The 115,343-nt window shown below is 48.0% G+C and carries 107 protein-coding genes, 1 tRNA gene, 3 pseudogenes and 1 riboswitch (2 of these 112 cut by a window edge); of the genes and pseudogenes, 57 read left to right on the plus strand and 54 right to left on the minus strand.

The window, feature by feature from the left end; all coding sequences use genetic code 11:
- Positions 1 to 122: the 5' end (the start) of a TerC family protein gene (locus K9N75_RS12245; protein ID WP_130961174.1), read on the minus strand. It extends 1,438 nt beyond the left edge of the window; the window shows 122 of its 1,560 coding nt (coding positions 1-122); it begins with the start codon at positions 120 to 122; the stop codon falls past the left edge of the window.
- 689 nt (positions 123 to 811) lie between these two features.
- Between K9N75_RS12245 and manX the strand changes: the two genes are divergently transcribed.
- The 5 genes from manX to mntP all read left to right on the plus strand — a co-directional run bounded on the left by manX (position 812) and on the right by mntP (position 5,006).
- Positions 812 to 1,771 (plus strand): PTS mannose transporter subunit IIAB, encoded by a 960-nt coding sequence (gene manX, locus K9N75_RS12250; RefSeq protein ID WP_008813634.1) that lies wholly within the window; start codon positions 812 to 814, stop codon positions 1,769 to 1,771.
- A gap of 65 nt (positions 1,772 to 1,836) precedes the next feature.
- Positions 1,837 to 2,634: a PTS mannose/fructose/sorbose transporter subunit IIC gene (locus tag K9N75_RS12255; RefSeq protein ID WP_008813635.1), complete on the plus strand. Its 798-nt coding sequence runs from the start codon at positions 1,837 to 1,839 to the stop codon at positions 2,632 to 2,634.
- 15 nt (positions 2,635 to 2,649) lie between these two features.
- A complete protein-coding gene (locus tag K9N75_RS12260; protein WP_004094906.1) occupies positions 2,650 to 3,513 on the plus strand; it encodes a PTS mannose transporter subunit IID in 864 nt (287 codons plus the stop codon).
- 63 nt (positions 3,514 to 3,576) lie between these two features.
- Positions 3,577 to 4,035 (plus strand): DUF986 family protein, encoded by a 459-nt coding sequence (locus K9N75_RS12265; protein ID WP_008813637.1) that lies wholly within the window; start codon positions 3,577 to 3,579, stop codon positions 4,033 to 4,035.
- A gap of 180 nt (positions 4,036 to 4,215) precedes the next feature.
- Positions 4,216 to 4,426, plus strand: a riboswitch (yybP-ykoY riboswitch).
- A gap of 7 nt (positions 4,427 to 4,433) precedes the next feature.
- Positions 4,434 to 5,006 (plus strand): manganese efflux pump MntP, encoded by a 573-nt coding sequence (gene mntP, locus K9N75_RS12270; protein WP_008813638.1) that lies wholly within the window; start codon positions 4,434 to 4,436, stop codon positions 5,004 to 5,006.
- A gap of 51 nt (positions 5,007 to 5,057) precedes the next feature.
- On the opposite strand, the gene rlmA is transcribed toward mntP, so the two are convergent.
- Positions 5,058 to 5,870 carry a 23S rRNA (guanine(745)-N(1))-methyltransferase gene (gene rlmA, locus K9N75_RS12275; protein ID WP_224451667.1) on the minus strand — a complete coding sequence of 271 codons (813 nt, stop codon included), beginning with the start codon at positions 5,868 to 5,870 and terminating at the stop codon, positions 5,058 to 5,060.
- 170 nt (positions 5,871 to 6,040) lie between these two features.
- Between rlmA and K9N75_RS12280 the strand changes: the two genes are divergently transcribed.
- A complete protein-coding gene (locus K9N75_RS12280; protein WP_224451669.1) occupies positions 6,041 to 6,748 on the plus strand; it encodes a purine nucleoside phosphorylase YfiH/LACC1 family protein in 708 nt (235 codons plus the stop codon).
- A gap of 68 nt (positions 6,749 to 6,816) precedes the next feature.
- Here the strand turns inward: K9N75_RS12280 and cspE are convergent, their stop codons facing one another.
- On the minus strand, positions 6,817 to 7,026 hold the full coding sequence (gene cspE / locus K9N75_RS12285) for a transcription antiterminator/RNA stability regulator CspE (protein ID WP_004094893.1): 210 nt from the start codon (positions 7,024 to 7,026) through the stop codon (positions 6,817 to 6,819).
- Between the two features lie 41 nt (positions 7,027 to 7,067).
- Positions 7,068 to 7,184: a DUF2627 domain-containing protein gene (locus K9N75_RS12290; RefSeq protein WP_071603098.1), complete on the minus strand. Its 117-nt coding sequence runs from the start codon at positions 7,182 to 7,184 to the stop codon at positions 7,068 to 7,070.
- Between the two features lie 753 nt (positions 7,185 to 7,937).
- Here K9N75_RS12290 and pagP point away from each other — a divergent pair.
- Positions 7,938 to 8,543 carry a lipid IV(A) palmitoyltransferase PagP gene (gene pagP / locus K9N75_RS12295; protein ID WP_008813641.1) on the plus strand — a complete coding sequence of 202 codons (606 nt, stop codon included), beginning with the start codon at positions 7,938 to 7,940 and terminating at the stop codon, positions 8,541 to 8,543.
- 70 nt (positions 8,544 to 8,613) lie between these two features.
- On the opposite strand, the gene cysB is transcribed toward pagP, so the two are convergent.
- Complete coding sequence (gene cysB / locus K9N75_RS12300) at positions 8,614 to 9,588, minus strand: HTH-type transcriptional regulator CysB (protein WP_166713251.1); 975 nt, start codon at positions 9,586 to 9,588, stop codon at positions 8,614 to 8,616.
- Positions 9,589 to 10,019: 431 nt separating this feature from the next.
- Positions 10,020 to 12,617 (minus strand): type I DNA topoisomerase, encoded by a 2,598-nt coding sequence (gene topA / locus K9N75_RS12305; protein ID WP_008813642.1) that lies wholly within the window; start codon positions 12,615 to 12,617, stop codon positions 10,020 to 10,022.
- A 435-nt stretch (positions 12,618 to 13,052) separates the two neighbouring features.
- On the opposite strand from topA, the gene K9N75_RS12310 reads away from it, so the two are divergent.
- On the plus strand, positions 13,053 to 13,304 hold the full coding sequence (locus K9N75_RS12310; protein WP_004094879.1) for a YciN family protein: 252 nt from the start codon (positions 13,053 to 13,055) through the stop codon (positions 13,302 to 13,304).
- Positions 13,305 to 13,383: 79 nt separating this feature from the next.
- On the opposite strand, the gene sohB is transcribed toward K9N75_RS12310, so the two are convergent.
- Positions 13,384 to 14,430 (minus strand): protease SohB, encoded by a 1,047-nt coding sequence (gene sohB, locus K9N75_RS12315; protein ID WP_039186541.1) that lies wholly within the window; start codon positions 14,428 to 14,430, stop codon positions 13,384 to 13,386.
- A gap of 287 nt (positions 14,431 to 14,717) precedes the next feature.
- Between sohB and K9N75_RS12320 the strand changes: the two genes are divergently transcribed.
- Together K9N75_RS12320 and cobO are read left to right on the plus strand one after the other, a co-directional pair.
- Positions 14,718 to 15,479 carry a YciK family oxidoreductase gene (locus K9N75_RS12320; protein WP_224451676.1) on the plus strand — a complete coding sequence of 254 codons (762 nt, stop codon included), beginning with the start codon at positions 14,718 to 14,720 and terminating at the stop codon, positions 15,477 to 15,479.
- 69 nt (positions 15,480 to 15,548) lie between these two features.
- Positions 15,549 to 16,139: a cob(I)yrinic acid a,c-diamide adenosyltransferase gene (cobO, locus tag K9N75_RS12325; protein ID WP_224451677.1), complete on the plus strand. Its 591-nt coding sequence runs from the start codon at positions 15,549 to 15,551 to the stop codon at positions 16,137 to 16,139.
- A 53-nt stretch (positions 16,140 to 16,192) separates the two neighbouring features.
- Here the strand turns inward: cobO and K9N75_RS12330 are convergent, their stop codons facing one another.
- The 3 genes from K9N75_RS12330 to rluB form a co-directional block, all read right to left on the minus strand.
- Positions 16,193 to 16,795: an adenosylcobalamin/alpha-ribazole phosphatase gene (locus K9N75_RS12330; RefSeq protein WP_185922162.1), complete on the minus strand. Its 603-nt coding sequence runs from the start codon at positions 16,793 to 16,795 to the stop codon at positions 16,193 to 16,195.
- 36 nt (positions 16,796 to 16,831) lie between these two features.
- On the minus strand, positions 16,832 to 17,569 hold the full coding sequence (cobS, locus tag K9N75_RS12335; protein ID WP_008813647.1) for an adenosylcobinamide-GDP ribazoletransferase: 738 nt from the start codon (positions 17,567 to 17,569) through the stop codon (positions 16,832 to 16,834).
- Between the two features lie 160 nt (positions 17,570 to 17,729).
- Entirely contained in the window at positions 17,730 to 18,683 is a 954-nt protein-coding gene (rluB, locus tag K9N75_RS12340) for a 23S rRNA pseudouridine(2605) synthase RluB (RefSeq protein WP_008813648.1), read from the minus strand.
- A 111-nt stretch (positions 18,684 to 18,794) separates the two neighbouring features.
- Between rluB and K9N75_RS12345 the strand changes: the two genes are divergently transcribed.
- A complete protein-coding gene (locus K9N75_RS12345) occupies positions 18,795 to 20,450 on the plus strand; it encodes a site-specific integrase (RefSeq protein WP_224451678.1) in 1,656 nt (551 codons plus the stop codon).
- A 60-nt stretch (positions 20,451 to 20,510) separates the two neighbouring features.
- On the opposite strand, the gene K9N75_RS12350 is transcribed toward K9N75_RS12345, so the two are convergent.
- The 12 genes from K9N75_RS12350 to K9N75_RS12405 all read right to left on the minus strand — a co-directional run bounded on the left by K9N75_RS12350 (position 20,511) and on the right by K9N75_RS12405 (position 27,990).
- A complete protein-coding gene (locus K9N75_RS12350) occupies positions 20,511 to 20,789 on the minus strand; it encodes a hypothetical protein (RefSeq protein WP_224451679.1) in 279 nt (92 codons plus the stop codon).
- A gap of 56 nt (positions 20,790 to 20,845) precedes the next feature.
- Positions 20,846 to 20,971, minus strand: a complete 126-nt coding sequence (locus K9N75_RS22755) for a hypothetical protein (protein WP_258557334.1) — start codon at positions 20,969 to 20,971, stop codon at positions 20,846 to 20,848.
- A gap of 67 nt (positions 20,972 to 21,038) precedes the next feature.
- Complete coding sequence (locus K9N75_RS12355) at positions 21,039 to 21,314, minus strand: hypothetical protein (protein WP_115058701.1); 276 nt, start codon at positions 21,312 to 21,314, stop codon at positions 21,039 to 21,041.
- A 749-nt stretch (positions 21,315 to 22,063) separates the two neighbouring features.
- Positions 22,064 to 22,630, minus strand: a complete 567-nt coding sequence (locus tag K9N75_RS12365) for a tyrosine-type recombinase/integrase (RefSeq protein ID WP_224451681.1) — start codon at positions 22,628 to 22,630, stop codon at positions 22,064 to 22,066.
- A gap of 829 nt (positions 22,631 to 23,459) precedes the next feature.
- A complete protein-coding gene (locus K9N75_RS12370) occupies positions 23,460 to 24,524 on the minus strand; it encodes a tape measure protein (protein WP_224451682.1) in 1,065 nt (354 codons plus the stop codon).
- On the minus strand, positions 24,517 to 24,933 hold the full coding sequence (locus K9N75_RS12375) for a hypothetical protein (RefSeq protein WP_224451683.1): 417 nt from the start codon (positions 24,931 to 24,933) through the stop codon (positions 24,517 to 24,519). The genes K9N75_RS12370 and K9N75_RS12375 overlap by 8 nt, the downstream gene beginning before the upstream one ends.
- A gap of 4 nt (positions 24,934 to 24,937) precedes the next feature.
- Complete coding sequence (locus tag K9N75_RS12380; protein ID WP_224451684.1) at positions 24,938 to 25,210, minus strand: hypothetical protein; 273 nt, start codon at positions 25,208 to 25,210, stop codon at positions 24,938 to 24,940.
- On the minus strand, positions 25,210 to 25,608 hold the full coding sequence (locus K9N75_RS12385; protein WP_224451685.1) for a phiTE-211 family phage-derived protein: 399 nt from the start codon (positions 25,606 to 25,608) through the stop codon (positions 25,210 to 25,212). Before K9N75_RS12385 ends, K9N75_RS12380 begins: the two co-directional genes overlap by 1 nt.
- 220 nt (positions 25,609 to 25,828) lie before the next feature.
- Positions 25,829 to 26,425 (minus strand): hypothetical protein, encoded by a 597-nt coding sequence (locus K9N75_RS12390; RefSeq protein ID WP_224451686.1) that lies wholly within the window; start codon positions 26,423 to 26,425, stop codon positions 25,829 to 25,831.
- A gap of 78 nt (positions 26,426 to 26,503) precedes the next feature.
- Positions 26,504 to 27,373, minus strand: a complete 870-nt coding sequence (locus tag K9N75_RS12395; RefSeq protein ID WP_224451687.1) for a helix-turn-helix domain-containing protein — start codon at positions 27,371 to 27,373, stop codon at positions 26,504 to 26,506.
- The gene (locus K9N75_RS12400) at positions 27,345 to 27,554 is read right to left on the minus strand and encodes a ribbon-helix-helix protein, CopG family (RefSeq protein WP_224451688.1); all 210 of its coding nucleotides are present in this window, start codon (positions 27,552 to 27,554) and stop codon (positions 27,345 to 27,347) included. The genes K9N75_RS12395 and K9N75_RS12400 overlap by 29 nt, the downstream gene beginning before the upstream one ends.
- Positions 27,555 to 27,573: 19 nt before the next feature.
- Positions 27,574 to 27,990, minus strand: a complete 417-nt coding sequence (locus K9N75_RS12405; protein WP_224451689.1) for a hypothetical protein — start codon at positions 27,988 to 27,990, stop codon at positions 27,574 to 27,576.
- Between the two features lie 319 nt (positions 27,991 to 28,309).
- Between K9N75_RS12405 and K9N75_RS12410 the strand changes: the two genes are divergently transcribed.
- The 5 genes from K9N75_RS12410 to K9N75_RS12430 all read left to right on the plus strand — a co-directional run bounded on the left by K9N75_RS12410 (position 28,310) and on the right by K9N75_RS12430 (position 35,421).
- The gene (locus tag K9N75_RS12410; RefSeq protein ID WP_224451690.1) at positions 28,310 to 28,681 is read left to right on the plus strand and encodes a hypothetical protein; all 372 of its coding nucleotides are present in this window, start codon (positions 28,310 to 28,312) and stop codon (positions 28,679 to 28,681) included.
- A 1,086-nt stretch (positions 28,682 to 29,767) separates the two neighbouring features.
- Complete coding sequence (locus K9N75_RS12415) at positions 29,768 to 30,127, plus strand: hypothetical protein (RefSeq protein ID WP_224451691.1); 360 nt, start codon at positions 29,768 to 29,770, stop codon at positions 30,125 to 30,127.
- Positions 30,128 to 30,158: 31 nt separating this feature from the next.
- Complete coding sequence (locus tag K9N75_RS12420; RefSeq protein ID WP_224451692.1) at positions 30,159 to 31,202, plus strand: major capsid protein E; 1,044 nt, start codon at positions 30,159 to 30,161, stop codon at positions 31,200 to 31,202.
- Between the two features lie 82 nt (positions 31,203 to 31,284).
- The gene (locus tag K9N75_RS12425; RefSeq protein ID WP_021181264.1) at positions 31,285 to 31,488 is read left to right on the plus strand and encodes a hypothetical protein; all 204 of its coding nucleotides are present in this window, start codon (positions 31,285 to 31,287) and stop codon (positions 31,486 to 31,488) included.
- A gap of 876 nt (positions 31,489 to 32,364) precedes the next feature.
- Positions 32,365 to 35,421, plus strand: coding sequence for an autotransporter outer membrane beta-barrel domain-containing protein (locus tag K9N75_RS12430; RefSeq protein ID WP_224451693.1), 3,057 nt, complete (start codon positions 32,365 to 32,367; stop codon positions 35,419 to 35,421).
- A 1-nt stretch (position 35,422) separates the two neighbouring features.
- Here the strand turns inward: K9N75_RS12430 and K9N75_RS12435 are convergent.
- Positions 35,423 to 36,570, minus strand: a protein-coding gene (locus K9N75_RS12435; protein ID WP_109171055.1) for an IS3 family transposase whose coding sequence is annotated in 2 segments (ribosomal slippage) — positions 35,423 to 36,333 and positions 36,333 to 36,570 — 1,149 coding nt in all. Because the reading frame shifts where the segments join, the coding sequence is not laid out codon by codon here.
- Positions 36,571 to 36,674: 104 nt separating this feature from the next.
- On the opposite strand from K9N75_RS12435, the gene K9N75_RS12440 reads away from it, so the two are divergent.
- Positions 36,675 to 36,851 (plus strand): autotransporter outer membrane beta-barrel domain-containing protein, encoded by a 177-nt coding sequence (locus K9N75_RS12440; RefSeq protein ID WP_263481233.1) that lies wholly within the window; start codon positions 36,675 to 36,677, stop codon positions 36,849 to 36,851.
- Between the two features lie 59 nt (positions 36,852 to 36,910).
- On the opposite strand, the gene K9N75_RS12445 is transcribed toward K9N75_RS12440, so the two are convergent.
- A complete protein-coding gene (locus K9N75_RS12445; RefSeq protein WP_020303725.1) occupies positions 36,911 to 37,342 on the minus strand; it encodes a hypothetical protein in 432 nt (143 codons plus the stop codon).
- Between the two features lie 276 nt (positions 37,343 to 37,618).
- A complete protein-coding gene (gene cho / locus K9N75_RS12450; protein WP_102961612.1) occupies positions 37,619 to 38,449 on the minus strand; it encodes an excinuclease Cho in 831 nt (276 codons plus the stop codon).
- A gap of 399 nt (positions 38,450 to 38,848) precedes the next feature.
- On the opposite strand from cho, the gene K9N75_RS12455 reads away from it, so the two are divergent.
- Positions 38,849 to 39,151 carry a hypothetical protein gene (locus K9N75_RS12455; RefSeq protein WP_039186530.1) on the plus strand — a complete coding sequence of 101 codons (303 nt, stop codon included), beginning with the start codon at positions 38,849 to 38,851 and terminating at the stop codon, positions 39,149 to 39,151.
- Between the two features lie 287 nt (positions 39,152 to 39,438).
- Here K9N75_RS12455 and K9N75_RS22895 read toward each other — a convergent pair.
- Together K9N75_RS22895 and K9N75_RS22900 are read right to left on the minus strand one after the other, a co-directional pair.
- Positions 39,439 to 41,481, minus strand: a pseudogene (locus K9N75_RS22895) (autotransporter outer membrane beta-barrel domain-containing protein); the annotation flags it as partial.
- A gap of 2,256 nt (positions 41,482 to 43,737) precedes the next feature.
- Positions 43,738 to 43,797 (minus strand): annotated as a pseudogene (locus K9N75_RS22900) (hypothetical protein); the annotation flags it as partial.
- 1,081 nt (positions 43,798 to 44,878) lie between these two features.
- On the opposite strand from K9N75_RS22900, the gene K9N75_RS12465 reads away from it, so the two are divergent.
- Positions 44,879 to 45,103 (plus strand): DNA polymerase III subunit theta, encoded by a 225-nt coding sequence (locus K9N75_RS12465; protein ID WP_008813653.1) that lies wholly within the window; start codon positions 44,879 to 44,881, stop codon positions 45,101 to 45,103.
- A 25-nt stretch (positions 45,104 to 45,128) separates the two neighbouring features.
- On the opposite strand, the gene K9N75_RS12470 is transcribed toward K9N75_RS12465, so the two are convergent.
- A complete protein-coding gene (locus K9N75_RS12470; RefSeq protein ID WP_224451696.1) occupies positions 45,129 to 45,887 on the minus strand; it encodes an SDR family oxidoreductase in 759 nt (252 codons plus the stop codon).
- A 154-nt stretch (positions 45,888 to 46,041) separates the two neighbouring features.
- Between K9N75_RS12470 and K9N75_RS12475 the strand changes: the two genes are divergently transcribed.
- Positions 46,042 to 46,431: a helix-turn-helix domain-containing protein gene (locus K9N75_RS12475; protein WP_008813655.1), complete on the plus strand. Its 390-nt coding sequence runs from the start codon at positions 46,042 to 46,044 to the stop codon at positions 46,429 to 46,431.
- Positions 46,432 to 46,449: 18 nt separating this feature from the next.
- Positions 46,450 to 47,559, plus strand: coding sequence for an SLC13 family permease (locus K9N75_RS12480; protein ID WP_039186525.1), 1,110 nt, complete (start codon positions 46,450 to 46,452; stop codon positions 47,557 to 47,559).
- 53 nt (positions 47,560 to 47,612) lie between these two features.
- On the opposite strand, the gene K9N75_RS12485 is transcribed toward K9N75_RS12480, so the two are convergent.
- Positions 47,613 to 48,851: a DUF1479 domain-containing protein gene (locus K9N75_RS12485; RefSeq protein ID WP_224451697.1), complete on the minus strand. Its 1,239-nt coding sequence runs from the start codon at positions 48,849 to 48,851 to the stop codon at positions 47,613 to 47,615.
- A gap of 511 nt (positions 48,852 to 49,362) precedes the next feature.
- Here K9N75_RS12485 and K9N75_RS12490 point away from each other — a divergent pair.
- A complete protein-coding gene (locus K9N75_RS12490; RefSeq protein ID WP_004094843.1) occupies positions 49,363 to 50,133 on the plus strand; it encodes an amino acid ABC transporter substrate-binding protein in 771 nt (256 codons plus the stop codon).
- A 131-nt stretch (positions 50,134 to 50,264) separates the two neighbouring features.
- Positions 50,265 to 50,960: an amino acid ABC transporter permease gene (locus K9N75_RS12495; RefSeq protein ID WP_004094842.1), complete on the plus strand. Its 696-nt coding sequence runs from the start codon at positions 50,265 to 50,267 to the stop codon at positions 50,958 to 50,960.
- A 62-nt stretch (positions 50,961 to 51,022) separates the two neighbouring features.
- Here the strand turns inward: K9N75_RS12495 and K9N75_RS12500 are convergent, their stop codons facing one another.
- The 4 genes from K9N75_RS12500 to K9N75_RS12515 form a co-directional block, all read right to left on the minus strand.
- Positions 51,023 to 51,583 carry a hypothetical protein gene (locus K9N75_RS12500; protein ID WP_064573706.1) on the minus strand — a complete coding sequence of 187 codons (561 nt, stop codon included), beginning with the start codon at positions 51,581 to 51,583 and terminating at the stop codon, positions 51,023 to 51,025.
- The gene (locus tag K9N75_RS12505; protein WP_064573704.1) at positions 51,584 to 52,306 is read right to left on the minus strand and encodes a hypothetical protein; all 723 of its coding nucleotides are present in this window, start codon (positions 52,304 to 52,306) and stop codon (positions 51,584 to 51,586) included.
- Between the two features lie 251 nt (positions 52,307 to 52,557).
- Positions 52,558 to 53,502 carry a lysozyme inhibitor LprI family protein gene (locus tag K9N75_RS12510; protein WP_224451698.1) on the minus strand — a complete coding sequence of 315 codons (945 nt, stop codon included), beginning with the start codon at positions 53,500 to 53,502 and terminating at the stop codon, positions 52,558 to 52,560.
- Positions 53,503 to 54,071: 569 nt separating this feature from the next.
- Complete coding sequence (locus tag K9N75_RS12515) at positions 54,072 to 54,917, minus strand: AraC family transcriptional regulator (RefSeq protein WP_224451699.1); 846 nt, start codon at positions 54,915 to 54,917, stop codon at positions 54,072 to 54,074.
- Positions 54,918 to 55,195: 278 nt separating this feature from the next.
- Between K9N75_RS12515 and K9N75_RS12520 the strand changes: the two genes are divergently transcribed.
- A complete protein-coding gene (locus tag K9N75_RS12520; RefSeq protein WP_224451700.1) occupies positions 55,196 to 56,593 on the plus strand; it encodes an MFS transporter in 1,398 nt (465 codons plus the stop codon).
- A 33-nt stretch (positions 56,594 to 56,626) separates the two neighbouring features.
- Positions 56,627 to 58,612: a glycoside hydrolase family 127 protein gene (locus K9N75_RS12525; RefSeq protein WP_375374022.1), complete on the plus strand. Its 1,986-nt coding sequence runs from the start codon at positions 56,627 to 56,629 to the stop codon at positions 58,610 to 58,612.
- 614 nt (positions 58,613 to 59,226) lie between these two features.
- On the opposite strand, the gene K9N75_RS12530 is transcribed toward K9N75_RS12525, so the two are convergent.
- The 3 genes from K9N75_RS12530 to rnm form a co-directional block, all read right to left on the minus strand.
- On the minus strand, positions 59,227 to 59,472 hold the full coding sequence (locus tag K9N75_RS12530) for a DUF2766 family protein (protein WP_008813663.1): 246 nt from the start codon (positions 59,470 to 59,472) through the stop codon (positions 59,227 to 59,229).
- A gap of 61 nt (positions 59,473 to 59,533) precedes the next feature.
- Positions 59,534 to 60,154: an L-threonylcarbamoyladenylate synthase gene (locus tag K9N75_RS12535; RefSeq protein WP_004093202.1), complete on the minus strand. Its 621-nt coding sequence runs from the start codon at positions 60,152 to 60,154 to the stop codon at positions 59,534 to 59,536.
- A 56-nt stretch (positions 60,155 to 60,210) separates the two neighbouring features.
- Positions 60,211 to 61,095: an RNase RNM gene (gene rnm, locus K9N75_RS12540; protein ID WP_096080776.1), complete on the minus strand. Its 885-nt coding sequence runs from the start codon at positions 61,093 to 61,095 to the stop codon at positions 60,211 to 60,213.
- Between the two features lie 452 nt (positions 61,096 to 61,547).
- Here rnm and K9N75_RS12545 point away from each other — a divergent pair, with 452 nt between their 5' ends.
- The 6 genes and pseudogenes from K9N75_RS12545 (at position 61,548) to K9N75_RS12575 (ending at position 68,803) form a co-directional block, all read left to right on the plus strand.
- On the plus strand, positions 61,548 to 63,110 hold the full coding sequence (locus tag K9N75_RS12545; protein WP_008813666.1) for an anthranilate synthase component 1: 1,563 nt from the start codon (positions 61,548 to 61,550) through the stop codon (positions 63,108 to 63,110).
- Positions 63,110 to 64,805: pseudogene (gene trpD / locus K9N75_RS22835) on the plus strand (anthranilate phosphoribosyltransferase). Before K9N75_RS12545 ends, trpD begins: the two are co-directional and overlap by 1 nt.
- 2 nt (positions 64,806 to 64,807) lie before the next feature.
- Entirely contained in the window at positions 64,808 to 66,208 is a 1,401-nt protein-coding gene (trpCF, locus tag K9N75_RS12560; protein WP_061059977.1) for a bifunctional indole-3-glycerol-phosphate synthase TrpC/phosphoribosylanthranilate isomerase TrpF, read from the plus strand.
- A gap of 97 nt (positions 66,209 to 66,305) precedes the next feature.
- Complete coding sequence (gene trpB / locus K9N75_RS12565) at positions 66,306 to 67,496, plus strand: tryptophan synthase subunit beta (protein WP_008813670.1); 1,191 nt, start codon at positions 66,306 to 66,308, stop codon at positions 67,494 to 67,496.
- Positions 67,496 to 68,302, plus strand: a complete 807-nt coding sequence (gene trpA / locus K9N75_RS12570) for a tryptophan synthase subunit alpha (RefSeq protein WP_039186505.1) — start codon at positions 67,496 to 67,498, stop codon at positions 68,300 to 68,302. Before trpB ends, trpA begins: the two co-directional genes overlap by 1 nt.
- Positions 68,303 to 68,488: 186 nt before the next feature.
- Positions 68,489 to 68,803 carry a BON domain-containing protein gene (locus K9N75_RS12575; RefSeq protein ID WP_004093191.1) on the plus strand — a complete coding sequence of 105 codons (315 nt, stop codon included), beginning with the start codon at positions 68,489 to 68,491 and terminating at the stop codon, positions 68,801 to 68,803.
- Positions 68,804 to 68,934: 131 nt separating this feature from the next.
- On the opposite strand, the gene ompW is transcribed toward K9N75_RS12575, so the two are convergent.
- Positions 68,935 to 69,573, minus strand: coding sequence for an outer membrane protein OmpW (ompW, locus tag K9N75_RS12580; RefSeq protein WP_020303723.1), 639 nt, complete (start codon positions 69,571 to 69,573; stop codon positions 68,935 to 68,937).
- 287 nt (positions 69,574 to 69,860) lie between these two features.
- Here ompW and K9N75_RS12585 point away from each other — a divergent pair, with 287 nt between their 5' ends.
- A complete protein-coding gene (locus K9N75_RS12585) occupies positions 69,861 to 70,277 on the plus strand; it encodes a YkgJ family cysteine cluster protein (protein WP_008813673.1) in 417 nt (138 codons plus the stop codon).
- Positions 70,278 to 70,395: 118 nt separating this feature from the next.
- On the plus strand, positions 70,396 to 71,148 hold the full coding sequence (locus K9N75_RS12590) for a YciC family protein (protein WP_008813674.1): 753 nt from the start codon (positions 70,396 to 70,398) through the stop codon (positions 71,146 to 71,148).
- Positions 71,149 to 71,264: 116 nt separating this feature from the next.
- Here K9N75_RS12590 and kdgR read toward each other — a convergent pair whose 3' ends face one another.
- A complete protein-coding gene (kdgR, locus tag K9N75_RS12595) occupies positions 71,265 to 72,053 on the minus strand; it encodes a DNA-binding transcriptional regulator KdgR (RefSeq protein WP_114444219.1) in 789 nt (262 codons plus the stop codon).
- A 222-nt stretch (positions 72,054 to 72,275) separates the two neighbouring features.
- On the opposite strand from kdgR, the gene K9N75_RS12600 reads away from it, so the two are divergent.
- A complete protein-coding gene (locus K9N75_RS12600; RefSeq protein WP_008813676.1) occupies positions 72,276 to 73,652 on the plus strand; it encodes an MFS transporter in 1,377 nt (458 codons plus the stop codon).
- 99 nt (positions 73,653 to 73,751) lie between these two features.
- Here K9N75_RS12600 and K9N75_RS12605 read toward each other — a convergent pair whose 3' ends face one another.
- Positions 73,752 to 74,045, minus strand: a complete 294-nt coding sequence (locus K9N75_RS12605; protein ID WP_082919434.1) for a hypothetical protein — start codon at positions 74,043 to 74,045, stop codon at positions 73,752 to 73,754.
- 344 nt (positions 74,046 to 74,389) lie between these two features.
- Here K9N75_RS12605 and K9N75_RS12610 point away from each other — a divergent pair, with 344 nt between their 5' ends.
- Entirely contained in the window at positions 74,390 to 76,018 is a 1,629-nt protein-coding gene (locus K9N75_RS12610) for a YadA C-terminal domain-containing protein (RefSeq protein ID WP_224451701.1), read from the plus strand.
- A 66-nt stretch (positions 76,019 to 76,084) separates the two neighbouring features.
- Complete coding sequence (locus tag K9N75_RS12615) at positions 76,085 to 76,501, plus strand: hypothetical protein (RefSeq protein WP_039186497.1); 417 nt, start codon at positions 76,085 to 76,087, stop codon at positions 76,499 to 76,501.
- 53 nt (positions 76,502 to 76,554) lie between these two features.
- On the opposite strand, the gene K9N75_RS12620 is transcribed toward K9N75_RS12615, so the two are convergent.
- Entirely contained in the window at positions 76,555 to 77,205 is a 651-nt protein-coding gene (locus K9N75_RS12620; protein WP_130975870.1) for a riboflavin synthase subunit alpha, read from the minus strand.
- A gap of 370 nt (positions 77,206 to 77,575) precedes the next feature.
- On the opposite strand from K9N75_RS12620, the gene K9N75_RS12625 reads away from it, so the two are divergent.
- Positions 77,576 to 78,946 carry an MATE family efflux transporter gene (locus tag K9N75_RS12625; protein WP_008813682.1) on the plus strand — a complete coding sequence of 457 codons (1,371 nt, stop codon included), beginning with the start codon at positions 77,576 to 77,578 and terminating at the stop codon, positions 78,944 to 78,946.
- 218 nt (positions 78,947 to 79,164) lie between these two features.
- Positions 79,165 to 79,241 (plus strand) — tRNA-Val (locus K9N75_RS12630).
- A gap of 127 nt (positions 79,242 to 79,368) precedes the next feature.
- Here K9N75_RS12630 and K9N75_RS12635 read toward each other — a convergent pair.
- Positions 79,369 to 80,979, minus strand: coding sequence for a tyrosinase family protein (locus tag K9N75_RS12635; RefSeq protein WP_224451702.1), 1,611 nt, complete (start codon positions 80,977 to 80,979; stop codon positions 79,369 to 79,371).
- A 601-nt stretch (positions 80,980 to 81,580) separates the two neighbouring features.
- On the opposite strand from K9N75_RS12635, the gene pykF reads away from it, so the two are divergent.
- The 3 genes from pykF to K9N75_RS12650 all read left to right on the plus strand — a co-directional run bounded on the left by pykF (position 81,581) and on the right by K9N75_RS12650 (position 84,211).
- Positions 81,581 to 82,993: a pyruvate kinase PykF gene (pykF, locus tag K9N75_RS12640; RefSeq protein ID WP_008813684.1), complete on the plus strand. Its 1,413-nt coding sequence runs from the start codon at positions 81,581 to 81,583 to the stop codon at positions 82,991 to 82,993.
- Positions 82,994 to 83,296: 303 nt separating this feature from the next.
- On the plus strand, positions 83,297 to 83,533 hold the full coding sequence (locus tag K9N75_RS12645; RefSeq protein WP_004093174.1) for a major outer membrane lipoprotein: 237 nt from the start codon (positions 83,297 to 83,299) through the stop codon (positions 83,531 to 83,533).
- 441 nt (positions 83,534 to 83,974) lie between these two features.
- Positions 83,975 to 84,211 (plus strand): major outer membrane lipoprotein, encoded by a 237-nt coding sequence (locus K9N75_RS12650; RefSeq protein ID WP_004093172.1) that lies wholly within the window; start codon positions 83,975 to 83,977, stop codon positions 84,209 to 84,211.
- Positions 84,212 to 84,434: 223 nt separating this feature from the next.
- Here K9N75_RS12650 and K9N75_RS12655 read toward each other — a convergent pair whose 3' ends face one another.
- Entirely contained in the window at positions 84,435 to 85,436 is a 1,002-nt protein-coding gene (locus K9N75_RS12655) for a L,D-transpeptidase family protein (protein ID WP_039186490.1), read from the minus strand.
- Between the two features lie 375 nt (positions 85,437 to 85,811).
- Between K9N75_RS12655 and K9N75_RS12660 the strand changes: the two genes are divergently transcribed.
- A complete protein-coding gene (locus K9N75_RS12660; RefSeq protein WP_224451703.1) occupies positions 85,812 to 87,245 on the plus strand; it encodes an MltF family protein in 1,434 nt (477 codons plus the stop codon).
- On the opposite strand, the gene K9N75_RS12665 is transcribed toward K9N75_RS12660, so the two are convergent.
- Positions 87,242 to 88,858, minus strand: a complete 1,617-nt coding sequence (locus K9N75_RS12665; protein WP_008813687.1) for a peptide ABC transporter substrate-binding protein — start codon at positions 88,856 to 88,858, stop codon at positions 87,242 to 87,244. The genes K9N75_RS12660 and K9N75_RS12665 overlap by 4 nt on opposite strands.
- Positions 88,859 to 89,050: 192 nt before the next feature.
- Between K9N75_RS12665 and mpaA the strand changes: the two genes are divergently transcribed.
- On the plus strand, positions 89,051 to 89,770 hold the full coding sequence (gene mpaA / locus K9N75_RS12670; RefSeq protein ID WP_039186485.1) for a murein tripeptide amidase MpaA: 720 nt from the start codon (positions 89,051 to 89,053) through the stop codon (positions 89,768 to 89,770).
- A gap of 9 nt (positions 89,771 to 89,779) precedes the next feature.
- Here mpaA and ycjG read toward each other — a convergent pair whose 3' ends face one another.
- Positions 89,780 to 90,745 (minus strand): L-Ala-D/L-Glu epimerase, encoded by a 966-nt coding sequence (ycjG, locus tag K9N75_RS12675; protein WP_008813689.1) that lies wholly within the window; start codon positions 90,743 to 90,745, stop codon positions 89,780 to 89,782.
- A 172-nt stretch (positions 90,746 to 90,917) separates the two neighbouring features.
- Here ycjG and tpx point away from each other — a divergent pair, with 172 nt between their 5' ends.
- Entirely contained in the window at positions 90,918 to 91,421 is a 504-nt protein-coding gene (tpx, locus tag K9N75_RS12680) for a thiol peroxidase (RefSeq protein ID WP_004093161.1), read from the plus strand.
- Between the two features lie 58 nt (positions 91,422 to 91,479).
- On the opposite strand, the gene tyrR is transcribed toward tpx, so the two are convergent.
- The gene (tyrR, locus tag K9N75_RS12685; protein ID WP_224451704.1) at positions 91,480 to 93,066 is read right to left on the minus strand and encodes a transcriptional regulator TyrR; all 1,587 of its coding nucleotides are present in this window, start codon (positions 93,064 to 93,066) and stop codon (positions 91,480 to 91,482) included.
- 331 nt (positions 93,067 to 93,397) lie between these two features.
- On the opposite strand from tyrR, the gene K9N75_RS12690 reads away from it, so the two are divergent.
- Together K9N75_RS12690 and sseA are read left to right on the plus strand one after the other, a co-directional pair.
- Positions 93,398 to 93,940: a GNAT family N-acetyltransferase gene (locus tag K9N75_RS12690; RefSeq protein WP_008813692.1), complete on the plus strand. Its 543-nt coding sequence runs from the start codon at positions 93,398 to 93,400 to the stop codon at positions 93,938 to 93,940.
- Between the two features lie 60 nt (positions 93,941 to 94,000).
- The gene (gene sseA / locus K9N75_RS12695) at positions 94,001 to 94,843 is read left to right on the plus strand and encodes a 3-mercaptopyruvate sulfurtransferase (protein WP_224451705.1); all 843 of its coding nucleotides are present in this window, start codon (positions 94,001 to 94,003) and stop codon (positions 94,841 to 94,843) included.
- 103 nt (positions 94,844 to 94,946) lie between these two features.
- Here sseA and K9N75_RS12700 read toward each other — a convergent pair whose 3' ends face one another.
- The 8 genes from K9N75_RS12700 to pspA form a co-directional block, all read right to left on the minus strand.
- Entirely contained in the window at positions 94,947 to 95,684 is a 738-nt protein-coding gene (locus K9N75_RS12700; protein ID WP_061059973.1) for a DUF3142 domain-containing protein, read from the minus strand.
- Complete coding sequence (locus K9N75_RS12705; RefSeq protein WP_061059972.1) at positions 95,654 to 97,807, minus strand: PA5441 family protein; 2,154 nt, start codon at positions 97,805 to 97,807, stop codon at positions 95,654 to 95,656. Before K9N75_RS12705 ends, K9N75_RS12700 begins: the two co-directional genes overlap by 31 nt.
- Positions 97,808 to 98,107: 300 nt before the next feature.
- Entirely contained in the window at positions 98,108 to 99,166 is a 1,059-nt protein-coding gene (locus K9N75_RS12710; protein WP_224451706.1) for a YcjF family protein, read from the minus strand.
- On the minus strand, positions 99,163 to 100,560 hold the full coding sequence (locus K9N75_RS12715) for a YcjX family GTP-binding protein (RefSeq protein WP_224451707.1): 1,398 nt from the start codon (positions 100,558 to 100,560) through the stop codon (positions 99,163 to 99,165). The genes K9N75_RS12710 and K9N75_RS12715 overlap by 4 nt, the downstream gene beginning before the upstream one ends.
- A 21-nt stretch (positions 100,561 to 100,581) precedes the next feature.
- On the minus strand, positions 100,582 to 100,833 hold the full coding sequence (locus K9N75_RS12720) for a phage shock protein PspD (RefSeq protein ID WP_004093148.1): 252 nt from the start codon (positions 100,831 to 100,833) through the stop codon (positions 100,582 to 100,584).
- Positions 100,834 to 100,863: 30 nt separating this feature from the next.
- A complete protein-coding gene (gene pspC / locus K9N75_RS12725) occupies positions 100,864 to 101,223 on the minus strand; it encodes an envelope stress response membrane protein PspC (protein WP_039186466.1) in 360 nt (119 codons plus the stop codon).
- The gene (pspB, locus tag K9N75_RS12730) at positions 101,223 to 101,450 is read right to left on the minus strand and encodes an envelope stress response membrane protein PspB (protein WP_008813699.1); all 228 of its coding nucleotides are present in this window, start codon (positions 101,448 to 101,450) and stop codon (positions 101,223 to 101,225) included. Before pspB ends, pspC begins: the two co-directional genes overlap by 1 nt.
- A gap of 124 nt (positions 101,451 to 101,574) precedes the next feature.
- The gene (gene pspA, locus K9N75_RS12735; protein ID WP_035503465.1) at positions 101,575 to 102,240 is read right to left on the minus strand and encodes a phage shock protein PspA; all 666 of its coding nucleotides are present in this window, start codon (positions 102,238 to 102,240) and stop codon (positions 101,575 to 101,577) included.
- A gap of 222 nt (positions 102,241 to 102,462) precedes the next feature.
- On the opposite strand from pspA, the gene pspF reads away from it, so the two are divergent.
- From pspF to K9N75_RS12790, 11 genes are all read left to right on the plus strand, one after another.
- The gene (gene pspF / locus K9N75_RS12740) at positions 102,463 to 103,464 is read left to right on the plus strand and encodes a phage shock protein operon transcriptional activator (RefSeq protein WP_130995798.1); all 1,002 of its coding nucleotides are present in this window, start codon (positions 102,463 to 102,465) and stop codon (positions 103,462 to 103,464) included.
- Positions 103,465 to 103,896: 432 nt separating this feature from the next.
- Positions 103,897 to 105,618 carry an ABC transporter substrate-binding protein SapA gene (gene sapA / locus K9N75_RS12745; RefSeq protein WP_223283527.1) on the plus strand — a complete coding sequence of 574 codons (1,722 nt, stop codon included), beginning with the start codon at positions 103,897 to 103,899 and terminating at the stop codon, positions 105,616 to 105,618.
- Positions 105,615 to 106,580 (plus strand): putrescine export ABC transporter permease SapB, encoded by a 966-nt coding sequence (gene sapB, locus K9N75_RS12750; RefSeq protein WP_004093129.1) that lies wholly within the window; start codon positions 105,615 to 105,617, stop codon positions 106,578 to 106,580. Before sapA ends, sapB begins: the two co-directional genes overlap by 4 nt.
- A complete protein-coding gene (gene sapC / locus K9N75_RS12755; RefSeq protein WP_008813703.1) occupies positions 106,567 to 107,457 on the plus strand; it encodes a putrescine export ABC transporter permease SapC in 891 nt (296 codons plus the stop codon). The genes sapB and sapC overlap by 14 nt, the downstream gene beginning before the upstream one ends.
- Before the next feature lie 8 nt (positions 107,458 to 107,465).
- Positions 107,466 to 108,461, plus strand: coding sequence for a putrescine export ABC transporter ATP-binding protein SapD (sapD, locus tag K9N75_RS12760; protein WP_004093126.1), 996 nt, complete (start codon positions 107,466 to 107,468; stop codon positions 108,459 to 108,461).
- Positions 108,458 to 109,270 carry a putrescine export ABC transporter ATP-binding protein SapF gene (gene sapF, locus K9N75_RS12765; RefSeq protein ID WP_008813704.1) on the plus strand — a complete coding sequence of 271 codons (813 nt, stop codon included), beginning with the start codon at positions 108,458 to 108,460 and terminating at the stop codon, positions 109,268 to 109,270. Before sapD ends, sapF begins: the two co-directional genes overlap by 4 nt.
- A 274-nt stretch (positions 109,271 to 109,544) precedes the next feature.
- Complete coding sequence (gene fabI / locus K9N75_RS12770; protein WP_035503461.1) at positions 109,545 to 110,333, plus strand: enoyl-ACP reductase FabI; 789 nt, start codon at positions 109,545 to 109,547, stop codon at positions 110,331 to 110,333.
- A 203-nt stretch (positions 110,334 to 110,536) separates the two neighbouring features.
- Positions 110,537 to 111,646, plus strand: a complete 1,110-nt coding sequence (locus tag K9N75_RS12775; protein ID WP_039186462.1) for a peroxidase — start codon at positions 110,537 to 110,539, stop codon at positions 111,644 to 111,646.
- Positions 111,647 to 111,785: 139 nt separating this feature from the next.
- Positions 111,786 to 113,726, plus strand: coding sequence for an exoribonuclease II (locus K9N75_RS12780; protein WP_008813707.1), 1,941 nt, complete (start codon positions 111,786 to 111,788; stop codon positions 113,724 to 113,726).
- A gap of 355 nt (positions 113,727 to 114,081) precedes the next feature.
- Entirely contained in the window at positions 114,082 to 114,669 is a 588-nt protein-coding gene (locus K9N75_RS12785) for an NAD(P)H-dependent oxidoreductase (RefSeq protein ID WP_008813708.1), read from the plus strand.
- Between the two features lie 9 nt (positions 114,670 to 114,678).
- A complete protein-coding gene (locus tag K9N75_RS12790) occupies positions 114,679 to 115,005 on the plus strand; it encodes a putative quinol monooxygenase (protein WP_130975875.1) in 327 nt (108 codons plus the stop codon).
- Positions 115,006 to 115,168: 163 nt separating this feature from the next.
- Here the strand turns inward: K9N75_RS12790 and pepT are convergent, their stop codons facing one another.
- On the minus strand, positions 115,169 to 115,343 hold the final stretch of the coding sequence (pepT, locus tag K9N75_RS12795) for a peptidase T (protein WP_008813710.1). The gene runs 1,058 nt beyond the window's last position; only the last 175 of its 1,233 coding nucleotides appear in the window; the start codon falls outside the window, past its right edge; the stop codon is at positions 115,169 to 115,171.

Raw genomic sequence — 115,343 nt, forward strand, 5'->3', positions numbered from 1 at the left:
TTTGGCGGTAGCTTGTCTGCCAGAATCGCGATGAATACCAGATTATCTATGCCCAGAACAATTTCGAGAACCACCAGCGTGAGCAAACCCACCCAGATTGACGGATCGAGTAAAAATTCCATGTTTTATTCCGCGTGAATGAGAAAAGAGAGTTGTTGAACGGTAACCGAATCCTGCTGAGCACCACGTTTCAGCTTTACAGCACACATCGCCCATGGCGCTGAGATCCAGAGGCGGCATAGGAGTCGTGCGGTAAGATGAAAGTATGCATTCAGCGAAGATAAGCCACGGAACAAAACATCACCGGGCATAGGGGAGTGACAAGAGGAAGAGAACAAAATTAAATGGCGTCGGGGACGGTCCATACAGTGGGTTTAACCCAATACTCCTGATTGTGATAAGGAAGTTAATGCTAGCAAGAAATAAAGCGCGCCAAAAGAGTCTCGGCGCACACATTTTGTCATTTTTTGTCAATACTCTATTAATACTATTGCGCATAAATCAGGCATCTAAAGATTTCTGATACTTTACATGTGCTAATAGCAGATGGTCGTCACATAAATTATTTTTTTACTGACTAAAATAAATAGCGCTGAATGGGATTTGGGATTAATCGCCTGAATCGATTCATGAAGCTAACTGATTGATACTTAAGAGACTTAGCATTCATCAGTGAGATCCAAGAATTATTTGGCGAGCAGTTACTCCACAAGGACGTATCTACAAACGGTTTTTTGACTTAATTCCATGCTACGAAAGTGAGTTATTTCGTACCGTAAAAGCATGCTAGCAAGTAGAGAGGAGGTAGCGAGTGAGTATTGCTATTATCATCGGCACTCACGGGGCAGCGGCTGAGCAATTGCTCAAAACCGCAGAAATGCTGCTAGGCGAACAAAGTAACGTTGCCTACATCGATTTCGTTCCCGGTGAAAATGCTGAAACGTTGATTGAAAAGTACAACGAGAGACTGACCCATCTGGATTCCAGTAAAGGCGTCATTTTCTTGGTTGATACTTGGGGTGGAAGTCCTTTCAACGCGGCTAGCCGCATTGTGACGGACAAAGAGAACTATGAAGTTATCACCGGCGTTAACGTTCCGATGCTGGTCGAAACTTTCATGGCTCGCGACGACGACCCTAGTTTTGACGAGTTGGTTGCATTAGCGCTGGAAACTGGCCGTGAAGGCGTTCGCGCCCTACGTGCCAAAGAACCTGAACCTGCCAAGCCACAGCCTAAACCGGCTGCGCCGAAAGCACCTCAGGCTCCAATGAGCCCTGAAGACCACATGAAGATCGGCTTGGCTCGTATCGATGACCGTCTAATCCATGGACAAGTTGCTACTCGCTGGACGAAAGAAACTAACGTAAGCCGCATCATCGTGGTAAGCGATGAAGTTGCTGCCGACCATGTGCGCTCTACCCTGCTTAAGCAGGTTGCTCCTCCAGGCGTTACCGCTCACGTGGTTGACGTCGAGAAAATGATCCGTGTTTATAACAACCCGGCTTACGGTCGCGACCGTGTCATGCTGCTTTTCACTAATCCAACCGACGTAGTTCGTTTAGTTGAAAATGGCGTGAACATCACGTCTGTAAACATCGGTGGTATGGCTTTCCGTCAAGGTAAAACCCAGATCACCAACGCAGTATCCGTAGACGAAAAAGACATCGAAGCGTTCAAAAAATTGGATGCACGCGGCATTGAATTGGAAGTCCGTAAAGTTTCCAGCGATAGTCGTCTGAAGATGATGGAATTAATCAATAAAATGAACTAACGCTGAATCGCGCATTTGCCGATTCGTGTTTTTAAACTCAGCTCTTTGGTTAGAGGAGAAGTGCAATGGAGATTACAACTCTTCAGATTGTACTGATATTTATTGTTGCGTGTATTGCAGGGATGGGCTCCATCCTTGATGAATTCCAGTTCCACCGTCCGCTGGTTGCTTGTACCCTGATCGGTATCGTTCTGGGTGATATGAAAACCGGTATTATCATCGGTGGTACTCTGGAAATGATCGCTCTGGGTTGGATGAACATCGGTGCAGCAGTTGCACCTGATGCGGCTCTGGCCTCCATCATCTCCACCATTCTGGTTATCGCCGGCGGACAAAGCGTAGGTGCAGGTATCGCACTGGCAATTCCACTGGCGGCTGCGGGACAGGTTCTGACCATCATCGTTCGTACTATCACCGTGGGCTTCCAGCACGCGGCCGATGGCGCGGCTGAGCGTGGCGACCTGCGTGCGATTAGCGTACTGCACTGCTCTGCGTTAATTCTGCAAGCGATGCGTATTGCTATCCCTGCAGTCGTTGTTGCTATCTCCGTAGGTACTGATGCTGTTCACACTATGTTGAATGCTATCCCTGAAGTCGTGACCTCTGGTCTGGCTATCGCGGGTGGTATGATCGTCGTTGTTGGTTATGCGATGGTTATCAACATGATGCGTGCTGGCTACCTGATGCCTTTCTTCTATTTAGGTTTCGTTACCGCTGCGTTCACCAACTTCAACTTGGTTGCATTGGGTGTTCTGGGTCTGATGATGGCAATTCTGTACATCCAGCTCAGCCCTAAATACAACAAATCTCAAGTTGTACAGGTTGCTGCCGGTAATAACGACCTTGATAACGAATTAGACTAGGAAAGGGTGAGAGAAATGGTTGATACAACATCATCAGTTGCAACTCCAAAAACTGAAACGAAACTCACCGCAGGCGATCTGCGTGGCGTATTCCTGCGCTCTAACCTGTTTCAAGGTTCATGGAACTTTGAACGTATGCAAGCGCTGGGTTTCTGTTTTTCCATGGTGCCGGTTATCCGTCGTCTGTATCCAGAAAACACAGATGAGCGCAAGCAGGCCATTAAACGCCATCTAGAATTCTTTAACACCCATCCATACGTTGCGGCCCCGATTTTGGGCGTAACCGCTGCAATGGAAGAACAGCGTGCCAACGGCGCTCCGATTGACGATGGTGCCATCAACGGTATCAAAGTTGGTCTGATGGGTCCGTTAGCCGGTGTGGGTGATCCTATCTTCTGGGGTACCGTACGTCCTGTATTCGCTGCGTTAGGCGCGGGTATTGCGATGACCGGCAGCCTGCTGGGTCCAGTATTGTTCTTCGTACTGTTCAACCTGGTTCGTCTGCTGGTTCGTTACTATGGCGTTGCTTACGGCTATAAGAAAGGTGTCGATATCGTTGGCGATATGGGCGGTGGCTTCCTGCAGAAACTGACGGAGGGGGCATCGATCCTAGGTCTGTTTGTTATGGGGGCCTTGGTGAACAAGTGGACGCACGTGAACATTCCACTTGTCGTCTCCCGCATCACTGACCAAACCGGTCATACGACGGTGACAACTGTCCAGACTATTCTGGATCAGTTGATGCCTGGCCTGATCCCACTGCTGCTGACATTCGGCTGTATGTGGCTGCTGCGTAAGAAAGTCAACGCACTGTGGATCATTATCGGTTTCTTCTTCATCGGTATCTTCGGTTACTGGATCGGTCTGCTCGGTCTGTAATCGCTGGAATAGCCGGATAGGGTTCGCCCTATCCGGCTTTTTTATTTTGTATCTGGAGTATCCATGTCTTTAACTGATATCGCACTGCTGGCTTTTATCCTGCTATTCCTGCTTTATGCCACCTATGATGAATTCATCATGCCAAAGCGTAACGGGAAAACGCTATTACAGGTTAATTTAAAGCGTCGTAATAAAGCCGATAGTGGAATATTTGTTGGATTATTAGCCATCCTCGCCTATCAAAATATCACCAATAATGGTTCAAACTTCACAACCTGGTTACTCTTTACGCTCGCTATTATTGCCATTTATGTCTTTTATATTCGTTGGCCAAAGATCCTATTTAAAGATAGCGGCTTTTATTATGGCAACGTATTTATTTTATACAGCCGGATAAAAAATATGAACATGTCAGAAGATGGCTATCTGGTTATCGATTTAGAAAAGCGTAGATTGTTGATTCAAGTGGCAAAAATGGACGACTTAGAACAGATTTTGAAGTTTTTTGTCGAACATAAATAATCTATCTTTTCACCGTATAGATTAATTCGGTGCATTTAAATAGTTATTTGCACCGAATTTTATCTTGGCTCCAACTGCATTTTTCTCTCCCCTCCCTCATATATAATAATAATTATCATTAGCATTGGTTTCCCGTAAAAAATATGACGTTGTTATTCGCAATCAAAATAGAGTATGATCGCTGCCGTCAATTTGGGGAGTAGCCGGCGTTCGGTCTGAACCGTATTCAGCCTTAGAACGCGCTCGTGTCAACATACTCGTTCTTAGCTTAGAACGTGGTGCGAGCAGCCCACCTGTTTTATAAACACGTGCGGACAGGCGAGACCATAGACACGTAGCTCCGTCGTAAGGTTGGGGGTGGGTTACGTGTATATGGAACACCCGGCCGAGTCATTGTCATGAATTTATCTGCAACCGTTATCCTCGCTTTTGGCATGTCCATGGACGCTTTTGCTGCGTCAATTGGTAAAGGTGCCGCCCTGCATAAACCTCGTTTCCGTGAAGCAATCCGCACAGGCCTAATCTTTGGCGTTGTTGAAGCCATTACACCGTTGATTGGCTGGGGCATCGGTTTGCTCGCAAGCCAATTCATTATGGAATGGGATCATTGGGTCGCTTTCGCCCTGCTCTTTGTGCTGGGCAGTCGCATGGTTTATGAAGGATGGAAAGGTAATCAGGACGAAGGCGCTGAGCCCGTTAGACGCCATGGTTTTTGGCTATTGGTAACGACAGCGATTGCCACCAGTTTGGATGCCATGGCGATTGGCGTTGGTCTTGCTTTCTTACAGGTCAATATTTTGCATACTGCCATGGCCATTGGTTTAGCCACCATGATTATGGCGACGCTCGGTATGATGATTGGCCGATTTATTGGGCCGCTGCTCGGGAAACGCGCTGAGATTTTAGGTGGTGTAGTACTGATCGGGATTGGCTTCACCATCCTGTACGAGCATATTGGTCCGTTTTTCTGATTATCTGATGTGTAAGCCCGCGATATGTGGGCTTTTTTATCAGTTTACCATCTAGAGACGCTGATATACCCGAATCGCAAAATCGGTTTCGCAATCAAACTCAGCGCAGTTTTTCAACCTAGCAGAGACATCAGGTGTTGCTCTCCATGCAAAGGGAGTCATCTGCAACAGATTCGCCGCTTGTTCACCCGGTAATTGCATGGTGTAGGACAGTTGCCGATCGTCTATCAGCGTAAACCCCGCAAACTCTTCCACGTTTTCCGCATGCAATTGCACACTGTCATAAACCTGCGCTTTCAACTGGTATAAATGACGCGGCGCAGGTGACACTGTCACTAATATCCCCTCTGGTGCAATCACCCGAGCCAGCTCTTCCGCCTTACATGGCGCATATATGCGAACAACGGCGTCCATTGATGCGTCGGCATACGGCAGTCGATGACTTGAGGCTACGCAGAAAGACACCGTTGGATAGCGCTTAGCCGCGTAGCGAATTGCCACCTTCGCGATATCCAGTCCGTATACGTCTATATTTCGCTGATTAAACTGCTTAGCAACTTCAGCGGTGTAATACCCCTCTCCGCATCCAATATCAAGGATACGATGCGTCTGAGCGGGCATATGAGTATCAAGAGCAGCACATACGGCATTGCGCAAAGGCTGATAGTAATTTTGATCAAGAAACGCGCGTCGTGCCTGCATCATTTCCGCGCTATCACCAGGCTGCTTGGAATGCTTGAACTGAACGGGCATCAAATTCACATATCCCTCTTTCGCACAATCAAACTGGTGATTATTGGCACAACGCCATTGATGATCGTTTTTTTCCAGCGACTGCTGGCAAAGAGGACACTGATAAGGCATTAGATTTCCCGAGTACGGACGTTAAAGCCCAACAGTCTAAATAACGCTAGTCTGGGATGCAACCAAGTCAGCCGTTGTTATCTAGAGTAATTGCCTCAACGCCTCTTTCCTCTACGGCGATTTATCCCTAAGCTGAAAGCACAGTATTTACCCATGTGTTAAGGACACCTATGGAGAATCCACGGTTAGAGGACATCGCTGCCATCCGATATGGGTTTGGGCATAAAACAGCGCTGATGCCAAGCGCTCTGGTACCGTTTCGCGCTTCAATGCCAGAGAAAAAACAGGTGCACGGCATTCGAGTCGTGGACGTTGTCACTCCAGCTCAACAATGCGGAGAGTGCGATGCGCTTTATACGCGAGAGCCCGATATATTGCTGACGATTCTTACCGCAGACTGCTTGCCTGTGATTTTCAGCCACAAAGATGGCTCCGCCATCGCCGTTGCTCATGCGGGCTGGCGTGGGCTATTAGACGGCGTTTTAGAGCAGGTTGCGGCGCGTATTGCGCAAGACGACGACGTGGCAAACTGGGTTGCAGCAATCGGTCCCAGCGCGGGCACATGCTGTTATGAGGTGGACGAGACTTTGGTGGAACGATTCCAGCAGGAATTACCTTATGACCCCTCGCTGATTTCACCCCGCTTTCGCCATTTAGACCTGGTGTCTATTGCGCAAGCCAAACTGAACGGGCTTGGATTCGCAAACGTTGAGAATCAATCTGAGTGCACGATCTGTACGCCTGAGAATCAGCCCGAAGCGAAAAACTATTTCCGTTACACCAGTTTTCGCCGTAACGCGCACCGCAGAGAAAAAGAACCTGAACATCCGGGGATTAAGGGGCGCAATCAATACTCGGGCCTGATCATCTTGCCCTAATCGTATTTTGTGAGATTTTAGGCATAAAAAAACCCGCATAAAGCGGGTTTTTAACAGCTGACGCTGCCTTAGATTGCAGTTACGTTAACTGCAGATGGGCCTTTCTGGCCATCTTGGATTTCAAACTCAACGTGCTGACCTTCAGCCAGAGTTTTGAAACCGTTACCCTGGATTGCAGAGAAGTGTACGAACACGTCTTTGCTACCGTCAGCCGGGGTGATGAAACCGAAACCTTTAGCTTCGTTGAACCACTTTACTTGACCTTTGATCTTAGCCATCTTGAGTATTTCCTTTGGATTGTTTAAACCGCCCTAGGGCGTTAGATAGACAAACTAGAGTCGTTACTGCTTGAGGCACTAAGATAAGAATCGGCAGAGAAGTGGTAGTCAACGCTATGGTCTTTACTCAGAACTTCTTTACTGAAAATGCCACACATATACAGAACTGTACCTCGTTTTACCCAGATGCGTTATCACACACTACGTATTCAATGGCAAGCCATTTTTATCCAGTGAACGACACGTCGCACAGAAATAAAACGGTCGGCGGAAAACTAAGCTAATTTGTGCCAAAAAGAGTTGCCACTCGCAGAATTTTCTGCTGCATGAAAACGCTTATTTGTGCACCGATTTATGCCGTTCTCCATCTCCTCCGTCACTACCTTTTTACGCTATTCTGACAGAGGAGTCACCTGTTCTAACGATGAAAATAACTAATAATAAGTACTTAAATGGAATATGTTTCGCATAATGTGAAGACGGACAACTTGCCACCTCCGCAAAATCAGAATTTGCTAAAAAATTGTTACATTTTTGCCTGTATCACACGATTGATATAATTTTTTATCTCCCAATTCAGCCTATTTGACTTCTTACTTCACGTCTTCGAAGCGATAAGAAGAATTAGTTAACTTGCTAACATCCTGTAGTCAAAGTTTTTTCTTCACAACGCAGCAGATAATACCATTAAGCTACCAAAAGTCCCTTCTGTCTGTGAGAGTCTCATTCCTCTCTTATCGCTATTAGGGAAATTCTGTAATTTAATATCGTTTATCGTTCATTCAATAAAATGTGTAATCTTATGATATAATTTTTAAACAATTATAAAATCACGCTATAGCGTAAACTTCTTATCGGGCCTCTCTGTACAGATTTATCCAAGTCAATAACTGATGTCGCTGAGAATAATAATGAATCTAGTAAAATCAGGCCGTTCTTATATCGGTTGTCTATCTCTATTGGCATCCTTTGCCGTTTTGGCTCAGGAACCATCGACAACAAATAAAACACAGGCCTCCCCCGCACCATCATCGCAAAGCAAAGGTTTTTGGGGGACATTCACCGACCAAGTAAAGCAAACTTGGGATGCAGACAACTACGAGCTTTACGTGCCTCTTAATACTTGGCATAACCGCGCCATGTATGACAAAGAGAAAACAGATAAGTACAACGAACGTCCATGGGGCGCGGGCTTTGGCGTCTATCGTTACGATGAAAATGACAACTGGCATTCTCTCTATGCCATGGCATTTAAAGATTCTCATAACAAAATAGAGCCCATTGTAGGTTACGGCTTTGAGTGGATGTGGATACCAGGCGATCGTGATGGTTGGCGTTTCGGTGCGGGCTACACCGCAAGTATTACCGCCCGTGATGATTATTCCTATATTCCGATACCAATTGTCCTGCCTTTGGTTTCCATTGAATACAACCGTTTCTCTGTGCAAACGACATATATCCCTGGAACCTACAATAACGGAAATGTTTTATTCACATGGATGCGTTGGCAATTCTAATTAAGAATTTTCTTTAAATAATACTCCATTAAAAAAGGAGCCTTTGGCTCCTTCTCTCATCAGAAAACACTTACTTTATCGGCAGCTTGATATCTTTGAACATCGCTTCAATCTCTTCATTAGAGCGCAGCGCCACTGCTGTATCTACAACATCTCGAGTGAGATGTGGCGCAAAGCGCTGAATGAAGTCATACATATAGCTGCGCAAGAAAGTACTACGGCGGAATCCAATCTTCGTCGTGCTATAGGTAAAGATATCGCTGGTATCAACGGTCACTAAATCGGGATCCTGCACAGGATCGACAGCCATATTCGCAATGACCCCAACACCTAAACCTAAGCGCACGTAGGTTTTAATCACATCCGCATCGGTAGCAGTGAAAACAATCTTAGGCGTCAAACCCGCACGATTAAATGCGGTATCCAATTCAGAACGACCTGTAAAACCAAAGGTATAAGTAACTATCGGGTATTCTGCCAGCTCTTCGATAGTAATCGAGGCTTTCCCTGCTAACGGATGATCGGGCTTCACAACGACCGCACGATTCCAGTGATAGCAAGGCAGCATGATCAAATCATCATAAAGATGCAGCGCTTCTGTCGCGATAGCGAAATCGGCATTACCCTTGGAAACCGCTTCAGCAATCTGCGTTGGCGAGCCTTGATGCATATGCAGAGAAACGCGCGGATAACGCTCTATGAATCCTTTAATCACCGGCGGTAATGCATAGCGTGCCTGTGTGTGCGTCGTCGCCACATACAGTGAACCTTTATCAGGGTAGGTATGTTCACCCGCTACAGCTTTAATTGCATCCACTTTGGACAGTACTTCACGAGCAATACGGATAATCTCCTGCCCCGCAGGAGTAACCTGAGTCAGATGCTTTCCGCTACGAGAAAAAATCTGGATGCCCAGTTCATCTTCCAACATACGGACTTGCTTACTGATGCCTGGCTGGGAGGTGTATAGCCCTTCTGCTGTCGAAGACACATTCAGATTGTGGTTCACAACTTCCACAATGTAACGAAGCTGCTGCAATTTCATGGTTAATTACCATCCTAGGTTAAAACTTGACGCGATGGCAGTCTGGATAGGGGCACCCTTGGCAAATAGGCCAACACTTCAGCCAAGGGCTTTCTGTGCCGATTTAAACCCGTTTTACCCTACATTGACCGCAAGGTTAATAACTCAACAATCATTTAAATTGCTTTTATATAACCACTATATCATTTTGCGTCGATCTGTATAGGTCTGGTAACAAGATCATAACGAATTATTTATGGAATCTATTAAAATCGACTTACATTCAGCTCCCTCCCCATTCGCAGGATAGAGCAACAGGCATGCGATCAAAAAGTGAATACTTATTCATTTATTAGCGATCTATTTTGCGCCATTTTGAGTATTTTCGCATAAAAAAACCGGTCAGCATTCTGACCGGTTTTGATGTGATTCCAATGAAAAAAATCGACAGCTTATTTCTTAGTTTCGACCCATTTTCCGTCAACAAAAAATGCAGTCCAGCCCGTCGCCTTTCCATCTTTCTCTGAAGAGACATATTGCTGTTTTGTCTTACGACTGAAACGCACCATTGTCTTATTACCTTCAGGATCTTTTTGCGGTGCATCTGCAAGATAGCTTAACTTTTCAGGCAAGCGATCTTTAAAACGGGCCAATTCTTCCACCAATGGCGCACGAGTTTCACGCGATTTAGGGAAAGTATTCGCCGCTAAGAACACGCCAGCAGCCCCATCTCGCAAAACAAAGTAAGCGTCAGACTTTTCACACGGAAGTTCAGGTAAAGGAACCGGATCTTCCTTCGGTGGTGCAACGTCGCCGTTACGCAAGATTTTACGGGTGTTCTTGCACTCGTCATTGGTACAAGCCATGTACTTACCAAAACGCCCCATCTTCAGGTGCATCTCAGAACCACATTTTTCACACTCCACGATCGGACCGTCATAGCCCTTGATGCGGAACTCGCCCTCTTCAATCTCGTAGCCGTCGCAGGCCGGATTGTTACCACAGACATGCAGCTTACGCTGGTTGTCAATGAGGTAGCTATCCATCGCCGTGCCGCACTTCGCACAGCGACGCTTAGCACGTAGTGCGTTGGTCTCGGCATCATCGCCTTCCAACACGTTCAGTACTTCAGCCTCAGGAACGAGATTAATGGTGGTCTTGCAGCGCTCTTTCGGCGGCAGCGCATAGCCGGAACAGCCGAGGAACACACCGGTACTTGCCGTGCGAATCCCCATCTGGCGTCCACAGGTCGGACAAGCAATACTGGTCAGAACCATTTGATTCGGGCGCATACCGCCGTCTTCGGGATCTTTTTCAGCCACGGAAAGCTGCTTGCTAAAATCTTGGAAGAAACCGTCTAGCACGTTTTTCCAATCTTCTTTCGCATTCGCGACCTGATCCAGTCCATCTTCCATATGAGCGGTGAAATCGTAGTTCATCAACTCGCGGAAGTTCTCTTCCAAACGATCGGTGACGATCTCCCCCATTTTTTCAGCGTAGAAACGACGGTTATCAACACGCACGTAGCCACGATCCTGAATGGTTGAAATAATCGCCGCATAGGTTGATGGACGTCCAATGCCACGCTTCTCCAACTCTTTAACCAAAGACGCTTCGCTAAAACGCGCTGGCGGCTTGGTAAAATGTTGGCTTGGCAGCAGTTGTTGCAGCGTTAAATCACTGCCAACTTCCACGAACGGCAGCGTGCGATCTTCATCACCTTTACGCAACTGCGGAAGAACTTTAGTCCAACCATCAAAGCGCAAAGTACGCCCTTTTGCCTTCAGCGTATAATCACCCGCTTTCACTGAAATCGTGGTGGAATCATATTTTGCAGGCGTCATCTGGCAAGAAACAAACTGGCGCCAAATCAGCTGATACAACTTCTGCGCATCAGCTTCCATATCTTTTAACTGCTCAGACAGCACGTTCACATCCGAAGGACGAATGGCTTCATGCGCTTCCTGAGAGTTGTCTTTGCTGGCGTAGGTATTCGGCTCTTTCGGCATATACTTCTCGCCGAAATTTTCCCCGATATACTCGCGAACCATGTTCACTGCATCCTGACTCAGATTTGTCGAGTCGGTACGCATATAGGTGATATGACCCGCTTCATACAGACGCTGAGCCATCATCATGGTTTTCTTCACACCGAAGCCCAGACGCGTACTGGCAGCCTGCTGCAACGTAGAAGTGATAAACGGCGCAGAAGGCTTGCTGCTGGTCGGTTTATCTTCACGATCCAACACCGTATAACGCGCTTTTTCCAGTGCCTTGACTGCAGTTTGAGTCTGCTCACCGTTGACCGGTTTGAATGGCTTATCGTTGTGATGAGTCACCTGCATCTGCAAGGCAACTGCATTCTTATCGTTCAAGTCAGCACGCAGTTCCCAATACTCTTCAGGAACAAACGCTTTGATTTCACGTTCACGATCGACCACTAAACGAACCGCGACAGACTGCACTCGCCCTGCAGACAAGCCACGTGCGATTTTCTTCCACAGCAGTGGAGAAACCATGTAGCCAACAACACGGTCCATAAAGCGACGCGCCTGCTGTGCATTAACGCGGTCGATATTCAGCTCGCCCGGTTTATTAAATGCCTGTTGGATCGCGTTCTTAGTGATTTCGTTAAATACCACGCGGCTATAGCGACTTTCGTCACCGCCAATCACCTCACGCAAATGCCACGCGATAGCTTCCCCTTCGCGGTCAAGGTCGGTTGCGAGATAGATATGGTCGGCTTTTTCCGCCAATGTTTTTAACTCAGCAACAACCTTTTCTTTACCTGGAAGTATTTCGTAGTGCGCTTTCCATCCGTGATAAGGATCAACGCCCATACGATTAACCAGCGCTTCGCGCTCATTTTTTTTAACTTTAGGCTTCGCTTTATTTTCGGCGGAGGCTGCGCCCTTTTTACTGGCTGAACCACTAGTCGGCAAATCGCGGATATGACCAACGCTGGATTTAACCACGTAGTCGTTACCCAGATACTTATTTATCGTTTTGGCTTTTGCCGGGGACTCAACTATTACGAGAGCTTTACCCATAATTACCTTTACCTGAATGAATCCTTCTGTCTCCAGAAGCCTTTGTTCGCCGTTACCGTAGCGATTGATAAAATTCTTTTTTATATTGCGGCAGACCGCGCTGAGATCAAGCCATTTTTTCAAAAATCGCGCTTAACTGCTCAACACCGCTGCAATTTGCATCCCTTAAAGTAGGATGAGCAATTTCGCAACCCTCTGACATGCGGAACTTTTATTCAACATAACGATGATTCGCTCCGCCAAAGGCTAGAAAAGCCCTCACTCTACCCGATTGAGAACATCACGCAACTTAATTAGCACGGAATGGAGCTTTTTACCAATTATCAGCCAAAACAGAGATCAAAATGCGGTGATAGTTTGCGATACCCCTCATGTCCGCAGTACTATATTAGGCAGGTTTATTAATAGACAACGTCATTTGTTGGAGAACGAAAAATGTTCGGTGAAACAACCCCAATCAAACGTGAAGCTCTACTGGCTGAAGCAAACCAAATCATTAAAGAGCACGAAGATTATATGCAGGGTATGGAAGCGACCGAAGTCGAGCAAAAAGGCGACGTGTTAGTATTCCGCGGTGAGTTTTTCTTAGATGAGGATGGAATTCCAACTCGCAAAACAACGGCCGTGTTTAATATGTTTAAACATCTCGCGCACGTATTATCAGAAAAATATCATTTAGAAGATTAATTAATCATTCAGGATATTTTTCCAAAAAAATGCCCCATATAAAGGGGCATTTTCATTTCTCGATTTATCGCATTGAAAATCAAATGTCGTGGCGTTGACTACGCTGCCACCAGCGGAGCATAAGGCGGTCGGCACTCTCTGCTGCGCTATTGGTAAAGCGCTCCATCATGCGTTTGCGACGGGTATAACGCACCCCGATCACATCATGGTTTTCCATCTCAGCAATCAGCAAATCATCGCTGGTACCAACGGAATCCACCAAACCTTTATCTTTGGCTTGGATGCCATACCAGTGCTCGCCGGTAGCTACCGAATCAATATCCAGAGAAGGACGCTGTTGGCTAACAAATGATTTAAATAACGCGTGTGTTTCATTCAACTCTTCGCGGAATTTCTCCCGCCCCTGCTCGGTATTTTCACCTAAGAGCGTGAGCGTTCGCTTAAATTCGCCAGCGGTATGCAGTTCTACATCGATATCATTTTTCTTCAGCCAGCGATTGAAGTTTGGGATTTGTGCCACAACGCCAATTGATCCAATGATGGCAAAAGGCGCAGCCACGATGCGATCGGCAACACACGCCATCATATAGCCACCGCTGGCCGCGACTTTGTCTACGGCAACGGTCAGTCTAACTCCAGCTTGACGCAGACGCTGTAGTTGGGATGCCGCTAAACCATAGCCATGCACGACACCGCCCGGGCTTTCAAGACGCAATAATACTTCATCGCCCTGTTTAGCCACCGCAAGGACTGCGCTAATCTCTTCGCGCAAAGAACTCACTTCGTGAGCATCCATGCTGCCTTTGAAATCGAGCACATAAAGGCAAGGCTTTTCTTTAGCCGCAATCCCCTGCTTAGCTTCTGCCTTACGCTGTTTGGCTTTTTCTTTATCCTGCTTTTTCTGCAACTTATACCATGCTTTCAGCGAGCTATCGTCCATCCGCGCTTCCTGCATGCTACGCTGCATATCGCGATACTGCTCACCCAAGTCTGTTAGCTGCAACTCACCGCGGCTCGCTCCCTTTTTATGTCGCAGGCTGACAAACAACACTATCAGCGCACCGATTGCGATCACAAAGGTCATCACCTTCGCCAAAAATAGGCCATACAAGGATAACCATTCCACATTCACCGCCTTGTTTGAGTACTAAAACTAAACCATCCGCACTGCCGACCGTGATGAGAGATAAATTCTCTTAAGCCGCAATACGCTTTTTCAGTATGTAACATACTGGCAGGTACGCTATTTTCAAGTACCTTAAACGTAAACACCCTGTAAATTCAGCACGTAATGCTTGCTCTAGGAACAATACCATTGACCATACGCCTTGCAATAGTCCAAGATCGTCGCAGATTCGTTACAGTATATAAACAATTTATACCCCAATATGGCGCGGAGTGAGGAATTACAATATGCACTATCAGCCCCAGCCTGAACTCTTACATAATCGTATTATTCTCGTTACCGGCGCAGGTGATGGGATTGGCCGAGAGGCGGCGCTCACCTATGCCCGTCATGGGGCTCAACTCATCTTATTAGGCAGGACGTTAAGTAAGCTGCAGGCAGTTAAGCAGGAGATCCACCAGCTCGGTTTAGTGCCTGCCGCAACCGTGGAGTTTGATCTATTAACGGCCGCGCCCGCAGATTATCAAAAACTTGCTGATGAGCTCGCTGCGGCCTATCCGCACCTAGATGGCGTACTCAATAACGCCGGTCTGCTAGGCACCATCAACCCGCTGGCAGAACAAGATTACCAAGAGTTCTGCGATGTGATGCAGGTCAATGTTAATGCCTCACTCCTGCTAACTCAGGCCGTGTTGCCTTTGCTGTTGAAATCGCCGTCAGCCTCACTGATTTTCACTAGCTCAAGCGTTGGCAGAACCGGACGCGCGGGATGGGGGGCTTATGCTATTTCAAAATTTGCTACCGAAGGCATGATGCAGGTTTTGGCCGACGAATATAAAAATACCCATCTACGGGTAAACTGCATTAATCCAGGCGGTACCCGAACCAGTATGCGCGCTTCGGCGTTCCCAGATGAAGATCCACACAAGTTAAAAACGCCTGCAGATATTATGCCGCTCTATCTCTATCTCATGGGCAATGATAGCCGCCGCAAAACCGGTATGAGTTTTGATGCCCAGCCGGGGCGAAAACCGGGGCCTGCCGAATAACCTATTCGCCGCACCCTTTTTGACTACAAAACCGCAGCATTGCCATACATTAGTGGGTTAGGAGATAACATGTCTGAAGATCGTCACCAGCAGCGACAACAGCGTATTAAAGCAAAAGTGGATGCCCGCATTGCCGCCGCACAAGAAACTCGCGGTATCGTGATGATTTTCACCGGCAACGGCAAAGGCAAAAGCACGGCGGCGTTTGGCACCGTGGCACGTGCGGTAGGACACGGACATCGCGCTGGCGTTATTCAGTTTATTAAAGGCACATGGGAAAACGGCGAACGTAATTTACTGGAACCTCACGGCGTTGAGTTTCAAGTGATGGCTACCGGTTTTACTTGGGAAACGCAAAACAAAGAAACTGATACCGCGGCTGCTGTGGCTGTATGGGAGCATGGGAAGCGAATGCTCAAGGATGAAACACTAGATTTGGTAGTCATGGATGAACTGACCTATATGGTCAGCTACGGTTATATCGAGCTAGAGGAGGTGCTGACAGCGTTGCAGCAGCGTCCTGCGCATCAATCCGTGATTATTACCGGCAGAGGCTGCCACCGCGAGCTGGAAGCGCTTGCCGATACGGTCAGCGAAGTCCGTCCGGTAAAACACGCGTTTGAGTCTGGAATAAAAGCACAGAAAGGAATCGACTGGTAAACCGGTAGAAAGAGGCCGGCATGTGCGGCCTCCTTTTTGTATCTATTGGCTATTTAACTCGACGCCTTTCCACTATTGTTTAAACAATAAATCACGCTAAAACCATCGCGGTAGTCAATACGACTATGGCAGCCCTGTTCAATACGAAAATGCCACATTGCGCGCGCTTCAAGTTGCAGCAACTGAGTACAGATCAGCGATAACACGCCTTGATGCGCGACGATCAGCACCCGCTGTTTTGCATGTCGTTGCTGAATTTCCGCCAGCGCATGGCGTACGCGCGCCGAGAAATCGCGAAACCCCTCACCTCCCGGTGGAACGGTTCGTTGCCAGTCGGCACACCATGCTGCATAGTTTTCTGCGTCTTTTTCCTGCAACTCTCGATGGTGGCGCAGTTCCCACTCACCAAATGCCATCTCGTCAAGACCGGCATGCGGTACGAACTCAGCATCGGCGCCGAGGATATGGCGCGCAGTTTGCTGAGTACGTTGTAAACGACTGGTATAGACGGCATCAAATGACAGTGAAGCCAGCTGAGCCTCAACGGCTTTAGCCTGTTGTTCGCCCAACGAGGTTAGAGCAAGATCGCTACTACCGCAGTAAACTCCATCAAGATTAGCCTGAGTCTGACCATGACGTACCAGATATAGCTCCATCCCTGCTCCTTAGACCCAGTTTAACCCCAGCAATACTCAGATAACGGCGAACAAGAATACTAAGCCAAATAGCTCATTGCCTGCACCGAGAGTATCACCGGTTTGTCCACCAATGCGCTTATTGATAAAGCCACGATAGAGTAAGGCAAACAAATAGGTGATGATCGCCGCTAGTCCGCCGTGCCAGTTGGCAAACCCGAGCGTCATCAGTAAACCAATAACCAACGCAATAACATAGTGTTGTCCACCAATTTTACCGATATACAGATTTCCCATACCATTTTCGCGCGCATACTTCTGCTGATACATTAACACCGGCAGTAAGGCGCGGCTCAGCGCCGGAGCAGCCACCAGCAAGGTATAGACGTTATGCCCCGTTTGCGTGAGCTGATAGATAATCAATATACGAGCCACAATGACAAAGATTAGCGCCAACGCGCCATTTGAACCAATGCGGCTATCGCGCATGATCTCAAGGATGCGTTCACGTGGACGCGCAGAGAAAATTCCGTCGCAGGTATCCGCTAAACCGTCGAGATGAAAGGCACCAGTCACCAGCGTCGTCGCCAACACCGCCGCTACCGCCGCCAGTAAAGGGCCATAGACCGGTAAAATCACAGCAAAGGCCAGCGCACTCAGCAGCCCTACGATCAGCCCCACAAATGGGAAATACACCACGCCCTTGGCGTAGTCATTCATGTCTAGATTATCTGTCCAGCGAGCGGGGACGGGGATGCGGGTCATAAACTGCAATGTGGCGAGAAATAGTTTCATTGTTGCAAGTCAGTCCATGTAGTCGAAAGCAAAAACGTGAGTATTAACTCTCTGATTGTCATCTATATTAATACCAGTCTCTAGACAGATGCCAGATATAAAAAAACCGCAGCGAATCAACGCTGCGGTTTCGATGACATCAAAAGACTAAACGATATAATTAGCCGCGCTTAGCGCCCCTGTTTGACGTGCCTTTATTGGCAGCAGAACCTCGGGTTGAAGAAGTTCCTTTATTAGCAGAACCAGAACGGCGGTTAGGTGCAGCCGCTGCTGCGCTCCCGCCTTGACCATGACGCTTGACTGCACGACGGATCTGGTTTGCTTTCATACGGCGACGCTCACGCTCGACCGGCAATTTACTCACCGTCTCGGCATCCAATTCAACCAATTCACGCAGATAGTTGATATCGTTTAGTGGCAGTTCAGCCCAGCCGCCACGCGGCAAACCTTTAGGCAGAGGTAAATCACCATAACGTACGCGGATCAAACGGCTAACCTGAACGCCAACGGCTTCCCACAGACGACGAACTTCACGGTTACGCCCTTCTGTCAACGTCACGTTGTACCATTGGTTAATCCCTTCTCCACCTTGGAAACTGATGGTTTTAAATGACGCGGGACCGTCTTCCAACTGTACGCCACGGCTCAGTTGGCGAATTTTCTCATCGTCAACCTGACCAAAAACACGAACCGCATATTCGCGTTCAACTTCACGGCTTGGGTGCATCAAACGGTTTGCCAATTCACCATCGGTGGTGAACAGCAATAAACCTGACGTATTGATATCCAAACGGCCTACCGCGATCCAGCGAGAACCGCGCAGCTTCGGCAGACGATCAAACACCGTTGGACGACCTTCTGGATCGCGACGGGTACACAATTCGCCTTCTGGCTTGTAATAAGCCAAAACGCGGCAAACAGATTCGGTGGATTCACGGATAGAAACAACGCGTCCGTCGACACGAATTTTCATCGCCGGAGTAACCTCAACACGGTCACCAAGCGTTGCTAATTTACCATCAACGCTGACACGGCCTTCTTTGATCATGGCTTCGATTTCGCGGCGTGAACCATGACCCGCATTAGCAAGAACTTTCTGTAACTTTTCGCTCATTGAGCAACCTCTAATGTCGCCTTCACAGACGTCAACGTATACTATACTTTCAATCAGTTACGGCCGCTAACGCCATAACCCTATAATCTTGCACACATTTTGGAACACAGCATGTCAAACAAGGTGTCACACAAACTGTCACACACGATACAGCGTGGCCGGACATTCTACACAAATTTTAGAGTTAATGATTCTAAAAAGTTTGTTCGTTTATCGCTCAATACTGACAGTCTGAAACAAGCCCAAGTTACCATGTCCAAAATGGCCCCCTACATCCCTTTGGTTCAGTCTGGGGCGATGTCCGTAGAGGAGTTCAAAGGGAAGTTGAACGGAATGCGTGAGCTTACCAAGCAGGATCTAGATACGTTCCTATTGAGGATGCTTGAAGCGGATATCTTTGAAGCGGAATCCTTACCAATGATAGGTAAAATAGCTAAAGAGATGGGGATGCCAATTGATGACCCCGCAGCAGCAGCGTCGGCGGCTGGTGAGTACGCAAAATCAGCAATGTCTTGGGTCTATGAAGGAAAGGAAGGATCAGAACAACTCATCAGAGCTAATTTCTTGCATCAGAACATTGACCCTTCCTGCCTTGCCAATGAAATATCTGACGCCTCAATAACCTTGGACATGTCTAAGGCAAAGCTCTACCAAGCTTACCAAGCCTTCTATGATGGTGATTTCACCAAGCATGAGCAGTTGGTTAGCTCGCTAAAATCAAAGTTACCGACAGTCTCCGCCAGTAAGCAGCGGATATCATTAAGTGACAACGTCACCATAGATGCAAAAGATAACACCTATCCTGCAATCAAGTTATCCGAAGCTTGGAAAATGTATGTTGCCGACAAGGGGCAGAAATGGCGGCGGGCTGTCGCTGGTGAGAATCAACGCTTCTATGAAGTTTTGCTCTACGTGGTGGGAGATGTCCCGGTAGACAGCATCACTAAACAGCACATTAGAGAAGCCTTGCTGGTTGCTAAAAATCTCCCTACTCGAACCCATAAACCCTACTCTAGTATGAACCTAGCAGAGTGCATCGCCTATGATGTTCCTGAAGAGGATCTGATTTCGAGTGAGCACGTTCACAAGCACCTCAAGATCTGGCGCTCCCTGTTCAAGACATACCTTGTCGACCACAAAGACATCCTACATACATCCCCGACAGATGGGATCAGCTACGAGGTAACCCCCAACCGTGGTGGACACTATAGCGCCAGTGAAATGACGAAACTGAAAAGCGCCTTAGCCGCCATGCCAGTTACAGATTGGAGGAGAGATTATTTCCTGACCATCATCTATACAGGTGCCAGACGTGCAGAGATTGCCGGTATTTGTAAACACCATATAAGGCAGGATGAGGAAACAGGACGCTGGTACATTTTCATTGAGGGCGGCAAGACTGACCACGCACAAAGACAGATCCCAATCCATCAGGCGTTAGAGGGTGTCTTGCTTAAACGGGTTGCCACACTGTCAGATGATGATCTAGTGTTCGCAGGTCTGCCGGATTACACCTCAATAACTAACAGTTGGGTTGCCGTCATGGATAACCTCGAGATTCCGACCTATGATGAGTTTGGATTAAAACGCCGAATTCACAGCATACGTCACACGTTCATCAGTACAGCTATCGCCAGTGTCTCAAACGCGGCTTTGGTACAATTCGTTGTGGGCCATAGTCGGACCCAGTCGTTGGGAATTACCTCTCGATACACACACAGGCCGTCGCTCAAAGAGCTTTTGTGTGTTGTTGATTGTATCAGATGATATGTAGAAGCTGGGAGATGACGCGTCACGACGACAGCACCAGACGCGCCGGTAAGACTATTAGATATGCCAGTGACTCTGCATATACTCTAGAACATCTGAAGTTATATTGTAACAATAAAAACTGTTATTCTCAGCATCCACAACTACTAGCTTATCATCATGGTCCATCGCTGCTCTCACAATATTAGCAGCCTGCTCCGCCGTATAAGTTGAATCGACATACCAGTTGGATTCTGTAACTTTTGCCCAATCGCCCAGAGATTTAATTGCTTTATATACGGCCTCATAATCTTTGGTTTTGATCAGGTCATATGTAACGAACAGATTGTTAGCCATTCTCACGTCTCCCAGAGTTCAAACTTTAAATGAAGCGCCTTTCGGCGCTTCTCATATCACTTTTTCTCTTTCTTTGGATACTTGATCGTTTCCGTAACGGTGGTTTTGGGATGTCGTTTTGCCTCGACTTCAGGCACAAACTGACCAGTAATGGCGCTACGAACAACTTTACGTTTTGACATCGGTACAGCCTCAAATTGAATTGTAGATACGAGGATGTTCAATACGTCCTCGCGGCATAGTCACATCTTATCCAACCATAGAAGACGGGTTATAGGAGGCCATCACGCCATCACGGTAGCCCATAGCATATGCCGCCTGAGGGCTTTTATGACGAACATAGCTAGCTTGGCTCTCAGGTAAGACGTCAAGGTTAACCCACGGTTGAGTACGCCGATTTAACCCTTGCTGAAAACCTTGCTCATAAGCGCAACCGCAACATTTATGACGACCAGAACCACCTTGATCTTCAGGTAGTTGAGCAAATACCGGTGAGTGCCGGTGGCTGTTGTGACAAATAGTCATTGTGTATAGCCTTAGCCCATAAGGGCACAAAAAGGTTTTACAAGGCCCGTCTATGCTGTCTACAATCCGACTTGTCGAATGTAAGAAAGTAGCGAGCTAACGGTTAGCTTTGAGTCGCCAAACTCTTAGCGGCCTTGCTTCTAGGAAAGCCGAGTTCACTATGTGGATTCGGCTTTTTTGTTATCAAGGAGTTTTAAAACACTATATGTAGTATCTGTATCTCCTTTGCATAACAAGATAATGAGAAAAAAAGGCGTTTGCAAGTGTACAAACGTGGCCTAATTTGTGGATAACTTGGGGGTGAAATGTGACATATCTTTCGCAGTGCGCGCCCTATCTGGCACGACAAGCTTGTCAATAAGCGGGATAAGAATTTCCCTACAATAAGAAAAACGTGATCGTTTGCCACTTTATCAAACGTTAGAAAATAACGGCATATTGATCTGATTTAATATTCCAAAACTCCAAGTTCGTGCCTGAAATGGATTGAACTGGTTTAAATGATAACTTGTATCACTCAGAGTCTTCTGTCTCGAACGTCTTCGCGTAAGGGCATTTCCCCTTTGTGACGTACTGGAAGCTGTGGATCGAATCCTCGTAGATGCAAAGCGTTTTGCTGTTGGATAGCTTCTCACTAGTTGGATTGCTCATAGTGATCCTTCCACCAGCATAAGCCGGTGAGCTAGTCACTACGGATACGGATACCGCCACCGCCAACAGAATGATCATTCTCATCCCAGATATAATTTTCACACCAAATCCCCCAAAGAATATTTATCAGCGAAGTTATCCACCTTGGCCTGTGTAGCGCCGATGTAATGAAGAGTAGAAGCTAGCGATTTATGGCCTAATGCCCTGCTGATCACCGCGATATCCGCCCCATCCTCATAACCAATTGTCGGCTTACTCTTCCTCATACTGTGGGTGGACAGGTTCAATCCCAACTTGTGCCCGGCGTGGCTGATCTCTTCATGCAGCTTGGAACGGCTTACCGGCTTGCCTGTGCTTCTCTTACTATCAAGCTGTAAGATGTACATATGGTAAGGGTTAGCCTCCTTACGGGCTGCTATGATGCGTTTAGCGGTATCTGTAAGACGTACACGGATCACTTTCTGCGTTTTCTGCTGGGTAATGACCACATGATCACCTGATACATCGTCATAGCGCAATTCCCGCAGGTCTGACACCCTTAGCATTAGCTCAAAACCAAGCAACCATGCATCACGGTAGATGGGATTGCCCTTCCCTTGTTTGGTTAACTCGAGAGCCACCGCCTTAACCTCTTCAATGTTCTTACAGCCGTCTACAAAATTCATCTCACGCCCTCCTAAATCCGCCAAACCCGATGAGTTAATTATTGATCAAAAACAGTGACTTGTAAATTACAAAACTAGAAAATATGACAGATATGTATTTATTAAATTAAATGCCATTAAATCGAATTAAATCGGGTTTAATAGCCGATAATGGCTATCATTTTGGCTAATTTATAAGCACGGGTGTGACTCCCCTAGTCAACTGACCTAAGCTCAAAAGAACCCCAAATTTTGGTCAAAGGTAGGCAGGGCAAGGGCTACAGCCCTATGAAATTTATTTTGCACGAGGGTACAAAAAGAGGTGTGCGTAACCAAAGGCGCTCTTCGTGCTCTTGTTTTTATTCCCCCCCAAAAATGGGCACTGGCAGGCGCACCAGAGGCCCCACAATGACCTATCTTGCTATCCAGTGGGGTATCTTACCTTGATAGGGGATAGCATCACCACGAGCTGTACGGCTCGTTGTAGCCCAAATGGGTTGTATATCGTATCCGTACTGGTAAGCGATGGGACAAGCTCTGATAACGACAGAATACTATTGTGTATTTTATAACTGATTGAAATTATGAGATTATCTGTAAATCTGGGGTGAGGTGGATTCTAGACCTGTGAAGGCGAAAGAGCGCTAAACCATTAAACAATTGATTATATTGATATTTTATAAAGATCGACTTAATGGGAATGGCCCCCGTTTACAGTGCCTAACAGATGTGCAAGTACGTTTAGACATTTTCCCACAGATGATAGGGGTGCTGGGGTGTCGAACCTGCACCATGTTACCAGCAAAAAAGAAAGGGCCTACCCTTTTACAGGTAAGCCCTAAGTTCACTGTCAATTGCTGCCTTGTAATAGCATGTTGATCTGCTGTGTCTCTCGATCATCTATCACGCCCTGCACCAGACCTTTAACAGCACCGTCAACAACTTCATCTTCGAGGTAACTTGATCCGGCTCTCGCCACAAAAACGATTGTGTTGTAAAGCAATCCAAATGCATCGGTGGCGCCCTCGATCACGTTCCCGGCTAAGTCTCCCCAGAACTTAAAAGTGTCAGCGTTGTTGTTCAGAGCGGCGGATATGAGATCGAAAGCGTTGGTAAGGGCTGACCCAAACCCACCTTCAAAGAATGCCCCCATAGATGCCTGCATAGCAGTTTTAAGGCGTTGGTAGCTAGCACGGTTGGAGTTAATAGCCTTATCCAGTGCCCCGCCGTTACGAGCCAATGCTTTGAACTCATCACCAACAGCCGGGAGTATGTCTTTAGCCAACAGTTGGCCCGTTTCCATCATCTTGAAGAGGTCTTTCTCTGTAAGGTTGGCGTTGTTCTGGGTCTTCTGTAGCGCCTTAACAAAAACGCTTACAGCACCCGGGATGGCGTCACCCAGTTGGCCTTTCAATTCTTCGGCCTGCACAGTGCCTTTAGAATACATCTGGTTAAGGGCTTTCAGTGCACGGCTCTGATCGTCTGCTGTGGCTCCTAGTACAGTGCCATACTCGGAAACACCTTCAAATAGTGTCCGTGTTTGCTTCTGTGTAGCCTTATCAACAACGGCGGCTAGGAACTTGGTGTAATCCTTGCCTGTACCAATAAGATCCAAGCCTAAACGGTTAGCCTGATCACGTAGATATTGCATCTCTTTGGCGGCTTTATCCGCTGACCCGGTGACGGCTGTTAGCCCTGATTCCATTGATTGCAGATCTTGGCCTGTATTCATGATGGAACCACCAAGCGCCACAGTTGCCGCAATGGTGATTACTCCGCCTGCACTCTGAATAAGTGAAGTATCCAACTTGGTAACCTTGGCAGTAACCGGGAGGGTTTGGCCTTTCATTCCTACCTTGCCCTGTTTTCTCAGGTTTGCCTGCAAGGCGGAAACGGCGGCGTTGTACTCACCCACAGCAATCTTCCCGGCATGGAATTGTCGCGTAAGGTTGCCAAACTTGGGTCAACGATTCTGTACGTTGTTTACCGGTCAGGTTGTAGGAAGATGCGGCTGTATTGAATCGAATTGATTTAGCTCTAATCTGCTGAATCTTACGTTCTGCCTGAACCTGTTCACGAGCTGCTTGTTTGGCTGCTGCCGCTTCTGCTCTTGCTGCCTTGGTTCGGCGGGTATACTCGGATTGTTTGAATCGTTCTCCACCTGTTGGGCGGGTCCCGTTGGTGGTCTTACCCATCACCTTTCCGGCTTTCTCCCACTCTTTTTTGATGCTGCGGATCTGTTTTACAGTACGGACGTAACTATTATTGTCTGATTCATAGACAACCCTGTTAACCGTTTTTACGACGACGTTGTTCCCTGCCATTTGGTTACTCTCCTTTAATCTCTGAAATAGCTAAACCCACAGATGCGGCGGTCAGCTTATTGATCTTGGTCTGTGGTCGGTTCATGGTCAGATCGGTGCGGATCAGTTCTAAATCATCAAGGGTAATCAGGTGACGCTTTACAGAATCCACAATCTGAGTAGGACGCTTACCCAGTACACGAGGGAGCAACTGATCAACTTTCGGGTCTGGTTGCGTAAGGTTGAAGAGTTGGACCGGGCAAACCACATCAAAATTAATGTAGGGATTTGATTTCATTAGTTTGTACCCTTCATTTTCAGAGTTGCGAGGATGCCTTTTAGGTTGGCTTCTTGCTCTGGTGTCAAAACGGTTATCCCGGCCTTGCAGATCTCAACCTTGACCATTCGTGATTTAGATTTGGTCAGCAGTGATACAGGGCGCTGGTTGGCGCTGTAACCCTGATCCACATGACAGAGTGCAATCCCACGGGATTTGACCTTGCGGTCTTTATCCTCTGGCAGATCATCATTCAATAGGTCTTTGTTACGTTCAATCAGGGCCGCTAGAGCGTCCTGTGTGCTCTTCTCGATATCTTGGCGGGGCTTGTCTACCATTTCCGCCTCTGCGGCGTCACGGTGGGCCTGAACGTGGATTTCCACAGTTTTGATCAGGTCGGCGATTGATGATTTAAACATGGGTAATGCTCCTTAAAATTAGGTGAATGTTTGTGGCTTTAGCCATGCAACAGAGGTGCACCCGCCAACCAGTTCCGACAGCAGGCAATACAAACGGGCAAAGGTAATCAGATGGTTGTAGTTCTAACGGGGGATGTGGTGAATCAGTTGGTAGGCTAAGAATAGGATCACGATGTGGCGCGGACTGAATACCCTTAGCCACATATCGCAAAAGACGTGATTAATGATGTGTTGCCGATAATCTACGTTTTGTAGCTCGCTTAATCCTCTGATCCTTGTCAAAAGCGGTTTTGACAAGATTGCTGCTCTTCTCATCGGCTTTAGCCGCCTTGGTTGGTTTGTAGATCGGTGAACTTACATTCAACGGGCGGGGGCCGTTCAAGGCTTCCAATATTTCCGACCAATGGCGCATGGTGCGGGCCAGTACAGGCGAATATGGGTATTCGGTCAGGTAGCGTTCCACAGTCTTGATATTGAGGCTCATCAGTTTTGCAATCTCTGCAATGCTCTTCCCTTCCTCTTTCATCACCATGCACATAGAAACTTTGCAACCAACAGGGATCTGGAAACGCACACGTAACCTGTTGTTGAAACTCTTCTTTTGATCCAAGACGAAAGCCAGATCCGCAAATGGGAGCATGCTGCAAATATCTTCCGGTGTGTAACCCCAGATGCAGGCCCGGCGAATCCGTTCAATCTGTTGTGGCGACAGGTTCATTCCTCTAACCTTGGTCTTGTTCAGTGGCTTGCAGATCAGGCGGTTAGCCATGTTATCGATCGCGTTCTCTTCACTTGCTGAAATTACTGGATTAGTCATTGCGCCCCTCTCCCATTGTGGTATGATTAATCTGTAGAAATTTAACCTAACGAAACCTAGAAAAGTTAAAAGAATCCGTTAAAAGGCATAACCAGCCTCGTCCGCTGTCTCCTCGTCTAGGTCATAATCAAAATCACCATCTATAACGAGCTGTGCGGGCTGCTGTTCACTTTGTTTGGCGTTAAAGTGGAATGTATCGATCTCCCCCTTCAATCGCTTAGCGGCCTTTACACGGTCACCACGGCACATGTGCATAATCTCGGGCAGGTTGTATTTAACCCCGAAGTTATCCGCTATCTGTGTATACAGATCCAAATCGTCTTTAACGTCTACTGTAATCACTTCATCGCTCCTATCGTTATCACTACCATCAACAGGTAAAACAGAATCATTTGTAGCCTTCTCTTCTTTTGGTTGGACTGAATCAATTACATCGGCGATAACTGGAAGAGGATCGCAAGACTGAACATCATCCCCGCCGTTGTAGAGATCAGCATCGTTAGGTTGTTCTTCACTTTCCACAATAGAGAGCTTAGGGTTACGCTTTGCAGTTGGATGGCTTGCATTTTGTTCACTCCTCACAGCTTCTTGGATCACGTACTCGTTAAGATTGTATACGTTAGCTTTTCTTGCACGGCGTTGAACTTCATTAATAAGTCCGGCGTCAGTCATGGTCTGGACTAAGGTTTTAGCTGAACGGTCAGTGATTCCACACATGACGGCAATCTTTTCCATTGTGTAGAAAACCTTCTTATTGTCCCGCTGATAACTCAGCATCGCCATGTATACCAACTTCATGTTTCCGGTCAACTTGATGCCGTTAACTTCAGTAGCGTGGAGGATGTACTGGTCAACCTTGATAAAGTCGCTGCGTTTGTACGTCTCGGAGACTGTGGTTGAAACTGTAACTACTGGTGAATTATTTACTGCTTGTGGTGCTGTGGTCATTACTTGTTTCTCCTGAAACTAGGTACAAGGCTACTGCCTCGCGGATCAATGATTGAACAGAGCGGCCTTCCGCCTCTGCTTTCGCCTCAAGGCGAGCCTTTAATTCTTTGTTAAATGTCACATCGCGTGATTGGCGCTTGTCGCGCCGTTCGGCTTCACGCCGATCAGCTAAATATCTCATTTCTTCCCCCTATTCTTAGTTATTGACGGGCGATTGATTCGCCGACTAGTTGCTCGAATTCTCCAGCCTTCTCGAGGCTCCACATGGTAAATAAATCACTGGTTGTAACTTCAATTCCGCGTGCAGAGTAGAAGCTTTGCCAAGCGACCAACGTGTCAGTCAGGATGGTTGAGCCGTTCCACATATCCAGAGTCAGACGTAGTTTTAATTTCTCTTCCATTGTCATTGGTTCGGCCCGGTCTGCCAGTCTCAACGCTTGAGCTGTAAAGTTCGGATATTGATCAACCTCTTGGCTCATCGCCTCTACAATGTTTTCCGCTAAGTCGTGGCGACCTTGACGGCGGAATCGACTAGCCTGCTGCTGCAAACTTCGTTTTGTTACATCGCCATTCGCCAAACGGCGGGCCACGGCGGATACAGAATATTTATCACTCATTGCTTGCAATCTCCTCTGGATATGGTATGCTAATATTGATGAACTATATTTAATTGAATCTCAATCAACAGTGATCATTTTACCATACATTGTTGCATCTGTCAACAAAAATTGAAATTTATTCTTGACTTCTTGCCATAAATGGTCATCAAAGAATTACGAGCGATATTAGCGAGTGATTAATTGATGATCATTTATAAAGATCAGGGGTTAGCGTAGCGTCTACGAGCAGGAGCGAGTAGAGATCATAAGTAAGAGTCTTCTGTCTAAAAAACTCCACACAGGTAAGCTCTGAGAAGATCAGCGTGGAACGCACTCTGTGGGATATTCTGGAACGTACTCTGTGTGGGTTTATCTAGAACGCGCTGAAATAGCCTCTGCGGCGCTCTCTGGTCTTGGTGGCGTGGTTGGATGGGTTAAGCTGTTTAAACGCCACTGTGGGCCGCTGTGCTCTTCCTGTGGTGTGCCTCTGTCTGTGTGGCTGGCGTATACGGTTACCGTGTGCGGTTATGCCCCCGCCGCCGCCCATGAGTCACCTTCGCATCGCTACGGTGTTGTTCCAAAGGGTCTTGCTTGCTGGAGCAAGCGCTTCCAAAGAGGCGCATCTGGAAGATGCTTACCAAGAGACAAACCAATCAACCATTATCCCTTTCAATCTCTCCCGCTCTTGACCTTGGCCCTTGTGTTCTAATGCCGTTATGGTGTTGGTGTTTTAATTAATGTTCTTATAGGGTGAAAAAATTGCACTTCATGAGGGTAGTTATGGGGAAATATTTTCACTTCATCTTTTCCGTTATGGGGAAATATTTTCACTTCATGATCTGAGTTGAAGGGTCGACTTGGCTTATTATCGACTTGGCTTATTAACTGTCTACTTGGTCAGCCTCTCAGGCGTCACTTTGGAAACCTCCCCAACTTTGGAAACCTGCCAGTGTGGAATCCTCCAACCTTTGGATCATCCTCTGGCACTTCTCATCCACCAATACACACCTTGATGATTAAGTCAACACATTATGCAGAATTTACTTGTAATTTGCTGATAAATTAGGTAAAATAGATACATAGACTGAGAGAAAAAACCTTCACCTGTGACGCACTCTACGTTTATATCTCCTTATCGGTGGATTACGGAACATAGCTTTAGCCAGTGAAAATCCGGGGATGTAGGCGGGGTCTCCTCCCGCCGGACATCCTTAAGCATTATCGAGCATAGTGTTTAAGGATGTTTGCCCCTACGCAAGGCGAATATCTCCTAATAGACAAGGTTCCCGGGCCATCGCTGGCCCGCCCTTTCTTTTGTTTACTCCGCATCACGAGTGACCACAAGAAAGGGTATCGAATTATCACGGTATCAAATTACCCACCGTTTTCTGTTGTGTGTCTTTGCTGGTCACTTCCCCACGGTAGCGGTGAGGGCACTCAACAGAAATTCAATCTCCCAAAAGTAAATCTCCCTTTTCTTTTTATGTTCCAAGACAAGCCCACATGCCCGCTCTTCTCCGAGTGTTGCCAGCCAGCTAGGCGTGTGGGTTTCTCTTGGCATGTCGAAAGATTGCCACCCTCCCTATGGGGATCCGTTGGTTGCGGTTGATGGTGTGATAAATCCTGTGGGCGTAAAACCCCACAGGAACCTAACTCCCCCTCCCCACAAACTACACAACGATCTTCAACCTGATTGCACTCGCAATGGCGGCACCCTGCCGCACCCTGTGGTCTCACACCCCGCAAAGGCCCGTTTTTCGTTCGGCATAACCTCAATAAATAATAAGGATCTCAAATGCAAAAGTTTGATTATCAGCCTACCACTATGGGCGACATTCTCGTTGATACCGCGTCTGACTTGTTCAGCCGTACCGAACTGAAAGGCGTCAGCCTACCGAAAGATGTTTTCGTCGGCGATATCTTGTCTAAAGACACTTTGGAACTGTTCAAAGCTGGTGACGCTAATCCTATCGTCTGTCTGTCTGACCGTTCAGCCGGTGCAGAAAAGACCATCCGAATTGTGGATCGCCACGTTGTGATCACTGATTTCCGTCTGAACGCTGCCGACGCAGCCGCCAAGAAAGAAGCACTGACCAAACTCACAGAAAGCGGCTCTATCCGTCTGGCAACCAACGCTGATTTTTACAAAGCGTAATCAACCCAATTTTTAGAAGGAATTAATCAAGATGGCTAAGACTGTAAAAGACTTGAAACGCGATTATGAAGGCTATGACTTTGTGGCACCGTTCAAAGAAGAACGTTCAGGCAACTTCCTGCTTCAGGAGCTAGACCTGTTCGCTACATCGCCAAGCAAATCCCCGAGCGCACGCGTTGCGGATATTGTGGAAAGTGAAGCTAAAGAGTTAGAACAGAATGACAGATACGGCACCGATACCAACGCCGTTGTTATTGACAAGGCGACCATGTACGAAGCGGAGCTTCCAGTGGTTCACCAAACCGCAAGCATCCGTCCGCACGACTGGCAAGGCAAAATCAGCGCTATCGATGGCAAGGAAATGACCATTGAAGAATGTATCGCTGCTAGGGCGGATCGTTTCAATATCGATTACAAAGAGCGTGTTGAGAAAGATCTATCTATGGCAATCTTCCAAGGTAAGGCCGAGGCGATTTTTACCGATGCGGGAAACGTGGACTTCTCTGCCGTCACCGGTAAATCACCGATCAGCCAAGAAATTGACTTTGGTGCTCTGAATACCAACGAACTGACCACCCAGTTTAACAAGGCACGTCGTGCCTTGAACCGGGAACTGCGTGGCGCTCGTAGCTTCGTAGAGGGTCTGGTGGTATTCGCTGGCGCTGAGTTGTACGACTCTATCCGCACCAACGCCTACAACCGCGAACTGACTCAGTACAATGTCGCCGGTGCTCCTAAGAACGCATACACCAACCAACTGATCGCAGGCTTCGAATTCTTCGATTGGCAGAACATGCGCGTCATCCTGATCGATGACGACCGCTACGAGTTGGACGAGAAAGCCGGTCTAATGTTGCCTAAGTTCTCCCGTACTGATGTTAACCCGCTGCGTGTGATTCAAGGCCCTTGTAGCCGTCACCAAACCGTTGCACAGGGTGGTGTTCAGGCTCGCTATGGTTGGACCCGTGTCGATGACCACGGGATGATCCATATGGAACAGGAGTTTAGCCACTTGCCGCTGAACCTGCGCCCTAACATGCAAATGAAGTTGAGCATCAAAAAGAGTCAAGCTTAATTCTCTTGTGCAGATGGGGGCCTAGCGCCCCCGCTGTTGTTTCTAGGCTTCATTCATTGATACTTTTAAAGAGAGGAAAACAATGAAAATTTCAATAAATGATAGTTTGGGATTTCCGCTATTCCAGCACTTCACACCAGAAGTGATCAACCGCTCCGCGCTGTGTCGTCTGATGGGTTTTGATGAAAATCAATTCCATCGGTACGAAAAGAAGAATGGTTTTGAACGTGCCGTAAAGCACTTCAAAGAGTTGGCAAAGAAGGCGGCTAAGCCGCTGAACCCTTGAGTCGGATTCACCCCACAGGGGCAGTAAGAAGACCAAATAACAGAAAGCCCCTTCCTAACGGTTGGGGCTTTCTGTTACCTAAAATTCATCTCGACTATGTAACACATTCGGGGATACAACTTGAGCTAAAGACTGTCACACAAACCAATCTCACTCAGATTAATGATTATTTATGTGGTTGTTTTTATTGATAAATTAATTTAAATATTGCGCCTTCACAGGCGTCGTGGGGTATTGTGGATGTATCTGAAATTCAAAAAGTTAATTGAATTTTAACGCGGCATTATACACGAAAACCTCAGAATGTCCGAGCTCTATACTCTTTTATCCTGCCGAAAAGGGAATAAATGAGCCTATTTTTCCAGCGCTAAACGTTTTCCCCCAATGCCTTGGCATTGCGCTTCCTTTGGCAAGCAGTCTGGCGGATCCTCCAACGCCTCATCGGCCAACTCCCCCCAATGCATCCCGAAAACTCGCTGACAGCGGAATTAATACCACAGTACTTAATCATTAAAAAATGTATCACTAAAAATGCTCTTAGATAACTTTCAAATTATTGTTTACAACCCGTGTGCTAATCATCTCTAGGATCGTTAACCAAATAAAATCTATTTTTATTGCTGATAACAAATACCACTCTCAATAAGCACACTCTCGTTTAATAACTCTATAGAGTTATTAAACTCATTATCTATCGACGTTCAAATAATTTAGGATGATCCTTAGGAACATTCCGTATTCTTTGCTCATTATTTAAATTAGACTTGATGCGAGATACAACCATTCACAAAGGACTGTGCTACGATAATGTATAACAAATGCTTATTCTATATTGGCTCCGCCGTCATACTCTTCTCTGCTACGAGTAAAACTTCAATGGCTGCGAACGCAGTCTACTACAATGATTCAAGCACCCTATCTTCAGGTACGTGGAGCGGTAAAAATAACGGTAACATTATTGGCGGCGGCGATGGCAATAGTGGACACTTAAACCTATCAGGTACTTCAGAATATAGCGATATCTCAGCCGTCGGCTTTGATGGTGCAATAGGCACTTTAACTATTAACGAGTCATCAAAAAGCACAGGAGACATTAATTTATTTAAAGTAGGCAGTGCGACAGCATCCGAGCTCTCTTCTAACACCGATGGTACATTAAACATAGTAGGCCCGAGCACTGGAAATATTAATTTTCTGGGTCTACGCATCGGCGATACATCCGTTTATGATAGATATACTGTACGTGATAAGAGTGTTACTGGGGCGGTCAACATATTAGACGGTGCAACCGTCAATATTGGTGCAACATCTCAATCATCATGGGATGCATCAAATAACGTCATGTGGATCGGCAGCGGAAATGCAGCTAACACGGGTATACTTAATATATCAGGTGAAGGTAGTAGCCTATCTTTAATTAATAAGAAAATTGAAGAGTCATCTTATTACGATGATTCAATGGTTAATGGTGATGCCTATTTAGGCTACTTAGGTCATGCTGTAGTAAATGTAACTAACGGTGGTACTTTCACCGCGGGCAGAATTGTTGCGTCTTTCTTACGGAAAAGCGACATTGCCGATAACCTGGCAAAACTCTCCACAACAGACATCACGGTTAATGGCAAGAATAGTAAGATTGTGGTTCAGAGCCTAATGGCTTTAGCATCAAATGTCGGAGGCCGAATTTATGATATCGACTTTTCTGATTCTCTGCAGGGCGTCGGTAAGGCAACTCTTACCGTTGAAGATGGCGGAGAAGTCAACTTCGAAGGAAAATCATATATAGCTGATGACGGCTATGAAGTTGCGACGTCAGGGTTATTTCTCGCTAGCGATCAAAAATCTGACGCGACGGTTAATTTAAACCACGGCGGGACAATATCGATATCTAACAGCGTGCTTTCATCAGAAGAGGATGGGATCATAGCTGGGCTTGGAAAATATGCTTTCAACCTCAACGGCGGAACCCTACGGGTAAATAGCTGCAAATATTGCGACAATCAGCTAACGACCTCTGTTGATATGAACGTTTTATCAGTCTCATTTTTGGAGGCTGATGAAAACAAGTCTATGTCATTAAAAGGTAATTTAATTGGTGCTGGTGGCATTGTAAAAAATGGTACGGGTACTGTCATCTTGTCCGGTAAAAATAATTACCTTGGTGGGACACGTGTTGAAGCTGGAGAACTGCGCTCAGAAAATGATGATGCCTTTGTTAATAATACGGCATATATCATAAACGGCGGCATGCTCAACCAAAACTCACATGACCTCGTCATGTCTTCACTTTCCGGTGCTGGAGGCATCGCCAATGTAACGGATGCCAGCTTAATTATTAATCAGAATAATAATAGCTATTTTGCTGGAGAGTTTACCGGCTCGGGAACCATTGAAAAAATAGGAAATGCGCAGCTAGCCCTTAGCGGAGACAGCAGCAAATTTTCGGGCATTACGACTGTATCTGCAGGGAACTTAGACTCAACGAAGGCTTTAGGCGGGCATATCATCGTCAAAAAAGATGCTCTACTCTCTGCTACAGGGCTGTTGGGAGCCACTGACGTTCTTTCAGGAGCAAATCTGATAGTCGGCAGTCTGTATCAGGGAAATTCCCCTAAAATATCTACACTTACGATAGACGGTTCAATCAAGAACACAGGCAATGTCATTATCGGCGGTTTAGATAATAATCGTCAGTCAATGGTTGGCAATAGGTTAATAGTGAATGGTGATTATCACGGTGGTGGTTCACTGTATTTCAACACGGTTCTCGGTGACGATAACTCGCAGACAGATCACTTATCTATCGCTGGTGACACCAATGGCAATACAACGGTTTATGTGAAAAACGTTGGGGGAAATGGCGACTATACACAAAAAGGCATTGAGCTCATTAATGTCCTTGGCGAATCAAATGGTAATTTTGTTCAAGGAAGTCGAATTGTTGCTGGCAGTTATGATTACTTCTTACAAAGAGGTACTCACGGTAATGGTACTGATGAGAAAAGCTGGTATCTCACTAATTTCAAACCCGCCCCTATCCCTGAGCCAAAACCAGATCCCGAACCTATTCCAGATCCAGAACCCGTTCCAGATCCTAAGCCTACCCCAGAGCCTGAGCCAAACCCTCAGCCTAGGCCTAAACCAACTGTTAGGCCAGAAGCTGGCGGGTACGCTCATAATATCGCCGCAGCCAATTCCCTATTTATTCTCCGGCTGCATGATCGCCTAGGCGAGACCTACTATACCGACGTTTTCACCGGCGAACAGAAAGTCACAAGCATGTGGATGCGTCATGCCGCAGGACATACTCAATCGAGAGATTCAAGCGGCCAATTGCAAACACAAGCCAATCGCTATGTTATGCAATTAGGTGGCGATATTGCGCAATGGAGCAGAAACGAAAGTGACCGCTGGCATCTGGGGCTTATGGCTGGATATGGAAATAGCCATAATAATACTCGCTCGTCGGTTACCAACTATCGAGCTGATAGCTCTATCAGCGGTTATTCTCTCGGTGCCTATGGTACTTGGCAGCAGAATGAGGGAGAGAATACAGGCGCTTATGTCGATACTTGGGCTTTATACAACTGGTTTAATAATAAGGTAAAAGGCCAAGATCTCTCTGGAGAATCTTACCAATCCAAAGGATGGACGGCATCTGTTGAGACAGGATACACCTATAAACTCAACGAATTTACAGGTAGCCACGGTTCACTTAATTCTTGGTTTATTCAACCACAAGCTCAAATTGTTTGGATGGGGGTCACCGCCGACTCTCACACAGAGTCTAACGGAACACCTGTCTCAAGTTATGGGGATGGCAACCTTCTAACTCGCCTTGGTATTCGCTCATTTATGAAAGGTCATCATAAAATGGATGATAACAAAGGAAATGAGTTTGAACCATTCATTGAGGTGAATCGCCACGGATAATCTAGACACTTCTGAGCCGTTGATAATACTGGTTTTCATATTCTGTCGGTGACATCTGATTGCTCGAACCATGCCGACGCTTACTGTTATAAAACATTTCAATGTAATCGAAAATATCGCTGCGGGCTTCTTCCCGTGTTCCGTAGATCTTTTTCTTTATCCGTTCGCGTTTCAGCAACTGGAAAAAGCTTTCTGCAACCGCATTATCGTGACAGTTACCGCGACGGCTCATGCTGCCCTCCAGGCCGTGTGATTTCAGGAATGACTGCCACTCATGGCTTGTGTACTGACTGCCCTGATCTGAATGAACCATCACCTGTTTTAGAGGATTACGTCGCCATATGGCCATCAGAAGCGCATTCAGGACAATGTCCTTTGTCATCCGGGATTGCATTGACCAGCCGATAATTTTGCGTGAGAACAGATCAACAACCACGGCAAGATACAGCCAGCCTTCGTGGGTCCTGATGTAAGTTATGTCCGTTACCCAACGCTCATCCGGAGCATCCGGATTGAACTGTCGCTGGAGCCTGTTGGGCGATACGATACTGACCTCGCCTTTGTGTGCCCGCGGGCTCCGGTACCCGACCTGAGCCTTTATCCCGGCACGATTCATCAGTCGCCAGACTCTGTTCACTCCGCACTGTTGCCCGCTATCCCGCAAGTCCAGATGGATCTTGCGATAACCATAAACGCAACCGGACTCCAGCCAGAACTGTTTGATCTGTCCCGTCAGTCTCAGATCTACCTGGTGGCGCTGAGAATACGGTTGCTTAAACCAGGCGTAAAAGCCACTGGGATGAACATCCAGCACCCTGCAGAGCAGACGAACAGGCCAGCAAAGGGAGTTGTCACGAATAAAGGCGTACCTCAGTCGGACAGCTTTGCGAAGTACGCCGCGGCTTTTTTTAATATGTCCCGTTCGTCAGTAACCCGCTTCAGCTCCTTCTGGAGTCGGCGGATCTCGGCCTGAGCATCTGACTGTTCTTTGTTAGTGGATGAGTCCGGACCGTACTTCTTTATCCAGGCGTAAAGGCTGTGGGTGGTGATATCGAGACGTGTTGCAACGCTGGAAACAGAATGACCGCGATCAATAACCTGTTTGACTGCTTCAATTTTAAACTCTTCGGGATAACGTTTACCGCTCATGGGCACCTCTCTTTAAGTCATCTTAAATGACTCTGAGGTGTCTGTTAAACCCGTGGCGATTCAAGGTCAATTGGCTACACAACACCAAAAGTTTCGGTACTAAAATGGGCGATACAAAGATTGAACAAGCAGGAACGAAAAATATTGGTGAAATAAAAGTGGGTGTTGAGAGCCAGATAAAAACCTCACTTAACCTGTGGGGGAATATCGCAGCTCAAGTCGGTGACCAAGGCTATAATGATAGCCTTTTCATGGTCGGTATAAAGTATAACTTTAAGTAAAAAATCACTTCGCGCAGCCTCCTGTTATCGTTCAGGAGGCTGTGGTATTGCACTTATCATTACGATGGCTTCCCCACGCTGAGCGATTTTCGATACTTAATCAAATGATAAAGCAAGTAGACACATCCTAATGGGATAGCTGCGACCATAACGAGAAAAGCATATATTAAGCCGAAGTTCCTCGACCCTGTACCATGAATAATTTCGAAACTTTTTTTTGAAACGGAATGCCGCAACCCGTCGTCCGTCATTTTTTTTGCAAATGGATATAATGCTATTGTTATACCCATAATGACAATCGCAGTTCGATGCAACTCTGCATTATCACACAGGCTATAAATTATATAGCCTAATGAAATAGAGCTAAGCGAAAGCTTGCCGATAAAATCCCAGCTTTTTACAAAAACTATAAGAGGATGAGGCTCTGGCTTGAGACTTTCATTTAATTTTCTAGACTTTTCTTTTAGGTAAAAACGCCCATTTTTGCTCATTTACGCCCTCTCCTTCTGAAATACAAAGAGTGTAATGGCTGATTTCTGATTATAGTTGTCTAGGCATATCCCACTGAGCTGAACCCACAACGCCGCAAACATGCTGATAGGTAAACGCTGAGAACGTAGCTCGGCTTGGCTGTTTCGTCTAGAGCATAACAAGGTTCTTTACCCCTACCTTTGATAATGACGTGCTTGAGGATTTCATCGATTTTGAAATCCCGATGCACATATATTATCGCCTAATTAGGCTATCGGATCTCATTTAAACGTATCTCAATCCAATGCTATAACCTTAAATGCCCCACTGAGTAAAGGTTTACATAATATCTTGTACCCATCTCGATCGAAGCAGGCAGCTGTACTATGCATTGACTTAGCCTCTTGCAAGTTTTCAACTGAACCTAGATAAAACCAATTATTAATGATGTGATACTGAGTAAACCCATCACAGCTCTCCTCCACAGCAATTTTCCCGTCATAGGGCCAGCACTGGACTCGAATGCTTTCCATCGCTTGTTCCAACCGCAACTGATGTTCTTCTAGCGATTCCTTTCCACAACAAGCTCCAGCACACCGTTTGAGGCTATAACGAAAACAAGAGCGACCTTGAGCCAAACGCTCCAACCCTAAGACTCCGTAGCATAGACGTTGTTGATCGGCTACGGCTCTCAATGTCTCTAATGCTGATGATTTATTGGAAAATAAACCAAATAGCTGCGCTTTGTGGCTGAAGTGAGTATCTCCAGCATAAACGATCTCAACACCTCTGGGCTGCAGTGATAACGAGCAGAGTTGTTTAGCGTGTCTTAGTCTTTTATTGAACAGTGGCTTTTGCTCTTTTATCAACCTAGCCTCGGTAAGCAACGCTCCTAGCTCACCAGCCATTTCTATATGCTTAATATGGGTGGTTAAATGAAGCAATTTCGCCTCATTCTTATTTCTAAAATGCGACATGACTCGAGAGCGGATATTGACGCTTTTACCAATATAAAGAGGCATCGTCTTGCTTGTCCCGTGAAAAATATACACACCTGGTTTTGCTGGCAGTGCGGCTAGCTCTAGCTTCAGATGTTCTGGGTACTGATACATGTCCTCATCCAGCATCGACACGGGTTGCTTCCTCTTGTCAGGCGATAATGAGTGAGCCATTCCAATAGATAGCTCATTAAACGTAGGATGATAGCCAACCGGCAGCTAAGTTTCTCAGCAGCGTTAAGAAATACATAATAATTTGGTGGTAAAACTCATACTTAACTTATCGATGCAGATTAATAGAAGCCCATACCATAAATACTGTGTATTAAAACAGGTATGATATCAGAAAAGCCTGTTCTGGTGCTGATTTGGTGAACGTTTTTCTGCTGTCAGGATTTGTCAGCCACGTAAAGTAGGCTAAATGTGCTGGGGTTTTGAAAGAATTCTCTTTAGTCTCAATTTCATGAAACACCCAGCGGGTCGATGTACAGGGTAACCCCGTTAGCGAGTCATTAGGAGTCAATATCTATGTCAAACAATCATTCACAAACTCGCACCCAGCGTATGCGCAGCGCCTTACAAGGGCAGATGCAATACTGGAAAATGTATCTAGCATTGAAATCACGCCAGATGGGACTCTCCGGCAGAATGCGTCAGATGACGTTGATTATCTCCGCCGTGATGATGGTCGCCCTGCTGATGGCGGGATTTGTCTTATTCAACCTCGTGGTGCTGAGCGTTTCCTTAGTGGGTGCGTTAATATCACTTTTTCGCCCCCGCCAACGCCCAGGTCACCGCACGTTCACCCAGCAAAGCCCTAGGGTTATGTAACTGAGTAACATACTTCATGTAGCCTGAAGTTATATATCAGTGTTAACCGCTTGAAATTTGCGACTTTGATAATTCATAGTCGCTTTTTTCGATATACTTGCCCCATATGAAAACCTCTTAGATTATTTTCTTCCCCCTTTTTATTAAAAGTTTCTATCTGAATCACTTAAATATCTTAGCTCTCTAAATTTGTGACTTATACTTTCACATTCCCGCTTCGTGATGCTGGCGCTACACCTCATCATTAAAAAAGGCACCCTAAGGTGCCTTTCGAATCATGCTATCAACTAGAAGTTATACTTCACGCCAATCATGGCCGTGCTGTCGTTATAGCCTTTATCACCAACTTGCGTTCCTACATTGCCCCATAGGTTCAAACGTGGATTGATTTGCCCTTCTACACCGACTTTCACTTCACCGATGTTACGCGCTCCGGCTTGGCTGATACGAACATCATCCATCTTCGCGCTGTAGCTACGGGTGTTATGTAACCAGTTAGCTTCGATGAACGGCTCGAAAGTACGGCCTTTACCTTCGTCCATGGCATGATGACTTTTCAGATAAGCGCGCATCCCTAAACGCGTCTGTACATTGCCATCACCTTCACTGTTCACTCGCGTACCATTATCTTCGCGATGTTTATCCGCCTTCACACCCATCCACGTCGCCTGTGCCTGTGGCTGAATAAACCATTCGTTAAGCGTTCCTTGGCTGCCCGTAAATTCTCCCATTTTCAGGGTATAACCCGTTTCTAGTGATGCCGTCAGCCCTTTGGATTTGTAGGACTCGCTGGCCAGTTGTTCACCATTCACGTGGTTGTTAAACCAGCTATATTGCAGCCAGCTATCTACATATAACCCGCTCTTATCGGCGTCATTAGCAAACCATGTGCCGTAAACCCCAGCGCTGTAACCATTGATTGAACCTTTAGAATCATAGCCAGTGACTGAAGAATGTGTCTGATTATGGCTGTTGGCATAACCCGTCATTAGCCCCAGATGACCGCGATTTAAACCATCTGTTGACCACTGCGCCACATCGCCGCCCAACTGAGCCACATAGCTATTACTTTGTGTTTTCAACTGCCCGCTGCTGTCACGCCAGTTGTTATGTCCACCCACTTGACGTAGCCATAGGCTTGTGACCTTTTTCTCACCGGTCAGCGCGTCGACATATTGGGTTTCACCTAAACGATCGTGCAAACGCGTATTAAACAGGGTATTTGCCGCGGCAAGGTTGGCAATATAGCTCCCACCTTCAGGTCGATTAACATGCTCCCCACCACCCGGTGGTGTCACAGGTGGGTCAACGGGGTCAATTGGAGGATCAACCGGATCAATCGGTGGATCTACAGGGTCGATAGGCGAGGTTTGACTGGTTAAATACCAGTTACCCTGATTGCTGCCTTGACCGCGTACCAAAGCGTAATCATATGCGCCTGCGACAATGCGTCCCTCTTGGGTGAACGTGCCGTCAGACTGACCACCTACGCTAATGAGTTCAATGCCGTTCAGGGTTTTGTCTCCGACTCCCCCTGCATTCTTAACGCTTACCCCAGTATCACCAGAGGTATCACCAGTAACGATTAACTTATCCGTGGCCGAACTGTCATTGCCTAACGCGGTATTGAACTGCAGGTGTCCATTCTCGCCCGTATAATTGCCATTCACCGTCAGAGTGGTGCCCGCGATCGCCTGACCCGATGCATCGTTATGACCAATAACGACCGTACCACTGTTGGTTAATGCGCCCGTTTGATAGTTTGTTAACGTGTCACGCGTTACGTGGCTATCACCATCTTGCCCAAGATAGAGCAGGCCTTGGTTATTCACGCTACCGGTTCCCAGCGCCTGGCTCGACAGCATACGGATAACACCATCTGATGCAATTGTGGTATCAGCGCTCATCGCCGCATTATCACTGCTAACCGTCAATGTTCCACCCGCCACCGTTAGGCTACCCGCACCGCTCATATTGCCATCGACCGTACCATTGTTAACGGTCAGACTGCCTTGATTGAAATCGAGCGTGCTACCTGCGTCAGTCTGAATATTCTGCAACGTCTGAGCATAGCCGTTCATATCGAACTGACTGCCACTGTTGAGGTTCAGCAATCGAGTCTGTCCCAGTACATTGTCGTTACCCATTTTCAGAGTACCCGCAACAACGTCCGTCATACCGGTATAGTTGTTATCGCTGTTTGACAAAGAAAGGTCTGTATCCGTATCGATACGCAGATCGCCAGCCCCAATAATCTTGGCACTCAGGTCGGCAGCATTCCCCGTATTTCCTTCAGCGCTGAGTGTTAGCGCATTATCGCCCTGTGCCAGTAATTCAACCTGAGTCAATCCGTAGTTAATGTACAAACCATCATTATTTTCTCCGCTGGTAAGGCGATAGTCATACTCACCATTAGCAACCGTTTCACCATTTTGCGTAATTTGGGAGGTTACTTTTTGCGAGATAACAGTACCGTTTTGATCAATCAAGCTCAGATTACCCCCAGTACCTGTAACCGTACCTTGGCTATCGGCCAATTTAACCATTCCCCCCATGTCATCTTGCTGGAGTAGTGGCAAGGTTGTGTCAGGATGCTGTACGGTGTTTTCGAAGTCTCCACCGTCAGTAATCTGAATCTGTCCCTTGCCCGTTAAATTAAGGTCTTGGGTCGTCTCAATAAAGCGATCGCTGGTTGTATCACCAGGATTAACATCTCCAAATACCAGTGTGCCGCCATCAAACGCTAGCCCACCGAGGTTCTGATTTCCTGTTCCGACTGAAGTCTCGTTTCCGCTACCGATATGCAACGTAGCATGCGTTAACGCAGCTGAATTATCACCTTCTAACGCAAACAGGTTATTATTGAGAATAACATCACCAGCAAAATCAGTTCCTGTTGCTGTGCTGAATGTAAACTCACTACCATTATTGTCGGCAACAACATAGCCCGTACCCGACAGTTTATTCTCGAAGGTGAACTCACCCGTTGAATTCGCGATTAAATAGCCATCACTTTCTACATTGATATTTCCTGAGCCAAAATTACTCAGCGTAGAGGATACGGTTTTATCCGTTAATGCTTTCCCTGTTATATTCCAGTTACCCGCATAAGTATCGTTAACCCCTGTTATCTGTGCATTACCGGAAACCGTGGTATCACCGTTACCTAATAATTTATTCTCAAATGAGGAGCCATCAGTATATGCGATATCAAGTCCGGTTTTATTATCATTGGGATCGGTATTGATAGCGACATTTTCATTCCCTAGTGCTTTATTATTGGCAATGGAGAGCAAACCACCATTAATTATCGTCCCACCTTTATAATCAGAGGCCACCCCAAGCGTTGTATGGCCAGACTGTTGTTCAACAGTACCTTCACCATTGATTGAAACATTAAATAAATAACCATCAGTGCCTGGTTGCGTTGGTTTGGTGTTATTAAAAATAACTTTATTCTCACCAGCGCCACTCATGACAATATTCTTTGCTACAATGCTTGTCGGCGCACCATATCGAGAATCACCGATATAGAGGTTAACTTTCCCTCCCTGTACGCTATTAAGATTAATATCTTCACCAGCGGTTACTTTCGCAGCATGTCCCATAATAACATCGGTAGTATTACCACTTACTGAGGATACTATATTAAAATCACCATGCGTCGTTATACCGGTATCACTTGCATTGATAATTTGAAGCCCTGTATTACCTACGTTTTTCCCTATAACATTGATATCTCCTTCAACATTTACAACTGTCGAGTAGATACCCGCCTCAGTACTAACGGAGTTTACATCCGATAATTTGACATTGTTAACAAATGTCAAATCGCCACCCACCATAATTCCTTGTGAGGTATTATTATTAGTCGCTAAAAAAGAGCCATTCGTGGTATCTAGATATAAATCGCCACCCACCTTTAATTGAGAATTCCCCACCATCATGAAAGTACCACCAAGGGTATTCACTACGGTCATATTTCCAGTAACATTCACATCAGCACCTAGTTCTGAATTACTAGGATTAGCTAGCCATATATTATTTCTGTCTGCCGTAAGACTGATGTTTGAAGCATTCAACTTAGCTGTACTGCTAGTTGAACCAAACATCCAAATGGTCGCATCCGTAGCTCCTGCCGCTGTCTGTATATCGCCAACAGAAAGAACGCCAGCAGCGCCACCTGATTGCTCCGATGTCAGTCCCCCCAGTTGAGCACCCCCGATTTGTAACATGCTATTGTTACCCATCAGCACAGTACTATTATCTGATGTTGTAAGGCTTCCACCATTTATCCATAATGATGTATTGGCACCACCTGAAGGCGCCATGTTTAAGGTCGGATTACCACCTGAAACAGTAACATCAGCACCATTATCAACCTGTACCGTTGCGGTGGTATTCCACTGTAAACCGTCTGTTATTGATGTTGATGACGTAAAATCAGTATAACCATTGATGTCTAAAGCCGAGGCCTCTCCAGCGATGAATAGCAGCATAGATGAAGCCAGCCCATAGCAGCAAAGCCGAGGTCGCTGCAGTTTTTTGGGGGATGACGTTTTAGTCTTCCCCCTCCCTAACTCAGAAACAGCGGTCCATGCCATTACGGCGAAGTTCCATACAACACGATAAATTTTATTCATCATTTCCTCGGGGAATTAAATTAATAAACTTTAGATTTTTATTCTTAAGTTATATTCGCAAAATTAAAGGATGAAAATATTTCCTTATCCTAATATATTTTCATCTATAATTAGCTCACAACCAGAATTATGCTCATCAAGGGTTGCATTTGGGATATACCCCATACAATAATTAGATTAAATCCAGACGCAGAGATTGGCTTAATAAAAACCTTTAGAACAAATGATAACTTAATATACGTTTAGTCTATCATGCAGAATGTATACAGTTAAACCAATTAATCCTACGATTAATCTCATAATCGACATTCCAAAGGGCAAGGAAGTCATTAGGATTTTTCTGCCAAAACCGACGATTTTTTTTTAATTTTGATGCTCACGTATCTAAAATTACATCTTGAAGGCGGACTTACATGTCTATTAAAGTACACTCCCGCCAGTGAACAGAAGTTGAATTCTAGACTTAACACAATGAAAAATAATGTTTTAATGACATTTTTACTCTGCAAGCCCTTCTAGGCCTTACTCTTTGTACCTACGGCAGCCCTCTACAAAGACGCTTAACCTCCCTCGCCTAAACCATATAAGAATATTCTCGCCATGTTCGCTTCATCATCCTGTTAGGATTTAGAACTCATATCTTCGCCGCATCTGTCATCAAATCTTCACAATAACCTCCCAAGGAAGAACTCACTAAAAAATGCCACTCGGGTGACTTATTTAACTGGAGTTTATTATTTCTCTTTGCATTCTTCAGTCGAGGACTTATTAATACATTGAATGTTTTAATGTCTTATTAAAATAAGAATTTCACTTAATAGACACTGACAATGATATAAAATTAATATCCAGACATTGTTAACTAGCTATAATTTCAGAGGCAGCAAGTGCGAATAGCCTGTGAGTTTAGGCTAAAGTGCTGGTTACTTGCACCCTCTGTTTACAGAATTCCTAATGACTCCTAATCAGTCCCCTTTCCGTTGATCCGTTTGCTTTTTGTTCAGCAAAACATGGGGGGATACAAGAAGCCATAGAGTCAGCGGCGACATTCTGGAATAATGGCACCGACGCAACAGGAGGTCACATGAGTTTCAATTTGGCAAATCTTCCTCAAGAAGAAATGGACAAAGTTAACGTTGATTTAGCGGCAGCCGGTGTCTCTTACAAAGAACGATACCACATGCCGGTGATTGCAGAGCTGGTTGAGCGAGAACAGCCGGAGCATCTTCGCACCTACTTCCGCGAGCGTCTGGCCTATTACCGCACGCTGCGTATTGATACCCTGCCGTACGAACCACCAACAAAATAAATCGCGTTAATCATTCTAGCTAAGGCTACTTTCCACCGGCCAAATCAAGAACGCTGCCGGTGGAATAGGAAGCTTCTTCCGACAGCAACCACACTATCGCCGCCGCAATTTCTTCTGGTCTGCCTCCCCGCTGCATTGGCAACGACGATTTGATGCGGTCCACACGATCGGGCTCGCCGCCGTCAGCATGCATATCTGTATAAATAAACCCAGGACGCACACCGTTAACCCGAATACCTTCTGCCGCCACTTCAATCGATAGTCCTTTGGTCAAGGTGTCCATCGCGCCTTTGCTCGCAGCATAATCGAGATATTCAAAAGGCGAACCACTTCTCGCCGCCGCAGAAGAAACGTTGACGATGGCACCACCGCTGCCGCCGTGGCGTTTCGCCATACGTTTTACTGCCTCTCGGCAACACAAAAACGTACCGGTCACGTTGGTCTGCAAAATCAGGTTAATCCGCTCTGCGGTCAAGCCTTCGATTGTCGACTGCGTATGCAAAATTCCCGCGTTATTGACCAGCGCGTCTATCCTTCCCCAGCGCTGATCTAACAAATCAAACATCTCACAAACGGCAGATTCGTCCGCAATGTTCGCACAGGCCAGCAGACTTTCAGCCCCGAGCGTTTCAATTTCATTCGCCAATGAGCGCGCAGCGCTATGATCTTGACAATAATTGATACATATTCGATAACCGCGTTTGGCAAGTAATAACGCCGTTGCGCGCCCAATACCGCGGCTTGCTCCGGTGACTAACGCAATGGGAGATGAGTTCACAGGCATTCCTTGTTAAATTGACGTTTGCTTGCCAGTGTAGCTGAGGTTGAACCGGCTTCAAGTAGGATGGGTATGCGTAATGGGTATAGTGGTAAACGACGCGATGTCGTAATATGTGAAAGACGGCATGTTGCTAATAAGAACGATTACCGGAGAAAGAATGACGCAGAACGAACGAAATATTGCCTTGGTATGCGCGCTAAGTGAGTGGATTGAGCAGCATCTGGGTCGCGATATTTATCTGGATGAGCTCGCTCGCTACTCTGGATATTCACTGTGGCATATGCAAAAGATCTTTCGTGAAACAACCGGAATGTCTTTAGGGCGCTATATTCGCGAACGTAAGCTGTCTGGCGCTGCAAAGCGTTTACGTCATACCGAAGAGTCTATTATTGATATTGCTGTGTACTATGGTTTTGCATCGCAGTCACACTTCACCTACATGTTCCGCAAACATTTTGATATCACGCCAACTAACTACCGGCTCCAGAGCGAAATTCAGCTATCAACGATCCAGCCTCTGCATGTGATGTATAAACAAAGCGCCTGAACTCACTGAGCGATCGTTATGCTAAACCTGTTACGCAGCACTTTTCGAAATATCTTACGCGATCGTTTACTGATCTTTTTGCTGGCTGCCGGTGTCATTCTGGCCTTTTATACTCCAGCCCCGTTGCGCGAATATCCGCACTGGATTGATTGGCCAACGATTACCACACTGCTTGGTCTGCTGCTGTTAACCAAAAGCGTTGAAGTCAGCGGTTATTTCGACTGGCTAGGGCGCAAAATTATCGCACGTTTGAACAGCGAACGAACCCTCGCGTTATTTATGGTTGGCGCTTCGGCGCTGCTCTCGACCTTTCTGACTAATGATGTTGCACTATTCATCGTGGTTCCGCTGACCATCACACTCAAAAAACTCAGCGCGCTGCCCGTGACACGTTTAATCATTTTTGAAGCGCTTGCCGTCAATGTAGGCTCATTACTTACACCGATCGGCAATCCACAGAATATTTTGTTGTGGAATCATAGCGGCCTTTCTTTTGGATCATTCATCTGGCAAATGCTACCGCTCGCTGGCGTACTGATATGCGTGCTCCTGTTGGTCACCCTGCTTTGCTTCCCAGCCAAAACCATTCGACCTCTTGTTAGCCACGCAGACAATCATTGCCAGCGTAGGCTGCTCATCGCGTGCGTTCTGCTGTATGTGCTATTCCTTATCAGCGTAGACGTTGGGGTTCCCTATTGGGGACTGTTGGCGGTATTTGCCACACTGTTATGGCTGGCGCCGAAAGTCATCCTGATGGTCGACTGGGCGCTGATTCTGATATTTATCGCGATGTTTATTGATGTGAAATTGTTTACCCAGTTGCCCGTTCTGCTGCCGCTCACTGAAAGCATGCAACACCTGTCCACCGCCGGCGTCTATGCCAGTGGAATTTTACTTTCACAGCTGATCAGTAATGTACCTGCCACGATTATGCTGTTGGGATTCATTCCCGCCAGCATCACACTCGCCTATGCGGTAAACATTGGCGGTTTTGGCTTCGCGCTGGGTTCCATGGCCAACCTTATTGCGCTCCGCATGGCTAATGAAAAGCGCATTTGGTTGAAGTTTCATCTTTTTTCCATTCCCGCACTGGCTATCTCCGCTGCGCTGGGATGGTTATTGCTTTAGCTCATACGCTAACGCTTTCGATCAAACACGGGCAGCCGCCTGCCCGTGTTTGATCACTTGGTCGTAAAACCTAGCTGGCGCTGACCTTGTTCACTCAGCATGTCCTGTGTAGCACGCCCGACGAAATCGACCTCGAAATCATCAGGCGCAAAATCCGGCGGCGTTTTACCTGCAATAAATGCCGGAAGCTGTTTCTGCAAATAGGCCGCATTTTTTTCACACCAAGGCACGGCGGCAATGTACATCACGTTGCTATCAAACTCGCCGTTGTGCTCATTTTCCACCGCATGAATCACATCACAGTGCCAAAATACCGTGTCTCCCGCTTCAAGATCGGGAATGGGTACTACCGCTTCCAATAGCAGCGAATGCCACTGCGCAGAAATAGATAGTGCGCGTCCGGGCGCGGCGCCACACAAATCATCCTCTGCCACATCATCCTGTAACGCCCGCAGCAGCACATAGGCCATCGCATTCGCGATAGGGATTAGCTTAAGCGTACCGGCGCCTGCACGTTGAGGCGTTAAGGCTGTCCATCCTTGAAACGTGCGAAACATCGAGCACACGGCAGGAGACGGAAACTCTCTCACTTCGGTGCGCCCCTGAGCAGCGAATGGATTGTAATTTTGCCATTCACCAGAAAAGACGTGGCGATAGACCTCTCTAAATTTCACATCCAGCCAGCGTTCAATCGAACCACCGTCAACGTGCGGAGACAATCCCAACGATGACGAGCGCGGTGGACGACGGCGCGTCCGGTCGGCGTAGGTCGCCACTCTTTCAGCATCAAAATGCTGCTGGCCTGCGCTCTCGCTTTCCCACAGTCGGTTTAAGAAAACCTGTACCTGACGCATTCTTTCGCTCTGACGTGCCTCCACCTGCGGGCGGGACCAATAGATGCCATAGATTTGCGGTTTACTGTCTTTTAAATCACCAAAATAGTTGTCTTCCGCCGCGTGTTTTAGGCGCTCGGTGAAATGATTTCGCTCCAGATAATCACCAATCTCTTGGTTCCATTCCTCGGCCTGATCTTGCGCAAATACACCGTGAATAGCACAACACCCCGCCTGACGGATTTTATCTCGCTGCTCCTGAGTCACTTTACCGTCAATAATATCTTGCGCATGTAAACGCGGAACGGGCTCAGCACTCTGCTTCACCGCATTAACCTGTTCACGGATATGTTTTTCAAGGGCTGTGAACACCTCTCGATAATCAGGTAACGCCGCACGTAGTTGTTGTTTGGTGGCTTTGATTGCTTCAGGAATATTGTCAATATGCAGGTGAGTCATAGTGCCCCTCTCGCTTTATTTTTTGCTGAATAGCTGTCTCTCAATGGCGTTCATCGAATCACGCCCACAGGATGAGTTGCTATCAGTTATAAACATCTGGTTAACATTCATCTTCACTATGACAAAACGCCCACATGCAATAAATGGATCGAATTTTCCACTTCAATCCTCATTTGCCAAAGACTCGAAAGCGTTTGGACTACAAATGAAACCAGAACCCAACAAAGCGTGATCGCCACCGGTGTAAAAGAGGAAGCATTAGCTAATAACTACAAATAATTTAATATTCTCTTCACCTTTTATTATCATTGAGTCATAGGCATCGGAGATAGGGTCTAAACACCACCTCACCGTGCTGTTTGTTTTTAAGCTTTATTCCTTTTGGTTATTGATAATCGCTTAATGTGATTTAGCAAACCATCAACAATGGTTTAGCTTCATCATCAATAACGGAGCGCAATTAGCCGCGTTCTTTTTAAACAAATAATTTAAGTAAGACATTGGGATACCTATGAAAAAAATGACCTTGGCTCTACTTGCTACCTCATTATTTGCCACTTCTGCACTGGCTCAGGCAGCCGACGATCTGGCTGCAATCAAGTCTGCGGGTGTGATGAAATTCGGAACTGAAGGCACCTATGCGCCTTATACCTACCATGATAAAAGTGGAAAACTGGTTGGCTTCGACGTTGACGTTGCGCGTGCAGTGGCTGAAAAAATGGGTGTTAAGCCTGAATTTGTGGAAGGTCGTTGGGATGGTCTGATTGCTGGTCTGAGCGCAAAACGTTATGACGCAGTCATTAACCAAGTGGGTATTACCGACGAACGTAAAGCAAAATTTGATTTCTCCCAGCCTTATATCGGCTCCAAGGCCGTGCTGGTTGTGCGCGATGACAACACCACTATCAAAAGCTTTGCAGACCTGAAAGGCCAAAAAGCGGCACAAAGCCTGACCAGTAACTACTCGAAATTGGCAACCAAAAATGGTGCTGATTTAGTTCCTACAGACGGTTTCAACCAGTCACTGGATTTGGTTCTGAGCGGACGCGCGGCGGCGACGCTGAACGATAACCTGTCGTTCCTTGATTTTAAAAAGCACAAGCCAGACGCGAAAGTGAAAATCGTGGCGACAGATGAGAACACCGAAAACTCGGCCATTTTGCTGCGTAAAGATCAGCCAGAATTGGTTAAAGCAGTGAATAAAGCGCTTGATGAAATCAAAGCTGATGGCACTTACAAAACGATTTCTGTACGCTACTTCGGCCAAGACGTTTCTCAGTAAGAGAGTTAGTCGGTTAGCACATAACGTTAAATTCGTTGTTTAAAAGCCTGCCTCTGTGAACGCCCTTTGGGCCATCACTCCATGAGGCGGGCTGTTGTTTTTAGACTTTTTTGTATTTAGGAGTACGGCATATGGCATGGCTACACGGCCTGACTGACTATATTCACGGCCTTGCCTGGCTACAGTTGATGATAGATTCGTTTTGGAGCCTGCTTTCTGCTGGGCTGCAATTCACCCTGCCGCTGGCGATCCTCTCCTTCATCGGTGGGATCATCGTGGGGTTCATCACTGCGTTGGCGCGTTTATACGCACCAAAACCAGTAAAGTGGATTTTTGATTTCTATGTATGGGTTATTCGCGGCACGCCTCTGTTGGTTCAGCTGTTCCTGATTTTCTACGGCTTGCCGAGTGCGGGAATCACCCTAGATGCCTTCCCTGCTGCACTGATCGGCTTCACCCTGAGCGTAGGCGCTTATACTTCTGAGATTATCCGTGGCGCGATTATTTCGGTCCCCAAAGGCCAGTGGGAAGCATCATATTCAATTGGCATGAGCAGCTCGCAGGCGATGCGCCGCGTCATTTTACCGCAGTCGGTGTTTGTTTCTTTACCGCCGCTGTCTAACTCGTTTATCTCCTTAATCAAAGACACGTCACTGGCCGCAGTTATCACCGTGCCTGAAATGTTCTTGGCGGCGCAGCGCATCGTGTCGGTTACCTACGAGCCGCTGATTTTGTACGTTGAAGCAGCACTGATTTATCTCATGTTCAGTACCGTGCTGGGGAAACTACAGAATCGTCTGGAGATTTATTACCGGCGTTACGAATAACGCGAGCGATTTTCAATGGCGCGCTAACCCGCGCCATTGATACTCATGTTCAATATCTACCACTAACCAAGATCCATCGGCTGTACGCAGCCATAAAAGAAACGCCCCTGAATTTTCTGTATTTGGCTTTGCCCAATAACAACTCTTTCATAATCAGGCTCAGCAAGCGACATGATCTTATTGCCAATGTTTTTATAAAAAGAGACATTTTGCACACCAAGATAAGTTTCATCTTTTTTAGCCGGTCGAGCATTAATCTGCTTAGCAAAAGATTTAGGGTCGCCTTCAACTTCAGCTATAAAAATAACGCCGCCTTCACCAACGAATTGCTGCACGGCATACAGATGAAGACCATCAACATCTAGCGGCTGTAAAAAGCTGTATCTGAATTGGTTATAATAAGGATCTTCGATCATCGTGATGACTGCCCCTGCTTTTTTCAGCATGGCGTCGCTTTCTAGTTCTCCTGCAGCTGAATTTTCAGAGTCTCCTACGCAAAGTAATGATTTACTGAGTTCGCTAGCAACGTGTTTTCGGCTACCATCAGTTAACTGAGCAGCCATAGTTTGAACTGATAAAAGCAATAGCGATGTAGATAATATTTTTAACATGCCCAGTTTCATTTAGTAGCCTTCATTCAATTCGTCAGGAATGATATATCCACCGTTATCCATAGCGTAATTTATTTTATATTTTTCATTTATTTTTGTTGCACCTCGGTTGCCAACCGAATTAATAATTAAAGGGTAAAAATCTGCATCAGGCTGGCTGCTATCAATTGAAAGCTTATTTTCAATGTGCTCGTATTGATCTGGCTCCTGTGGACTAATTGCGCCTGAATTATCCTGATGTGAAGTCCACTGCGCGACGGGGATAAAAGTATTTTTGACAAATAGACTTAAAGTATCATGCGCCTGTTCATATCCCTGATTCATGGCATAAGATGAACCATGCACCGCCCATTTTTCTGAGCCAATATTTACGACATCCTCAAATTGTTCTCCGCTATCTTGCTCACTGGCGAGCAGCGTATAACCTTGGTCCGTTTTCTGTAAGACATAAAGGTCAGTAGGGAAAGGTTCATTATCATAGGTAGATTTAGACATGTCTGGACACATAACAACGAGATAATATTGACTTTTTTGGCTTATCATTTTGTTATAGCACAGCGAGTAATCAGAGACGATCGCCTCGTCAGCCTTCCTTTTTTTATGCCACGGTGCGTTCTGGTCATCGCTCTTCTGATAAGTCTGAGCAATAAAGTCATCTATTTTTTTGTAGTTCTCTCCAGCAAACACACTGGCTGGAAAAACACCTAAAAGCAATAAAGCCATCAATTTATTCATTATATATACCTATTCACTATCACTATAAACAAAGCCGATATCAACATCCTGTCTCTAATTTTTTAGCGCCGCGATGCCTAGCTTTTTGATTCATTCTGATTAACAAAATGCCCGCTAAAATTAAATATAGGCGCTGAAACACAGCCACTCAAAGAACAGTCCAGCGTTTCAGCATCATTCATACCATTCCAATAACTGATAAGAATATATTTATCCTGAATATCCGCTGTGTATGATCTATAAATTAAACTCTATTCCGGTACTTGATCTTTCGATTCAGACGTTTTCCACTGCCCGTTAACTAATGTTCGAATAGTAGTGGTTATCGTCATAAAGTCTGGCTTTTCGCCAGGAGAGGCGGCCTCGGTGATTTCTTTAATTAACAGAGGCTGGTTGTTCTTTATCTTCCATACACTAAACTGGTGCCAACAGCAGCCGCTTTTGGTCGAAGTCGTCAGCGTTTGTAACTTAGGGTCTACGTCGAATAACCCCAGATTAGTGCTACCCAGCTCGGTTAAGGCTTCATGTCTCTTAAAGGTTTTAGATTTCGGCTGGTAAAGAAACACATCATACGAAGGGCCTCCATAGGCGCCTTCATTGCCTGCACGTAATGCAATATCATCGCTACCATCAAAATTAATATCTTCTGATACCAAACCACTATTATTTTCGCCGTACATCTCAACCAAATTTGTCGTTGCTTTCCCTTTGGCATCCAATTCAATGAAGAGATTATCCATAGGTATACGTTGAACCCATTGCCCCGTTCCTTTGGTAAAAATATCTAACGTTCCAGGACCTTCACAGGTCGGATATGAATCATCTTTGTTGCAGTCAGAAACTGATAACACAAAATCCCATTGTTTCGATGCATTGTGTATCACTGAAACATTATCTTTCTCCGCCAGCGTCTTGATACGTTCAACATACGAGTTTCCGAGACAGCCTGTATCATCCCCGCATTGCTGGCGCTGCTTTAGCCAGCTTAGCTGTTGATTTTTAAGTATATCTTTATCTGAATGTTGTCTTGCTGAGAGATAGTTTTTGTTAAGTACAGCATCCAACTGCATCAACGTTGTATCACCGCATACCGCAACTTCATCCTTCGAGGTGGCCTTATTACAATCCATTGCCAATGCAGACGCGGGCAGTCCCACTGCGACCACGATAAATAAAACAGAGTTAAGATTAAGCATACATTGATAGTTCCCGAGAGCGCGAAGTTTGGCTTACCGAGCCAGATAATGCGATGATATCTTACCCCACTCTATTTTTTTAATTAATTTGTACTTCGTAAATGAAAATAAGACTGTGAACACATCAACCAATAAATAAAATGATTACGAACTTTTCATTCATTATAAAATATAATTACAGCTGTTTATTCTTTCAATTTAATTAAACATACAAAATGAGATTCAGTCTCATCCTAGCGCCATATATCCGGTGTGAAGTAGCACGATTGACGGGTCACAAAACTGCGTGTATTGAAACCAAACGACACCCGCTGCCCATACGGGCAAGTACCGTGATGGAGAATCTCGAGAAGGAAAGCCCAGATGGGGGTTCAAACAAAAAAGAAAACCCGCCTTCACTTACTGAAAAATCAGCAAGTAAAACAAGCGGGTGCAAATGCATGAGAAACTCTATGTCGAAGTTATTCAACAAATTAATGATAACACTATACATTTATTTAACAATTTGTTTTCTTTGAACTGTGAGCAAGATCATTAAATCAGTGCCTTACTCATCACTTTTTAACCGATTAGTCGGAGTTGATGTGTTCCTTACAGTAGCGCCGCTTGTATGCCACTGGCGTTAAACCAATCTGTTTGCGAAATATCTGCCTAAAATAGCCGACATCATGAAAACCACTTCGCTGAGCGACCTCGGCGATTGAGCACATATCGTTTAGCAACATTTTCTCCGCGCTGCTCACCCGCTGACGATGGAGGGCTTCGGTCAACGTCACGCCAAATGTTTTGCAAAACACGCGACCAAGATAGTCTGAGTTACAAAATAACTGTCCGGCTAATGATGAGGTGCTAATGGGCAGATGATATTGTGTTTTTATAAGCTGGCGAGCCTTGTAGGCCAAGGCAACACCTGAATTAGTAATATTGGCATCGTCTGGCAATGCATCTGATATTTGTTGCAGCATTAAAAGGAAAATGAGCGACAATGCTGCTGGCTGTTTTCTATTTTCCTGTTCATTAAGAAACTGTCGAAATAAGGAGGTAATATATTGCGGATCATGAACTTTACAATGTTGAGGTATCGATAACAGCGTCGCTGTAGAGCTATTACGTCCATATTTTCTAGCTATTTCATCAATATCAAAGGCGTTAATATCAAAATGCAGCCAATAAAATTTTAAATCTAACGGAAACGTCTCTAATCCACGATGGCTGCGCTGTGGTTGCAACAGCAAGATCTCTCCCTCTGAAACAGAGAAACTCGTGTCGTCTTCACGGATGGCAAGCGTTCCCTTCTCTACAAAAATCAGCTCCCAAGAAGACAACTTTCTCGATGGATGCACACCAATCCCGCGTGAAATGAACAATCCGCCATTTTGAACTCGAATAGGTAAATCCAGTGCAATCTCAAGCATAATCGTCACCTATCAATAAACTTCGCTAATTTTAATCATTAAACTCACGAGAATGGCGTTTAAAATTCACACTAACCGATCGCCTTCACAGTTTTTCCATCAAGTCGGAATCGTTATCTTTTTATACTTTTACCTACTCTTGTTGCTCCCTATGCTCTGTGCGAGATTAATTATGTCGACACAAGGAACTGACACTTAAAAATAATAAACCCACCACTGTGAATAATTAATTTTATTCACTTCGGCATGATTACGTCGCCAATATGCGAGGAGTCAACATGACCGCTACCCCTATAAACCAGACTGACGTTGTTGCTGAAAATAATAACCAACAATTGAGTATTCGCGAGAAAATCGGCTATGGCCTAGGCGATGCCGGTGGCACGGTGATCACCTGCCTTATTATGAATTTTCTCACCTTTTTCTATACCGATACTTTTGGGCTAACCCCCGCACTTGTCGGCACGCTATTTATCGCTCTACGCATCATCGATGCCGTGTCAGACCCACTGATGGGCATTCTCGCTGACCGAACCAACAGTCGCTGGGGACGTTTTCGCCCTTGGCAGCTTTGGATTGCGTTACCCATTGGGATCGTTGGCGTACTGACGTTTACTGTGCCAGACGTCAGCATGAATATGAAAATTCTTTGGGCATTCGTCACCTACTTCCTGCTTTCCATTAGCTACACCGCGATTAACGTTCCCTACTGCGCGCTGATCAACACCATGACGACGCGTCACAGCGAAGTCATCTCCTGTCAATCATGGCGCTTTGTGTTATGCGGCGTTGCTGGATTCTTAGTCTCAGTAGGCTTACCTTGGCTGATCGACATTCTGGGGAAAGGTAACCAAGCCTTAGGCTATCAACTGGGTGTCGGCGCGCTGTGTGCTGTTGCCGTCGTCATGTTCCTATGCTGCTTCTTCTGGGTTAGAGAACGCGTTCCGCTCGCGCTGATGGGCAAATTCACGTTACGCGAGCACATGTCAGGACTACGCAATAACGATCAAATGCTATTGGTGCTAGTGATGTCATTTCTGCTGATCAACGTGTTTAACCTACGCGGCGGCGGCTACATGTACTTCATCACCTATGTTCTGCAAGGCAGCACTGGATTTGCATCATTATTTTTCACCATGGTCACCGTCGCGTCCATACTGGGCGCCATCATCGTCAGTCCCCTGTCGCGTAAATTTGATACTGTGCGTCTGTATTACGTCACCAATCTTATTCTTGCGTTACTCGCCGTTATTATGTGGTTTATCCCTACAGGGCCTCAGTTCCAGATCCTGTGGCTAGCTGTCATTTTAGGCAATGGCATCATCCTTGGTTTCACGCTACCACTGCACTTCTCCATCATGGCCTTTGCTGACGATTATGGTGAATGGAAAAACGGTGTTCGTTCATCAGGCATGAACTTCGCCTTCAACCTGTTCTTTATCAAGCTCGCATGGGCATCTAGCGCCGGCGTTTTAAGCTTAGTGTTTATCTGGGTGGCCTATCAGCCTGGTATGGCAAATCAAACGCCTGCGTCACTCAGCGGCATTACCGCACTTGAAACGCTGCTGCCCGCCTTCTTTCATTTGGCTCTCGCCTTTGCCATCCGCTTTTGCCGCCTCAATGACCCGATGATGAATCGCATCTCCAGCGATTTGCAAACGCGTCACGCCGGTTAGGCCTAATTTGCCCTATTTTTCAGGAGAGTTTATATGAGTACTTTAGAGACCGTTCAGCCCAATACCACAAGCATTCCGTCGCAAGAATTAGACTTAAACCATGTGCACGTCAGCGATCCTTTCTTGGGGCAATATCAACGATTGGTACGTGATGTCGTTATTCCCTATCAGTGGGATGCGTTAAACGATCGCGTCAGCGATGCTGAGCCTAGCCACGCTATCGAAAATTTCCGCATTGCGGCTGGGCTGGAAAATGGTGAATTTTACGGCATGGTCTTTCAAGACAGCGATGTCGCAAAATGGTTAGAAGCTGTGGCTTGGTCTTTGTGCCAAAAACCTGACCGCGAACTTGAACGCACAGCCGATCATGTGATTGAACTGGTAGAGGCCGCACAGTGTGAAGATGGCTATTTGAATACCTACTTCACCGTGAAAGCGCCGCAGGATCGTTGGACGAATTTAGCAGAATGCCATGAACTCTACTGCGCAGGACATATGATTGAAGCCGGTGTTGCGTGGTTCCAAGCCACGGGCAAACGCCGTCTGCTCAACGTCGTTTGCCGCCTTGCCGATCACATCGACGGCGTATTTGGCCCCCATGAAAACCAACTGCATGGCTATCCCGGACATCCAGAAATCGAACTGGCACTCATGCGTTTATATGAAGTCACCGGTAATTCACGTTACATGAAACTAACCCAATACTTTGTTGAACAGCGAGGTTCCCACCCACCGCACTATTATGATGAAGAGTACGAAAAGCGCGGTAAAACTTCCTACTGGAACACCTATGGTCCCGCATGGATGGTGAAAGACAAAGCGTACAGTCAGGCGCATGAACCTTTAGCTCTTCAACAAAGCGCGATTGGCCATGCTGTGCGTTTTGTCTACCTCTTAGCGGGTGTAGCCCATTTGGCACGGTTAAATAACGATGAAGAAAAACGTCAGACCTGCTTACGCCTGTGGAACAACATGGTTCAACGCCAGCTCTACATTACCGGCGGAATTGGCTCGCAGAGCAGTGGCGAAGCGTTCAGTTCAGACTACGATTTGCCCAATGACACCGTGTATGCCGAAAGCTGTGCGTCAATTGGCCTCATGATGTTTGCTAACCGCATGCTGCAAATGGAGGGAGATAGCCAATACGCAGACGTGATGGAACGAGCACTCTACAACACCGTGTTGGGCGGCATGGCACTGGATGGCCGCCATTTCTTTTACGTGAATCCTCTAGAGGTTCATCCTAAAAGTATCCCGTTTAACCATATCTACGACCACGTCAAACCGATACGTCAACGCTGGTTCGGCTGCGCCTGCTGCCCACCTAATATCGCACGCATACTAACTTCCATTGGTCACTACATTTACACTCAACGCAGCGATGCGTTGTATATCAATTTATACGTTGGTAACGAAACTCTCATGGATAACGGCCTTAAAATTGCCATCAGCGGAAACTACCCTTGGGATGAGAATGTCAGCGTCCATATTCGCACTGAGAAACCACTGCACCAGACGCTCGCCCTGAGAATGCCGGAATGGTGCGAAAAACCGAGAGTGCAGCTAAACGGAGAAACCTGTGAGGGTTTGTTAAAACGTGGCTATCTGCACATTGCACGAGAATGGCAGGACGACGATCGACTTGAGATTGTGTTACCGATGCCTGTCCGTCGCGTCTACGGCAACCCGCTGCTGCGCCACGTTGCAGGTAAAGTCGCCATTCAGCGCGGGCCGCTCGTTTATTGCTTGGAACAAGCCGACAATGGCACAGAGCTGCACAACCTCACCCTGCCGCCCGATAGCACTTTCACCCTGCTTGAAGGCAAAGGCATTTTTGCCCATAAAACGCTGATTCAGGCGACAGGAACTCGCGTTATCAGCGAAGCCCCCCAAAACCAACCGCTGTATCGCTACGACGCAGCCCCTGAGCAACAACAGGAACAAAAACTCACGTTTGTTCCCTGGTTTAGCTGGGCAAATCGCGGTGAGGGGGAAATGAGGATATGGGTGAGGGAATAATAATGCGCTGGGCAGCAAATGTGTTGCTCCAGTTTGGGAACTCTACCATGCAAAAATTGTGTGATTTTTCGTACGCCTAAAACACCGAAACAGACATGCACTCCTTGCAGGCGTCCGAGTCGGGGGGCCAGTCGCTGCCCCCCGACACCCCAGCTTGGCACCGTCCTTCAGCCTGCTTCGCAGGTACCCGAACCTCGTCATTCCGGCCTTAACGGAACGAACGGCAATCGCCATCCTGGCTCCTCCGTTCTTTCGCCGACATCCCTGTCGGCGAATCCTAGCCTACATTCCTCGCTTCGGCTGAAGAACAACGTGCCGGAAAAGGTCAACGTCAAAACAAAATGCGTAGCCGGTTTTTAGCTTAAGTGGTCGTAGGGAGAGCCGCCGGTACAGGGATGTACCGGCGGAGTTTGGGGCGCCCTGGATGGGCGATACCAAACCGGAGCGGAGATGGCGTCTCGGATAAAAGCGCGCGAGTGCAGAGACCACGCGCTGGTGGTCTCTGCCCGTACGCCTTCACCGGTGTATCAATGAAGCTCGGTATTGACAGGCGGGCGGAATATTACACCTCCCCCCCATAAACACCCAGAGAACAAAAGCGACTCCCCCTCCCCCTAGTGTGCCTGCTCCTGCTGCGCAAACTTCAGCTCAATCAGCGCAATGGCTTTTTGCACACCGCGTTTGGTCACGGGGTCGATGCTGGCCTTATCGAAATTTATGCTCTTCAGTTGCTTGGCCATTTTTTCACGCACTTCGGTTGGCGCGATAACATCAATAACGTCTAGAATCTGCTTGATAACCAGTTGGCAAGCAACCAGATCGGATGCCAGTTCTTCACTCTCAGTCAGCATCTGAGACATACCATTTCCTTTTCATTTTTCTGTCTATAAATTCGCTGGGGATTTACCCCCAGCCATAAAATTACATGAAGGGCTTCGGATCGCCGGCACCCACACGCACCACTTCTGGGGAGTCCTCGGTCAGATCGATAACCGTCGTTGGCTGCTGTCCCAAGAAACCACCGTGGATAACCAAATCGACAACTTTACCCAAAGCGTCCTGAATTTCTTCCGGATCCGATTCGGCAAAATCATTGCCTGGCAGCATCAGCGTGGTCGACATCAACGGCTCACCCAGCGCAGCCAGCAGTTCCAAGGCGATGGGATTTGACGGCACACGTAAACCGATCGTCTTACGCTTTTCGCTCATCAAACGACGAGGCACTTCTTTAGTGGCCTTAAGAATGAAGGTATAGTGACCCGGCGTATTATTCTTGATCAGGCGGAACGCGGTGTTATCCACAAACGCGTAGGTGGAAATCTCTGACAGATCGCGGCACACCAGCGTGAAATTATGATTGCTGTCCAGATTACGAATACGACAGATCCGCTCCATAGCGTTTTTTTCACCCAGCATACAGCCCAATGCATAGCCCGAATCCGTTGGATAAACGATAACGCCGCCCTTGCGCAGCACTTCGACGCATTGGCTAATCAAGCGCGGCTGTGGGTTATCGGGATGAATATAAAAAAGCTGACTCATAGTAATTCCTCATTATTCAAGGCATTGCTGGTCGTATTCACCGGCAAAAGCACGGCTTACCAATTTTGCCATACAGGCGCAACGCCCGTTGGGAGCCACAATCTGCGGCCCAACTCAATCCAAGAACAGGGCTGATGAAAATCAGAACCCTGCGATGCTAATAGTTCAAACTGCAGCGCATAGGCTGCCAACTGCGATCGTTCGTTCGGCGCTTGCTGGCACTGTGCGACTTCCATCGCATCGCCGCCCCACTGTTTAAAGTTCACTAACAGTCGCTTTAGCCATTTATTACTGAGCTGGTAGCGCCCCGGATGTGCAACCACGGCCAGACCACCCGCATGGTGGATGGCGCAAATCGCTTCTTCAATTGTACACCACTGTGGCGGTGCGTAACCCGTTTTGCCGCGCGCCAGATAATGTTTGAACACGCCGCCCATGTTGGTAGCATAACCTTGCTCAACCAGATAGCGTGCAAAATGCCCTCGCGTGATCTCAGCGCCACCGGCAATGCGCGTGGCTCCTTCTAAAGCCCCAGGAATACGCGCTTTCTCCAAACGTAGTGCTATTTCTTTGGCCCGCGCCTGACGTCGCTCAACCTGGGCCGCCAGCAACGTTTGTAACGCTGGATCGGTGATATCCACGTTTAGCCCAACGATGTGAATCTCGTGATTTTCCCACAGGGTCGAAATCTCAACGCCCGCGATAAGCTCCAGTTCTAACTCTAAATCAATGATGGCTTGGCGCGCGGCAGGAAGCCCCACCGTAGTGTCATGATCCGTGATAGCGAGCGTTGTCACGCCCATTTCTACCGCACGCGCCACGAGCTCTGCCGGTGACAATAAGCCATCTGATGCCGTCGTGTGGCTATGCAGGTCATATAGCATGGTGGGTGACAGTGTCACTTCATCCGATTCAATCTGTGTATCTTGCAAAATAGCCATCCTATTGCGGTATCTCGCTCTATCATACCTAGTATGCTTTGCACTACGCCAACCTAATCTCCCTTAACCTCATTGCCGCAACCTCTCCGGTGTCACTTTGTTCATTAAGCATGTGAAATTAATTCATTGAAAAGCTATTGACACACAACCATCAAACTAGTTTACTAGTACGCAGGTTCGGAGCGATAGACCTTCTCGGTTTAAATAGCGGGTCATAAAAAATATCGCTCTGACAATAAATTAAGGTGAACACAATGCGAAATGATTCTTTGAACGGCTCATTAATGAATAAGGTACCGATGCTTTCTGCGCGCTGGTGGCGTGACTCATTCAGTTGGGCGGTGTAGCTGCATATCGGATTTGAGGATCCCCTATCACCACCGCCCGCACCTTGCGGGCTTTTTTATAGCCAAATTTGAAGAAAGACCATCAGTGAATAAGCGGATATGACGATGAATTCTACCAAGCCAGCTTTAACCTTATTGACGCAAACAGCGGCCTATCGTAACGACCCTACGGCACTGTTTCACCAGCTATGCGGTGCTCGTCCGGCAACGCTGCTGTTAGAGTCCGCTGAAATTGATAACAAACAAGATTTGAAAAGCCTGTTGGTTATCGACAGCGCATTGCGTATCACCGCTCTGGGCCGCAGCGTGACCATTCAGGCACTGACCGAAAACGGTCGCAGCTTGCTACCATTACTGGATGCAGCGTTGCCATCAGACGTTGAAAATGACATTCATCCTAATCAGCGTGTGCTGCACTTCCCCGCCATCGACACCCTGCAGGATGAAGACGCTCGGTTAAAATCACGTTCAGTGTTCGATGCGCTGCGTACATTACTCACCCTGGTGACCGTTCCTGCACAGGAGCGTGAAGCGATGTTTATCGGGGGGTTGTTTGCCTACGATCTCGTCGCGGGCTTCGAAAACCTCTCGGCATTAAATAGCGATCAGCGCTGCCCGGATTTTTGCTTTTATCTGGCAGAAACGCTGCTGGTGTTAGACCACCAGCATCACAGCGCGCGTCTTCAGGCCTCAATTTTCACCCATAACACGGCAGAAACTCAGCGCCTGCAAGCACGTTTACATCAGCTCACCCAGCAGATGACGCAAGAAGCCGCGCCTATCACACACCCTAACGTTGAAGACATGCAGTTGAGCTGCAATCTTAGCGACGAGGCTTTTGGTGCCGTGGTGAGCCAGATGCAGCAGGCCATTCGCATCGGTGAAATCTTTCAGGTGGTTCCTTCTCGCCGCTTCAGCCTACCTTGTCCTTCACCGCTGGCGGCCTACCACACGCTGAAGCACAGCAATCCAAGTCCGTACATGTTCTTTATGCAGGACAACGATTTCTCTCTGTTCGGCGCTTCACCGGAAAGCGCATTGAAATATGACGCCACTAACCGCCAGATAGAAATCTATCCGATTGCAGGTACGCGTCCGCGCGGACGTCGTGCCAATGGCGAACTGGATCGGGATTTAGATAGCCGCATCGAACTGGAAATGCGCACCGACCATAAAGAACTGGCCGAACATTTAATGCTGGTTGATCTGGCGCGTAACGATTTGGCGCGTATCTGTGAGCCCGGTTCTCGTTATGTCGCAGACCTGACTAAGGTCGATCGTTATTCCTTCGTGATGCATTTGGTTTCCCGCGTGGTCGGCACGTTACGCCAAGATTTAGACGTTCTGCACGCCTATCAAGCCTGTATGAATATGGGCACGCTAAGCGGAGCGCCGAAAATTCGTGCTATGCAGCTGATTGCAGAATTCGAACAAACTCGTCGCGGTAGCTATGGCGGAGCCGTGGGATATTTCACCGCACATGGCGATCTGGATACCTGCATTGTGATCCGCTCCGCCTATGTGGAAGACGGTATCGCTACGGTACAAGCCGGTGCAGGAGTAGTACTGGATTCCGTGCCTCAGGCCGAAGCTGATGAAACCCGTAATAAAGCCCGTGCCGTGCTGCGAGCCATCGCCACCGCTCATCACGTTAAAGAGGTGTTCTAATGGCTGACATTCTTTTGCTCGATAACATCGACTCTTTTACCTACAACTTGGTCGATCAACTGCGTTCTAGTGGCCATCGCGTCGTGATTTACCGCAATCAAATTCCTGCGGAAGTCATCATTAATAAGCTGACTGAAATGGAAAATCCTGTGCTGATGCTGTCGCCGGGGCCAGGAACACCGTCTGAAGCGGGCTGTATGCCTGAGCTGTTGAACAAACTGCGTGGAAAATTGCCTATTATCGGAATTTGCCTCGGTCATCAAGCCATCGTCGAAGCCTATGGCGGACACGTTGGGCAAGCCGGAGAAATCCTGCACGGTAAAGCCTCGTTGGTTGAACATGACGACGAAGGCATGTTTAGTGGCTTACCTTCACCGCTTCCGGTCGCGCGCTACCACTCACTGGTGGGAAGCCAAATTCCGGCCGGATTAACCGTTAATGCCTCCTTCAATGGGATGGTGATGGCCGTTCGTCACGACGAAGAACGTGTGTGTGGTTTCCAATTTCACCCTGAGTCCATTCTCACAACCCAAGGCGCTCGTCTTCTTGAACAGACGCTTGAGTGGGCGTTGGTCTAAATAATGATTTTCTGAATATCAGTTGTCGATTAGAAACAAACAAAATCAAAAGACTAACGAAAAAAATTGCGGAGAAAACACCATGCAAGCAGCACTTATCAAACCGAGCATTTTTGAGCAGCAATCCATTTTGGACAAACTGTTTACGTCTCAAACCATGAGTCAGGAAGAGAGTCATCAGCTGTTTGGCGCGATTGTGCGTGGCGAACTGCAAGACAGCCAACTGGCCGCGGCACTGATCAGCATGAAAATGCGCGGCGAGCGCCCAGAAGAGATCGCCGGAGCCGCCAGCGCGTTACTGGCCGACGCACAGCCATTCCCCCGCCCTGACTACGATTTTGCAGATATCGTTGGTACCGGCGGTGACGGCACCAACAGCATTAATATCTCGACCGCCAGCGCTTTCGTCGCCGCCAGTTGCGGAGCCAAAGTGGCTAAACACGGTAACCGAAGCGTCTCTAGCCGCTCTGGTTCTTCGGATCTGTTGCAAGCTTTCGGTATCCGTCTCGATATGAGCGCCGAAGATTCTCGTCAGGCGCTAGACGATTTAAACGTCTGCTTCCTGTTTGCACCGCAGTATCACACCGGGTTTCGCCATGCTATGCCGGTGCGTCAGCAGCTCAAGACCCGCACTATTTTTAACGTACTGGGCCCGTTGATTAACCCAGCACGTCCACCCAAAGCCCTGATCGGTGTTTATAGCCCCGAGTTAGTTCTGCCGATTGCGCAGGCATTAAAAGTATTGGGTTATCAAAACGCCGCCGTGGTTCATGGCGGAGGAATGGACGAAGTGGCGATTCATGCCCCTACGCTGGTAGCCGAACTTCATCAGGGCGAAATCGAAAGCTACCAGCTTTCACCGCAGGATTTCGGCTTAGAAAGCTATTCGCTGAATGCGTTACAGGGCGGAACACCAGAAGAAAACCGTGACATTCTGGCGCGCTTATTACAAGGTAAAGGTGATGCAGCGCACGCTGCGGCCGTCGCCGCAAACGTTGCTTTGCTGCTGAAATTGTTTGGTCAGGATAATCTGCGCCATAACGCGCAACTGGCACTGGAAACCATCAGAAGCGGAACAGCATTTGAGCGAGTCACCGCACTGGCAGCACGAGGCTGAGTATGTTGCAAGGAAATCTGTCACCACAACGTTCATTACAAGAACAAGAAACCGTATTAAATCGCATCGTTCGCGACAAAGCCGTATGGGTTGAAGCCCGTCAGTCTCAACAGCCGCTTGAAAGCTTCCAAGCTAGCATTGTCCCTTCATCGCGTTCGTTTTATGACGCGCTGTCTGGCAACAGAACCGCCTTTATTCTGGAATGCAAAAAGGCATCACCCTCTAAAGGTGTGATCCGCGAAAACTTTAACCCGGTAGAAATCGCCACGCTGTATCGCGATTTTGCCTCAGCGATTTCCGTATTGACCGACGAAAAATATTTTCAGGGTGATTTCGATTATTTGCGTCAGGTCAGTGCCACCGTGCATCAACCGGTATTGTGCAAAGATTTTGTAATTTCTGCGTACCAAATTTATCTGGCCCGCTTCTATCAGGCCGATGCCATTTTGCTGATGCTCTCCGTTCTCGATGACGAGCAGTATCTGCATTTAGCCGCCATCGCCCACAGTCTCCAAATGGGCGTATTGACTGAAGCCAGTAACGAAGAAGAACTCGAGCGCGCCATTGCATTAAAGGCCAAAGTTGTTGGCATCAATAACCGAGACTTACGCGATCTGTCGATTGACCTCAATCGTACGCGTCAGATGGCGCCACGGTTGCCGCAAGGTGTCACCGTGATCAGCGAATCAGGTATTCATACCTACAGCCAGATTCGTGAGTTAAGCCATTTTGCCAACGGCTTCCTGATCGGTAGTGCATTGATGTCCGAACCTGATTTAAGTCTGGCGCTGCGCCGTGTGCTGCTGGGTGACAACAAAGTATGTGGTTTGACGCGTGCAGAAGATGCCGCCTCTGCTTATAGCGCGGGTGCCGTCTACGGCGGTTTGATTTTCGTCGGCAGTTCACCGCGCTACGTGGATATTTCCCAAGCACGAGAAGTGATTGCTGCAGCGCCGCTAAAATACGTCGGTGTATTCCGTAACGCCAAGCTGGAAACGGTACGTTTGACCGTGGAGCGTTTGGGACTCTATGCGGTTCAACTGCATGGCGATGAATCACAGGAATATATTCGCGAATTGCGACAGCTGTTGCCAATTAACTGCCAGATCTGGAAAGCCATGAGCATTAACGATGCTATTCCGGCACGCAATTTACTCCATGTCGATCGCTATGTTTTCGATAACGGTAACGGCGGCACTGGACAGGCTTTTGATTGGAATCTACTGCAAGGAAAAACGCTGGATAACGTCATGCTTGCCGGTGGGCTCAACGCCAGTAACTGCGTTATGGCTGCCAAGCTGGGTAGCGCTGGGCTGGATTTCAACTCTGGTGTGGAATCCGCGCCGGGGCAAAAAGATCGGCAAAAGCTGGAGGCGGTATTTCAAACGCTGCGAGCTTACTAGTTCACGCTAGCAAAAGAACTCATCAATAAAGAAAAGCGACAGGCCTACTTTAGCCTGAAATTGCCAAATACGAAGAATGGACAGGACGGGAAAAACAATGACTTTATTAAACCCCTATTTCGGTGAATTTGGTGGAATGTACGTTCCCCAAATATTAATGCCCGCATTAAATCAGTTGGAAGAAGCTTTTGTTAGCGCCCAGAAAGATCCTGAGTTTCAAGCTCAGTTCATCGATCTGCTAAAAAACTATGCGGGACGCCCTACCGCGCTCACGCTGTGCCGTAACTTAACCAAAGGCACTAAAGCCAAGCTATACCTGAAACGCGAAGATTTGCTGCACGGCGGCGCGCATAAAACCAATCAGGTATTAGGGCAGGCGCTGCTGGCCAAGCGAATGGGTAAAACCGAAATTATCGCCGAAACCGGGGCTGGGCAGCACGGCGTTGCCACCGCTCTGGCCTGTGCGTTGCTGGGACTGAAATGCCGCGTCTATATGGGTGCGAAAGACGTTGAACGTCAGTCGCCTAACGTGTTCCGTATGCGCCTGATGGGGGCGGAAGTTATTCCGGTACACAGTGGCTCAGCCACGCTAAAAGATGCGTGTAATGAGGCGCTACGCGACTGGTCTGGCAGTTACGACAAAGCGCACTATTTGCTGGGCACCGCAGCGGGTCCACACCCTTACCCAACTATTGTGCGTGAATTCCAACGCATGATTGGCGAAGAAACCAAAGAGCAGATCCTTGGTTTTGAAGGCCGTCTACCGGATGCCGTTTTGGCCTGCGTCGGCGGCGGATCTAACGCCATCGGCATGTTTGCTGACTTTATCGTCGAAGAGTCGGTACGCCTGATCGGCGTCGAACCTGGCGGTTTAGGTATCGAGACGGGACAGCACGGCGCACCGTTGAAACATGGCAAAGTGGGCATCTACTTTGGTATGAAATCACCAATGATGCAGACTGAGGAAGGCCAAATTGAAGAGTCTTACTCTGTCTCTGCGGGTCTGGACTTCCCCTCCGTCGGTCCACAACATGCCTATTTGAACAGCATCGGTCGTGCTGATTACGTATCAATCACCGATGATGAGGCGCTGGAAGCGTTCAAACGTCTGTCGCGCGAGGAAGGGATCATTCCAGCGCTGGAGTCTTCACATGCTCTCGCCCACGCGCTGAAAATGATTGAGCAAGATCCCGATAAAGAACAATTGCTGGTGGTGAACCTGTCAGGCCGCGGCGATAAAGACATTTTTACCGTTAACGATATTTTGAAAGCGCGGGGAGAAATCTGATGGAACGCTATCAACAACTGTTTGCCGAATTAAAAGAACGCAAAGAAGGGGCTTTCGTGCCTTTTGTGACCTTAGGCGATCCCACTCCGGCGCTTTCTTTAGAGATTATTAATACCTTAATTGACGCGGGTGCCGATGCGTTAGAGCTGGGTATTCCCTTCTCCGATCCACTCGCCGACGGCCCCACTATTCAAGACGCTACGCTGCGCGCTTTTGCCGCGGGCGTCACTCCGACCGTATGCTTTGAAATGTTGGCCGAGATCCGCAAAAAACATCCCCACATTCCAATCGGTCTGCTGATGTATGCCAACTTGGTGTTCCACAATGGCATTGACGAGTTTTATCAGCGCTGTGCCGAAGTTGGGGTCGATTCTGTATTGGTTGCCGACGTTCCGCTGGAAGAGTCAACGCCGTTCCGTCAGGCTGCACTGCGCCACGGTATCGCGCCGATCTTTATCTGCCCGCCTAACGCCGACGATGCGCTGCTGCAAGGCATCTCAGCGCAGGGGCGCGGCTATACCTACCTGCTCTCACGTGCTGGTGTTACCGGTGCTGAAACCCGCGCACAGCTGCCGTTGCATCATTTGGTGGCACGCTTGGGTGAATTGAGCGCTCCTCCTGCGTTACAAGGCTTTGGTATTTCTGAGCCGTCGCAGGTGAAAGAAGCGCTGGATGCTGGCGCCGCAGGTGCAATTTCAGGTTCGGCCATTGTTAAAATCATTGAGACAAACCATCACCATCCTGACGTTATGCTCAAAAAACTGCACGACTTTGTCAGCGGAATGAAAGCGGCTACGCGCCGCTAAGATAAATGTAAGCTCAACAACCGTGCTGTATTCGTACCGCACGGTTTTTTTATATTAGTGAAGCTTACATATTGATAACCCTATTTTTTAAAAATGGATTATAGTGATTACGGATGGTTCAACGAATAATCATTAGATTACGTTTTGAATTGCCATACCAACAATAAACTGCAAGGAGAGACATTGATGAAATGGGTTAAAGCGATTACCACTTTTTGCGCAGCGGCGATTTTTTCTGTTGCGTTGGCGGGTTGCGCACCAACAGCGAAACAGGAAGGAACCGGCGGTTATATCGACGATACCGTCATAACAACCAAAGTTAAATCTGCGCTGCTGGCTGAAAAATCTCTCAAATCCACCGAGATCAGCGTTGAAACCTTTAAAGGCCGCGTTCAGCTCAGCGGTTTCGTGACGTCTTCTGCTGATGCTAACCGTGCCGTCGCCGTGGCTAAAACGGTGAAAGGTGTACGTACGGTAGAAAATGATATGCGGATTAAATAATTCGCTCTGACGATCAAAAAAGGCGCTAAAGCGCCTTTTTTATTGTCTGTAACTTTTGTCTGTAACGTTACTTTAAAACTACAGGGTCTGTAACACTGGCCGTTCTTACTGTTCCTGCTACACGTCTCTATTTAGAAACGGTAACCCACGGCAAACATGAATACAAACGGGTCTACGTGTGTATCAATGTTTTGTTTTTGGTTGTTGCTATCTCTGAACTTAATGGTGGTATCGATATCCATGTACCACAATGAGGCGTTGATCATCCAATCTTTATCAACCATGTAGTCCAGACCAACCTGACCCGCTGCACCCCATGAGTTGTCTACGCTCAAATCGTGCAAGCCTAAGCTTTTTCCGGTGTTATTGAACTTCGCATCATAGAAATTCGTGTAGTTAATACCCACACCCACATACGGACGCAGCTTGTCTTCAGCCTTACCAAAGTACCACTGAGCCATCAGCGTCGGTGGCAACTGACGAGAGGAAGCAATATCCCCCGTCGCCTGCAAGCCCACTTTATGCTGGAACGGCGTCGCACCTAACAGTTCAACCCCAATGTTATCGGTGATCAGATAGCTGAAAGTCAGACCAAGCTGGGTATCGTTATCGATCTTGAACCCACCCAGTCCCATCACGTTTTCACTGCTTTCCGTTGGACGTACGGTTGCGGTACCGGCACGGACAATAAAGTCACCAGCCTGATGAGCCATAGCAAAAGACGGTGCCAGCGTAGCTGCCACACATAGCGCAAGTGTTAGTTTTTTCATCATCCCTTCCCTTTATATGGTTATCACTGCGTGCAGGAATATACCCAAAAAGGATGATTCATGATTTAACACAGATCACATGAATGACATTGTTTTTGACAAAATGACATAAAATAAACATGCATTAAATATATGATTTTAATGAAATTGATTTAGATCAATTTTAACCAAATATCAACATTCATCACGCATCAAACCGAAGGGTGTTGACCTAAGATTAACCTCAGAGTAATTTTTTTATTCCGATTGTTTTGGTTCGAAGCCATAAGGAGTGGTGGGAAATCAAGATGAGTAACACTTCAACTATTTCAACGCTGATACAACCTAATCCATGTATATCCTGCGGCGCATGCTGCGGCTATTTCCGTGTTTCATTTTACTGGGCCGAGGCAGATGATGCCGGTGGCTGCGTGCCCGCATCACTCACTGAGCAGGTGAATCCGTATCTTCGCTGTATGCAGGGAACCAACAGTAAAAAACCACGCTGTGTGAACCTGCGCGGTGAAATCGGCCAGCAAGTCATGTGTGCCATGTATGAAAACAGGCCGTCGCCTTGCCGTGAATTTGAGCAGTCATGGGAATATGGTGAACGCAATGAAGCCTGCGATCGTGCTCGGGCAGCCTATGGGTTGCCTCCCCTTGCCCCCAACAACGTAGAAGAAATCGCCAGTAGCATCGCAACGGGGTGCCACTTACCCGGTTAACAAGGTACAATCGGCGCACATTCATTATATTGATATGCCCTAATACCGTGAAGCAGTGACGTTGTCCGATACTGCTTCACGCCAACGGGGATCGTTGCCACTGCCAAGGAGCGCCTGCATGCCAATCACGGCCCGTACACTGTACCGTGACACCTTCAACTTTTTCCGCCATCAGCTAAGCACGCTGTGCTTGTTAGCGCTGTTAACCGCGTTTATTTCGGTGATATTAAATCAAGCGTTTACTCCAGGTGCCGATGACCTGAGTATTCTGGCTGGTGCTGATGGTACTCTGTCCTCGGGTATGGGGCTGCAAGAGATGGTGCAACAAATGACGCCTGAGCAACAGATGGTGTTATTGAAAGTCTCTGCCGCGGCCAGTTTTTCCGCCCTCATTGGCAATGTGTTACTGCTAGGCGGCATGCTGGCACTGATCCCATTGGTTTCGCAGGGACAGCGTATCAGTGCGTTGCGCGCCATTGGCGCTTCTGCACCGATGTTACCGCGTCTGCTGATACTGATGTTCCTGTGCACCCTAATGGTTCAACTGGGAATTACCGCATTTATCGTACCGGGTATTGTGCTAGCCGTTGGGCTAGCGTTAGCGCCAATGATTATGTCTGGAGAGAAAGCGGGTATATTCACGTCGATTCGTAGCAGTTTCCGTCTGTCATTTGCCAACGTCCGTTTGATTAGTCCAGCCATTATGCTGTGGCTAGCGGCGAAATTGGCGCTGTTACTGCTGGTTGGTGTGCTTTCTGCCCTCCATCCAACCATTGGCATGGTGATTATAGGCGCGCTGAGCAATCTGATTTCTGCGCTGCTCATTATCTATTTATCTCGTCTGTACATGCTGGTGAAACAAAGTGCTTAATCGAATCTGATGACAGCGCGTTGTGACTAATATTGATATAAAAAAACGCCCGATGGATTTATTTCATCGGGCGTTTTTCATTAGTTTGGCATTCAACTATTAATCAGAACGAATAATCAGAACGGATAGTCGTGATACCCCATCTGCTCGGAAATGTTACGCGCGGCAGTATGCAGCATCGTCACATATTCATGTTTAGCATCTTCGGAGAAACGAATTGTCGGGAATGAAATACTTAGTCCTGCAATCACAACACCAAAGCGATCAAAGACGGGAACGGCGATGCAGCGCAACCCCTCTTCCTGCTCTTCGTTATCCTCACCGAAGCCTTGTTGTTTCACCATATCTAAGGCAACCAGCAACTCTTCCGGCGCCAAAATGGTTTTGTCCGTGCTACGTTTGAATTCAATCTGAGAGATAATTTCTTTTGCTTCTTCGCGATCGCGCCACGCCAGCAGCACTTTACCAATCGCGGTGCTGTGCAGCGGATTGCGACGCCCGATGCGCGAATACATGCGCAGATTGTACATCGAGTCGATTTTATGAATGTAGACAATGCCATCTTCATCCAGCGCCCCTAAATGGATCGTTTCACGCGTTAAACGTGAAAGCTCGCGCATTTCGATATCCGCACTGCGAATAAGATCCACGTTTTGTAACGCATGGGCACCCAACTCAAATAACTTCAGCGTCAGCGAATACTTTTCTGACTCACTCTCCTGCGATACATAACCAAGAGATTTCATGGTTTGCAGAAAACGATACACGGTACTTTTAGACATCATCACTCGCTGAGACAGCTCGGTGATGCCTATTTCGCGCTCTTCGGTGAGCGCCTGTAAAATCCCAAACACTTTGAGTACAGAAGAGACCGAATCGGGTTGTTTATCTATATCTGTTGACATTGTATTTCTTTACCCTATCAGATGATTAAATCGAACCTATGTTTCATTATAAAAGGAACAGCTTCTGAAAGACAGCCTGTTAAACAGGTTGCAGTACGGTTTAAACGTTTCCGCACATCCGCAGGTTTGTTACAAACAAAGCCGTGTGTGACGATGGTCTCATTTGATAATTAACGTTATAGTTGCGATCTTGACCAATAATCCTCTAATTATCATTACTCAATGAAATCAACCCCAAATGACGGTGTTCCTTTACCACAACGCTACGGTGCCATTTTAGCCATTGCACTCGGCATTACTGTGGCGGTACTCGATGGCGCGATTGCCAACGTTGCCTTACCGACCATTGCTCGCGATCTGAATGCCTCAGCCGCAACGTCGGTCTGGATCGTCAATGCCTATCAGCTTGCGATAACGATTTCTCTGCTTTCGCTCGCGTCACTGGGCGATATCATCGGCTATCGCAAAGTGTATCTCACCGGCCTGTTGGTATTCAGCGTTACCTCACTGGGATGTGCCATGTCTGATTCACTGTGGACACTGACGCTTGCTCGTGTGCTGCAAGGCTTTGGTGCCGCTGCCGTAATGAGTGTTAACGTGGCGCTAGTGCGACTCATCTATCCACAGCGTCACCTTGGGCGCGGCATGGGGATTAATGCGTTAATCGTTGCCGTTTCTGCCGCCGCAGGCCCCTCGGTTGCCGCTGCAATCTTATCCGTCAGTAGTTGGCCATGGCTGTTTGCAGTAAATGTCCCTATTGGCATTGCCGCTTTTATTTGTGGTATGAAGTTTCTCCCTCAAAATCCACCGAAAGTCGGTAAACCCAAATTTGACGTCTATAGCGCACTGCTGAATGCGCTCACCTTTGGCTTATTAATCTCAGCCATCAGTGGCTTTGCCCAACGCCAAAACAGCCTGCTACTGCTGGGTGAAGTCGTGATTATGCTGGTAGTGGGAACATTGTTTGTACGCCGCCAACTCACGCAAGAATTCCCGTTACTTCCCGTTGATCTGCTGCGTATTCCCATTTTTTCTTTATCAGTGGGAACCTCAATCTGTTCTTTTAGTGCCCAAATGCTGGCCTTTGTTTCGCTTCCATTCTTCCTACAAACCGTTCTGGGTAAAACGGAGGTCATGACCGGCCTGCTGCTCACCCCGTGGCCCATTGCAACCATGATCATGGCTCCGATTGCCGGACGCCTGCTTGAGCGTTTCAACGCTGGGCTACTCGGTAGCATCGGCTTAGCGCTATTTGCCGTTGGGCTGCTGTCTCTAGCGTTGCTGCCCGCATCGCCTTCGGATCTCGATATTATTTGGCGCATGGCGTTGTGTGGCGCAGGGTTTGGTATTTTCCAGTCGCCAAACAACCACACTATGATCTCTTCCGCACCACGCCACCGCAGCGGAGGTGCCAGCGGTATGCTCGGCACCGCTCGTCTGCTTGGGCAAACCAGCGGTGCTGCATTAGTCGCACTGATGTTTAATCTGTTTGGCAACCACGGCACGCATTCATCTCTGCTGCTTGGCGCCCTGTTTGCACTTTGCGCCGCCATCGTCAGCAGCTTGCGTATTCGACAGCCAAAGCCGTCGGCGCAATAACACCATAAAAAAGGGATCCCTCTCGGGATCCCCTACCAAAATGATAAGAATCATCGCAATACACCGCGTTATGCTGTGATGCTTATCAGCTCGGTTTCGTTATTTGATGAAACCACGCAGTTCGCCATGTCGAACAATCCCCTGCAAAAGCACTTCATCGCTGATGATGTCAAATAGCGATAGCGTATTACCATCTCTTTTCTCCTGATTCTTATTGTAACGCGCAATTTCCCCCCACTCTTCAAACGCCCGTGGATGGTGCTGCTTAATGAAGGCCAATAGCGTAATCAGTGTCACCGCGCTAGCTGGCATATTCGTCACCGAACCATTCAGGTAATTGAAGATAGTATTACGAGGAGCATTCAATAACGTAGTGAGCTCTGTCTTCGTCATTCCCAATTCGTTAAAAACCCTAGTGAATTCGTTCACTTAATTTGTTCCTAATAGGTTAATTTTCTGGTTTTGCTATTTTATCAAAGCCTTGATGATACTGAAAGTTTTTCATGTTGAAGAATTCTCTTCATACAATGACTTAACTAAAATCAGAACATATACAGTTAATAATAAGAACAATAAATAATCCCATTAAGAACAAAAAGCATTGTTATCTTTTTGTTGAATGAAAAATAAGTATTGATAGATATTTTATATGCGCCTAAATTTCACTCCATCAGGAACATTTTTACGTCTGCAAAAAACCAACATCGCAAAACAACTTTCTTTAGGTCTATCTCTTTATGAAGCGCAAAATAACTTTCATCGCTGTTGTAATCGCTAGTTCTTTCGTTGGAATGGCGCAAGCTCACTTAAACCTTACCGATGCATTAGGGGGCTCATCAGATGAAGCTGTAGCCTTTAGAAAATGGGTGTTAGCTACTCATAAAATTGATTCATCAGTTTTTGATTACTCGAATAATGCCCAAAATACCTTCGTTAACTCACCGACAACGAATATTGGTAACTCTAACCAGACTGCGCATAACCTGCTTGATAACCACAATTACGATCTGCAGACCTATTGGATCCCTCAATTTGAGTCCGCATGGTCAGAATTGCCAAAACCGACAAATACGACAACAACACCTAGTGGCAATTATAATCGTGGCGGTACACCGACCTATTCCATACCGGACAACACGCCTAAGCCAGTTTATTATGGCCCGACGCAGCGCCCAAATACCTCAGTAGAAATAGAAAATGAAAAACCAGAAACACCACATTTAGACGGTCAGCATAACGTCGAAATTAACCCTGCTCATGGTAATCCTGAAGGCGTTGACGTAGCACCTATGCTGGCGCAGCAGAAATTAACCGCTGACAAGTACGCCGCAGCCACTGTGCCTGTGCAAGCGCCACATTTAGACGGTCAGCATAACGTCGAAATTAACCCTGCGCATGGTAATCCTGAAGGCGTTGACGTAGCGCCTATGCTGGCGCAGCAGAAATTAACCGCTGACAAGTACGCCGCTGCCACTGTGCCTGTGCAAGCGCCACATTTAGACGGTCAGCATAACGTCGAGATTAACCCTGCGCACGGTAATCCTGAAGGCGTTGACGTAGCGCCTATGCTGGCGCAGCAGAAATTAACCGCTGACAAGTACGCCGCTGCCACTGTGCCTGTGCAAGCGCCACATTTAGACGGTCAGCATAACGTCGAGATTAACCCTGCGCATGGTAATCCTGAAGGCGTTGACGTAGCACCTATGCTGGCGCAGCAGAAATTAACCGCTGACAAGTACGCCGCTGCCACTGTGCCTGTGCAAGCACCACATTTGGACGGTCAGCATAACGTCGAGATTAACCCTGCGCATGGTAATCCTGAAGGCGTTGACGTAGCGCCTATACTGGCGCAGCAGAAACTGACCAGTGAAAAATATGCGTCGCAAAATATATCTGACAAACGTGTATCTAGCAGCAACGAGACCACGCTGAACAAAAAGCAGAGTTTAGCGAGCAGAAAAGTGGCCGAAATTGCACAGTACAACGCCATGCAACTAAAAATTGATAATATGGCGTTAGCGGATAACCATCACCGAATCGCGTCTAACAGCGCGGCGATAAGCTCTAACTCTCAACGTTTAGACTCCGTTCAACATCATCAGGCGGAACAAGATTCACGCATTAACGAAAATAAAAAGCAGGCCTCTGCAGGGATCAGCGCTGCCTTTGCTCAGGCTAACATTCCTCAAGTGACCGATAGCCAACAGTTTGCCGTGGGTGCTGGCGTTGGGGGGTACGACAGTGAAAATGCAATCGCCGTGGGTGCATCATTCCATGCAACGCAAAATACCATCGTTAAGATGACCGTATCTGACGATACCCAAAATAACTTTGGCTATGGCGCAGGCGTTTCCGTCGGCTGGTAGAGAATTATGCGTTATTATTATTAAAAACATCATGACATATATAGCTATGATGATTGGAGATAACCAATGAAAGTACAAAAACTACTGTTGGTCAGCGTTGTGGCTGGATTGCTCGCTGGTTGCACGTCATCCGCTGAGCGAATGGCAAAATGTGAAGGTCAGGGCGTAAGTAAAGACGCCTGTTATATTGCCGAGCAAAACCGCATCAATACCCTTAACGCCGCCGCTGAAAAACAGGCGTTAGAAAACGCGCAGCAGCAGTATGGTCAAGCAACGCATAAAGCCGTCGTGAAAACGGGCTATGGCGTAACGGTTAAGCGCGGAACCGATGGTATTGTGACAGTCAACGGTAAACCTGCGGCCTTAGATGAAAAAAATGCTGATGCTGCCGTTTATTCACAGGGCATTTATCAGGTAATTTTCTATACCAAAGGGAAAGTTGCGCTGATGGAGAATCGCCAATTTAAAGGCTACTTGAAATAATGCTAAAAGCCGGATGTGGTAAACACGGCATCCGGCGATTGATATCAGAATAATTAGGCCGCCGGCTCCGCTTTTGACAGCGCGGCTAATGTGGCTTCACGGCTAGCTAATACACGTTCAACGGTATCAACCACGGCCTGCGTTTGCGGGTCGATCTCTATATTCACCTTATCTCCCAAGCGTTTCACTCCCAGCGTTGTGCGCTGCAGGGTTTCAGGGATCAGATGAACGCAAAAACGACTTTTGGTGACTTCACCAATCGTTAAGCTGATACCGTCAATACCGATAAAACCCTTGTGCAGCACATATTTCATCAGGTCAGTGCTGGGCATTTTAAACCAAATCTGACGATTATTTTCTGAGGTCAAGATCTTCACGATTTCAGCGGTGCAAATAATATGGCCTGACATTAAATGCCCACCGATTTCATCGTTAAACTTCGCTGCACGTTCCAGATTCACCACGCTCCCGATAGTGACATCACCTAAGTTAGTGATGCGTAGCGTCTCTTTCATCAGATCAAAACTGACCAGATCGTCTTCAACCTTTGTCACTGTCAAACAGCAACCGTTATGAGCCACCGATGCCCCGAGTTCTAAACCAGGCAGCAGCTCCTGCGGAAACTTCACGACGTGAGTACGGAAATTCGATTTTTCGTCAATGGACACGACCGGAGCGGTGCCCTGAACAATGCCGGTAAACATAAATGGTGCCTCTGCAATAATGTCTTATCGAAAACAATTACCTAGCAGTTTGCCGCAAACCATCGATAAAACCAAATCATGAGCGCAATTATCAGCAGATAACCCACCCATCAGCGACAGTTTTCATTCTATTGTGCTCTATCTGCAGGTAGAATCATTCGTTTATCATTTATACTCGTCATATTTCAGGTCACACGTGCGTCTGGCAAGCAATACTTGTACTCCGCTTCGCGCGCATGGGCCGCGAATTTGGCTGTTTAGATGCTGTTCTCATCACGTTGAGTATCGCATTCCCCTCTTCAAGGCTTGCCGTGAAGAGTCTTTTACTTATTTGTGTTTTCTCTCTCATTTAAAATAAAAAGGTGTATACGTGCAGAAGTATTGGATAGAAGCGCGTAGCTTATTGGCTCTGGCTATTCCCGTTATCATTGCGCAAGTTTCACAAACGGCCATGGGTTTCGTTGACACCATCATGGCAGGTGGCGTCAGCGCCACTGATATGGCGGCGGTGGCTGTCGGAACCTCTATTTGGCTACCCGCTATTTTATTCGGCCACGGCTTGTTGTTGGCATTAACCCCGGTTATTGCTCAACTAAACGGCGCAGGCCGACGCGATAAAATCGGACATCAGGTACAACAAGGCTTTTGGTTAGCGCTGGTCGTTTCAGCACTGATCATCGTGGTGCTTTATAACGCCAAGCACATTATCGATATGATGCACAACATCGACCCTAACTTAGCTAACAAAGCCATCGGCTATCTTCATGCGATTATGTGGGGGGCGCCGGGTTATCTGTTCTTCCAAGTGCTGCGTAACCAGTGTGAGGGGCTATCAAAAACTAAGCCGGGGATGGTGATTGGTTTTATCGGTCTGTTGGTCAACATACCCATTAACTACATTTTTATTTATGGGAAATTAGGCGCTCCAGCGCTCGGCGGTGTGGGGTGCGGCGTGGCAACTGGCACCGTTTATTGGGTGATGTACTTCATCATGCGCTGGTATGTACGTCACGCGTCCAGCTTGCGCGACCTGCGCCCTAAACGTATGGAAGCCCCGCAGTGGGCGACTATTCACCGCCTGATTAACATCGGGATGCCGGTAGCGTTAGCGCTGTTCTTCGAGGTCACCTTATTTGCCGTAGTTGCACTGCTTGTTTCCCCTCTCGGGATTGTTTCAGTTGCCGGGCACCAGATTGCCTTGAACTTTAGCTCGCTAATGTTTGTTTTACCGATGTCGTTAGGTGTAGCGGCCACCATTCGCGTGGGATATCGCCTTGGCGAAGGCTCGGCTGAAAATGCCAAAGTGGCTGCACGAACCAGTATCGCCGTGGGTATGACGATGGCGGCCTGTACCGCAATCTTCACGGTTATCTTCCGCGAGCCAATCGCCTTGCTCTATAACGATAACCCTGAAGTTATCACCATGGCATCGCACCTGATGCTGTTGGCCGCCATTTACCAGATCTCTGACTCCGTACAGGTGATCGGTAGCGGCGTACTGCGTGGGTATAAAGATACTCGCTCTATCTTCTTTATTACCTTTACCGCCTACTGGATCTTGGGGTTACCTACGGGTTATGTGCTTGCATTGACAGACTATGTCGTTCCCGCGATGGGGCCAAGCGGCTTCTGGACAGGATTCATTATCGGGTTAACGTCTGCAGCTATTATGATGGCACTGCGCATTCGCTGGTTACAAAATCAGCCTGCTGCATGGATCTTGCAGCGTGCGGCGCGCTAATGAACAATTAGCAAAAGCACCGCCGAATATTCGCAGCAATATCAAACCTTCAACGGCATCTTAGATGCCGTTTTTTTCACCCAGATGCGCATATCATCAGCAATCGTGTGAATTTAAGAGGAATTTTTGGCAATCCCCCTTGCCAGCCGTGCCATGTGCCGCTAATATTCGTCTCCGTTGTCTGGCGCAGTCAGTATGTCAGCAAGGCAACACAGGATGCGTCCGTAGCTCAGTTGGTTAGAGCACCACCTTGACATGGTGGGGGTCGGTGATTCGAGTTCACTCGGACGCACCATTCTTTGCAAACCACCGCCCTTCTCTCATTGCCACTTTGTTTCTTTTGCGAAATCTCTCTTACAAAAAACGATAAAGCCCGCAGATAGCGACTCTCCTTTAGTCTGTGCCGCCTCTGCGCGACTCAATCAGAACGTTTTCAATATCACCGACAACACTTTTGCATTAACCTTCATCTTCATATCATCCTCCGTGGTGGCCGAAATATATATGTTAATCATCCCCGAGCTCTTTTCACTTCCGCTCAGCCCACGTAATGCCGCCGTCATTGGCACCATAAAGGTTGTCTTCATGTTCGTCATATCCATGCTGCCGAAAAAGGCAAAGCTATTCACAGGATCTTGGCAAGTGTCGACGGCGCTGACCTGAGTTCTCTTCTGCATCAAACTCGGCTTATCCAGAGCAATATTAAAGCTCACGCCCTGAACCGAAGACATCGGCATGATCTCCACCAACGCGTAGTAGCGTTGCTGCTCATCCCCAAACAGCTCCGCTGAATTTTGCAGAGGCTTCGGCAAGATCACCTGGGCGTTAACAATTTGGCCATTGCTCAAATCCGTTTGATCGAGTGTGGCATCTAGCTGCAGTGCAGGCAGTGAGCTTACTTTACCCTGCGTTAAACGTGGCGTTGAATCCCCGCTTCCCGTTTGATAGTCATAATCAAAATCGCCTATCTGGGCATAATCTCCGGCGCTGTTCTTCTGCACTGGCCGACCATTTTCATCGACGTAAAACAGGAAAGGCTCGTTTTTCCACAGGCTCAAGCCGGTTTGTGGCTCGGTGGGCAAATTATCTCGTATTTGCTTTGTGCGCCACACCTCCCATAAACGATCGAGATTAGCATGATGCATGAAGAAAACCGGGTCGACAGGAGACAAAAAGTTCCCCATAAAACCTCCGATATCGTTATGCACTTTGTTATGCGGGAAGGCCTCCAGTATTCCAAAACCATGCTGATGGCTGTTGCTATGATTGGGCGCGGACTCACTGCCAAACAGCTCAAAAGAACGCGGCGCCAATGCATCTAAAATCGTCTCTAGGGAAACCGCGTTCTGGGTTGTGCAATCGAAATTGGGTTGGTCTTGAGTGAGCGCTCGCGTTTGCCCTCGAGGAAAGAACATCGCGTCTTCAGGTTTTCCATCACCTTCGATACCTCGCCAAAGATCGCGTGGATACGGATAGTTACGCAGTTGTAATTCATGCAGCTGTTGCGGAGTGAATTGCCCCCACAATGCTTCTACAGGATTAAATAATGCTTCACGAAATTTAGCGTAACTATCAATAAACGCCTGATTATCTGGATTAAGCACACCGTCAAAAAAAACCTCAGGAATACGCGGTTCCGCCGTCCAATCCCAGAACGGCATGGCAAAATCAGCGTCTCCGCTCAGTTTACGGATGATCCTTTCAAACCACCCCACATACCCACGATGCCAAGGCAAAAACCACCAATTACCATGAGGGCAATCAAGCGTATGAATTAACGTATGCCGATACCAATTCAGGGGATCTGATGGCGGTAATGCGAGCATTGCCCTGATCCCTTTTTGATAGCTTTCGAGCATTCTCTGCCCTTCTTTGCTATTGAGATTCACACGCGTATAGCGTCTTTTGGTGTCTGTGGAGGGCATGGCTGAAAATGCAGATTGAAACGGGAGTGCTGCTGCGAGCGTAGTCAGCGTCGTGGCGATAATTAAACGGCGCCTGCTCAGGCTAAAAGGGGATTCACGCTTACTCATATTAAATATCCTTAATAGTAGGATTTTGAGCAAAAAGAATAATATTCTGATTTAAAAGCGATAACCTGCCGCCATCAGAAATAATATTTCGCCTGATGGCAAAAATAAGCATAGAACATTAATCAATCTCAGCAAGCGGCCAAACATGAATAGATCCAGCCGGTATCTGAGGGAATGTCAAAATTTTATTGCGCAACAAGTTTTTCATCGACGCTACATTTGCGCAGCAATCGTTGTTTTTTTAGCTAATCACGTCCACGGTGAGGCAAATTCGTTGTCAATTCACAGGTTAAGACCGTATAATACGAAACGTCATTTCAATTGAATGGTTTCAGCCCTTGATCTGTCGCTACGCAAACTACAATTCAAAGATGCTTTCGCGCTTATCAATACCTAAACGCGGAGAACACTTTTCCGCATCCATCCCTCAGCTGTCATCTATTCTTAGTAGTGTTTCAACATCCCGATTACCGACGTTCACACTTTTAGGCAACGTTAACCTTTTAAGCAACATCGTTTTATCGGCTTCATCTCTTGCTCATGGCATCGCCAAGAGCACATTGTTTTTTCAATCCATCACAACTTGCAGAAATTAAACTTCATGAAAAAGACCAAAATCGTATGCACCATCGGTCCTAAGACCGAATCCGAAGAAATGCTAAACAACATGCTGACCGCAGGCATGAACGTTATGCGTCTTAACTTCTCCCACGGTGATTATGAAGAACACGGACAGCGCATCAAAAATATCCGTGCTGTAATGGAAAAAACCGGTAAGAAAGCCGCTATTTTGCTGGACACCAAAGGCCCAGAAATCCGTACGATGAAACTGGAAGGCGGTAAAGACGCCGCGCTGACCGCAGGTCAGACTTTCACTTTCACCACGGACCAAAGCGTCGTTGGTAACACCAGCCGTGTAGCCGTCACCTACCCAGGCTTTGCCGCTGACCTGAAAATCGGTAACACCGTGCTGGTTGACGACGGTTTGATCGGTATGGAAGTTATCGAAGTGTCAGAAACCGAAGTGGTTTGTAAGGTTCTGAACGCAGGCGATCTGGGCGAGAACAAAGGTGTTAACCTGCCGGGCGTTTCCATTCAGTTGCCAGCACTGGCTGAAAAAGACAAGCGTGACTTGGTATTCGGCTGTGAGCAAGGCGTTGATTTCGTTGCGGCTTCATTCATCCGTAAACGTTCTGATGTCATGGAAATTCGCGAACACCTGAAAGCACACGGTGGCGAAAACATCCAGATTATCTCTAAGATCGAAAACCAAGAAGGCCTGAACAACTTCGACGAAATTCTGGAAGCGTCTGACGGCATCATGGTTGCACGTGGTGACCTGGGCGTGGAAATCCCGGTTGAAGAAGTTATCTTCGCTCAGAAGATGATGATCGAAAAATGTAACCGCGCACGTAAAGTCGTTATTACTGCGACCCAAATGCTGGATTCCATGATCAAAAACCCACGTCCAACTCGCGCAGAAGCGGGCGACGTTGCTAACGCCATCCTCGACGGTACTGACGCCGTTATGCTGTCAGGCGAAAGCGCTAAGGGTAAATATCCTCTGGAAGCCGTCAGCATTATGGCCACTATCTGTGAGCGCACAGACCGTGTGATGCAGAGCCGTATCGAAACTCTGCATGACAGCCGCAAACTGCGCATCACTGAAGCCGTATGCCGTGGCGCCGTTGAAACAGCAGAAAAACTGGACGCACCGCTGATTGTTGTGGCAACCGCAGGCGGTAAATCAGCGAAAGCCGTACGCAAATACTTCCCAGATGCGATGATCCTAGCGCTGACCACTAACCCAGTGACCGCTCGCCAGTTGATCCTGAGCAAAGGCGTGGTTCCTATGCTGGTTAAAGAGATTGCTTCTACTGACGATTTCTATCGTATCGGTAAAGAAGTCGCAGTTGAAAGCGGTCTGGCTCAGAAAGGCGACGTTGTCGTTATGGTTTCAGGCGCACTGGTGCCAAGTGGAACTACCAACACCGCTTCTGTTCACGTTCTCTAATTACATTTATTGTAATTATATCAAGCGCCGGAATCCGGCGCTTTTTTTATTGTTTTTATCACACAGTTCAAACTTAAGCTATTGTTAATCATGATTTTTACTTATTTTAAAATCCTAGCAAAACAAGCAAAAAAGCTTCATTTTCGCCAACTTAATTTAATTTTTTCATTTAAAAATGACGTTTATTTAGATGACTGGTCAAAACAAAGCGATTCAGTACAAAAAATGTATTCTCTTCGAAAAAGAGTTTGTGTAATACTCGTTTAGCTATATGGAAATCAACTCAAACTAGAGGGTGTTACAATGAATCGCACTAAATTGGTACTGGGCGCAGTAATTCTGGCGTCTACTATGCTGGCTGGCTGTACAAGCAACGCTAAAATCGACCAACTGTCGACTGATGTTCAGACTCTGACCACCAAAGTTGATCAGCTGAGCAACGACGTTAACGCCATGCGCACTGACGTTCAGTCTGCTAAAGATGAAGCCGCTCGCGCTAACCAGCGTTTGGACAACATTCGCGGTGGCTACAAGAAATAATATTGCTTACGCAATGTGATATAAACGCGCTAATGGCACCATTCTTGTGCTGCCATTAGCGTCTTACGAACCCGAATCGAACTCATGTATGGTCACTCGTGATGTTCATACACTCCTAATCACCCACTCTGGCGCTCGGATTAGCAGAAATTAAGAATAATTCAAGCTTCAAGCTCTCATTTTTGTTTACATCTGTACCGCATTTTTTCCGCCTGAATTAGTCCTGTTCATATAATTAATTTCCAAATCAAAATAAGATGAATCCAATAGAAATGACCTGTTTTCTCTCCTTTTTTTAATCTTTTGGAAAAAGAAGGCGTTTCTTTGAGCGAACGATCAAAATAAAGCGACTTAGTACAAAAAATTTATTCTCTTTAGAAAATGGTTTGTGTAATACTTGTAACGCTACATGGAGATTAACTCAATCTAGAGGGTTTTATAATGAATCGTACTAAACTGGTACTGGGCGCAGTAATCCTGGCTTCTACTATGCTGGCTGGTTGTTCAAGCAATGCTAAAATCGACCAACTGTCTACTGATGTTCAGACTCTGAACACCAAAGTTGATCAGCTGAGCAACGACGTTAACGCAATGCGCGCTGACGTTCAGACTGCTAAAGACGACGCAGCACGTGCTAACCAGCGTCTGGACAACATGGCTGTTAAATACAAGAAATAATATTTCTTGAGTCATGTAATAAAGGCGCACTTTGTGCGCCTTTTTTTATGCCGACGTCATCTAACACGCCGAGTCCTCCCATCCCCTATCAGCCCCGCTTTATCTCGCCGTCCACGTAAAGCAAACCACTAACCGCATTTATTGAGTCGCACCCATAAAAAAGGACGCCCAGAGGCATCCCCATGAATCACACTACAGCGCGCTAAACGCATGCCATACGCTTTTATTGAATATCCTTGGCAGTCTCAGCCTTGGCTTCGGTAATCTTCACTGCGTTGGCGGCAGGCTCAGATTTCACGTCTTGACCATGGTGCACTAAAACGGGCATACCCGAGCGACGTTTCATCGCCTCATCAAACACCAGTCGATCGGTCAGTGGGCTTTCTGCAAACTTTTTAGCTGCCGGTTTCAGAACAATAGGCATCGTTTGCGGATCGTCTTTCTCAGTGCGTGACAATGGCTGATGTACTTCCACATAACGCTTACCATCAGGCTCCACCGAAACTTTCACCGGCGCATTCACGATCTGAACTCGCGTTCCTTTAGGAACGGTTTTAAACAATGCTTCGATATCGTCTGGGCGTAGGCGGATACAGCCAGAGCTTACGCGCATGCCAATCCCAAAATTCGCGTTGGTGCCGTGGATGAGGTATACCCCCCCTTGAGCCGACAGACGCAGCGCAAACAAACCCATTGGATTTTCTGGACCTGCCGGTACAACCGCCGGCAACGTCACACCTTCAGCTTTATAGTGTTTACGAATATTTGCCGTTGGCGTCCAAGTAGGATTAGCAATGGACTGAGAAACGCTGGTCACCATTTCTGGCGTGTTACGTCCCAACTGGCCAATGCCAATAGGATAAACCACGACTTTACCTTCCCCTTTCGGGTAATAGAACAGTCGCATTTCTGCCAAGTTAATCACAATGCCTTCACGCGGCGCATCGGGCAGCAACATTTGCGAAGGAATGGTTAAAACCGTCCCCGGCGTAGGCAGATAAGGATCGACTCCCGGATTAGCTTCCAGCATGCCAAGCAGGCCGATCTGGTAGCGAGAGGCAATGTCTTCAAGAGGTTTGCCATTGTTTTGTACCGTTACCGTCACGTTTTCACCAATCAAACGGCTGTCCGGTGGCGGCAAAGGGTATTCGGTTGCCTCGGCGACAGACGTCCCTGCCATCCATACCGAAAGCAACATAGTCACAAGAGGTAGTGCACGCTTCATGCTTGATTCCCAGTCTTATTGTTTACCTTCAGGACGAAGGCTAACTCATCAAATATACAAGGCTGTAGAACTGCCAGTGTTATCAACACAAGTCATACTAACAGTCAGAAAAGAAAAGGCAATTAAAATGCCAATAAATCAATGTGTTACCAAAATACTTTTGCGTTATATTTCAAATTGTTAACGCAAGCAGAGCTAATATGCACAAAACATTAACGTCAAGGAATCAGATTGATCTGGTGTTAGCGACATTTACATTTGCCACATGAATTTGTCGAATGAATAAATATCCAGCTTGCAACGCAGAAGAACTATATTTAAAAGATAACGCGAAGCCCGATATTCGCCCATTTCTCCTCCGCCTTTAGGTGAACCATGGTGCGCTGCCTCTATCTGTTCATTGCTCTGCTGTTCAGCGCTTTCAGCTACGCCGAACCGGCTAAAACACTGGCGCTGCCAACGGCCATAAAGTCGGTGTATGGTGATTTCGACACCATGCAGCAGCGCAGAATCATTCGCGTATTGATCCCCTATAGCAAAACCTTTTATTTTTTAGACAATCAGGGTACGCCTCGGGGTTTGATGGTTGAGCTAATGCAAGAGTTTGATAAGCAGTTGAACAACGGCGTCAAGCCGGACAAAAAAATCCATGTGGTGCTTATCCCAACCTCTCGGGACAAGCTGATCCCCAATTTACTCGCAGGAAAAGGCGATGTTATTGCAGCAAACCTCACAATTACCCCAGAGCGCCAGCAGTTAGTGGATTTCTCCATGCCGCTGGCCACGGGGGTACATGAGGTTGTGGTTGCCAACAAGCTTCAGCCACCGCTTACCACCGTCAATGATTTAGCAGGAAAAAGCGTATTTATTAATCCGTCCACCAGCTATATGCAAAGCGTGAACGCATTTAATGAGCAATTAAAGAAACAAGGATTAGCACCACTACGGGTCAATAGCGCGCCGGGAAATTTTGAGCCAGAAGATATTCTAGAGATGATTAACGCCAATCTTGCGGGCTATACGGTCGTTGATCGCTACCTCGCGCTGCTGTGGCAAAAAATCTATCCTAATCTTGTGGTTTACGATCATATAGCCCTACGCGAGGATGGCAATATCGCCCTCGCGTGGCGTAAAAACTCCCCATTGTTGCGTGCTAAACTCGACCCTTTTTGTGCCAGCCATAAGCTGGGAAGCTCGTTTGGTAACCAGCAGATATATAAATACTTGCGCAGTGTGAAGTGGGTTAAAAGCGCCACGTCTGAAAAGGAACTCACGAAGTTCGCACAGGTCACTGCGATATTCCAAAAATATGGCAAACAATACAGCGTGGATTGGCTATTGATGGTGGCCCAAGGTTATCAAGAATCGCAACTTGATCAGACCAAACGTAGTCACAGCGGTGCGATTGGCATTATGCAGATTCTCCCCAGCACGGGGAAATCGCTCAAAGTAGGAGACATCACCCAAGCCGATCCCAACATAAATGCTGGGGTAAAATATATTCGCTTTATGCAGGAGCGCTATTTTGCCGATCAGCCTATGGACGATCTCAACAAAATGCTCTTCACCTTTGCCGCCTACAATGCAGGCCCCGCCAAAGTGGAGAGTTTACGCAAACAGGCTAAAACTATGGGGCTCGATCCGAACCGCTGGTTTGACAACGTCGAACGCGTTGCGCAATTAAAAATCGGTAATGAAACGGTGCAGTATGTGAGCAATATCTTCAAATACTACGTTGCGTACACACTGATAAAGCAAGAGCAGCTAGAAAAGGAGCAGGCCGCCAAGCCGGCTCCCCCACTTATTTAATGCTTGATAATGTACATCGTTTGGCTGTAGGCAACATCTTCAGGGTTAGTGATAGGATAACCCTTCACCCACGGTTTAATGAGACGCCCATTGGTGTACTGATAGATAGGTGCAATCGGTGCTTGCTCGGCAATGATCTGCTCAGCCTGTACGTAATCGGCATTACGCTTGGCGGCATCGGTTTCCTCACTGGCCATTTTCAGCAATTTGTCATAGCCGGGGCTATTAAACTTGGCGATATTGCCGCTATGCGTCGACGTCAGCAACGACAAAAACGTCGATGCTTCGTTATAGTCGCCCACCCACGACGCTCGTACCACATCAAATTTGCCGGTATTACGGCTATCGATATAGGTTTTCCACTCTTGATTGGTTAATTTCACCTGAGCCCCCAGCGACTTCTTCCACATGGATGCCACGGCAATCGCAATCTTTTGGTGATTTTCCGACGTGTTATACAGCAGCGTTAATTTCAGCGGTTTCTTTGGTCCATACCCCGCCTCTTTCAGCCACTCTTTTGCCTGTTTATTGCGCTCAGCCTGCGTCATTTTCTGCATGGCTAGAGGCACAGGCTCAAATCCGGCGGTCACATCCGGTGTGAAGTGATACGCGGGCTTCTCGCCTGTGCCTAACACTTTTTCCGCAATGATTTGCCGGTCGATAGCGTAGGAAAGCGCACGACGAACGCGAACATCATTGAGCGGCGCTTTCTGTGTATTAAAGGCATAGTAGTAGGTGCCCAACTGATCCGGTGTATACACCTGACCAGGGATATCCTTCATCAGCTTTTTATACATATTTTTCGGGAAAGATTCGGTGATATCAATATCATCAGCTAGATAACGCTTAGTCGCCGCCGATTCCTGATTTATCGGAATAAACGTCACCTTGGTCAACACCGTATTTTTATGATCCCAATAGTAAGGGTTTGGCTTTAAAACGATTTTTTCGTTCACGACCCGCTCTTGCATGGCAAACGCACCATTGCCAACCACGTTTTCTGGCTTAGTCCAATCGTTGCCGTATTTTTCGATGGTCTTTTGTGGAACAGGAAACAGGCTAAAGTTCGCCAGTAGATTCACAAAAAAAGGCACGGGTTTATTCAATTGCACCACCAGCGTTTGTGAATCAGGTGCAGCAACGCCCAACTTTTGCACCGGTACTTTGCCGCTGATAATTCCGTCTGCATTCGCGATCCCCGCCATTTGCGCGAACCACGCAAAAGGTGAAAGCGTTTTGGGATCAACCAGACGCTGCCAACTGTAAACGAAATCGTAGGCCGTAACCGGTTCACCGTTCGACCATTTGGCGTTTTCACGCAGTTTAAACACATAGCGTTTGTTATCGACGGTTTGCCAACTCTGAGCTACGCCCGGCTCTGGCTTCCCGTCGGCCCCCTGATTCACCAAACCTTCAAAAAGATCGCGGGCAACCTGTGCTTCCGGTAAACCCACCACCTTAGCGGGGTCCAACGACGCGGGCTCATCTTTAATATGACGAACAATCTCCTGCTTATCGGCCAATAGGGTTCCAGCCGGAACCTGTGCAGCCTGTGCGGTAACAAACCCCGAAGCAATCAATGCGGCTAATGCGGTAACACGAAAAAGATGCATGAATAGAACCCTATATATCCAAAGTCATTGGCATGGCCTGCAGCATTTCCTCATTCTGAACACCGTTATCCCCCACGTTCGTTATTTTTTGTCGAGTCGAACGTTTTCTGAGGTCAAAAAGTGTGCCTTAATAAGAAGGTTAACAGACGGAAATTATTCGAACTTATTCTACTATCACGGGAAAACTGTTGCATGGGAAATGGTGTAAAACAGATCCGTCCCCGCTCAGAACGCGGACAAATCAGCGCAGAAGCCATCACCTATGGCCACTCTTTACTCGGTGCACCGCTGCTCTATTTCCCCGCGGTGCAGCCCGATCGTGAGACTGGCTTGATCATGGCGGGTACTCACGGAGACGAAACCACGGCCGTGATTGCACTTTCCTGCGCATTACGCAGCCTGCAGCCAATGCAACAGCGCCACCATGTTATTTTGGCGGTCAACCCAGACGGCTGCCAGCTTGGGCTACGTGCTAATTCGGCTGGTGTCGATCTAAACCGAAACTTCCCCGCAGCCAACTGGCTATCTGGCTCGTCCGTTTACCGCTGGAACAGCGCCAGCAGTGAGAGAGACGTCAGATTATCGACCGGAGACACCGCAGGCTCGGAGCCAGAAACGCAGGCATTGTGCCAGCTTATTCACCGCTTAAAACCGGCATGGGTCGTCTCGTTGCATGAACCCTTAGCCTGCGTGGAAGATCCGCACCACAGCCTGCTGGGACAGCAGCTTTCCGCAGACTTTGAGCTGCCGCTGGTCAGCAGTGTAGGATATGAAACGCCGGGCTCATTTGGTAGCTGGTGTGCCGATCTCGGTTTGCCCTGCATTACGTTAGAGCTTCCAGCTATTTCAGCCGATCTCGCCAGCGAAAAGTATCTTCCGGCACTGCTGGCGTTGATCGATTATGATTTATAGCCAGCAAAGCTATAGCTGAATGCCGCCGCAGCTAAAGTTCAGTGCAGGCTGAGAATCCTGTGCCAGCCAAGTCGGTCCATCGAAGTCGACAAACTTGGCTGCCGGTGCCAACGGCAATGCGGCACGAATCGCCCGCGAGGTGCAAATCATACATCCTAGCATGATGGCCATCCCCTCTTTCTGCGCCAAAGAACGTAACGCCAACGCTTCGGTCAGCCCGCCGGTTTTATCCAGCTTAATATTCACCATGTCATAACGCCCTTTCAGCGCCGAAAAGTCGCTACAGGTGTGGCAGCTTTCATCGGCACAGATAGGCAAAGGATGAATAAAGTGTGCCAAAGCATCATCCTGTTTCGCGGCCAACGGCTGCTCTAGCATGGCAACGCCAACATCAGCTAAAAGCTGGCAACGCGCCGCTAATCCTTCCGCCTGCCACGACTCATTAGCATCAACAATCAGCGTTGTCTCTGGCACCGCTGCTCGGATAGCCATCAAGCGCTCGGTGATAAGATGATCGTCTAGTTTGATTTTCAGCAATGTTGCGCCTTGCTGAGACAGAGAGAGCGCCGTTGACGCCATCTGTTCTGGAGAACCAATAGAGACCGTTTGAGCCATGCGTATCTGAGTGGGTTGCGGCACATTACACTGCTCCCACAGCGTGGTATTCGTCTGCTTGCAGATCAAATCCCATAGTGCGCAGTCCACGGCATTGCGCGCAGCGCCTGCGGGGAGGCGCATTTGCAGTTCACGACGATCGATGCCGTGTTCAACCGCCGATTGAACCGATGCTAGCTGCGCCAGCACGCTCTCTACGTCCTCACCATAACGTGCATACGGCGTACATTCGCCAATACCCACCACACCATCTTTCTCAATCTCAACCACCACGACATAAGCTTCGGTTCGGCTACCGCGAGCAATCACAAATGGGGTATGTAAAGGCCAGACTTCTGAATAAAAACGCATCGTTTTCATGCTGATTCCTTAGCTTTTATTAAAGGCGCGAAGCGAGTCATGGATGTCATAGCTGAAGTATTAGCCAATATCACCATGTTACACAAACATTTAAAATTGTTCGTGTATTCAAGGTTATCGTGTTAGCGTAAACTCTAGTTCGTGTTAACTAACTGTAATAGGAAATACCATAATGACGCAGACAGTTCATTTTCAAGGCAACCCAGTTCACGTAGCCGGCCAACTCCCTCAGGCGGGTGACAAAGCGAAGCCTTTCAAACTGGTCGCTAAAGATCTTTCCGATGTTGATCTGGCAAGTCTGGCTGGTAAACGCAAAATCCTGAATATATTCCCAAGCATTGATACCGGCGTATGTGCCGCATCAGTGAGAAAATTCAATCAACTGGCGAGCCAGACCGAAAATGCCGTGGTGCTGTGCATCTCTGCCGACCTGCCTTTTGCTCAGTCACGCTTCTGCGGCGCTGAAGGCCTGAACAACGTCATCACTCTGTCCACCTTGCGCGGAGGTGACTTCAAACATGATTATGGCGTTGCCATTTCTGACGGCCCGCTAGCGGGCCTGACTGCACGTGCAGTCGTCGTTCTGGATAGCAACGACAACGTTGTCTACAGCCAACTGGTCAACGAAATCACCGAAGAGCCAGATTACGACGCGGCTCTGGCTGCGCTGAAATAAACGTTAGCCTGATATAAACAAAAACGCGGTGCTGTTTCCAGCCACCGCGTTTTCTTTTTTACGCTTCCTCAGAATCAGGATGCGTTTCTGTATGGCGTCGACTACTCAATCCATACTCACGGAGTTTGTTCGCAATCGCCGTGTGTGATACACCCAGACGCTTAGCTAATTTGCGCGTGCTTGGATAGTTGCGATACAAACGCGTCAACACTGAACGTTCAAAACGCTTACAAATATCGTCGAGCGAGCCATCAAGTACTTCATCACCCAACGCCATTTCTGCCTCAAACTCAGGTAACACCACATCCTGCGGGCGCAGTTCATACCCTTCTAGCTGAGTCAGCGCGCGGTAAATCGCATTTTTCAACTGACGGACGTTACCCGGCCAGCCGTACTGACAGAGGAAACCGTTCAGTTCTGGCGCCAAACGAGGACGCGGCATTCCCTGCTCATCGGCAAAGCGTGACACAAACAGCTCGGTCAGCGGCATAATATCCTGAGTACGCTCGCGCAACGGTGGTAAATTCAGCGTCAGTACGTTCAAGCGGTAATAGAGATCTTCACGGAATAAACCGCGCTGCACCAAATCAATGAGGTTTTTCTGCGTCGCGCAAATAACGCGCACATCAACACTCACCTCATGCTCTTCCCCCACGCGACGGAACGTGCCATCGTTAAGGAAACGCAGCAGCTTGGTTTGCATACGCGGCGTCATTTCACCGATTTCATCCAGCAACACCGAACCGCCGTTAGCCTGCTCGAAGAAACCTTTTTTACCTTCCAGCGCGTTAGGATAAGCCCCTGCGGCATGGCCAAAAAGTTCACTTTCGGCGACGTCATCAGGCAATGCCGCGCAGTTTAGCGCTAAAAATGGCTGTTTGCCGCGTGGGCTGCGTAAATGACAGGCGCGCGCCAATACATCTTTACCGGTTCCGGTATCACCCACGATCAATAACGGGGCATCCAGCATCGCCAGTTTTCGTGCCTGTTCCAACACCTGACGCATTTTAGAACTCACGCCAATGATGTGCTCGAATTCACTGTCGTCGTTTACGGTAAGATTTTGCAACTGACGTCCAATGCGCACCGCAGATTTCAGCACCACCACCGCACCCACTGGCGCAGACATTTCGCCCTTCTCATCACCAAGATAGATCGGGGTAATGTCCATCAGATAGTCCTGACCACGGATCACAACTTTTTCCGCGTGCGGAGCAACAGTTTCGTTTTCCAACCAGCGCAAAAAGTTATAACCACCGATCAACCCCCCTGCGGTCTGATTACAGATTTTGTCTTCCGTCGTACCAAACAGCGTGAGCGCAGCCTGATTCGCCAGCTCAACTTTTCCCTTCATATCGATGGAAAAAACCGGTTCAGGCAGTGATTCCAACAGTGCCCACATCGCACGATGTTCACGCTCTGATGGCATGTAAGGCACTGTGCGCACGTCGGTAACACCGCTGATGCGACGAATTTCTGCCATCAACTGACGGAAGACTTCAAAGTCAAGTTCATTAAAATTCAAATAGATACGACCGATGGTATCGATCTCAATCCCGCGCAAATCAATATTACGCGCTGCTAGCAAATCCAGCAGTTCACGGGTTAAGCCGATTCGGTCTTCACAAAAAACTTCCAGGCGCATCAGTTTTGACCTTAATCTGCATATTGCTATGTATAAAAAACATACGTGTCAAAAACACGAGAGGTAACCAGCTGTCGCTCATACTGATGGGGTCATTGTACGACAACTGAAACAGTAACTGTCAGTATAAGTTGACAGATCTTTCTATTGTTATCCAGCCAGTCATTTCTGATTTATCACAAGACTGACTTTGGGTTACGGTAGTAAAACTATGACAACTTATATAATGAAACTTAAACTAATCATCACAGTTATGACATCATAGCTATACCACAGAATCTTATCACCTATTCATCACCCATTTTAGATATAAATAGGGGAAATGCAGCACATGATCATTCGACAAGCTACCCCAGCAGACTATGACAGCATTTTAGAAATCCAGCGGCTGAATACGCCTGAAAATCTGGATGCCGAAAATTTACAACAGGGATACATCGTTTCTCAGATGAGTCGGGCTCAGCTCGAAGCCATCAACGGCAAACTGGGCATCTTAGTTGCCGTCGAGGGTAAAACCGTGGCCGGTTTTGTGTGTATGACCGCAACCTGTGCAAAGCCGCACCCACCCGTTATCGACGCTCTGCTTGAAGTTGCAGAGCACAACTCGCTGAATCAGCGCCCGCTAAACGAACTCACGCCTTTCCTTTACGGCCCAGTTTGCATCTCTCGCCGTTTTCGCGGTGCGGGAGTGTTGTCGCAGCTGTTTGCCGCCGTAAAAGATCATATGCACCAAAAATATGACGCAGGATTGGCGTTTATTGCCGATGACAATCCACATTCACTGGTCGCCCATGTTCAAGGACTGGGTATGACCGATGTCACTCGTTTTCACTTCGGTGGAAAAGATTACCACCTTGTAGCATTTGAGGTATAAAGAACGGCTTAGATATTGTTTCAATAAGACTTTTTTTAATTAAAAGGATGACTCATTGCCATGGCAAATACCTTTTTCGTCACCGCCGAGTGGCTTGCGGTTCATTTAGATGATGCGGATATTCAGCTCATTGACGCCCGTATGGCTCCCGCGGGTCAAGAACACCTGCGCAATATGGAAGCCGAATACCATACCTCGCATCTGCCAGGCGCACGGTTTTTTGATATCGAAGCCCTATCCGATCACAGCAGCCCGCTGCCGCACATGATGCCAACGGCGGAAAAGTTTGCCGCCGATATGCAGGCCCTTGGCATCAGCAGTGAAAAGCATTTAGTGGTGTACGACGAAGGGAATTTGTTCTCTGCGCCACGCGCATGGTGGATGCTACGCAGCTTTGGGGTAAAAAAGGTCTCGATTCTGGCCGGTGGCTTTAACGCTTGGAAAGTACAGCAGCTTCCGCTTGAAAGTGGGATGCCAGCGAAAAACCACGCCACTTTTGTCGCCCAGCTCGATCCGCTAGTCGTAAAAAATGCCAACGATGTTTTGTTAGCGACGCAAAATGACAGCGTTCAAATTATCGATGCCCGCCCTGCCGCTCGCTACAACGGTGAAGTGGACGAACCGCGTCCGGGTTTGCGTCGTGGGCATATTTCCACCAGCCGTAACGTGCCTTGGGGCGATCTGGTTCAGGATGGCGCTCTCAAGCCTAACGAACGGCTAAAAGCCATCTTTACTGACGCAGGCGTTAACTTTGAGCAACCAATTATTGCTAGCTGTGGTTCTGGCGTAACCGCTGCCGTCGTGGTACTGGCGCTCACCACGCTACAGGCTAACGACGTTGCCCTGTATGACGGTTCATGGAGTGAATGGGGAGCCAGAAAAGAGCTCCCAGTAAGCAGGTAATATTTCTATATTCACCTGATATACCTAAAAAATTTCGGGTTACTCCGTTTAAAACAGCGGATATGCCACTCGAGGTACGTCGGGGATACAAAACAGATATTGATTACTGCTCATTTAATAGAAATACCACTTCTCCCAGATAATTGGGGGAAGTGGCAAAATAGCGTTGCCAACGTTTGTCCCATACGCCATTTTGTACCAAGCCAATTTTAAAAGGGATGTTAAGCCCTCGCAGCGCGGGCAGATATTCCTGATAGCGAGTGACCGTATGTCGTCCTTGATAAGTCTGGATCACGACTTCATCAACGGGGAGTTGATTAAGCTGTTCAACGCTGCCGGTTTTGGCCCAATCGAGTAGCCCCGTAACCCCCAGTTTGTAACCCGTTGGCAGCTTGCTTTTAAGTTTTAACAAAAAAACAGAATATTGATCAAGCCGGTAGCTGGCGGCATCAAAATCAATCTGAATCCCCACCACGTGAGTCCCCGCTGCCTCCCAATTCCGGCACAGTTTCAATAGCGCATTTACCATCGAATCAGGAATATCAAGCGTGGACACTCGCACCGAGATCCACACATCAGGAACAACGATCGCAGAGTATGGCAAACCTCGTTTGTAGAGTGCAGGTTTGCCACGTCGCGTCATAATCTCCGCCTGATGCAGATACAAAACCTGCGCCTGCTTCAGCACGGGCTGCGAGCGAACCGCCGACCAAAGCCAGAAATTGTGATAACTCCCAGCTTCCACTCGCCCTTCGCTGGCATGCACACCGAGGCTAAACAGGAGCGCGATAGCTCCCCAGCACCAACTTCTCACCAATAAAATCGCAAACGGCTGGCCCACTCACTGCCGGGATAATCATTCTTGAGCTGTAGGAACCACGCTTTACGCGTGTTTTTATCGATATCTTGCTGGTCGCAGTCATTCTCACCCGTCGGGGCGTAGCACATCACCGCGCGATAAAGTGCATAGCTTTTATCTTCAGGAGGCGCATCAGGCATCGCAATGACCTGTTGGTAATGCATTAAACGGCTGACTGAGCGATCGTCATACTGAGATTTAGCCTTGGTTAAATCAGCGGTAATGCCATCGTCGTAGCCATTAGGTATCACTAAGTTGGAAACACGAAGGTATTCGCCTAAACAGTTTAATGCACGGGCATCTTTCGGGCGCTGCGCTAGGGTCGTGACAATATCGTCAAGGGAATGACAAACGTACCCCTCTTGCGCATTGCGCCCATCCCAATTGAAATCAGACAGCATCACATCCCGCATATCATCGCGCACAGGTTGCTTAAACAGCTCGGCTCGCGGTTTGTCCTGTAAGTACCCTTGATAGTCAGCGTTAAGCAACTCCTTCGCCAACAACGTATGCAACGCGATAATTTGCTCTTCGGGGCTTTGTCCTGTTTCAACCTGTTTGCGGAGCAGATCTTGACTCGCAAGCATCTTCAACACGTTTGAACGATAGGCAAGATTCACTACGGGACTGTTCGCGACAAAGATATCGTCAACTTTACCCTGTTGAGCCAAACTGTTGGCTAATTGGTATTGCAGATAATCCTGCTGAATCCGTGAGTGATCGATGGTGAGTAAATGCCGCCAATAGGTTTCAGCATCCGGCCAGCGCGCTAATTCTTGCATGGACAGACCGCGTAATACCTGTTGGCTAAACAACAGCGTATCGTTCACTGCGTCTTTGTCTGCGGAGGCTGCAGCGTTAAGCACTGCGGCGTAGTCATGTTTCAGATAAAACGTCCATGCGGTTTGCAGATATTCCCAAGCAGGCAGCATGTCGGCTTTCTCAAATAGCGCTTTGTAGCCTGCCAACTCTTCTGCGGTGACCTGCGTCGCTGTCGTCTGCGTCTGATAGTTTTCACGTAGACGTTTTAATACCTGTGTAAACGTGACCTGCGGGCTATTAGGTTCACCAATAAAAGGCGGTTTAAGATATTGATTCCCCAGCAAGCGGGCATCCAGTTCATTGATTACAGATTGCAACGCCTCTGGCGTTGTGGCCTGAGAGATGGCTTTTTCTCCGTTAAAGGCTAACGCATTGTAATCTCCCGAGTACCAATTGATACGGCGGTATAATCCCTGCACCGAATTGACATACTGCCCCGCAGGAAAGCTGCTTAGATATTCATCCCCTCGCTCTAACGCCAGCGCCGCAGCCGCCTTATTACTTTTTGTACGGTCAAACATCCCCATATCGTCGACCGCATCCTCAACAATTTGGTTTAAAGCGATACGGAACAACATATACTGCGCAGTTTCGGCAACCCATGGCTGTGAGCTTTGTTTCAAGGCCAAAAATGGTGTCTCAGCGTTTGAAAAATCCCCGCGATAAAAAGCATCAATACCCGCTAAATAATCGCGGAATGCCTGAGCGTGAGAGTCTGCGGGGAATGGCAGAGCTGGCAGTGCACTTTCCTCTGCGGAATCACGCAGTAAGCGAACACGTTCATTGGCAAGAGCACGGCGCTGCTCATCGGTAAGAGAATCATCCGCCAACAATTGTTTGAAGAATCGCTGTAACGTCGCGGGATTGTTCGATACCCAGCGCCCACCGTCTACGTTGGTGTAACTTGGTTCCAATGCCACACCATCCAGATTAATGCTCATTTTACGTGCATCAGCCATCAACGCCTGAGCATCAACAGGGATAACGATACTGCCCGTTTCGTCAAAGCCGTCAGTGGTTTTGAGGCGGGTAATATAAAAAGGAGTCGCACGAGAGCTGCGCTCATCAGTGGCTAGCTGCGGGAAAGGAGACGCAAAATGAAGCCGTTCAGAAGCCAACATCAGTAAATTGCTGCGGGTGTCATTGGCCGGTGCATAAAATGGATAACTTGCCATATTGCATCCTTCAGCCCACCATTCGCACTCATCAACATCCATCGAAGCAAAGACTTGATGGCTAGCAACTAAAACCACCGCCCCAAAAAACCATTTTTTCTGTTTCACCGACGTCCATCCCTTGTGTTCAGCTTGTCGAAAAGTGGTGATCCACCGAATGCTTAGCGCCTGTATTTCCGGCGCACAGTATATACACAAGAGCATAGGCAAACTATTTAGGTACACTAAAATCAGAATATGGACTTACGGTAGGTTGAATCTATGCATTCGCCCATAGTGTCCCAGCGAGCTCAATCTTAATCGCCACACGAAACCAGTGCTTACACGTAGTTAATGTCTTGAGCGTAAAAAAAAGCTCCTACGCAATGAGGAGCATTTTTCGGTTACACATCGCAGGGGATAATCGGGCTACGATTCTTTTGCTTTCTTCGGCGCCACGCGTTTCAACTGCGTAATAAGCTCTTTGCGGAAATCGCCCAAGCGAGGTTTATCATTTTCTAGCCACGGCAGTGGACGACAAAGCTCCATCGCTTTAATTCCCAGACGAGCCGTCAGCAAACCAGCGCCAATACCTTGGGCTGCTCGGGCAGACAAGCGCGCGGCTAAATCTTGTGATATCCAGTCCATGCCGACTTCTCGCACTAGTTCAGACGCACCAGCAAAGGCAATGTTCAGCAACACTAAGCGGAACAGTCGAATTCGGCTGAAGTAGCCAAGTTCAATACCATAAAGCGCCGCAATGCGGTTGATCAAGCGAATGTTACGCCAAGCGATAAACGCCATATCGACCAACGCTAACGGGCTGACCGCAATCATTAACGTTGATTCCGCTGCGTAGCGGCTGATTTCACGACGAGCCTGAACATCCAACACGGGCTGCACCAACTTGCAATACAGCTCCACCACTTCACGGTCATTATGCGTTTCATGTAGCGACGCCTGCCAGCGCTGCACCGCCGGATGACTCTGATCGAGGCTCGCCTGCTGCATTAGCTTTTCGCAGAACGCTTTTCCCTGACCAATACCGTGGCTGTGCAACAAATCGCGAGCAACATCACGCTCTTCGGCGCGCTGACGTAAACGGTAAAGACGGCGCCATTCCGTCACCAGCGAGCCTACACCGGCCAACACAATCAAGCCCCCAGCGACAGTCCCCCCCAGCGCGATCCAGTCTTGCTGAATCCATGCCTGATGAAACCATTGTACCCCTTGCGCGATGACGCTTACGCCAAACAGTGCCAAACCGGCACCGACCATACGCCGCCACAGGCTGCGTTTGGGTTTGAGCGCGGCATTAATGATACCTTCAGCACGCCCCTCCTGTTCTTCTGTCAGCATTTCTGGTTCGGCTGGCAAAAAATTGTCAGCCTCTTGTGCCGCAAACTGTTGGCTGGCTTTGAGCACCACCTCTGGCTCAGTTGCCAGCGGTTGATCAAACTCAATTCTTGGTTTTATCGGTTCGCTCATCGCAATTTATCTCCCAATAAAAACTCCATCACGCTATCCATACGGATGTGCGGCAATGGGCTATCCACATTCATGCTTTGCGGGCGAAAATCTTCAAAATGAAATCCCTGTTTTTGCCAGAATTCATTATTTGGCAAACGTGCCGGAACCTCTCCTGGGAAAACCGTTAGAGGCTGGTCATCAGCCAATCGATGCCCTTTCAGCGCAGGGATTTTCTGCCCGTGATGATCGACTAAACCACTCTGTGTTGCCTGTACTGAAGCGATACCGGCGCAGTCCATGCTAATACCTTCAAACGCTGCATTTTGCCACGCGTCCTGTACCAACTGCTGGAGCAAAGAAACCAAATTTGCATGCTGATCGGCCGTGACATGATCGGCTTTAGTGGCGGCAAACATCAATCGATCAATACACGGTGAAAAGAGTCTGCGATACAGCGTTCGTTTGCCATAGTGAAAGCTCTGCATCAGTTGAGTGAGCGCTAAGCGCATTTCATTAAATGCCTGCGGCCCACTATTGAGCGGCTGTAGACAATCCACCAGCACAATCTGGCGATCAAAACGCACAAAGTGTTCTTTATAAAAGCCTTTCACAACTTCATTGCAATAATAGTGATAGCGTGAGCGCAGCATGCCGATATTGGTATGCTTATCTGCCTGAGCCAATTTTGACTCACCCACGTCAACCACCTGCGGCCACGGGAAAAACTGCAACGCTGGCGCGCCAGCCAGATCGCCGGGTAAAACAAAGCGCCCTGGTTGAATAAAGTGCTGCCCTTCGTTTTTACAACGAAGCAGATAATCGGTGTATGCCTGCGAAATTGCCGCCAGCTGTTTTTCATCGGCAGGAGCCAGTGGGTCGCACTTTGCGCACAGCGCCAGCCATTCTTCAGCCCACTCTTTACGTTGCCCTTGTAGCAGTCCGTTCATCTGCCGTGACCAACTCAGATAGTCCTGTTCCAGCATCGGTAAATCCAGCAGCCATTCCCCCGGATAATCGACGATTTCCAAATAGAGGGTCGATGTATCTTTAAAGTGGCGTAGCAACGAGTCATTACTGCGGAATTTAAGCGCCAAGCGGATCTCACTCACGCCTCGCGTGGGCGTTGGCCACATAGCTGGCTCACCGTAAAGTTGTGATAGCCCTTCATCATAGGTAAAGCGCGCCACGCCGAGATCGCGCTGCGGTACGCGTTTAGCCCCTAAAATGCGCTCTTCGCGCACGGCAGAAAACAGCGGTAAACGAGCGCCGCTGTGAATATGCAAAAGCTGATTAACCAGAGAAGTGATAAATGCGGTTTTTCCGCTTCGGCTTAGCCCGGTCACCGCCAATCGTAAATGACGGTCGACGCCACGGTTAACCAAAGACGCAATTTCATTTTGTAGCCTTTTCATTCCTCTCCTTACACGCAGCCGCTATGGCTTTTCAGCTCCGTGACGATAACGGGACGTTGCCTGACGAACCGCCCGCTGTAATAAAGGTTCTAATCCCCATATTAACAACCAACGCAGCGGCCGCCACGTCACATAACGCAATACACCGGCGGCAATACCGGCTGGGGCAAAGGTGAGCCCCAAAAGTAAACCGTTTTTCAGCAGACCAGGCAGATAACGCCGAGCCTGACGGCCACCTGCACGCAGCATATCAGCAGGTTTAAATTGACTCATTGTTTTCCTCCTAGCCCTTGGCGAATAAATTTATAGATCGCGGAAACGGCGATTTACGCCAAAGGTTTCCGAGGTGACGTAGCGCTCTATTCGGCGCAAGCGTTGCTCGCACTCGTTGAGATCTACCGTAACCACTTGCATTTGCTGGCGTGCAGTGGGTTGCTGTACGCCGCTCAACTCGGCAGCGCTCGCCGTGGGTAGCGTCATCGCCAACACCATGTACAAAATGGCTGTGATGATAAACAGGCCGCAAAAAATCGACAGCACGGCCATAACGCGAACCAGTGCAACCGGTACGCCCATGTATTCAGCCAAGCCGGCACAGACTCCTTTGACGACGCCTCGCTCCGGAATGCGATACAATTTTTTACCGCTCATTGGCATTGTCATTAAGCGTCCCTCCAGTTTGGATGTTCTGCATCCAGAATGGATTCGAGTGCACTAATGCGCTGACGCATACGCTGCGCTTCTTCATTCAATTGTGCTAAACGTTGCACTTCTTGCGCTTGCAACGCACTGTCATTCTCCTGACGATTGCTGTAGTGCAGCCATAGCCAGACGGGTAATACAAACAAAACAAAAATGGTCAGAGGGATGGCAAGAAAAAGGTAGCCCATCATGAATTCCTTATTATTCGCATAAAGCTGTGTATTCGAGTAACGCTGTTAGCAACAGTCTATTCCTTTTTCCGGAGTTATAGAGGCATTCCATAACTCCGGTGATTCGATTGCTCATCGCGCTTTATTCAGGGCGATTCATTTTGGCTTTCAACGCGGCCAGTTGTTGGCCGATTTCATCATCGGCTTTGAGATCGGCAAACTCTTGATCAAGTGATTTCTTTTTGCCTAAACCCATGGTTTCCGCTTCGGCTTCCATATGGTCAATACGGCGCTCAAACTGTTCAAAACGCGCCATTGCTTCGTCTAATTTACCGCTGTCTAACTGGCGGCGAACTTCTCGAGATGAAGCGGCAGCCTGCTGGCGCAGAGCCAAAGCCTGCTGGCGAGCACGCGTTTCCGTCAGCTTGCTTTCCAATTCGGTGATTTCACGCTTCATACGATCCAACGTTTCTTCAACGTTGCTCACTTCATGACGCAGCGTAGTTAATAAATCACTAACACGCTGTTTTTCAATTAATGCCGCACGTGCCAAGTCTTCTTTATCTTTACGTAGCGCCAGCTCGGCTTTTTCCTGCCACTCATTCAGCTGGGTTTCACCCTGCTCAATACGGCGCATCAGCTGTTTTTTCTCCGCTAAAGCCCGAGCGGAAGTAGAACGCACCTCTACCAGAGTATCTTCCATTTCCTGAATCATCAGACGAACCAGCTTCTGTGGGTCCTCTGCTTTATCCAGCAAGGTGTTGATGTTGGCGTTTACGATGTCGGCGAAACGAGAAAAAATACCCATAATTACTATCCTCATTATTCGGCGTGCATTCAGTCGGCACATCCGGTGTTGAAATGATTTACTGCCTCGCAAAGATATAATCAAGTATCGTGCCAACTTTGCAATTCACCGTATTTGGCTGTTATTTAAAGAATAATTAAAAAACATTGCCATCTAGGGGTAAAACATGGTGTGATGATTTTAACTAACAGATGGTGAAATTCACTAAGCGAGAGAGTTGCGATGCCAGACAATATTGAAAACATGCTCGGTCAAGCCAACAGTTTTCTCGAGGTGTTAGAGCAGACGTCACAGCTAGCGAAGCTAAATAAACCGGTACTGATCATCGGTGAACGCGGTACGGGTAAAGAGTTGATTGCGCACCGCCTGCATTATTTGTCTCACCGTTGGCAGGGACCGTTTGTGTCCCTGAACTGCGCAGCGCTTAACGATAATTTGCTGGATTCCGAGCTTTTTGGCCATGAAGCAGGCGCATTTACCGGAGCGCAAAAGCGTCATCTGGGGAGGTTCGAGCGTGCCGATGGCGGGACGCTCTTCTTGGATGAACTGGCGACTGCGCCGATGTTGATTCAGGAAAAGCTACTACGGGTCATTGAATATGGTCATCTGGAACGCGTGGGTGGTAGCCAACCGTTGCAGGTCGATGTGCGCTTAGTCTGTGCAACTAACGCGGATTTACCCGCATTGGCTGCTGAAGGCACTTTTCGCGCGGATCTGTTAGATCGACTGGCCTTCGACGTTATCCAACTGCCCCCACTACGCGAACGTCGCAGTGACATCATGCTGCTCGCGGAACACTTTGCCATGCAAATGTGCGGCGAATTGGGTTTATCTTTTTTCCCCGGATTCAGCGATGGCGCACGGGAAACGCTGCTGAATTACTCTTGGCCGGGCAATATCCGTGAGCTAAAAAACGTCGTGGAGCGTTCGGTTTATCGGCATGGCGAATCCCCTGAACTGCTGGACGCGATCGTCATTAATCCCTTTAAGCCCCAAACGGTCGTATTATCGCAACCACCGTCTGGCGAACCCACGGCGATCAGTGCGTCACAACAGCCAACTCTCCCACTCGATTTGAAAGCGTGGCTGGCGGCAAGCGAAAAGCAGATTATCATTCAGGCGCTACAGCAGAGCCGACACAATCAAAGGCAAGCGGCTCAATTATTAAATCTTACCTACCATCAGCTGCGTGGGATCATGAAAAAACTGGACATTCAGGGCTGACGGCAGGCGCTCGGATAGAAGTACAAAGACGATATTTGAAAATTGAGGCAAAAAAAAAGCCAGCACCCGGCTGGCTATAAAGTAGATCTGGAAGCAATGTGAGCAATGTCGTGCTCTTAAGAGAAGTGAATGCCCTGAGGAGGCGTCTCTAAAGAACGATTGAATGATAATAGTTATCAGTACGATCTGTAAAGCATTTTGTTGGGAATTTTTCTTATTTGTATGTGGCACGTGCGTCATATCACACTACAGGCGCTTTCCCGCACGGAATATTTGCTATAAAACCCGCTGATTGGAGGTTTCTAACATATGCTTATCAATAGGATTGGTTAAGCATGAGGCAAATAACCCTATCACTTAACTGGAATGATTGGGCTGCCAGCCAATGTACGTTACACTAAACACTTTGCTCAACAACCTCTTGAAGCGTTTATGCGTGGTCTAAAAACCCTGATGCTGGCATTAAGTTGCCTGTCTGCCGTTGCGACAGCAGCCGATATTGCCCCTACGACCAAACTCAAACCGCTGCCGGATATCCGTCAGAGCGGTTTTATTTATTGTGTCAGCGGGATACTCAATACCTTCAACCCGCAAATGGCCAGCAGTGGTCTGACCGTTGATACTCTGGCTGCGCAGCTTTACGATCGTCTGCTAGACGTTGACCCTTATACCTACCGCTTAATCCCTGAATTAGCACAAAGCTGGGAAGTGTTAGACGGCGGCGCAACCTACGTGTTGCATCTGCGTAAAGATGTGCCTTTCCAGACCACCGACTGGTTTAAACCTACGCGCAAGATGAACGCCGACGACGTGGTTTTTAGTTTCAACCGCATGTTTGATCCCAAGCATCCGTACCACAACGTAAATGGCGGTCACTATCCTTATTTCGAAAGTCTCCAATTTAGCGATGCCGTGCAAAGCGTGCGCAAACTGGATAACTCAACGGTCGAAATTCGGCTGAAACAGCCCGACGCATCATTCTTATGGCACTTAGCCACCCACTACGCACCGATCCTTTCCGCCGAATACGCTAACAATTTGGCTAAAAAAGGGAAGGAAGAAGAAATTGACCGTCTGCCAGTGGGTACCGGCCCGTTTATGCTGAATGAGTATCACGCGGGGCAATATATCCGTCTGGATCGCAATGACGCGTTCTGGAAAGGCAAACCTCGTATGCCTCAGGTGATTATCGATCTCGGTGCTGGGGGGACTGGACGTTTATCCAAACTATTGACCGGCGAATGCGACGTGCTGGCCTATCCCGCCGCTAGCCAGCTCAGTATTTTGCGCGATGACCCTCGCCTGCGCCTTACGCTCCGCCCAGGGATGAACGTTGCTTATTTGGCATTTAATACTCGCAAACCGCCGCTGGATAATCTTGATGTGCGCCGAGCTATTGCCTACTCGATTAATAACCAGCGTCTGATGCAGTCAATCTATTATGGTACAGCAGAAACTGCCGCGTCTCTGCTGCCTCGCGCTTCTTGGGCGTATGATAGCGAAGCTAAAATCACGGAATACAATCCTGAAAAATCGCGAGAACTGCTGAAACAAGCCGGCGTCACCAACTTGCACCTTCAGCTTTGGGTGCCGACCGCCTCTCAGGCCTATAACCCAAGCCCGCTAAAAACCGCAGAGCTCATTCAGGCTGACATGGCGCAGGTGGGCATCAAAGTAAGCATCATTCCGGTTGAAGGCCGTTTCCAAGAAGCGCGCTTGAGCGATATGAGCCATGACATGACGCTTTCTGGCTGGGCGACCGACAGTAATGATCCAGACAGTTTCTTCCGTCCGTTACTGAGCTGTGCCGCCATTCAGTCACAAACTAACTTAGCGCACTGGTGCGATCCCGCATTCGATTCCCTGCTGCACAAGGCATTGTTGTCACAACAGCTTTCTCAGCGCATCGAGGACTATCAGGACGCACAAAAAATTCTCGAAGAACAGCTACCGATTCTACCATTGGCCTCATCATTGCGTCTTCAGGCCTATCGTTATGACATCAAAGGACTCGTATTAAGTCCATTTGGTAACGCGTCGTTCGCCGGTGTCTATCGTGAAAAGCAACCCGAGCCCGAAGCGACTAACGATCCTGACGCAGGCCCACCAACTTCTGCCGCAGATGCCCCTGCCGGTGCGGAGGATAAACCATGATTATCTTCACGTTGCGTCGACTGCTGTTGCTGTTGGTCACGATATTTTTCCTATCGCTGGTCGGTTTTAGCCTGCTCTATTTCACGCCACATGCGCCGCTTGGCGGCGCATCACTGATTGATGCATACAGCTTCTACGTGCATAGCCTTTTTCAAGGTGACTTTGGTGTGTCCAGCATCAACGGCCAACTGATTGTGGAGCAACTGAAAGAAGTCTTCCCAGCCACCATGGAGCTATGCATTTTGGCCTTTATGCTGGCATTGATTGTCGGTATTCCTCTGGGGATTATCGCCGGTCTGCTGCGAGGTAAATGGCAAGATGGCGCCATCAGCGCGTTGGCACTGTTTGGCTATTCGATGCCGGTTTTCTGGCTAGCCATTTTGTTGATGCTGTTCTTTTCACTGCATCTGGGATGGCTGCCGGTATCAGGCCGCTACGATCTGCTCTACCCGATGAAAAACGTGACCGGCTTTGCATTGATTGATGCTTGGCTATCGGACTCACCTTACCGTGATGCCATGCTGATGAGTGTCGCTCGCCATATCATACTGCCCGTCACTGCGCTTGCACTGGTTCCGATGACCGAAGTGATCCGCCTGATGAGGATCAGTACCGATAACGTCGTTAGCCAGAATTACATTAAAGCAGCCGCTACGCGTGGTTTGACCCGATTTACCATCATCCGTCGTCATGTGCTGCATAATGCGCTGCCACCAATTATCCCGAAGTTGGGACTACAGTTTTCCACCATGCTGACGCTGGCGATGATTACTGAAGTGGTATTCAGTTGGCCAGGACTCGGCCGCTGGATGATTAACGCCATTCGTCAACAGGATTTTGCGGCTATCTCGGCGGGCGTGATGCTGGTCGGTTCTCTGGTGCTAATCGTGAACGTGCTGTCTGATATCGTGGGCGCACTGACAAATCCATTGAAACATAAGGAATGGTATGCACTTCGATAACGTATACCGCGAAAAACGCGTACCTAGCCCACTGCGTCAGACGTGGCTGCATTTTCATGCAGATACGCTCGCCATGATTGGTCTGTACGGCGTACTGCTGCTGATAGCGCTATGCTTCTTTGGCAGCATGCTGGCACCGTATGCGCTAGACCAACAATTTCTCGGCTACCAACTGCTGCCACCGTCGTGGTCCCGCTATGGGAACGTGTCATTTTTCCTCGGCACCGACGATTTAGGCCGCGATATTCTTAGCCGTCTGTTATGTGGCGTTGCGCCGACATTTGGCTCTGCTTTGATTGTCACCCTCGCCGCCAGTATTTTTGGCGTGATTATCGGTATTTTGGCCGGTGTGACGCATGGTTTACGCTCGGCGATCCTGAATCATATTCTGGATACGCTGCTATCAATCCCTTCCCTGCTGCTAGCTATTGTCGTCGTCGCTTTTATGGGACCGCGTCTGGAACACGCCATGTTGGCCGTGTGGCTAGCACTGTTGCCACATATGGTGCGCGAGGTTTATACCTCGGTACACGAAGAGTTGGAAAAAGAGTACGTCGTCGCCGCACGTCTAGACGGCGCATCCACGTGGTTCATCCTGTGGGATTCAGTATTACCTAACATCGCAGGCGTACTGGTGGGTGAATTCACTCGTGCTCTTTCGATGGCAATTTTAGATATCGCAGCACTCGGTTTTCTCGATCTCGGGGCACAACTGCCCTCTCCCGAGTGGGGGGCAATGCTAGGCGATTCGCTGGAGCTGGTGTATGTCGCTCCATGGACGGTTATGTTGCCGGGCGCGGCTATCATGATAAGCGTGCTGCTGGTGAATTTATTAGGCGACGGAATGCGCCGAGCGATCAACGCAGGCGTGGAATAGGAAGCAAAATGCCGTTACTTGATATTCGTAACCTGACAATTGAATTTATGACTGCCGAAGGGCCGGTCAAGGCCGTCGATCGCGTGAGTCTTACGCTAACCGAAGGTGAAGTCCGCGGATTGGTCGGCGAATCCGGCTCAGGAAAAAGCCTGATTGCCAAAGCGATCTGCGGCGTGACCAAAGATAACTGGAAAGTAACCGCCGACCGTTTCCGCTTCGATGACATTGATTTACTGCGCCTGACACCACGTCAGCGGCGCCGCTTGGTCGGCCATAACGTGTCGATGATTTTTCAAGAGCCACAGTCCTGTTTGGATCCCTCTGAAAGCATTGGTAAACAGGTTATTCAGGCTATCCCGGGCTGGACCTACAAAGGCCGCTGGTGGCAAAGATTCCACTGGCGCAAACGTCGCGCCATTGAGCTGCTACACCGCGTCGGCATTAAAGATCACAAAGATATCATGCGTAGTTTTCCGTATGAACTTACCGAAGGCGAATGCCAGAAAGTGATGATCGCGATTGCTTTAGCAAACCAGCCGCGCTTGTTGATTGCTGACGAACCGACCAATGCGATGGAGCCCACCACTCAGGCACAAATTTTCCGCCTGCTGTCACGCATGAATCAAAACAATAACACCACTATTTTGCTGATCAGCCATGATCTGCAAATGATGAGTAAATGGGCCGACCGCATCAACGTCATGTACTGCGGGCAAACGGTAGAAAGCGCTACCTGTGAAGAGATTTTGGTCACACCACACCATCCTTATACGCAGGCACTGATTCGTGCGATGCCAGATTTTGGCCGTGCATTGCCACATAAAAGCCGTCTCAATACGCTGCCGGGCGCTATTCCGTCGCTTGAGCATTTGCCTATTGGCTGCCGACTAGGGCCGCGTTGCCCTTATGCGCAGAAAAAGTGCATTGAAACGCCGCCGTTGCGAACCGTTAAAGCGCATAAATTTGCCTGCCACTTCCCGCTCAACATGGAGGAGACGCAATGAGTACGCTACTGGAAGTGCATAATCTGCAAAAGACTTTCCGCTACCGCACCGGCTTGTTCCGTCGTCAGAATCTTGAGGCGGTTAAACCGGTAAGCTTTACGCTGCGAGAGGGGCAAACGTTGGCCATCATCGGGGAGAACGGTTCGGGGAAATCGACGCTGGCAAAAATGCTTTCTGGCATGATTGAACCCACCGCGGGCGACATCGTGATTGATGATAAGCAGCTACACTATGGTGATTTTCGCTATCGAAGCCAGCGTATTCGCATGATTTTTCAAGATCCGTCGACGTCGCTCAACCCCCGCCAGCGTATCGGCCAAATATTGGATGTACCACTCCGCTTAAACACGGAGCTAGATGCTCCCGAGCGTGAGCAGCGCATCAATGAAACGCTGCGTCAGGTCGGCCTGCGTTCAGACCATGCTTACTACTACCCTCACATGCTGGCATCAGGGCAGATTCAACGTATTGCGCTGGCGCGCGCGTTAATTTTACAGCCGCAGGTGATTGTGGCGGATGAAGCGCTGGCGTCGCTAGACATGTCGATGCGCTCGCAGATCATTAATTTGATGTTAGAACTACAACAAAAGCAGGGTATCGCCTATATCTATGTAACTCAGCATTTAGGCATGATGAAGCACATCAGCGATCAGGTGATGGTGATGCATCATGGTGAAGTGGTAGAACGTGGCAGCACTTCTGAAGTCTTGGCGGCACCGCTGCATGAACAGACTAAACGCTTAATCAATAGTCATTTTGGCGAGGCGTTAACGGCGGATGCGTGGCGCCGCGACGGCGGAGTTTTCTGATCAGCTGTTTTAGCAACAATAACAGCCTAGAAATCAACCACTGATCCGAGCAGAGCATCAAAAGCATTCCACAGAGAATCAAGCGTGATAGAATCGCTCGGTTTGGTTTTATTAACACAAGTGCTGGACGGGTTAACAAACGTGTTTCTTTTTGCACCACTCTGTTTTCCGCCGCATATAACAGTTTGCATTTAGTTCCCCGAATTCATTGAGGCTGCTTATGGCGGCAACGAGGATGAAGGGTAACGCAAACCAAGACTACAAGGATTATTGTATGGGTTTTCTTACCGGTAAGCGCATTCTGATCACTGGCGTAGCCAGTAAACTCTCCATTGCCTACGGTATCGCACAGGCTATGCACCGCGAAGGCGCTGAGTTGGCTTTCACCTACCAGAATGACAAACTGAAATCACGCGTAGAAGAATTCGCCGCTCAGTTGGGTTCTAATCTGGTTCTGGCTTGTGACGTAGCAGAAGACGAAAGCATCGATGCGATGTTTGCTGAGCTGGCAAAATCTTGGCCGAAATTCGACGGTTTCGTTCACTCCATTGGTTTCGCACCTGGCGACCAGTTGGACGGCGACTATGTGAATGCGGTCACACGCGATGGTTTTAAAATCGCTCACGACATCAGCTCTTACAGCTTCGTTGCGATGGCAAAAGCTTGCCGCACCATGCTGAATCCAGGCGCTGGCCTGCTGACACTGTCCTATCTGGGCGCAGAGCGCGCCATCCCTAACTACAACGTTATGGGTCTGGCTAAAGCGTCTCTGGAAGCCAACGTACGCTATATGGCCAACGCCATGGGTCCTGAAGGCATCCGTGTTAACGGTATCTCCGCAGGTCCAATCCGCACTCTGGCTGCATCCGGTATCAAAAACTTCCGTAAAATGCTGGCACATTGCGAAGCCGTTACACCTATTCGTCGTACCGTGACCATCGAAGATGTGGGTAACTCCGCAGCCTTCCTGTGCTCCCCACTGGCGGGCGGTATCTCTGGTGAAATCCTGCACGTTGATGGTGGCTTCAACATCGCGGCCATGAACGAGCTGGAACTGGATTAATTTCCTACCGTTTGTTGTGAATTGCAAATCCCTGGCCTCGGCTGGGGATTTTTTTATCTTAGCTTTCATCCCCCTTCAGTTATTCCTTTTCAACCTAGCCTATTCCTTAACAATATTTCATCTCCCAACCACATTAAGCAAGGATAGTAGGCTGTTTCATAAAGGGTTCACCCTTTTTTCGTAAGATGCCTGAAGGATACACCATGGAGCGATCGACTTCGCCGCTTACGGTTTTTAGCTCACGCTCTTCCTCATCGCACGATGTGGATAATAGCCTGCCTCTGACTCAGGGGCGCTTTCCCCTGTTTGACCAACACGCTGACCGTGAGGCTTATTTTCTGTTAGTGGGTGATGCCTATACCCAGCTATTAGGTATAGCTCCCGAAATCACACGCGAGCATTCGCTTTCACACTATGATCGCTTAAGCATTGCGCTCACTGTCGCGCAGGTTTCACAGGTGACGCCGTTGAGCACGTTCTACGCCAAACAGCTCGCCCCGCTGCACTGCCCGCATAACACGCGCGAGAGTAATCAGCGACTGGCGCAGATCACCGAACATGCTCGGCTCTTGGCATGGGATCCTACCCGCAGCAGCAAGCAAAACCTGCGGGCGCTACGGGCCGTTAAGCTCTCTTACCCTGATATTGTGACTCTCTCGCAAATTATCGGTCTGGTATGCCTGCAAGCGAGACTCATTGCGGGAACATCTGCGCTCTCCGGCCATCCACTCCCTTCCGAGCCCACGATATTTCCCCCTCTGGAACTTAGTGACTTACCCGCAGAATTATCTGCCGCATGGCGGCCTTGGCTACCACTGGGTGCGGATGCTTCGCTGTCCCCCATTGCAGTATGCGGCGCTCCCTCAGGACTGGCCATCGCGCTGATGCTTGTCAGTATGCACAACGGCGAAGCGGCCGACGTGAGTACCCAGTTATTCACCGACGGATATAACTGTAGTGACCGTCTACGCCAGCCGCTACGCGAGTTGGCATTTTTAGTCAGCGCTCGACTGAACGGTTGTCGTCGCGGCAGTCAACATCATGCGCGGCGCTATCTATTGCTGAGCAAACATCGCTTACAAGCCGATGCCGTGCTGGCCGATCCTGTTAGCGCGATTGCCCAATGCAGCCGTCGCGAACGCGCTATTATTCAGGCCAGTATTACCCTTTCCCAAACGCCCTACCGATTCACTCCTGAGCATGTCGCATCCTTGAACCAATCAGGCCTCACCCACGGCGAAATCCTTGAGCTCATTATTGCCCTTGCTACCGGTGCTTGGAGCCAAAGACTACTTGTTTCGTTGGGAGAATGAACTGTTTTAGCTGAATCGCTGAACATTTCACCCACAGTCGTAACGGGGGCTTGCTCATAGGGGCTGATTCGCGTAAAAATGTGAACCGCCCTTGAGGTCACTCACTTCATCCACCTGCCGGAATCTACGTTTCAATACTATGTTTCAGGATAACCCGCTGCTCGCACAGCTTAAACAGCAACTGCATTCCCAGACTCCACGCGTTGAAGGCGTCGTAAAAGGGACCGACAAAGGCTTTGGCTTCTTGGAAGTTGACGCTCAGAAAAGCTATTTCATTCCGCCTCCGTACATGAAAAAAGTCATGCACGGTGACCGCGTTCTGGCTGCTGTTCACACTGAGAAAGATCGTGAAGTCGTTGAGCCGGAAGAGTTGGTTGAACCTTTTCTGACTCGCTTCGTTGGTCGTGTGCAGAAGAAAGACGGTGACAACCGACTGTCCATTATTCCTGATCATCCGTTACTCAAAGATGCCATCCCTTGCCGGGCTGACAACTCGGTGACGCATGAATTTAAGCAAGGCGACTGGGTCGTTGCTGAAATGAATCGCCATCCACTGAAAGGCGATCGTACCTTCTTTGCCAACATCACCACCTACATCACCGACGGTGGCGATGATTTCGCGCCGTGGTGGGTGACTCTCGCGCGCCACGGTCTGGATCGCAGTGCGCCTGAATGGTCTGGCAGCGAAATGCACGAAGAAGGTTTACAGCGCGAAGACCTCACCGCACTGCCGTTCGTCACCATCGATAGCGCCAGCACGGAAGATATGGATGATGCGCTGTATGTGCAGGAGACTGAAGATGGTTCTCTGGCGCTAACGATCGCTATCGCCGATCCAACGGCTTATGTCGAGCAAGGTTCCGAGCTGGACAAAATCGCTCAGGTACGTGCATTTACCACTTACCTGCCCGGCTTTAATATCCCGATGTTACCGCGCGATCTGTCAGATGACCTGTGCTCATTGCGCGCCAACGAACGTCGTCCAGCGTTGCTGTGCCGTGTAACCGTAGCGCAAGACGGTGCGATCTCTGACGATATCCGCTTCTTTGCTGGCTGGATTGAGTCTAAAGCGAAACTGGTCTATGACGAAGTTTCAGACTATCTGGAAGGCGTTGGTAGCTGGAAACCCGAGAACGCGCAGATTGAGCAGCAGGTGCGTTTGCTGCATCGTTTAGCTGACTCGCGCTCAAGCTGGCGCCAACAGCACGCATTGGTATTTAAAGACCGCCCTGATTATCGCTTTGTTTTAGGTGAAAAAGGCAGCGTGGTAGATATCATTGCCGAGCATCGCCGCGTAGCAAACCGCATCGTTGAAGAGTGCATGATAACCGCCAACGTTTGTGCAGCTATCGTACTGCGAGATCGCTTGGGTTTTGGTGTCTATAATACCCATTCTGGTTTCGACCCAGCGCTGGTTGAACAAGCCGTGAGCATTCTGCAAGCCAACGATGTGGCGGCTAATGCCGAAGCATTGCTCACGTTGCAAGGCTTCTGTGAGCTGCGTCGCCATCTGGATTCGCTGCCGACGACGTTCCTTGATAGCCGTGTGCGTCGTTTCCAGACTTTTGCCGAAATCAGCACTGAGCCTGGCCCGCACTATGGTCTAGGTTTGGAGGCATACGCGACCTGGACCTCGCCAATTCGTAAATACGGTGACATGGTCAATCATCGCTTGCTGAAAGCATTAATAGCCGACAAACCGGCTCAGCGCCCCGATGAATCTATCACGGTGCAAATGGCAGAACGCCGCCGCTTGAACCGTATGGCCGAGCGTGACGTCGGGGATTGGTTATATGCACGTTTCCTGAAAGACAAAGTTGATCCAGCAATTCACTTCAATGCTGAAATCATCGACATCTCTCGTGGCGGAATGCGAGTTCGTCTGGTTGATAATGGTGCGATAGCCTTTATCCCATCGTCCTTCATTCATGCTGTCCGTGACGAGTTGGTGTGCAGTCAAGAGACTGGCAGCCTACAGATTAAAGGTGAAACCGTATATCAAACCGGTGATAACCTGCAGGTCTATCTGACAGAAGTTCGTATGGAAACCCGTAGCATTATTGCTAAACCTGTAGCGTAATGTGACTATCCGCCCAATCCTCAGTGTGCAGGATTGGGCGGAATATATTCCTCAATTTTTATCCATTCTTATTAATCCCTATCCGGTGCAAATTCTAAGCTAACGCAGTGCTCGCTGCTCACCAATCCAGCTCTCTACACGGCTTCAGCGTCTATTGAGTCCCCGTTCTCGCGCGAGGTTGATGACGAGATTATTCCTATCAGCCCTCAATTATTGACTGTTAAGCAAAAGTGTTGTGATTCATATCACCTATTTTATGAAAATAAAGAGTGTGATAATTGCTTCAGCCACTAACGAATTTATCGAATAACAACACGGCGTCCATTTTTCACGGCGTCGCTTGAGGAGTTGCATTATGAGCAAGATTTTCCTAATCAATGGTATGAAAGCTTTCGGCCACTCTAAGGGGCAATTGAATACCACGCTGCATGAAGTTGCCAAAGAAACGCTATCTGCATTGGGTCATGAACTGCGTGAAACCACTATCGATCACGGTTATGAAGTAGAACAAGAAATTGAAAATTATCTGTGGGCCGACGTGGTGATTTATCAGATGCCGGGCTGGTGGATGGGTGAGCCGTGGATCGTTAAAAAATACATCGATGAAGTCTTCACTGAAGGCCACGGCCGCTTGTATGCCAGCGATGGTCGCACCCGTTCTGATGCCAACAAAAAATATGGTTCAGGCGGTTTAATTCAGGGCAAGCAACATATGTTGTCTCTGACCTGGAATGCTCCACAGGAAGCATTTGACGATCCGGACCAGTTCTTCCACGGTCAAGGGGTTGACGGTTTGTACATGCATTTCCACAAAGCCAATGAATTCTTGGGTATGACCCGCCTGCCAACGTTCCTGTGCACCGACGTTATTAAGAATCCAAACGTTGAACACAATATCGCTTGTTACCGCGATCATTTAGCGACCGTTTTCGGTCAAAAATAAGGCATCGCCATGATTACCGTTATAGCTGAAATCAAAGTTCGATCCGGCCATCTCGATGAGATCGTCAAGCGTTTCCAAGCCTTGCAAGCTGAAGTGTTAGCTGAAGAGGGTTGCTATCAGTACGCACCGTTGACTGACATGCTGCCAGCTATTGAGCCGCAAACCTTAGCACCAGATACCATTTTTATGCTTGAGCGTTGGGGATCTCATGCGCACTTAGATGCACACCTGAAAACGGCACATATGGTTCGCCACCATAAAGAAACGCAGGATCAGGTTGAATCCGTGACCCTGCGTATTTTGACCGATCGCTCAGCGATCTCTACCCAAAAATAATCCGAGTTGCATTGACGCGGCAAGCGTTCGCTCGTGAGCCCCAAGGAGGGGAAGCATAACGAACGCAGCCAGCAAAATGCAGTTTGAACTATTTTGGGTATAACGATTTATTGCCGCTGTGTCTGTTTATTTTAGCCGCTGATTTTCAGCGGCTTTTTTATTACTAGCCTTTGGCTTTCAACGCGGTCAACTCAGCAATGCGCATAATAACCGAAACCGCTTTTTCCATGCCTTCGAGCGTGATGAACTCATGTTTGCCATGGAAATTGTAGCCACCGGTAAACAGATTCGGGCAAGGCAGGCCGCGGAATGAAAGCTGAGCACCATCAGTACCGCCA

Source organism: Hafnia paralvei, from assembly GCF_020150375.1.
Lineage (GTDB): Bacteria > Pseudomonadota > Gammaproteobacteria > Enterobacterales > Enterobacteriaceae > Hafnia > Hafnia paralvei.

What these genes read in the sequence shown, in the direction of transcription:
- K9N75_RS12255 (WP_008813635.1), top strand. Translation starts at nt 1,837, where the DNA reads ATGGAGATTACAACTCTTCAGATTGTACTGATATTTATTGTTGCGTGT.
- K9N75_RS12260 (WP_004094906.1), top strand. Translation starts at nt 2,650, where the DNA reads ATGGTTGATACAACATCATCAGTTGCAACTCCAAAAACTGAAACGAAA.
- K9N75_RS12265 (WP_008813637.1), top strand. Translation starts at nt 3,577, where the DNA reads ATGTCTTTAACTGATATCGCACTGCTGGCTTTTATCCTGCTATTCCTG.
- mntP (WP_008813638.1), top strand. Translation starts at nt 4,434, where the DNA reads ATGAATTTATCTGCAACCGTTATCCTCGCTTTTGGCATGTCCATGGAC.
- rlmA (WP_224451667.1), bottom strand. Translation starts at nt 5,870, where the DNA reads ATGCCTTATCAGTGTCCTCTTTGCCAGCAGTCGCTGGAAAAAAACGAT.
- K9N75_RS12280 (WP_224451669.1), top strand. Translation starts at nt 6,041, where the DNA reads ATGGAGAATCCACGGTTAGAGGACATCGCTGCCATCCGATATGGGTTT.
- cspE (WP_004094893.1), bottom strand. Translation starts at nt 7,026, where the DNA reads ATGGCTAAGATCAAAGGTCAAGTAAAGTGGTTCAACGAAGCTAAAGGT.
- K9N75_RS12290 (WP_071603098.1), bottom strand. Translation starts at nt 7,184, where the DNA reads ATGTGTGGCATTTTCAGTAAAGAAGTTCTGAGTAAAGACCATAGCGTT.
- pagP (WP_008813641.1), top strand. Translation starts at nt 7,938, where the DNA reads ATGAATCTAGTAAAATCAGGCCGTTCTTATATCGGTTGTCTATCTCTA.
- cysB (WP_166713251.1), bottom strand. Translation starts at nt 9,588, where the DNA reads ATGAAATTGCAGCAGCTTCGTTACATTGTGGAAGTTGTGAACCACAAT.
- topA (WP_008813642.1), bottom strand. Translation starts at nt 12,617, where the DNA reads ATGGGTAAAGCTCTCGTAATAGTTGAGTCCCCGGCAAAAGCCAAAACG.
- K9N75_RS12310 (WP_004094879.1), top strand. Translation starts at nt 13,053, where the DNA reads ATGTTCGGTGAAACAACCCCAATCAAACGTGAAGCTCTACTGGCTGAA.
- K9N75_RS12320 (WP_224451676.1), top strand. Translation starts at nt 14,718, where the DNA reads ATGCACTATCAGCCCCAGCCTGAACTCTTACATAATCGTATTATTCTC.
- cobO (WP_224451677.1), top strand. Translation starts at nt 15,549, where the DNA reads ATGTCTGAAGATCGTCACCAGCAGCGACAACAGCGTATTAAAGCAAAA.
- K9N75_RS12330 (WP_185922162.1), bottom strand. Translation starts at nt 16,795, where the DNA reads ATGGAGCTATATCTGGTACGTCATGGTCAGACTCAGGCTAATCTTGAT.
- cobS (WP_008813647.1), bottom strand. Translation starts at nt 17,569, where the DNA reads ATGAAACTATTTCTCGCCACATTGCAGTTTATGACCCGCATCCCCGTC.
- rluB (WP_008813648.1), bottom strand. Translation starts at nt 18,683, where the DNA reads ATGAGCGAAAAGTTACAGAAAGTTCTTGCTAATGCGGGTCATGGTTCA.
- K9N75_RS12345 (WP_224451678.1), top strand. Translation starts at nt 18,795, where the DNA reads ATGTCAAACAAGGTGTCACACAAACTGTCACACACGATACAGCGTGGC.
- K9N75_RS12350 (WP_224451679.1), bottom strand. Translation starts at nt 20,789, where the DNA reads ATGGCTAACAATCTGTTCGTTACATATGACCTGATCAAAACCAAAGAT.
- K9N75_RS22755 (WP_258557334.1), bottom strand. Translation starts at nt 20,971, where the DNA reads ATGTCAAAACGTAAAGTTGTTCGTAGCGCCATTACTGGTCAGTTTGTG.
- K9N75_RS12355 (WP_115058701.1), bottom strand. Translation starts at nt 21,314, where the DNA reads ATGACTATTTGTCACAACAGCCACCGGCACTCACCGGTATTTGCTCAA.
- K9N75_RS12365 (WP_224451681.1), bottom strand. Translation starts at nt 22,630, where the DNA reads ATGAATTTTGTAGACGGCTGTAAGAACATTGAAGAGGTTAAGGCGGTG.
- K9N75_RS12375 (WP_224451683.1), bottom strand. Translation starts at nt 24,933, where the DNA reads ATGGCAGGGAACAACGTCGTCGTAAAAACGGTTAACAGGGTTGTCTAT.
- K9N75_RS12380 (WP_224451684.1), bottom strand. Translation starts at nt 25,210, where the DNA reads ATGAAATCAAATCCCTACATTAATTTTGATGTGGTTTGCCCGGTCCAA.
- K9N75_RS12385 (WP_224451685.1), bottom strand. Translation starts at nt 25,608, where the DNA reads ATGTTTAAATCATCAATCGCCGACCTGATCAAAACTGTGGAAATCCAC.
- K9N75_RS12390 (WP_224451686.1), bottom strand. Translation starts at nt 26,425, where the DNA reads ATGACTAATCCAGTAATTTCAGCAAGTGAAGAGAACGCGATCGATAAC.
- K9N75_RS12395 (WP_224451687.1), bottom strand. Translation starts at nt 27,373, where the DNA reads ATGACCACAGCACCACAAGCAGTAAATAATTCACCAGTAGTTACAGTT.
- K9N75_RS12400 (WP_224451688.1), bottom strand. Translation starts at nt 27,554, where the DNA reads ATGAGATATTTAGCTGATCGGCGTGAAGCCGAACGGCGCGACAAGCGC.
- K9N75_RS12405 (WP_224451689.1), bottom strand. Translation starts at nt 27,990, where the DNA reads ATGAGTGATAAATATTCTGTATCCGCCGTGGCCCGCCGTTTGGCGAAT.
- K9N75_RS12415 (WP_224451691.1), top strand. Translation starts at nt 29,768, where the DNA reads ATGCAAAAGTTTGATTATCAGCCTACCACTATGGGCGACATTCTCGTT.
- K9N75_RS12420 (WP_224451692.1), top strand. Translation starts at nt 30,159, where the DNA reads ATGGCTAAGACTGTAAAAGACTTGAAACGCGATTATGAAGGCTATGAC.
- K9N75_RS12425 (WP_021181264.1), top strand. Translation starts at nt 31,285, where the DNA reads ATGAAAATTTCAATAAATGATAGTTTGGGATTTCCGCTATTCCAGCAC.
- K9N75_RS12430 (WP_224451693.1), top strand. Translation starts at nt 32,365, where the DNA reads ATGGCTGCGAACGCAGTCTACTACAATGATTCAAGCACCCTATCTTCA.
- K9N75_RS12440 (WP_263481233.1), top strand. Translation starts at nt 36,675, where the DNA reads ATGGGCGATACAAAGATTGAACAAGCAGGAACGAAAAATATTGGTGAA.
- K9N75_RS12445 (WP_020303725.1), bottom strand. Translation starts at nt 37,342, where the DNA reads ATGAGCAAAAATGGGCGTTTTTACCTAAAAGAAAAGTCTAGAAAATTA.
- cho (WP_102961612.1), bottom strand. Translation starts at nt 38,449, where the DNA reads ATGCTGGATGAGGACATGTATCAGTACCCAGAACATCTGAAGCTAGAG.
- K9N75_RS12455 (WP_039186530.1), top strand. Translation starts at nt 38,849, where the DNA reads ATGTCAAACAATCATTCACAAACTCGCACCCAGCGTATGCGCAGCGCC.
- K9N75_RS12465 (WP_008813653.1), top strand. Translation starts at nt 44,879, where the DNA reads ATGAGTTTCAATTTGGCAAATCTTCCTCAAGAAGAAATGGACAAAGTT.
- K9N75_RS12470 (WP_224451696.1), bottom strand. Translation starts at nt 45,887, where the DNA reads ATGCCTGTGAACTCATCTCCCATTGCGTTAGTCACCGGAGCAAGCCGC.
- K9N75_RS12475 (WP_008813655.1), top strand. Translation starts at nt 46,042, where the DNA reads ATGACGCAGAACGAACGAAATATTGCCTTGGTATGCGCGCTAAGTGAG.
- K9N75_RS12480 (WP_039186525.1), top strand. Translation starts at nt 46,450, where the DNA reads ATGCTAAACCTGTTACGCAGCACTTTTCGAAATATCTTACGCGATCGT.
- K9N75_RS12485 (WP_224451697.1), bottom strand. Translation starts at nt 48,851, where the DNA reads ATGACTCACCTGCATATTGACAATATTCCTGAAGCAATCAAAGCCACC.
- K9N75_RS12490 (WP_004094843.1), top strand. Translation starts at nt 49,363, where the DNA reads ATGAAAAAAATGACCTTGGCTCTACTTGCTACCTCATTATTTGCCACT.
- K9N75_RS12495 (WP_004094842.1), top strand. Translation starts at nt 50,265, where the DNA reads ATGGCATGGCTACACGGCCTGACTGACTATATTCACGGCCTTGCCTGG.
- K9N75_RS12500 (WP_064573706.1), bottom strand. Translation starts at nt 51,583, where the DNA reads ATGAAACTGGGCATGTTAAAAATATTATCTACATCGCTATTGCTTTTA.
- K9N75_RS12505 (WP_064573704.1), bottom strand. Translation starts at nt 52,306, where the DNA reads ATGAATAAATTGATGGCTTTATTGCTTTTAGGTGTTTTTCCAGCCAGT.
- K9N75_RS12510 (WP_224451698.1), bottom strand. Translation starts at nt 53,502, where the DNA reads ATGCTTAATCTTAACTCTGTTTTATTTATCGTGGTCGCAGTGGGACTG.
- K9N75_RS12515 (WP_224451699.1), bottom strand. Translation starts at nt 54,917, where the DNA reads ATGCTTGAGATTGCACTGGATTTACCTATTCGAGTTCAAAATGGCGGA.
- K9N75_RS12520 (WP_224451700.1), top strand. Translation starts at nt 55,196, where the DNA reads ATGACCGCTACCCCTATAAACCAGACTGACGTTGTTGCTGAAAATAAT.
- K9N75_RS12525 (WP_375374022.1), top strand. Translation starts at nt 56,627, where the DNA reads ATGAGTACTTTAGAGACCGTTCAGCCCAATACCACAAGCATTCCGTCG.
- K9N75_RS12530 (WP_008813663.1), bottom strand. Translation starts at nt 59,472, where the DNA reads ATGTCTCAGATGCTGACTGAGAGTGAAGAACTGGCATCCGATCTGGTT.
- K9N75_RS12535 (WP_004093202.1), bottom strand. Translation starts at nt 60,154, where the DNA reads ATGAGTCAGCTTTTTTATATTCATCCCGATAACCCACAGCCGCGCTTG.
- rnm (WP_096080776.1), bottom strand. Translation starts at nt 61,095, where the DNA reads ATGGCTATTTTGCAAGATACACAGATTGAATCGGATGAAGTGACACTG.
- K9N75_RS12545 (WP_008813666.1), top strand. Translation starts at nt 61,548, where the DNA reads ATGAATTCTACCAAGCCAGCTTTAACCTTATTGACGCAAACAGCGGCC.
- trpCF (WP_061059977.1), top strand. Translation starts at nt 64,808, where the DNA reads ATGTTGCAAGGAAATCTGTCACCACAACGTTCATTACAAGAACAAGAA.
- trpB (WP_008813670.1), top strand. Translation starts at nt 66,306, where the DNA reads ATGACTTTATTAAACCCCTATTTCGGTGAATTTGGTGGAATGTACGTT.
- trpA (WP_039186505.1), top strand. Translation starts at nt 67,496, where the DNA reads ATGGAACGCTATCAACAACTGTTTGCCGAATTAAAAGAACGCAAAGAA.
- K9N75_RS12575 (WP_004093191.1), top strand. Translation starts at nt 68,489, where the DNA reads ATGAAATGGGTTAAAGCGATTACCACTTTTTGCGCAGCGGCGATTTTT.
- ompW (WP_020303723.1), bottom strand. Translation starts at nt 69,573, where the DNA reads ATGAAAAAACTAACACTTGCGCTATGTGTGGCAGCTACGCTGGCACCG.
- K9N75_RS12585 (WP_008813673.1), top strand. Translation starts at nt 69,861, where the DNA reads ATGAGTAACACTTCAACTATTTCAACGCTGATACAACCTAATCCATGT.
- K9N75_RS12590 (WP_008813674.1), top strand. Translation starts at nt 70,396, where the DNA reads ATGCCAATCACGGCCCGTACACTGTACCGTGACACCTTCAACTTTTTC.
- kdgR (WP_114444219.1), bottom strand. Translation starts at nt 72,053, where the DNA reads ATGTCAACAGATATAGATAAACAACCCGATTCGGTCTCTTCTGTACTC.
- K9N75_RS12600 (WP_008813676.1), top strand. Translation starts at nt 72,276, where the DNA reads ATGAAATCAACCCCAAATGACGGTGTTCCTTTACCACAACGCTACGGT.
- K9N75_RS12605 (WP_082919434.1), bottom strand. Translation starts at nt 74,045, where the DNA reads ATGACGAAGACAGAGCTCACTACGTTATTGAATGCTCCTCGTAATACT.
- K9N75_RS12610 (WP_224451701.1), top strand. Translation starts at nt 74,390, where the DNA reads ATGAAGCGCAAAATAACTTTCATCGCTGTTGTAATCGCTAGTTCTTTC.
- K9N75_RS12615 (WP_039186497.1), top strand. Translation starts at nt 76,085, where the DNA reads ATGAAAGTACAAAAACTACTGTTGGTCAGCGTTGTGGCTGGATTGCTC.
- K9N75_RS12620 (WP_130975870.1), bottom strand. Translation starts at nt 77,205, where the DNA reads ATGTTTACCGGCATTGTTCAGGGCACCGCTCCGGTCGTGTCCATTGAC.
- K9N75_RS12635 (WP_224451702.1), bottom strand. Translation starts at nt 80,979, where the DNA reads ATGAGTAAGCGTGAATCCCCTTTTAGCCTGAGCAGGCGCCGTTTAATT.
- pykF (WP_008813684.1), top strand. Translation starts at nt 81,581, where the DNA reads ATGAAAAAGACCAAAATCGTATGCACCATCGGTCCTAAGACCGAATCC.
- K9N75_RS12645 (WP_004093174.1), top strand. Translation starts at nt 83,297, where the DNA reads ATGAATCGCACTAAATTGGTACTGGGCGCAGTAATTCTGGCGTCTACT.
- K9N75_RS12650 (WP_004093172.1), top strand. Translation starts at nt 83,975, where the DNA reads ATGAATCGTACTAAACTGGTACTGGGCGCAGTAATCCTGGCTTCTACT.
- K9N75_RS12655 (WP_039186490.1), bottom strand. Translation starts at nt 85,436, where the DNA reads ATGAAGCGTGCACTACCTCTTGTGACTATGTTGCTTTCGGTATGGATG.
- K9N75_RS12660 (WP_224451703.1), top strand. Translation starts at nt 85,812, where the DNA reads ATGGTGCGCTGCCTCTATCTGTTCATTGCTCTGCTGTTCAGCGCTTTC.
- K9N75_RS12665 (WP_008813687.1), bottom strand. Translation starts at nt 88,858, where the DNA reads ATGCATCTTTTTCGTGTTACCGCATTAGCCGCATTGATTGCTTCGGGG.
- mpaA (WP_039186485.1), top strand. Translation starts at nt 89,051, where the DNA reads ATGGGAAATGGTGTAAAACAGATCCGTCCCCGCTCAGAACGCGGACAA.
- ycjG (WP_008813689.1), bottom strand. Translation starts at nt 90,745, where the DNA reads ATGAAAACGATGCGTTTTTATTCAGAAGTCTGGCCTTTACATACCCCA.
- tpx (WP_004093161.1), top strand. Translation starts at nt 90,918, where the DNA reads ATGACGCAGACAGTTCATTTTCAAGGCAACCCAGTTCACGTAGCCGGC.
- tyrR (WP_224451704.1), bottom strand. Translation starts at nt 93,066, where the DNA reads ATGCGCCTGGAAGTTTTTTGTGAAGACCGAATCGGCTTAACCCGTGAA.
- K9N75_RS12690 (WP_008813692.1), top strand. Translation starts at nt 93,398, where the DNA reads ATGATCATTCGACAAGCTACCCCAGCAGACTATGACAGCATTTTAGAA.
- sseA (WP_224451705.1), top strand. Translation starts at nt 94,001, where the DNA reads ATGGCAAATACCTTTTTCGTCACCGCCGAGTGGCTTGCGGTTCATTTA.
- K9N75_RS12710 (WP_224451706.1), bottom strand. Translation starts at nt 99,166, where the DNA reads ATGAGCGAACCGATAAAACCAAGAATTGAGTTTGATCAACCGCTGGCA.
- K9N75_RS12715 (WP_224451707.1), bottom strand. Translation starts at nt 100,560, where the DNA reads ATGAAAAGGCTACAAAATGAAATTGCGTCTTTGGTTAACCGTGGCGTC.
- K9N75_RS12720 (WP_004093148.1), bottom strand. Translation starts at nt 100,833, where the DNA reads ATGAGTCAATTTAAACCTGCTGATATGCTGCGTGCAGGTGGCCGTCAG.
- pspC (WP_039186466.1), bottom strand. Translation starts at nt 101,223, where the DNA reads ATGACAATGCCAATGAGCGGTAAAAAATTGTATCGCATTCCGGAGCGA.
- pspB (WP_008813699.1), bottom strand. Translation starts at nt 101,450, where the DNA reads ATGGGCTACCTTTTTCTTGCCATCCCTCTGACCATTTTTGTTTTGTTT.
- pspA (WP_035503465.1), bottom strand. Translation starts at nt 102,240, where the DNA reads ATGGGTATTTTTTCTCGTTTCGCCGACATCGTAAACGCCAACATCAAC.
- pspF (WP_130995798.1), top strand. Translation starts at nt 102,463, where the DNA reads ATGCCAGACAATATTGAAAACATGCTCGGTCAAGCCAACAGTTTTCTC.
- sapA (WP_223283527.1), top strand. Translation starts at nt 103,897, where the DNA reads ATGCGTGGTCTAAAAACCCTGATGCTGGCATTAAGTTGCCTGTCTGCC.
- sapB (WP_004093129.1), top strand. Translation starts at nt 105,615, where the DNA reads ATGATTATCTTCACGTTGCGTCGACTGCTGTTGCTGTTGGTCACGATA.
- sapC (WP_008813703.1), top strand. Translation starts at nt 106,567, where the DNA reads ATGCACTTCGATAACGTATACCGCGAAAAACGCGTACCTAGCCCACTG.
- sapD (WP_004093126.1), top strand. Translation starts at nt 107,466, where the DNA reads ATGCCGTTACTTGATATTCGTAACCTGACAATTGAATTTATGACTGCC.
- sapF (WP_008813704.1), top strand. Translation starts at nt 108,458, where the DNA reads ATGAGTACGCTACTGGAAGTGCATAATCTGCAAAAGACTTTCCGCTAC.
- fabI (WP_035503461.1), top strand. Translation starts at nt 109,545, where the DNA reads ATGGGTTTTCTTACCGGTAAGCGCATTCTGATCACTGGCGTAGCCAGT.
- K9N75_RS12775 (WP_039186462.1), top strand. Translation starts at nt 110,537, where the DNA reads ATGGAGCGATCGACTTCGCCGCTTACGGTTTTTAGCTCACGCTCTTCC.
- K9N75_RS12780 (WP_008813707.1), top strand. Translation starts at nt 111,786, where the DNA reads ATGTTTCAGGATAACCCGCTGCTCGCACAGCTTAAACAGCAACTGCAT.
- K9N75_RS12785 (WP_008813708.1), top strand. Translation starts at nt 114,082, where the DNA reads ATGAGCAAGATTTTCCTAATCAATGGTATGAAAGCTTTCGGCCACTCT.
- K9N75_RS12790 (WP_130975875.1), top strand. Translation starts at nt 114,679, where the DNA reads ATGATTACCGTTATAGCTGAAATCAAAGTTCGATCCGGCCATCTCGAT.